The organism is Rhodobacter sp. 4.3.4, from assembly GCF_058724655.1.
Window position 1 is genome coordinate 398,010 of sequence record NZ_CM178967.1, and the last position, 108,323, is coordinate 506,332.

The following is a 108,323-nucleotide window of genomic DNA, read 5'->3' on the forward strand; positions in this document are numbered from 1 at the left end:
GACGGCGGGCGCGAACGAGGTTCGACGGCTGGAAAGTGCGTTTCATCGCGGATACTCCGGTTGTCTTGTCGGGGGGGCAGCTGAATTCCTGCCGGATTCGGCCGCCCTGCAATTGAAGCCCGGTCTTTAGGGGCATCGCCCGCACAAGTCAATTCATCCTTGCGGGTTTTTTGCGCATCCCGCGCCTGCGCGGCGTTTGCGCCCTTCCGCTGCTGCCACGCGCCCCCTATGTAGATGCAAAAGGCTTTGGTATTCCTGAGAAATGCCGAAGCGACAAAGGGGGGCGAAAGGACCCCCGGGCGGGTCGCCGCCGATCGGGACAGGATGAAGGTCAACACGCTTTCCGGGCGGTTTCTTGTGCTCACGACGGTCTTCGTCGTGTTGGCTGAAGTGCTGATCCTGTTGCCGGGGCTGGCAAATTTCCGCGAGGACTATCTGCAGACGCGGCTTGAGCGCGCGCAGATCGCCTCGCTCGCGCTTTTGACCACCGACATGATGATCGAGCCTGACCTGGAACAGGAGCTGCTCGACAATGCCGGGGTCTACAACGTCGTTCTGCGCCGCGATGCGGTGCGGCAACTGGTGCTGTCCTCGCCGATCCCGCAACCGATCTCGGCCACTTATGACCTGCGCGAGGAGCCCTTCGTCAATCTCGTCCGCGATGCGCTGGCGGTGCTGGCCGATCCGCAGAATCACGTGATCCGGGTGATCGGCGATCCGGTGCAAAAGGGCGGTCTGGTGATCGAGGTCACGCTGGCCACGCAGCCGATGCGGCTGGCGATGATCGAATCGGGGCTGCGGCTGCTGTTTTTGTCGGCGGTGGTCTCGGTGGTGACGGCGCTTTTGCTGTTCTTCCTGGTGCGTCGGCTGATGGTGGTGCCGATCAAGCGCGTCGTGGCGCATATGGCCGCCTATGCCGCCGCGCCCGAGGATGCCCGCACGATCATCCGCCCCCAAGCCCGGATCGAGGAGCTGCGGGTGGCCGAGGAGGCGCTGGCCTCGATGCAGCATCAGCTGACGGCGGCCTTGCGGCAAAAGGAACGGCTGGCGCAGCTGGGTCAGGCGGTGGCGAAGATCAGCCACGATCTGCGCAATATCCTGACGACGGCGCAGCTTTTTGCCGACCGGATGGAGGGATCGGACGATCCTGCGGTGCAGCGGGCGGCGCCGAAGCTGATGGGCTCGATCGGCCGCGCGATCAATCTTTGCGAGACGACCCTGGCTTTCGGTCGCGCCGAAGAACCGCCGCCGCGGCTGGAACCCTTTGATCTGGCCGTGCTGGTGGCCGAGGTGGTCGAGGGCGAACAGGGCCTGACCGCGGTGGTCGACTTCCTGTCCGACGTGCCGCCGGGCTTCGAGATCCATGCCGACCGCGAGCAGCTTTACCGGGTGCTGTCGAACCTCGCCCGCAACGCGCGGCAGGCGATCGAGGCGACGGGCAAGCCCGGCACGATCGAGATCGGCGCGGGCGACGAGGCCGAGGGCTGGTGGATCCGCGTGCAGGACACCGGGCCGGGCCTGCCCGCGAAAGCGCGGGAGCGGCTGTTCCAGCCCTTCTCGGGCGGGGTGAAGAAGGGCGGCACCGGGCTTGGCCTGGCGATTTCGGCGGAACTGGTGCGCGGCCACGGCGGGCGGCTGGAGCTTGAGCGCAGCGACGAGACCGGAACCGAATTCCGCCTGCACCTGCCGCGGCCGCTGCTTCTGGCGGGCGACGAGGCCGCGGTCTGAGCGATGCCCCGAAAACCGGGTAAAATCCGGGGGGCGGAAAGAAATCTTTCGATCGCATCGATTTCGGGCTTGCAAAGGTTTTCCTGCGGGGCTACATCGCCCCCCACGACGGACCCGTAGCTCAGCTGGATAGAGCATCAGACTACGAATCTGAGGGTCGGGCGTTCGAATCGCTCCGGGTCCGCCACTTCCTCTTCGACAGTGAAAGCCACGCCTTCGGGCGTGTTTTTTATTGCCCGGCCGGGGCCTTGGCCCTAAGCGCAAAGCGGGCGCGGCTTGGGAGAGACCGATGATCCTGCTTCTGATTCATACTGGCGGCACCATCGGCATGGCCCCCGGCCCGCTGGGTCTGGCGCCGCAGCCCGGTCTGGTGGAGGCGGCTCTGGCGGCGCGTCTGCCCCTTGGCGCGGTGCTGCACACCCATGTCTTCACGCCGCTGCGCGACAGTGCCGATATCGGCCCGGCGGACTGGAATGCGATTCTGGATGTGCTCGACGCGCATCCGGGCCTGCCCGCGCTGGTGACGCATGGCACCGATACCATGGCCTTCACCGGGGCGGCGCTGGCGCAGGCTTTGGCGGGCACCGGGCGCAGGGTGATTCTGTGCGGTTCGATGCTGCCCCTGGGGCAGGGGGGCGATGCCGAGCGCAATCTGGATCTGGCGCTTGCCGCCGCCCAGGCGCCCGGGATGGGGGTTGATCTGGCCTTTGACGGGCGGCTGATCGCGGCCGGTGGGCTGGTGAAACATGACAGCCAGGCACGCGATGCCTTTCGCGCTCAGCCGCAGGACGCCGCACCCGCGCCGAAAACACGCCGCTTCGATCCGGCGCGGCGGCTCGCCGTGCTGACGCTCTCGCCCGGTCTGCCCGGCGCGGCTTTCGCGGCGATGTTGCAGGCACTGGATGGCGCGGTGCTGCGGGTTTTCGGTGCGGGGACGGTGATGCAGGAACCGGCGATCCTGTCGGCGCTGCGGGACGCGGTGGCCGCGGGCAAGCGGCTGCGCGCGGTCAGCCAATGCGAGGCGGGCGGGCTGGCGCCGGGCGCCTATGCGGCGGGGGCGGCGCTTTGGGCCGCGGGCGTCGAAAACGGCGGCCGCGAAACGCCCGAGGCGGCGCTGATCCGGCTTTGGCTTTCCTGATGCAAAGGGGCCCCGAAGGGCCCCTCGCGCAGGTTCATCCGATCTTATTGCGCGGTGGCGGCCAGCAGCGCCGCGGCCACGGCTTCGGGCGATTGCCCCGAGGCTTGCCCCAGTGCCGCCAGCGTCTGATCCGGCCCGGTCACTTTCAGCCCGGCTGCGCTCAGTTTCGCCGCGAGCGTCGCGCCATCGGTGCCGAAGACCGGCGCCACATCGGCAATCTTGCCCTGCATCACCGCCCGCGCCAGCGCGAATTGCGGCGGGCCCGAGCGGCCCTCGCCCGAGGGGATCGCGAAGGGGATCGAGATCAGCACCGAGACGACGAGCGCAATCCACATCGGCGCGCGCTTGATGTAATTGGTGACCGAGCGCCAGTTCTTCCAGACATGCAGCCCGAAGGGGACGATCAGCACCATCGACAGGATTTCGTGCATCGAATGGAAGGTCGATTGCCCGACATGGAAAAAGAGCGCGACACCGGAGACAAGCGAGACAAGGAACAGCCCGGTGATGAAGGGCGTGGCATAGCGGTTGAAAAGATCAGTCATGACAGTGCTTTCCGTGGGGCCGGGGCAACCCCGAAGGACTGGCCCGGGTGCCTGAGAGGGGTCAGTCGTAAAACGCTGATGGCCGCAACTTTCGTTGCAGCCATCCGTCGAAAGGCTTAACTTTTCCTGCGGCGGGTTGTCACACGGGCTTTGCCGCCAGCTGCAGCAACCGCAGACAGACCTGCGTCGCCTTTTCCATGTCCTGCACCGAGACCCATTCCAAGGGCCCGTGAATGTCCTGCATGCCGGTGAAGATATTGGGGCAGGGCACGCCCATTTCCGTCAGCCGCGAGCCATCGGTGCCGCCGCGGATCGGCACCGACAGCGGCTCGATCCCCTCGGCACGGCAGGCCTTGCGGGCAAGCTCCACCGGGGTCATGTCCTTTTCCAGCCAATAGCGCATGTTGCGGTATTGCGGCTTGATCGTGCAGGTGATTTCCGCCCGCGGTTCGGTCGCCGCCACCGCGGCGCAGACCTGCGTCAGCAGCGCGCCGCGCGCGGCCAGACCCTCCAGCTCGAAATCGCGCAGGATGATCGAGAATTCCACCTCGGCCGCGGTGCCGGCGATATTGGTGATGTGCCAGAAGCCCTCGCGCCCGTCCACCACCTCGGGGGTTTGCGTCGCCTGCGGCAGCATCTCGATGATCTTCGCCGCCAGATGGAGCGCGTTCACCATCTTGCCCTTGGCGGTACCGGGATGGGTCGACACCCCCTTGACCTTCACCTTGGCGCCATCGGCCGAGAAGCTTTCATATTCGATCTCGCCCACCGCGCCACCATCGAGCGTATAGGCGAAATCGGCGCCCAAGTCCTTGGGCAGCCGGGCATCGACGCCGCGGCCGATTTCCTCGTCCGGGGTGAAGGCGATCCGCAGCTTGCCATGCGGGATCTGCGGGTTGGCAATCAGATGCTCGGCCAGCGTCATCAGGATCGCCACCCCCGCCTTGTCATCGGCGCCCAGCAGCGTCAGCCCGGAGGCGGTGATCAGGTCATGGCCCAGCTTCTCGCCCAGATAGGGGTTGGCAGCGGGCGAATTCACCAGACCGGGGGCGTCCGGATAGGTGATCTCGCCGCCGTTATAGCCGCGAATGACCCGCGGTTTCACGCCTGCCGCGTGATAGGCGGGGGCGGTGTCCATATGCGCCAGCATGCCGATCACCGGGCCTTCGGCGGTTGCGGGCACGGTCGCCAGAACCGCGCCATAGTCGGTCACCGTCACCTCGGCGGCGCCGATCCGGGTCAGCTCCTCGGCCAGCATCCGGGCCAGGTTCAGCTGGATCGCCGTTGAAGGCGAGGCGGGACTTTCCTCGTCGCTTTGGGTGTCGACGGCGGCGTAACGGCACAGGCGCTCTTCGAGGCGGGGGCAAAATTCGGTCATGTCGGACTCCTTTTGCGCAATGGGACGCGACCGGGCGGCCGTGTCAAGACTTGCCCCCTCGGGACGGGGCGGCTACATCACCCTTCCGGCCGAACGGAGGACCCCATGGATACCGCCACCCGCATTGCCCGCACCATCGCCGAGGAAATCGGGGCCAGCCCCGCGCAGGTCACCGCCGCGGTGGGGCTGCTGGACGAGGGCGCGACCGTGCCCTTTGTCGCGCGTTACCGCAAGGAAGTGACCGGGGGGCTGGACGACACGCAGCTGCGCAAGCTGGCGGAACGGCTGGAGTATCTGCGCGAACGCGAGGCGCGGCGGGCGGCGATTGTCGCTTCGATCACCGAACAGGGCAAGATGACGGACGAGCTGGCGCTGGCGCTGGCCCGGGCCGAGACCAAGGCGGAGCTGGAAGACCTTTACCTGCCCTACAAGCCCAAACGCCGCACGAAAGCGATGATCGCGCGTGAAAATGGCCTTGCTCCGCTGGTCGAGGCGATCCAGGCGGATCGCAAGGCGGCGCCGGAAAAGCTGGCCGAGGGCTACCTGTCCGAAGCTGTCGCGACGGTGAAGGATGCGCTGACCGGCGCGCGGGAAATCGTCGCCGAGGGGCTGGTGGAAAACGCCGCGCTGCTGGGGTCCTTGCGCGAATTTCTGGCGCGCGAGGCGATGATCACCGCGAAGCTGGTCGAGGGTCAGGCCGAGAAGGGCGCGAAATTCTCGGACTACTTCGATCACCGCGAGCGCTGGGCCGATGTGCCCTCGCACCGGGCGCTGGCGATGCTGCGCGGCTCGAATGAAGGCGTGCTGACGCTGGATATCGGCCCCGACGAGGATGGCGTCGCCCGCGCCGAGGCGATGGTGGCGGCGGCTTTGGACGCCAAGACCCAGGCGCCGGGCGATGTCTGGCTGCGCGGCGTGGCAGGCTGGACCTGGCGGGTGAAGCTCAGCCTGTCGATGATGCTGGATCTTCTGTCCGAGATGCGCGGCCGCGCGCAGGACGAGGCGATCAAGGTCTTTTCCCGCAATCTCAAGGATCTGCTTCTGGCCGCCCCGGCCGGGGCCAAGACCACCCTTGGGCTTGATCCGGGCATCCGCACCGGCTGCAAGGTCGCGGTCGTCGATGCGACGGGCAAGCTGCTGGCCACCGAGACCGTCTATCCTTTCCCGCCGAAATCCGATCTGCGCGGCACGCAGGCGGCGCTGATCCGGCTGATCACCGCCCATAAGGTGGATCTGATCGCCATTGGCAACGGCACCGCCAGCCGCGAGTCCGAGCGTCTGGTGGCAGAAACGCTGAAGCTCTTGCCCGCAAGCGTCAAGGCGCCGACCAAGGTTGTGGTGTCCGAGGCCGGGGCCTCGGTCTATTCGGCGTCGGAACTCGCCGCGAAGGAATTCCCCGATCTCGATGTGTCGCTGCGCGGCGCGGTGTCGATTGCGCGGCGGTTGCAGGACCCCTTGGCGGAGCTGGTGAAGATCGAGCCGAAATCCATCGGCGTTGGCCAGTATCAGCATGACGTGGATCAGTCGAAGCTGGGCCGGGCGCTGGAAGGCGTGGTGGAAGATGCGGTGAACGCGGTGGGGGTGGACCTCAACACCGCCTCGGCGCCGCTTTTGGCACATATCTCGGGCCTCGGGCCGGGGCTGGCCGAGGCGATTGTCGCGCATCGCGATGCCAATGGTGCCTTCAAGAGCCGCAAGGAATTGCTGAAAGTGTCCCGCCTTGGGCCGCGGGCGTTCGAGCAATGCGCGGGCTTTTTGCGCATCACCGATGGCACCGAGCCGCTCGACGCCTCCTCGGTCCACCCCGAGGCCTATGATGTCGCCCGCGCCATCGTGAAGGCCTGCGGCCGCGATATCCGCGCGCTGATGGGGGACAGTGCGGCGCTGGCGAAACTGCGCCCGCAGGAGTTTGTCACCGAGAAATTCGGCCTGCCCACCGTGCGTGACATTCTGGCGGAACTGGAAAAACCCGGTCGCGACCCGCGGCCCAGCTTTGTCACCGCGACCTTTGCGGACGGGGTGGAAGACATCAAGGACCTGAAACCGGGGATGCAGCTGGAAGGCACGGTGACCAACGTCGCGGCCTTTGGCGCCTTTGTCGATATCGGCGTGCATCAGGACGGGCTGGTCCATATCAGCCAGCTGGCCGACCGTTTCGTGAAAGACCCGCACGAGGTGGTGAAGGCGGGCGATGTGGTCAAGGTCCGGGTGACCGAGGTCGATGTGGCGCGTAAGCGCATCGCGCTGACGATGCGCAAGGATGGTGGCGCTTCCGCGCGCGAAGACCGTGCCGCCCGCGGCCCCGAGGCGCAAAAGGGGCCGAAGGGACGCCAGCCGATGTCGGCGGGGCCGAAGACCAGTCAGGCCACCGGCGGTTTTGGCGCGGCGCTGCTTGACGCGATGAAGAAACGCTGAGGGGGTCCCCCCTCAGCTTACTGCCGCTCGGCCGTGGCCGATGGCGGATTGCATCGTGCGCACGACGACAAAGGCATCGCGCAGATGCGAGCGTTCCAGATCGCTGAGGTCCGAGGGGGCAAGGAAATTATCCGCCGCCCGCCCGGCCTTGATCAGAACCGCCTGATTTTCCAGCCGCATCGTCGCGATCAGATCATAAGCCTCGATCAGATCGCGCACGCCTGCGGCCGAGACCACCCCGGCTTCCTCGGCCGCCTTCAGCCGGGCGCGGGTGTTGGCGGGCAAAAGCCGCCCCTGCAGCGCATAGATCCGCGCCAGATCGACGACCGGCACCACCCCGTTCATCTTCATGTCGATGTGGTTCCTGTGCTCGCCCGAGCGGATCGTGGCGAAGCTGCGGATGAGCCCGAGCGGCGGCGTGTGTTTCAAGGCCGCTGCCGTCATATGCATGACGAAGACCGAATTCTGCGCCGCCATCGCCAGGGTTTCGGCGCGCAGATCCTCGAACATCGCGATGCCGCCGCCGCCGATCGGGCGCAGGTCGAACATCACCGAGGCCAGCATCTGCGCCTCGGGGTCGGGCCGCGAAATCCAGCCCGCGAAATAGTCGCGCCAGACCCGCAGCGGCTGACACCAGCGCGGATTGGTCGCCATCATCTCGCCCGGGCAATGCGCATAGCCGCAGGCATGAAGCCCGTCGCAGACGATCTTCGCCAGGGCGCGGAAATAGTCCATGTCGGCCGCCGTCACCCGGTCATCCAGGATCAGGCAATTGTCCTGATCCGAGACGCCGCTTTGCTCCTGCCGCCCCTGGCTGCCGCAGGCCAGCCACAGATAGGGCACCGGCGGCGCCCCCAGCTGGCGTTCCGCCATCACCAGCAGACGCCGCGTCACCGCATCGGCAATGTCGGTGATCAGCCGCGTCACCACATCCGGGCCGTGATGCCCGCCCACCAGCTGCACCAGCAATTGCGGGATGCGTCCGGTCACCGCCGTCATCTCGGCCAGCGTCTCGGCAGAGACCACGTCGCGGATCAGCATGGCCGAGGACACGGCCTGAAATCGGGTCAGGTCGGTCTGGGTGATCATGCCGACGAAACGCCCCGCCTCGGTGATCGGCAGATGGCCGATGCGGCGCTCAAGCATGATATGCAGGATGTCGGAGCCAAGCGCGCTGGGCGGCAGGCTGACCGGCCCCGCGGTCATCACCGCCGCCACCGCCGTATCTGGCGGCAGACCATCCGCCAGCACCTTGTTCGACAGATCGCGTTGCGTGACGATGCCCAGAAGCGTCTCGCCCGGGTCGACGACACCGAGCGAAGAGACATGCGCGTCGCGCATCATCCGTGCCGCGGTCAGCACCGTCGTCTCGGGCGTGCAGGCAAGCGGCTTGCGCGCGATCAGATCGGCGACCTTTTGCGTCGCGATATCGGTCGAGACCTTCTCGCCGCGCTTGCGGTTGAAAAAGCGCTCGAAGGCCGGATAGGTCTCGATCAGCCGCTTGAAGGTGGGGGTGGGCAGCACGAGGCAGATCGTCTGTTCGCTGGCCCTCGCCTGCGTCGCCGCCAGCCCGTCGCGCAGGATGCCGCGTTCTCCGAACGAGTTGCGCGGACCGAGCAGCGAGACCAGCCCGCCATTGCCATCGGTGATTTCGACCGCGCCCTGTTTCACCAGATAAAGCCCGCCGATGGGCGTTTGATAGACATAGATCAGCGAACCCGGCCGGAACTCCATCCGGCGAAAGGCGGCTGCGACGGTTTCCAGCTCCTCGCGCGGCAGGCTGTCGTAGGGGTGGACCGTCTCCAGAAAGGCGATATGGGCCTCGCGATCGGTTTCCATGACCTGTTCCTTGGCTGTGGCGGCCAGGCTGAGGGGCGGCCGCCCGGGACGCAACGGCGCCTGCCGTCGCGTCAATCATCCTGCGCAAAGATCAAAATCTGCGCCAGTCCGATTTCGGGGCCGGGCCAATTCGTCGCGTCTTCTCAGTCCCTTGCCAAGGCCTCGACCGGGTCGAGCCGGGCCGCGGCACGGGCGGGCAGGAAGCCGAAACTGACCCCGATCAGCGAGGAACACAGGAAGGCCAGTGCCGCTACCGGCACCGAGAAGGACAGTTGCATGGTGTTTTGCAAGGCATTGAAGGCCGAGCCCGCCGCCAGCGCCAGCGCCACGCCCAAAAGCCCGCCCAGCAGACAGATCAGCACCGCCTCGATCAGGAATTGCGCCACGATATCGGAGCGCCGCGCGCCCACCGCCACCCGCACGCCGATTTCCGCGGTGCGTTCGGTGACCGAAACGAGCATGATGTTCATCACCCCGATGCCGCCCACCACCAGCGAAATCAGCGCGATGGCGGCGACCAGAATGGTCATCGTCTGCGTCGTCTGGGTGATCGTGTTGCGGATCGTGTCGGCGTTTTGCAAGAAGAAATCCTTCTTGCCGTGGCGCTGCTCGATCAGCGCGGAAATCTGCCCCTCGGCATCGGCCATGCTCACCGTATCGGCCACTTTCACCGCGATCGAATTGATCGTGTTCGAGCCGGTGATCCGCACCGCGGCGGTGGTGAAGGGGGTGAAGACGCGCACCTGCGTCGGGCCGAAGCCGGAGCTGGTCGCCTCGACCCGGCCGATGATGCGCAAGGGCACCTTGCCGATCAGGATCGTCTTGCCCAGCACCGAACCGCCCTCGGGGAAGAAGGCCTTATAGGCCTCGGCATCCAGCACGGCCACCTGTGCGCGGGCCTCGATCATCGCCGGATCGATCAGCATGCCCTCGCGCAGGGTGAAGCCGCCGACATCGAAATAGCCCGCCGAGACCCCGCGCAGGGAAACCGGAGTGGTGATGGCGCCCAATGTCGCGGATTTCTGCGTGTTGATCTCGGGGCTGACCGAGGCGGCAAAGGGTTGTGCCGCCAGCGCCACCGCATCGGCCACGACAAGGGTGCGGATGCGGCTGGCCATGCGGTCGCCAAAGCCGGAGCCGGGGCGGATGGTGATGGTGTTGGTGCCCAGCGCCGAGATGCCCGAGAGCACCTTTTCCTGACTGCCCTTGCCCAGCGCCACGACGGACACCACCGAGGCGATGCCGATGATGATGCCCAGCATGGTCAGAAAGCTGCGCAGCCGATGCGCGGCAAGGGCCTTGAGCGCCATCCGCGCCGCTTCGCCAAGGCGCCCGACAAAGGCGCCGGGACGGCTGCCCGCGACCGCCGGGCGGTCGAGCACCGCGGCCACGGTCTCGGGCGGGCCGGGGCGGCTGTCCGAAAGGATCGCGCCATCGCGGATCTGGATGATCCGGCTGGCCCGGGCGGCAACATCGGGATCGTGGGTGATCACCACGATCGTATGGCCGCGCCGGTGCAGGTCGTCGAAAAGATGCAATAGCTCGGTGCCCGAGACGCTGTCCAGCGCGCCGGTGGGCTCGTCGGCCAGGATCACCTCGCCGCCATTCATCAGCGCGCGCGCAACCGAGACCCGCTGCTGCTGCCCGCCTGAAAGCTGCGACGGGCGATTGTACAGCCGGTTGCCAAGGCCAAGCCGGGTCAGCAGCGCCTCGGCGCGGGGCTGGCGGCTGGCCGCCTCGGCGCCCGCGTAAATCGCCGGAATTTCGACGTTGCCCACCGCCGAAAGCGCGCCAAGCAACTGATAGCGCTGAAAGATGAAGCCGAAATGCTCGCGGCGCAGCTTTGCCAGCGCGTCATTGTCCAGCCCGCTCACATCCTGCCCATCATAGGCATAGCTGCCGCGCGTCGGGTGATCGAGACAGCCGATCAGGTTCATCAGCGTCGATTTGCCGGAGCCGGACGCGCCGATGATTGCGACGTAATCGCCGCGCCAGATATCCAGGTCGATGCCCTTGAGCACCGGGACCGCCTCGTCGCCGATCACGTAATCCTTGCCGATGCCGCGCAGGCGAATGATCGGCGCGTCCATCTCAGAACCCCATCATCGGCGGCCGGTTGCGGCGGCCGGTGTCGGAATTCGCCGCCGAGATCGAGGGCAGCACCACCGCCTCGCCCTCGGTCAGCCCCGAGGTCACCTCGGCCAGCGTGTCGGTCATCATGCCGACGCTGATCTGCCGCGGTGTGCTTTGCCCCGTGGCGGGGTCGTAGACCGCCACCTCGGCCTTGCCGCCCGAAAGGCGCGGGATCGTCGTCACCGGCACCGTCAGCACGTTCTTGCGGGCCTCCAGCGTGATCGTCACCTCGGCCGACATGCCGATGCGCAGGATGCCCTCGGGGTTTTCGACATCAAGGAGCGCGTTGTAATAGATCGCCTCGTCGGTATCGATCGTGTCCGAGGTCTCGATGCTGGCGGGCGCCGGTTCCAGCGCCCGCAGGGTTGCAGCAAAGGCTTTCGTCAGCGAGGAATTCAGCGTGAATTCCGCCGCTTGCCCCGGTTTCACCGCCACCACATCGGCTTCGGAAATCTCCGCCTTGACCACCATCCGGTCGAGCTCGGCCAGTTTCACGATCGTCGGGCTGGAGGTGTTGGCGTTCAGCGTCGTGCCCTCTTCCGAAACGATCGCCACCACCGTCCCCGAGATCGGCGCCGAAATCCGCGTCCGCGCCAGCTCGGTCTGCGCGGAGCTGAGCGTCACCTGCGCCTCGTCGAGCTGCGCTTTCAGCCCGTCAAGCTCGGCCTTCGCCACATCCAGCGTGGCCTCGGCGGTTTCGCGGGTCTGGTCGGAACTCAGCGCCTTGGAATTCAGCGTCGTCTGCCGGGTCAGCGACAGTTCCGCCACCCGGATCGCGGCCTCCTTGGCCCGGATCTGCGCCTGCAGCTGCTTGAGCGCGGCCTCGGCGCGGGCGACATCGGCGCGCTGGTCGGAGCTGTCGATCTGGGCGATCAGATCGCCCTTTTGCACCCGGTCGCCCAAGGCCACGGCCAGCGTCTGCAGCTGCCCCGAGACCTGCGCGCCGACCGAGACCAGTTGCGCCGCCTCGATCGTGCCCGAGGCCAGAACCGTCTTTGACAGATCGGCGCGGGCGACGGGGGCGGTCAGCGGCGCCTGCGGCTCTTCGGCGGTGCCAAAGGTCCAGACCGCCCCTCCGGCCGCTGCCAGCATCAGCACGAGAGAGAGGGCAATCAGGTGTCTTTTTCGCATCGGTCCCGGTCCAGTCGACGCCGTCATGGCAATCTGAGGTCTCTACGCAGGAGATAGCGGTTTCCGGCGTTTGTCATCGGCACGGACCCCGCGCCGGGACGCCAATCACGGGATCGTGCGCAAGATCTCCCCGCTCTCTCCCTTCCCGGGTCACGCTTTGGCCGCAATGGCGGACAAGACTGGCCGCGCCAACCGGAATGGAGACCCACATGGCACGCAAACTCCTGGCACTGATCGCGAAATGGCGGTCGTCCGAAGATGCGGTCTTTGCGACCCGGCTGTCGCTTCTGGCCGAAGGGGTCGCGCCGGGGCGGCTGCACGGGCCGCTGTCGCCCTTCCGCTTCGTGGCGCAGCGCCGCGACCTCTGATCAGAAATCGATCGTCACGCCGGGCAGGTTCAGATCGCGCACCAGATCGCGCAGTTCCTGCCGCGCCGCGATGTTCGAGATGTTCAGGTTCTCGACCCCCAGATCGCGCAGATCAAGCAGCGTCATGCCGCGCGGGAACAGTTCGCGGAAGATCACCCGTTCCGAAAACCCGGGCGCGACGCGGAAGCCGATGCGCTTCGAGAGCTGCTCCAGCGCCTCGCCGACCTTGCGCTTGTTATGCGCCTGTTGCGAGCTCATCCGGTTGCGCAGCACCAGCCAGTCGATCGGCTTCAGCCCCGCCCGCGCCCGCAGCTGCCGCGCCGACCAGACCATTTCCGAATAGATCGAGGGGCCGGTGACCTTCGAGGTCTCGGGGTCGATCCGCGCCAGAAGGTCGAAATCGATGAAACTGTCATTGAGCGGCGTGATCAGCGTATCGGCCAGCGAATGCGCCACCTGGCTGAGGCGGGTATGCGAGCCGGGGCAGTCGATCACCACGAAATCGCAGACCGGGTCCAGCTCGGCCACGACCGAGGACAACCGGTGGTCATAGGGGTTCTCGCCGGGGGCAAGCGTCGCGGCATCGGCCTCGGGCAGTTCGCGGTATTCGGGCGAGGGCAGGTCCAGCCCCTCGCGCGCCAGGAAGGCCAGCCGGTTCTCGACATAGCGGCCGAAGGAGCGCTGCCGCAGGTCGAGGTCAAGCGCGCCGACCTTCTTGCCCATGCGCGCCAGAGCGGTGGCCACATGCATGCAGGTGGTGGATTTGCCCGAGCCGCCCTTTTCATTGCCGACAACGATGATATGCGCCAAGTCAACACCCCGTTCAGCGGCCCTTCATCGGGCCTTCGCGTTTATAGGACGCTCCGGCTACCGAAGGAAGCGCGCAGGTGCAAGGGGGGAGGCGCAAAGGGTTTGAGCGGTCGCCGGGGTGTTTCGCCTCGGCGGACGCCGAGGCGACCCGCGGGGAGCTTCGCCCCCCCGCACCCCCCAGCGTATTTTGCCAAGGAAAAGGGGGCGGAGCCGCCTCCGGCGTGTTGCCCTGCGCCGCGCAAACAAAAGGGCGCCCGAAGGCGCCCTTTCGCAACAGTCACGCGGCAGCTCAGAAGCCGAGGCCGGCGTATTTGTTCTTGAACTTCGACACGCGGCCGCCGGTGTCCATCAGCTTGGCCGAACCGCCGGTCCAGGCCGGGTGCGCCAGCGGATCGATGTCGAGCGCCATCGTGTCGCCTTCCTTGCCCCAGGTGGACTTGGTCAGATATTCCGAGCCGTCGGTCATCTTGACGGTGATGAAGTGGTAATTCGGGTGGGTATCGGCTTTCATCGTCCCGCTCCTTATTCGGCTTTGGCTTTGTAGTTGGTGACTTCGGCGATCCGAGCCGATTTGCCGCGACGCGAACGCAGGTAGTAGAGTTTCGCACGACGGACGCGACCGCGACGCACCACTTCGATGCTGTCGATGTTGGTCGAGTAGAGCGGGAACACGCGTTCCACGCCTTCGCCGAACGAGATCTTGCGCACGGTGAACGAGGCCGCGATGGTCGAGCCGCCCTTGCGGGCGATGCAGACGCCTTCATACATCTGCACGCGCGAGCGGGTGCCTTCGGTCACCTTGTAGCCGACGCGCACGGTGTCGCCAGCCTTGAAGTCGGGGATGGTCTTGCCGAGGGCGGCGATCTGTTCCGCCTCGAGTTGCGCGATCAGGTTCATCGCAAATCCTTTCGTTGCTTGCGGTTATGTCCGCAAAGGTGTCGCCGCCCGAGAGCTCCGGTCTTCGCCCGGGTCCGCGCCTGTGGCCAGGGGCGCCCGCCGGAGGATCGTTCGTCCTGTTCAAGCCCCGTCCAAGGCCCCATGCTGTGATCGAAGAAGACCGCCGCAGGCAAAGGAGAAGGGTCCGAGAGCCGATTCCGGCCCGGACCCGCGCGGCATACGGGGAAACGGGCTGCGGATCAAGGGGGAAGTGGCGCGCGCGCTCATGTCCTCTCCTTCAGCCAGCGGCGCAGCCGCCCGCGCGCGTTGGCGTAAGGCGAGGCCGAGTTGAACTGGATCATCCGGCCTTTCGTCCATTTGCCATACCATGGCCGCCCGTAAAGCTCGTCCTCCGACCGCGCCGCCACCGCACGCATCAGTCCGGCCTGCGCCCGGGATAGGCGCAACAGCAGCTCCGGCCAGTCCAGAGCGTGATGATCACGGTAGAATTTCTGTGCCAGGGCGCCCAGCTGGTTCCATTGAAAGCCGGTTTCGGGGAAATCGGCCGTCTCGCCGCGGTCATCCCGGTCGAGCCATTTCAGAACAAGCTCGTTCCAGCCGATCAGATAGCCGATCAGATCCGCCGGAGACATCACCGATCCGGCAACATGGCCCGCCATCGACAGCTCTCGCGCCCGCTCCGGCGGAACCCTCGCGCACTCCTGCATCAGCTTGTCGAAGCTTGTCGCAATGGCGCTCAGCAGCTCCGCCTTTGATCCGGGGACGGCCATCGAAATCGCTCCTTGTCACCGCGCAAGACTATGCGGCTCAAACCGGAGGGACAATGGCGGGCCACTTCATCTTGCCTCAAATACCTCGGGGGTCCGGGGGCGGAGCCCCCGGTGGGTCGCCTCGGCGCAGCCGAGGCGAAATCACTTGCCGAACTTCTCCCATAAATCCGGCCGCCGTTCCCGGGTCAAAGCCTCGCTCTGCGCCCGCCGCCATTCCGCGATCTTCTTGTGATTGCCCGACATCAGCACCTCGGGAATCGCCCGGCCCTGCCACTCGGCAGGCCGCGTATATTGCGGATGTTCCAGAAGCCCGTTCGAATGGCTTTCCTCGGTGGCGCTCTCAGAGTTGCCCAAGACCCCCTCGCGCAGCCGCACCGTGGCGTCGATCACCACCTGCGCCGCGATCTCGCCGCCGGTCAGCACGAAATCGCCAATCGAGACCTCTTCGACGCCATAGGCTTCCAGCACCCGCTCATCCACGCCCTCGAACCGCCCGCAGAGGATCGTCACCCCCTGCGCCGCGGCCAGCCGCCGGGCGTGGCCTTGCGTGAAGGGCTTGCCGCGGGGCGACATGTAGATCACTGGCCAGTCGGCGCGATCGGCGGGCGTGCCCGCCGCCGCATGATCGAGCGCCGCCGCCACCACATCGGCGCGCAGCACCATTCCGGCGCCGCCGCCCGCAGGCGTGTCATCGACGTTGCGATGCTTGCCCAGACCGAAGGGCCGCAGGTCGATGGGTTCCAGCCGCCACAACCCGGCATCCAGCGCCTTTCCGGTCAGGCTCAGCCCCAGAACCCCCGGAAAAGCCTCGGGAAACAGCGTCACGATCTTCGCCGTCCAGACCCCCGCGACGGTCTCGACCTCGGCCATCAGATCGCGCGGCATCACCTTGCCCGACAGCGCGGTCACCGCCGCCCGCCGTCCGTGCGAGCGCGCGGGCGCGACCTCGGGCGTCTCGGCCTCGACCAGCTCCGCCGTCGTCAGCTTCAGCGCGCCCTTGCGCGGCGGCGGCGGGATGTCTTGCGGATCGCTCATGCCTCGTCCTTCTCGCTTGTCGTTTCACGCTCCGCCGCGGCCAGAAGCGCCCGTTTCGCCGCCGCCAGCGCCTCCTCGCCTAGCCCTTGCCGGTTCAGCTGCAACAGCGCCTCGGTCACCGCGCGCGGCGGCGCGACATTGCGGCGACCGACCGGCCGAAACGCCGCGCGTTGCGCGGGCGTCAGGCGCAGAAAATCAAGAAACGGCTGCCCGGCGCCAAAGGGCAGGCCATCAAACTCCGAGACATCCTGCGTCACCAGCCCTATCCCCATCAGATCGCGGTGCAGCATAGCCAGCTGCTCCCGCAGCGTCACCCGGTTCATCCGGCTGCGGAAGCTCTCCAGATCCTCGGTAAAGGGGATCATCTGATCTTTGCGGATCTGATGCGCCCAAAGGCTCTCGACCCAGGGCCCCTGCGCGCGGGTGGACAGATAGGGCGTCACCTGCACCGGCCAGTCGAAAGCGTCGAACCCGGCGATCAGGGCGCGGATGATCGCCGCCGCATCGGGGTAGGGGGCAGGCGTCAGCCCCCGCGGCATCGGGCCAAGCAGGTTTTCCGACGAAATCAGGATCCGCCGTTTCGGCCCCAGCGCCATCGTGCCCAGAAAATCCCGCATCGCCGCGGTGATCGCCGCCAGCGAGCCGCCATCGCGGTTGTAGTGATGCGCAAAGACCGCCCCTTCCACGGCGCGGATCCGGCCGGGCAGCACCAAGGCCGCCCGCGGCCAGATCAATTCGCGGTTTTCCTGCAGAAAAAGCTGCGCCGAGGAGGTCCCGGTCTTGTGCAGCCCGAGATGCAGGAAGACCTGCATCAGTCCAGTTCCTCGGGCGGGTCAGCGATGATCCGTCCCGCGGTCAGATCGACGGTGGGCACCACGGCGCGGGTGAAGGGCAGCATCAGCGTTGTCTTGCGTCCGGGCACATGCACCTCAAGGATATCGCCCGCGCCGAAATCCAGCACGGCGCGAACGGTGCCGATCAGCGCGCCGCCGGTGTCATGCACCGGCAGGCCGATCAGATCGGCGTGGTAGAATTCGTCATCGGGCAGATGCGGCAGCCGGTCCCGATCCGCCCAGAGCGTCGCGCCTTTCAGCGCATCGGCCTCTTCTTTCGTGGCGATGCCGGAGAGCCGTGCGCCAAGGCCGCCCGTCACCGGACGGGTCAGCCTGACGGTGAAGCTGCGGGCGCCGTCCTCGGAAAAAAGCGGGCCATAGGCGGCAATGTCGGTGGGTTCGGCGCAGAAGCTTTTCAGCCGCACCTCGCCCTTGACGCCGAAGCCTCCGGCGATGGCGCCGACGCAGACACGATCGGTTTTCGACATGATCCCTCCGAAAGACGACAGGCCGGACATCGCTGCCCGGCCCGCATGAAACCCCGAAACCGGGAAACCGAAGATTATTCTTCGGTCTTGGCGGCCTTGGCGGCTTTTTCCTCGGCGCGTTTCTTGGCTTTCGCGCCCGGCTCGGCCTTCTTCATGTTGGCGCGCTCGGCTTTCGGCATCGCCCCGGCCGCTTCCAGGAAGCGGGCGACGCGGTCGGTCGGCTGCGCGCCCTGGGCGAGCCAGTATTGCACGCGCTCCATGTTCATCTTGACGCGGTCTTCGCTGTCCTTGGCCAGAAGCGGGTTGTAGGTGCCCAGCTTCTCCAGGAAGCGGCCGTCGCGCGGCATGCGCGAATCGGACGCGACGATCGCGTAATGCGGACGTTTCTTGGAACCGCCACGGGCGAGACGGATTTTCATGGCCATGCTATTTCTCCTTCAGATGGCTGTGAGCGGGTCTTGCGGACCCATCATTTCTGGAACGAGGTGTGATGCCGGATCACTTCCGAAATCACGAAAGACAGGAATTTGCGGGCGAATTCGGGGTCGAGATCGGCCTCGGTCGCCAGTTGTTGCAGACGTTCGATCTGCTGCGCCTCGCGCGCGGGGTCGGAGGGCGGCAGGTCATGTTCGGCCTTGAGCTTGCCCACCGCCTGGGTGCGCTTGAACCGTTCGGCCAGCGTGTAGACGATGATCGCATCCAGCCGGTCGATCGAGGCGCGGTGTTCGCGCAGCAGTTCGGCGGCGCGGGCGGTGGCATCGCTCATGCCAGATCCTCCGGTTTGCGGTGGCGGTAAACCAGCACGGGCTTGTCTTCGACGCGCTTCGCCGCGGGATCAAGGGCGGCGCCCAGACGTTCGGCCAGCCGGATCGAGCGGGCATTCTCCGGGTCGATATAGCTGACCGCGGTCGACCATTTCAGCCTGCCGAAGGCGTGATCGAGGGTGGCTTTCGCCGCCTCGGCCATCAGGCCCTTGCCCTCGTGGTCCTCCGACCAGAGCGTCCAGCCGATTTCATATTCCGGCCAGTTGATCGGCGCCCAGGGGCCGGCCATGCCAAGGGCCGCATCGCTGTCATGGGTGGTGATGACGAAGCTGCCCCAGCCGCGCATCACCCAATGGCCGATCACGCCCGACCAGGCCCGCCAGGCCAGCGCCTCGTCGGGTTCGGCGACAGAGCGGATGAAACGGCTGCGCTCGGACAGGAAAAAGCTCCGCCAGGCCGCGAAATCGCGCCCGGCCGGTGCGCGCAGCACCAGTCGAGAGGTCTCGATCACCGGCGTGGGGGAAAGGGCGACCATCTTACTTTTTCTTGCCCATGTTCAGGCCGGCAAGGCCCGGCGGCAGTTTCAGCCCGCCCAGCCCGGGCATCGCCCCCGGCAGACCCTTCATCGAGGCCATCGCCTTGGCGGCTTCCTCCATCTTCGCCGGGTCCATCTCGTCCTTGCCGGGCAGGCCGCCGAACTTGCCCTGCATCGCGGCCATTGCCTGTTTCAGCATGCCGCCCTTCATGTTGCCCAGCTTCTTCATCGTGTCGGCCATCTGCCGGTGCATCTTCAGAAGCTTGTTCAGATCGGCGACATCCACGCCCGCCCCCGCGGCCACGCGGCGCTTGCGGCTGGCCTGCAGCAGCTCGGGATGGGCGCGTTCCTTTTTCGTCATCGCATTGATCATCGCGATCTGACGGCGGATGGTGCGATCGTCGAACCCGGCTTCCTCGGCCTGTTTCGCCATCTTGCCCATGCCGGGCATCATGCTCATCACGCCCTGCATGCCGCCCATCTTCTGCATCTGCTCAAGCTGGGATTTCATGTCGTTGAGGTTGAACAGACCCTTCTGGAACCGGCGCATCATGCGCTCGGCCTGTTCCTTTTCAAAGACTTCCTGCGCGCGCTCGACCAGGGCGACGATATCGCCCATGCCCAGGATGCGCCCCGCGATCCGCGACGCCTCGAAGGTTTCGAGCGCATCCATCTTTTCGCCCAGACCGACGAAGCGGATCGGCTTGCCGGTGGTGGCGCGCATCGACAGCGCCGCACCGCCGCGGCCGTCGCCGTCCATCCGGGTCAGCACGACGCCGGTGATGCCGATCTTGTCGTCGAATTCCTGCGCCACCTCGACCGCGACCTGACCGGTCAGCCCGTCAACGACCAGCAGCGTTTCGCGCGGCGAGACCGCATCACGGACCTGCTGCACCTCGCCCATCAGGGTTTCGTCGATATGCAGACGGCCCGCGGTATCCAGCAGGTAAACGTCATAGCCGCCCATCGCGGCCTGGGTCTTGGCGCGCTTGGCGATCTGCACCGCGCTCTCGCCGGGCACGATCGGCAGCGTGTCGACGCCGATCTGCGTGCCCAGAATCGCCAGCTGCTCCATCGCGGCCGGGCGGTAAATGTCGAGCGACGCCATCAGAACGCGCTTCTTCTCGCGCTCCTTCAGACGGCGGGCCAGTTTCGCGGTGGTGGTGGTCTTGCCGCCACCCTGCAGGCCGACCATCAGGATCGGCGCGGGCGGGTTGTCGATCTTCAGCGCATCGGCCGCATCCTCGCCCGAGAGCATGGCGACGATTTCATCATGGACGATCTTGACGACCTGCTGACCCGGGGTGATCGATTTCGTCACCTGCGCGCCGGTGGCTTTCGCCTCGACCTTCTTGACGAATTCCCGCACCACCGGCAGCGAGACATCGGCTTCCAGCAGCGCGGTGCGCACTTCACGCATCGCCACCTTGACGTCTTCGGCCGTCAGCGCGCCCTGTTTCGTCAGCCGCTCGAACACCCCGCCAAGGCGTTCGGAAAGAGACTCGAACATCGTGCCCTCCTGCGCCGCGATGCGGCCGATCAACGACAAGCGCACCAGTGGGCGCAACGCGCTGACTGGTGGCGATCCTTGCACCCGCAAGGACCGGAGGAACCGAACCTCCGGGGAATCTGGTGTGAGTTACGCGAAAACCCCGGGGGAGTCAACGTCAAGCCGGGGCAGGGCCTGGCGCTTGCCGGCCCGCGGCGAAGTGCGTAATTGCATTTCCAAACAATTTACAGATGCTTCAAAAATGTTTGTTCATGGGTGCACAAATGCGCTTCGAGAACTGGGACGAGATCCGGACCGCTTATCAGGTCGCCCGGATGGGAACGGTGTCAGGGGCTGCGGAGGTTCTGGGGGTGCATCACGCCACCGTGATCCGCCATGTCGATGCGCTTGAGGCGCGTCTTGGCACCAAACTGTTTCAACGCCATCCGCGCGGATATACGCCCACCGAGGCCGGGCAGCAGCTGCTGGCCGTCGGTCAGGCGACCGAGGATCAGTTCGCGCAGCTGGCCGCCCGGATTGCCGGGGCGGGCGAGGAAATGCGCGGCGAGCTGATCCTCACCTCGCTGCCCGCGCTGGCGGCGCTGGTGATGCCGGCAATGGCGGAACTGATGCGGGCGCATCCGGCGCTGGTGCTGCGCTACATCACCGATCCGCGGGTGTTCCGGCTGGAATATGGCGAGGCGCATGTGGCGATCCGCGCTGGGGCCCGGCCGACCGAGCCCGACAATGTGGTGAGCCAGCTGGGCGTGAACCGGACCGCGCTTTATGCGGCGCCGGACTATATCGAGCGGCACGGGCGGCCGAAGGGGCCGAACGATCTGGCCGGGCATCGCTTCATCGGGCCGGACAGCCGCGAAAGCCGGGCGCCGTATTTCCGCTGGCTGGCGGGGCAGGTGCCGCCCGAGGCGATGGTGTTCATGGCCAATGAGATGGCCTCGCAGCAGGCGGCGATCGAGGCGGGGCTGGGGCTTGGCTTCCTGCCGGTGCTGCAGGGCCGGGCGATTCCGCGGCTGGTCGAGGTGGTGGCGCCGATGCCGGACTGGGACAGCCCGTTCTGGCTGGTGACCCATGTCGATCTGCACCGCACGCCAAAAGTACAGGCGGCGCTGAAAGCGCTGCGCGCGGCGGCGGTGCGGCTCGACCCGGGGGTCTGAACCAGATCCCCGGTCTCAGGCCTGCGCGGCCTTCGGCGCGGTCGGATGCGGCTTGATATGTTCGCGCACCGCCGCAAAGGCCCATTGCACCGTCAGACCGCCCAGGATCAGCACGGTATCCTGCCAGAACCCGCCCGGATGCGAGGCCTTCACCGCTTGGGAAAAGATCGCCAGCACCGTGCCGAGCGCGAACACCTGCAGCCCCTGCTTGCCCATGGTGCGGATCGGTTTCATCACCCGCGAGGCGGCAATCGACGGCACCAGCCAGGGCAGCGACAGGATATAGGCCAGCGCGAGGAAATGCGTCAGCCGCGGCCCCGAGACATAGGTCTTGTCGAAATCGACAAGGAAGCGGGGCACGTCATATTGCAGGATCGTCCAGATCACATGGCCGAACTGCGCCTGCAGATCCGGCGATTGCGCCCAGAACGCACAGAAGACCAGCCAGATCACCGCGGGCACGATCAGCGCCTTCCAGACCGGCACGAAACGCTCGCCCCGGCGCAGGAACAGCCCGGTCAGGATGCCCAGCGAAAACAGCAGCTGCCACGAGAACGGGTTGAAGAACCAGCCGCCGTCAAACGGATAATTCGGCAGATCCAGCCCGAACCATCCCGCGAGGGCCCAAAGCCCGATGGTAAAGGCCAAAAGCCCCATCGGTTTTCTCTGCCCCAATCGGATCAGGAACGGCGCCCAGAGCAGCAGTACCGCATACATCGGCAGGATGTTCACATAGCCCAGCTGGTGTCCCAGCGTCGCGATGCCGACAAGGAAGGCGAGGGGGGTCTCGGTCAGCGGGCCGAAGGCGTTGTGCTTGAGCATCTCGCCGCCGCCGAACCACAGCGTCGCCCCGGCGGCAATCGCGATCGCCCAGGCCGAGATGAAGATATGCACGAGATAGAGCAACCACGCCCGGCCCCAGCATTTGCGGATGCCGGGCCAGTTCAGCCCGTCCTTGATCTTCGGCCCGTAAGCCAGCGCCGCGGCGCAGCCCGACATGAAGACGAAGCCCTCGGCGGCGTCGGACAGGCCGTAATTGCGCGAGGTCAGGTTCTCGTAGAACGTCCCCGGCACGTGGTTCATGTAGATCATCACGAGGCTGACGCCCCGGAAGAAATCCAGCCGGGGGTCGCGGGCGCCGCTGGCAAGCGGCACGTGGGGGTGATCAGCCATGATGCGCGGACAACTCTTTCTTCGGTTGCCGCGGGTCTTGTTCCTGTTCGGTCTCGGCGTCAAGTGCCCAGCGATTGAGCACTTCGTCATGCAGCTTCACCACCGCCGGTTTCGCATATTCGCTGGGAACCCCCATCAGCCGCGACCGCGAGGGCCGCGAGGACCAGGACAGGATCAGCGGGGCGAAGACCATCGGCAGGCCGACGGGCAAGAGCCAGAGCAGCAGGCCGGGGGCGAAAAACCACGTCGTCATAAGGCCGACAAGGCCGATGGTGACGATCCAATGCGAGGCGGCGAAGCTGTCCTTGAGGCTCAGCGTGCCGTCGCCGCGGTTGTTGGTGGGCCAGCCACCGTCGCGGCCCATCACCACCTGCAGCACCGAGCGGGTCGAATACATCAGCAAGACGGGGGCGGTGATCGAGGACAGCGCCAGTTCCGACAGCGTCGAGGCGAAGGCCAGGATCGGCCCCCCGAAACCTTTTGCCGCACCCGTCAGCGCCATCCGCGTGGCGATCAGCACCTTGGGCAGGAACAGCAGACCGAAGATGCCGATGGCCAGGCTGATCGCCTTGGAGGCTTCGGACGGCGGGAAATAGGGAATCGGCCAGTAGGGGGTCGGGAAGTAATCCGGCGGCGGCGCCAGCAACGGCGCAGCGATCGAGGCCAGGATGAAACCGACCCAGAACAGAGGCGCGATATAGGCCATGATCCCTTGCGAGAAGACGAAGCGCGACCACAGCCGCAGGCCCGGGGCACCGATGATCCGGCTGTGCTGCAGGTTGCCCTGACACCAGCGCCGGTCGCGCTTGGCGTGATCGACGATGTTTTCCGGGCCTTCCTCGTAGCTGCCGCCCAGATCGTCATCAAGCCGCACGATCCAGCCCGCGCGCGCCAGCAGCGCGGCTTCGACGTAATCGTGGCTCATCACGTGGCCGCCGAAGGGCGGCTTGCCCTTGAGCGCGGGCAGGCCGCAGCTTTCGGCAAAGGCGCGGGTGCGCACGATGGCATTGTGGCCCCAGAACGGGCCGGTTTCGCCCTGCACCATCGCCAGACCACGGGCGAAGATAGGCGAGAAGAAGGCGGCGGCAAATTGCATCGCCCGGCCAAAGCGCGACCGCGCGCGGATCACCTTGGGCAGGGTCTGCAACAGCCCCAGTCGCGGCTCCGCCTCCATCCGGCGGATCATCTGCAGAATGGTCTCGCCTTCCATCAGGCTGTCGGCGTCAAGGATCACGGCGTAATCATAGGCGCCACCCGAGCGGGTGATGAAATCCTCGATATTGCCGGCCTTCTTGCCGGTGTTCTGCTCGCGACGGCGATAGAAGAAGCGGCCCACCGCGTTGCGCTCGGCCACCAGCCGGGCGAAGATCAGCTTCTCGCGCGCCGCGATCAGGTCATTGCGGGTGTCGGACAGAACGGCGAAATGCACCGATGCCGCATCGCCCGTGGCCGCCAGCGAGGCATCCATCGCGGCGATCCGGGCAAAGGTCACCAGCGGATCTTCGTTATAGACCGGGACCAGAACCACGGTGCGGCCCTTGATCGGTGCTTTCGGATCGTATTTCGGCGGCCTTGCGCGGCTGGTCAGGCCGATCAACGCGACCGTGGCCCCCAGCGCCAGCCATTGCGTCGAAATCAGGATCAAGACCGCCCGCGTCACGTCCAGCGCGTCGATCCCGTCGACCGAGCCGAACTGCAGAAACAGGATGAAGGCGCCAATCCCCGCGATCAGGCTGAAGGCGATGGCAAGAAAACGCAGGGCATAAAGCCCTGCGAGCGATGCGAGCGAGCGCGCCATGATCTCAGTGGCCGGAGCCGGCATGCGCGGCCTGCAGGTGCAGACCGGTCAGCAGGCGACGGATCAGCCCGCTTTGCGGCTCGATCACCTGATGCGGCATCGCCATCGGCGCCACCGGCAGGGCACAGGGCCCGGCAATCAGCGCATCGGGCGTCAGAACGGCTTCTGACGCGAGCGCAGTGAGAGAGGAGGTGTGCGCGGTCATGCGTGGATCCATTGATAGAGCCAGGTTTCGGTCAGCTTGCGACCATATCCAGCGATATGGGCAGCCAGTTCGACTGTGTCACCCCCGGTCGGCTTCACATCCATGACAAGACGCCAGATTCCGTCGGTGGTGTTGCGGGACAGCACTTTCGTCACGATCTCGCCGTTCCAGGCATTGGCGACGATGGTCAGGTTCTCGGCCTCGTCATGGCCAAGGCTGTCCATCAGCCCGCCGACGAAATCGATCACGAACTTGCGCGTGCCATCGGTATTCTGCACGCCCGAAACCCCACCCTCGCCGGTGCGGGTTTCCTTGACATGGGCGCGGTCGTCGAAATCGTCGAATTCCAGATCGCCCCAGCGCAGCCGATAGCTGAACTCGCGGCTTTCGCCCGCCTTCGCCGGCGCGTCGGGGATCCAGAAGGCGACGATGTTGTCGTTCACCTCCAGATCCGACGGGATCTCGACCAGGCGGATCACGCCCTTGCCCCAGTCGCCGATCGGCTCGACCACGCAGGAGGGGCGTTTTTCGTAATGCGCGGCATCGTCCTGATAATGGTCGAATTCGCGATCGCGCTGGTAAAGCCCAAAGGATTTCGGCGCGGTTTCCGAGAAATAGGACGACGCCAGCCGCGACGGATTCGCCAGCGGCCGCCACAGGATGTCGCCATCGGCGCGCACGATGCCCAGCCCGTCGCTGTCATGCACTTTCGGGCGGTAATCGTCGAAATCCTTGCGGTTGCGTTCCGAGAACAGGAACATCGAGGTCAGCGGCGCGATGCCCAGCTGCTGCACGTCCGAGCGGAAGAACAGACGCGCGGTCACATCCATCACCGTCTCGAAGCCGGGGCGGATGACGAACTGATAGGCGCCGGTCAGCGAGGCGCTTTCCAGCGCCGCCCAGATCGTGATCGTCTCGCCGCCCGGCTCGGGGCGCTGGATCCAGAACCGGGTGAAGCGCGGGAATTCCTCGGCCACCGAGAGGCCGGTGTTCACCGCCAGGCCGCGCGCCGACAGACCATAGGCCGAGTTGCGGCCAAGGGCGCGGAAATAGGAGGCGCCCTGAAATGCCACCAGCTCGTCGAAGACATCGGGGCGGTTGAGCGGCGTGTGCAGGCGGAAGCCCGCAACGCCCGGCAGCGCCACATGCAGCGGAACCTTGTCGCGGCTTTCGCGCTCATAGATGAAATCGTCGGTGTCAAAGCCCATCGGCAGGGTCTGCCCGCCGATCACCTCGTTCAGCAGAACGGGTTCCTTGAACAGCCAGCCCATGTGGAAGGCATGCAGCTGGAAATGCGTCCGCTCGACATCGGCAAAGCGGGCCTTGGCCGGATCGAAGCGGATCAGCCGGTAGAGGTCATAGGTGAGCTGGTTGAGGAAGCTGTCGGGCAGCACCATCGGCGCATCGGGACCGGCACCGGCCAGCGCGCGCATTTCCTCGGCGAGCGTGTCGAAGCTGAAGGGTTTTTGCGGCGGCGCAGCGGGCACGTCGATCGGCGCGGGCGGGGTGGTTTCCTGCGCATGGGCACTGCGCGGCACGGCCCCCGTCCCGGCAAGGATCGCAGCCGAGGAGAGCGTCACCAGAAGGTGGCGGCGGGTCATCATCATGGAGGCTTTGTTCCGGCTGGAGGGCATCTGTTTTCTATGCAAAGTCAGATAGTTCCAGAGGCCGCTCTGGGGCGCCTCCGTTTGCCGTTTCTATAGCCACAGTGCTTAAAAACTGGCAAGAGAGTTTGCGTAACAGATGTGTCAAATGGGCGCCGTCCCGCCGGTTTCGGCGCAAAGTTGCGCAACTTCCCGCGCATCCGTCAGGAAGTTGCGCATTCTGCGCAGGCAAAGCGGATTTTTCCGATTTCGATACATGTTTTAGACGGTTTGAGCCGGTTTTTCCGCAGCTGCAAATGGTGGCCGTCCGGTCCGGGGCGGGGGTGAGTCGCGCCGCTTTGGCATGGTCGTTGCGGACCCGCCGCGCAGCCCGCATGCCAGGGGGGCCGAATTTCCGGCGCGGCTTCGGTACGAGCCTTGCCGCAACGGTCCGCGCTGGTTAAACGACACCAAACAGCCGGAGGGACGCATGGAGCAACTTGACCTGACCGGAAGCATTTTCGGCATTCTGTCGGTGATGATCTTCCTTGGTGCCTATGGGCTTGTGGTGATGGAAGAAAGCACCCACATGCGCAAGTCGAAGCCGGTGATGCTGGCGGCCGGGCTGATCTGGATGCTGATCGGCATCGCCTATGCCCGCGCCGGCCTTTCGGATCTGGCGCATGAAAAGGCCACCCATATCGTCGAGGAATATGGCGAGCTGTTCCTGTTCCTGCTGGTGGCGATCACCTATGTCAACACGCTCGAGGAGCGCCGGGTCTTTGATGCGCTTCGGGCGAAACTGGTGGGCATGGGACTGAGCTATCGCAAGCTGTTCTGGCTGACCGGGATCATCGCCTTCTTCCTGTCGGGCATTCTGGACAACCTGACCACCGCGCTGGTGATGGGAACGGTGGTGGTCGCGGTCGGGCGCGCGGCGCCGAAATTCGTGATGATCGGCTGCATCTCGATCGTCGTCGCGGCGAATGCGGGCGGCGCCTTCACCCCCTTTGGCGACATCACCACGCTGATGGTCTGGCAAAAGGGCGTGATCGAGTTCTTCGAATTCTTCGTGCTGTTCCTTCCCGCGCTGGTGAACTGGCTGGTGCCTGCGGCGATCATGTCGCTGGCGATCCCGAACGAGATCCCCGCCCGGACCAGGGACAACGCTAAGATGAAACCCGGCGGGGCGATGGTGATCGTGCTGTTCGGCCTGACCATCGGATCTGCGATCAGTTTCAAGAACTTCCTGCATCTGCCCCCGGCGATGGGGATGATGCTGGGGCTCGGCTATCTGCAGATCTATTCCTATTTCCTGACCCGCAACGGCCGGCGCCGGCAGAATACCGAGCTGGTTCTGGACAGTTTCAAGCAGTTCGAACGGGTGGAATGGGACACGCTGCTGTTCTTCTTCGGCATCATCTTCGCCGTTGGCGGGCTGGGGGTTCTGGGCTATCTCGACATGCTGTCGGCGGCGCTTTACGACGGGCTTGGCGCGACCGCGGCGAATGTCATCCTGGGCATGATGTCGGCGGTGGTCGACAATATCCCGCTGATGTTTGCCGTGCTGACGATGGAACCCGATATGAGCCACGGCCAATGGCTGCTGATCACGCTGACCTGCGGCGTCGGCGGCTCGCTTTTGTCGATCGGCTCGGCGGCCGGGGTGGCGCTGATGGGGCAGGCGCGGGGGCATTACACCTTTTCGGGGCATCTGAAATGGAGCTGGGCGATTGCGCTGGGCTATTTCGCCGCGATCGGCGTGCATCTGCTGCTGAATGCGCATCTCTTTGATGTCATGGCCCGCCCGCTCTGATCGGCTCTGCAGGAAACCGGGCCCGGGACGCGCGTCCCGGGCCTTTTTCTTTGCGCGCAGCGGTGGCACATATGCGTTCCATGCATGGACGCGCGCCGAAATGGCTGCTGCCCGGGCGTTGCCTTGGCTGCGCGGGCATGGTCAGTTGCGCCCGGAGGGAGCCATGTCCGAAACCCGTATCGGCGGCATTGCCGCTGCCCGTATCGCCGTCTGTGACGTCCCCCGGCCTGCGGGCGGTCGCTTCATGGGCACGATGCTGTCGGCCGATCCGCGGCAATTCGCGGCCCTTGTCGCCCCGCTTCGCGAGGGGATGCCTTCCGCAAATTTCGCCCGGATGGAGGCGGGCGCAGCGCGGCTTTGCGCTGGCCTCTCGAAGGGAATGACACGCCGCAAGTGGCCGTGGCCCGTCCTGCGCATCGGCCTTCTCGACCGCTTCTGCCTGCTGCCCCCTTTCACAACATGATGCTGACCTCGCCCGCCACGTTGCGCGCGCAGATCGACCGCCTGATCGCCGCTTTCGACGCCGTGACGGCCCAATTGCTTGAGACCTGACATGACCCATTCGCCGACCGGCTCCACTCTGCACGAAGCCGAAGATTTCCTTGCCGCCCATCCCGAGATCGAGGCTTTCGATATCGTGCTGCACGATGCCAATGGCATCGGCCGCGGCAAGATCATCCGCCGCCACGAGCTGATCGGGCTTTACAAGGGCGGGCGTCACCTGCCGATTTCGATCCTTGGCCTTGATATCGTGGGCGAAGATGTGCACGAAACCGGCCTCATTTGGGATCAAGGCGATGGCGATCTGCGCGCCTGGCCGATTCCCGGCACGCTGAAGGCGCTGCACGGCACCAACCCGCCGCGCGGCGAGGTCTTGATGAGCATGTATCATCTGGATGGCGCCGAAATGACCTCGGACCCGCGTCATGCGCTGGCCCGGCAGGTGCAGGCGATGGCGGACGAGGGGCTTTATCCGGCGGGCGCTTTCGAACTTGAATTCTTCCTGCTCGATCCCGACACCGCGCAGGGCGTGCGGCCCGCGGCGGCGGTTCTGGACGGGCGGCGCAGTGACTGGACCGAGGTCTATTCGGTCGATCACCTGCATGGGATGGAGCCGCTATTTTCCGACATCTACCGCGCCGCCGAGGCGATGGGGATCAAGGCCGAGACGGTGATTTCGGAATATGCGCCCGGGCAATATGAACTGACGCTGCATTACCGGACCGATGTGATGCAGGCCGCCGATGATCTGGTGCGATTGAAACGCATCGTCCGGCTGCAGGCGCGCAGGCATGGCGTCGTGGCCTGTTTCATGGCGAAACCGATCGAGAAATATGCGGGCTCGGGAATGCATTTCCACGTCAGCCTGTGTGACGGCACGGGCCGGAACATCTTCGCCGAGGCGGTGGAGGGGCAATGGACCGACACCATCCGCCACGCCATCGGCGGGCTGCGGCAAACCATGGGCGAATCGATGCTGGTCTTTGCCCCGCATGGCAATTCCTGGCGCCGCTTCGTTGGCCAAAGCTACGCCCCGGTCTCGCCGAGCTGGGGGGTGAACAACCGCTCGGTGGCGCTGCGCATCCCGGCCGGTGACATCAAGGCGCGGCGGATCGAGCATCGGCCCTCGGGCGTCGATGCCAACCCCTATCTGGTCGCGGCGACGATTCTGGCGGGCATCCGCCACGGGCTGAAGCATCGCATCGACCCCGGCCCGGAAACGACCGGCAACGGCTATGCGGGCGATGACAGCCTGAAGATCCCGCGCGACTGGCGCGAGGCGATCGAGGCGGCGACGGCGTCCGAGTTCCTGAAAGAGGCGCTGGGCGCGGACATGCACCGCACCTTCACCGCGATCAAGGCGGCGGAACACGGCCGCGTCGCCCGCTGGATCGCGGATGTGGATTACGCGCTCTATCTGCACAACGTCTGAGGCGCTGGGGGCTCTGCCCCCAGACCCCCGGGATATTTACGGCAAGATGAAACAAGCCGCTTTTCATCTTGCCGTAAATACCCCGGGGGGAGGCTTGCTGAAAGCAAGACGGGGGGCAGCGCCCCCCGCACAGGTCGCCAAAAGGACCGACCTCAGATCAGTCCGGCGTGTTTCATCGCCGCATCGAGCGCGGCCTTGGTCCCGTCGGTCAGTTCGGTCAGCGGCAGCCGCACCTCGGGGCTGCAGAGCCCAAGCTTCGACATCGCGTATTTCGCCCCGGCCACGCCCGGTTCCATGAAAATCGCGATATGCAGCGGCAGCAGAAGGTCCTGATATTCCAGCGCCTTCGCGTAATCGCCGCGCAGGGTGGCTTCCTGCATCTCGGCGCAAAGCTTTGGTGCGACATTCGCCGTCACCGAAATGCAGCCGACGCCGCCCATCGCGTTGAAGCCCACCGCCGTCGCATCCTCGCCCGAGAGCTGCAGGAAATCGGCGCCGCAGGTCATGCGTTGCTTCGCGACGCGGCTCAGATCGCCGGTCGCATCCTTCACGCCCACGATGCGCGGCAGCTGCGCCAGCTGGCCCATCGTCTCGGGCAGCATGTCCACGACCGAGCGGCCGGGGATGTTGTAGATGATGATCGGCAGGGTGCAGGCGTCATGCATCGCGGTGAAATGCGCCACCATGCCCCGCTGCGTCGGCTTGTTGTAATAGGGCGTCACCACCAGCGCCGCATCGGCGCCGTTCGCCTCGGCATGGCGGATCAGCTCGATCCCCTCGGCGGTGGCATTCGAGCCCGCCCCCGCGATCACCGGCACGCGCTTGGCCGCGGTTTCCACCACCACGCGCACCACTTCGTTATGTTCTTCATGGCTCAGCGTCGGGCTTTCGCCGGTGGTGCCGACCGGAACAAGGCCGTGGCTGCCCTGATCGATGTGCCAGTTCACAAGCTTCTTCAGCGTGTCCCAATCGACGGCGCCGTTTGAAAACGGCGTGACGAGTGCGGGGAAGGACCCTTTGAACATGACACGCTCCTGAGATTGAGGCGGATTCGCCTGAGTGAAAGTCGCGCGGACCATAGGCGAGGCTTTCGGTCTTGCCAACTTGTGATTGGTGGAAATCCGGCAGATTGATCCGAGATAGAGCCTTCTATCCCTGCACTTTTTGCGCTCATGTCTTCGCCCATATCAACCTTTGTATCGCGGTCTAGCTTTGTGCCTTTTCTGTTCTTCCGCGCTTTTCCCTTGCCGTCCGCGCGCGCATGATCTGCCGCGCCTCGCCCGCGTATTTGATAATCATGGCCTTGGTGTTGTGACCGCTAAAGGCCGCTATCTCGTCATCATCGCAACCGGCCCAAGCCAGTTCCATCACACCGCGATAGCGCAGGGCGTGCAGGTCATAGGCCATAAGGCCAAGGCGCTCGCGCTCCGCCCGCATAGCATCGGCCATGGCTTGATAGGTCAGCGGCCCAGATCGCCCCATGATGATCGGCGCATCATCCGAAGCATGTTCCGGCCGCGCAGCATCCAGCACCGCGCGCAAATGGTCAGAGCATGGCAGCGTCAGCTTGACGCCGGTCTTGCCCTGAACAACCTTGAGGCTATCGCCGTCATAGTCGCCCCAAGTGAACCGAAGCCAGTCGCTGGGCCTCTGCACCGTCCCTATGCCTATCTCGAACACCAGCCGCTGGAATGGCGCGGCCTCGGCCCGGAACTTGGCAATAGCCTCATCCGGCCAAGGCACATGCGGGCGCTTCCGCCCATCCTCGACCCGCAGATACCGCATGCCGCGGATAGGATTGTGCCGCATGTATCCTAGGTCGATTGCGTGCTCGATCACCACTGACATGACGATGACCGTCAGCCGCGCAAAGCTCGGCCGGTGCCGGTTCGCCTCCTGCATCGCAATCGCATCGCGCCGGGTGATCCGCGTCACGTCGCGGCTTCCGTTCTTTTCGATCAGATAGAGCAGCCCGCCTTCATACAGACGCCGCGACTTCGGGGCGAGCTTCGCCCACCGGTCAGAGCGCATGTAACTCTCAATCAGGGCCTTCCACGTTGTTTTCAGCGCATGGACCCGCCCGGATCTGATCGCCCAATATTCGCGGTCGAAGTCTTCCGTTCCGGGCTGCGCCTTGATCCGGTGATATTTGCCCTTGCGCCGCACATACCAGCGCTTGCCATCGGGCGTCCAAAGGAAGCGCTTTTCGGCGGTCTTCACCATTGCATGTCACCGCCGCCGATGGCCTCGCCCGTGGCAAGCTTGCGCAGATCGTCAACAGGCCAGCGCACCAAGCCCGGGGCAATCTCGCACGGGCGCGGCAGATGCCCAGCGTCAACCAGCCTGCGGAACTCGGCAGGCCGCATGTCCAGCAGCCGCGCCGCCGTGACCTCGGTCGCGAAAATCGGTTCCTGCCGCACGGTCATTCGGCTGCCCTCAGCGCTGCCTCATAGGTCTCCACCTGCAAGAACAGCTCTTCCTGCGCCTTCAAGGCCTCGGGCGTTGCCGCCCGTTTCTTCAGAAGCGCCTTGATCGCACCGGGGCTGTAGCCCTCGGACTTGGCCGCATCCATCCGGGTTTTCACGTCCGCCCGAAGCTCTCCGATCCGGTCGCCCAGCTCCTCCAGCCCGACCACGATTTCCAGCAATCGCCGCCCGGCGTTCTCCAAGACGGCATCGCGCACGGCCGCATCGGCCGGGGTTTCCTTGAGCTTGCGCCCTTTGCGTTCCGTCATGCCCGGTTATCCTCAAGAAAGGCCCCAAAGGCCTGATGAAGGTCGAAATCCGAAAGCCCGGCTTCGCGGCTAATCATCAACATGGCCCCGGCCAAAATCATAATCTTTGCCGAAGTCTTCGGCGGCGGATCAAGCTCTTCGATCAGACCCACCACCGCAAATGCGGTCCCGTAAATTTCATCATCCGTCATGCCACCATCCTCGCCAGATCGGCCGTGTTCATCACTGCACAGTTGTTCCACCCGAAGACCGCTTCGGCCTCACTCAGCCCCACCGCGCCGGTTGCGCCGCAGTCCCCATTCCCGCAGGCCACCACGAACACCCGCCGACCGACACCCGGCACCAGCCGGGCGCAGTCATGGCCGCAGATGGGGCACACCCGCGCTTGCACTTTGATAAGGCTCATTGCGGCAACCCCAGCGCCGAACCGCGCGCAACCGAAGCAGCAAGGACAAGGCGCACTTCGCGGGCAATCGCGATCTGTTCGCGCATCGGCCGAGACTGCACCGGCTGCGGCCATCGCATCCGCTTGCTGGCCCAGTAAGCAGCAAGCCGCCGCCCTTCCGCTGCATCTTCCAGACGCTTCGCCATGCGCCGCCGCGCCCAGCCTTCGAAGCTCTCCCAGAACTGACGCTCAACGCCGCTCATGCCGCTTCCCCCTGCTGATCGGCCGCAAGGCTTTTTTCAAGCCGGGCGAGGATTTCGGAATTGGTGCTGCGACGGTTGCGCGCGGCCGCCGCCTTCACCTGGTCGCGTAAGTCTTCCGGCCAGCGCAGTTCAGTTGCGATTTTCTTTGCCATCTTGGTGCCTCCGTGATCATAGTAACTAACTATCATTTGCCAGTAGTAGTTAGTCACTATGATTGCAACAAGTGGAAATTTGCCGCACCGATCCGAAACACCAGATTTCTTGGGGGTGTCTATGTCTGCCGCCACGCGCCATTCCTTCCCGTCAGGGCAACAAGAGCAATTCAACTTGCGCTTGCCTGATGGGATGCGCGATAGGATCAGGGTTGCAGCCGAACTCAACGGGCGCAGCATGAACGCCGAGATCGTCGCCACGCTGGAAGAAAAATACCCGGCAGCGCCTATCGAGGTTAAAGCCGTTGACGGGGTGATTGCCTACATCGCAGGCGCACCTGACAAGGATACGCGCTCGGCCCGCATTGCCGAGGTGAACGCTCGCTTCGTCGCAATGGGGTCTCTACTGCGGGTCGAAGATCAGAAAGGCGCCCTCGTCATAGTGACCGAATAGGGAGATTTTTTTGCGTTTTATTTCAGTGATTTGCTACTTGATTGCAGCAGTCAACATTAGTTCGGCCGCGCTTTGCTACTATCGCAGCGCATCGTTTGAAGCCTTTGACCGCACCGCCGACATTGCGCGCCCGATCCTGCAAGCTTACGCGCTTGGCCTCTTCCAGATGAGCGCGCTATTCGTCGCCGTCGCCGCGATACTGTGGAAACTCGGCACTCCGGCGCAGACGGAAGACTAACCCATCATCGCATCGAAGGTCGCGCCGGTCAGCGGCCCCACGACGCGCTCAGCCTCGGGCGTGCGCTGCCACCTGAGCCACGCCGCATCCATGGCGAAGATCAGCTCGACATGATGGGGCGGCAGGAAGCACCTGGACAAGCGCGCCCATGCTTCGACCTCGGAGGGCTGGATAGGCTGCGGCGTTGCCTCGCCCCACTGCCGCAGATCGGACAGGGCAGCGAAGGCTTGCCAGATCGGTTGCCCTGCCAAGGGCGGGCGCGGACGCCCACCCCGGGCAAGGTGCGTCTCAAGCGCCGCCACCAGCTGCGCCCGCAAGCGCCGGTGCGCCTTACTGCCCGCCATATTTCTGCCCCGCTATTTCGGCCACGCCCGCAAGCTTGGCGTTTGCGCAGATCCGCCCGGCCCGCTCAGCCGCCGCCGCGCGGATCAACTCGCCCTCGGTCGCGGGCACCCGCCCCGCCCATCCCGGGCAGGGCGTCACCAGATCGAGCGGCACCACGGGCACCGGATCATTGCCACACGCGGCCAGCGCCAACGCGCAGATAGTCAGACAACGGCGCATCGGCCCCTTCCCCTTCCTGCAAGGATTTATCGAGTGCGGCGGCATCATCCGCCACGGCCTTGATCTGCGCCAGCACGCGGGCGGTTTTCTGCGCCGCCTCGGCATAGGCAACCGCTCTCGCCTCTGCCGCGGCGAGCCTGCCCCGAACCGCCCGCGCATCGGCAACGGTGACCGCAAGCAGCACGGCCAGACAAGCGGCCAGCATCACCACAGCGCGCGTCATGTCAGCCCCTCGATGCAAAGCCGCCGCTCAGCCGCGCGCCGGTTGACCAAGCCGCGCACCTCCTGCAAGCGGCCATGAACGCGCGCCTTGGTCCACATCATCAGGGCATCGCAGGCGCCACGCAGATCACCGGCCCGGGCCCTGCGCGACATGCTTGACGCGCAAAACCCGGCCGTGCCGATGTTCCAAGCCGTAACCACGAACGCTGCGCGCGTCTTGTCCGGCATGACCTCGGGCAAACACGGCCGGATGCGCTTTTCGTATGCCGCCAGCTCAGCACGGGTCCACCTGTCGCACTCGGCCGCCGTCCAGCGGTCACCGATCTGCACCCCTTCTGTTTGCCCGTCGCAGCCGGTCGGAACCCCTGCAAGGTCATAATAGGCAACCAAGCTGCGTCCTTCGAGCTGCATCACAACGGGAAGTGCCAAGGCCAGCACGGCCGCCGCGCCCACCCCTGCCGCCCTACGCACGACGCAGCCGCCGAAGACAGAAGGATACGATTTGCAGCCCCAACCAAAGCGCCGAAAGCACCGGCACAAGCTGCCCGGCAATCTCCGAAACCTGTTGCAGGGACGGCCACCAAGCGGGAAGCGTCACGCCCCCCACCGCCACGCCAGTTGTTGCCCGATCCAAGATTGCACCCCTTGTCATGCTTAGCCCTCCGGCCAGTTGGGCGCGGGCAAGCCCGCCACCAGTTCCGCCACGGTCGGGGCGGGCATTTCCCCCGCCTGCACCCGTCGCAGCAAATCGAACGCGATCAGCCAAGCGTCGTCACGCCATGACACGAACGCCGCCGCCTCGGCCGCCCATTGCGGCACAGTTGAAACGACATAAGACGCCTTATCAGAATCTCACCACGAAAAGCGGTAGTTTTGCCCTCTTAGTGACGTGATTGCATGAGCTTGCCGAATGTGTTCTTATTTCGTTCGGAGGCGCGCCGAATGTCTTATGTTCCCCCTGCCACGAACCGGTATTTTTGTCGCGTACAGCGCTACATCCTCGCGGATGGCGAACGCTTTGTCACCGTTATCGACGATGCCGGCGCGCCGGCATACTACCCGACGGCGCTGGCTCTCTCGCGGCGTTCACATGGCCACTCGTCAGAGACCATGGGCGCGGAAGCCTCAGATCTGGTTCACCTCGGGCTCTGGGCGCTTCGGGAGCGCATCGACCTGAATGCGCGGCTCGAGGCTGGCGAGTATTTCGGTCTGGACGAGATTGAGACACTGGCGGAAGCCTGCGGGCTGAAGACCGCGGCTCTGCGACGGATCACTTTGCCCGAGGTAACGGAGATGCGCCGCGGTCTCACCATGTCGAAGGCCGACATCGTCAGTAATACCTTGAAGTGTCGGCGCTTGGCGACGGCTGCCCGCTATTTCGATTTCGTTGGGCGCATGTCCGAGGCCCATCTTCGAAAGCGTTCGCTGGAGCTCGCCGAGCGGATTGTCGCGCGCAAGGATATGGCCGCTCGCATAGCGGTTCACCAGCCAAGGATCCAGTCCTCGCGGATCAGAAACATTATACAGGCTGCCGATCTAGCTCGCGTTGCCGCTTTCGCTGCCGCGGGCGACCCCTTCGACGTCTGGAAGACGGAAGCGATGGCGCGGCGCAACTGGGCCCTCGTCTGCCTATTGGTGGCATCCGGCATTCGTCAAGGTGAAGCACGGCAGTTAAAGCCCGAGGACATTGATCTTGCAGCCTGCGAGATCCGGGTGGAGCGACGGCATGACGATCCGGAAGACCCGCGGACCCGTGAGCCTAATGCAAAGACCCTCGACCGGATCGTGCCCTTCGGCCCCACTGTTGCGCAAGCGCTGGAGGACTACATGTTGGGCCCGGGAAGCGACGCGGCAGAGAAGCGCGGTTCGCCCTTTGTCTTCCTGAGCCACGACAACTGTACACATGGGACGCCAATCTCCGATCGCACCGTCGGCCGAGTGGTCCACGAACTCGGACAGCATCTCGGAATCGAAGGACTGACGCCACACCACCTTCGGCATGGCTGGATTCAGAACCTGGCCGACTGGGCAATTGCAGCCCGGATCAGCGCCGAGGACTTCGCGCGCTTCGCCAACTTCCTTGGCGGTTGGTCCTATCTGAGCAAGATGGCTGCTGAATACCGAGGCGATCACTTGACCGAAGCCGCTTTCAAGGCAGGACTCCGAGTTCAGGAGAGCCGTTCGTGAAATTTCCCACGACTTTGACGCCTGTAGTTCGGTCTGAATATCGGCAAGCGTTTGCCTCGGATGGCACACCGTTCGATCCCGAGCAGGATTTCTGGGCATTCCGCACCCTCAGCGGTGCCGTCAATATCGACTTTACCCTATTGAGAAATAGCCTGTCGGACGACCTGCTCACGTCCGCGAAGCGATTGATGAGTACCATGGTCGGCACCCGAAATCTCAAAACAGTCGATGCAGCCTTCCGCCAGTTCAGAAACCTTGTTCTGTTTGCACAGCAACGTCGCGATGGGCCGGTCGAAGAGATCGACGCGGAGGATGTCGCTCACTGGTGCGCGCGCGGCAACGTCGCGCACCTCGGACAGCTTCGTATCCTTACAGAAACCTGGAGGACGCTGAAGCTGCCCGGAATCCTGCCAGAGACGCACGACTTCATCGCTCAGATTCGGGTGCCACCGAAGAATGACAAGGATGCGGTGCGCACATGGGACCCCGATGCTGGGGCCTATCGTCCTGCCGAGGACGCGGCGCTGAAAGCGGCGCTCGACGCAGCATTCAACTCGGGCCAGGTCGACCTGTACGATTATACGGTGGTGCGGATGTTCCGTGGCCTTGGAATGAGGCCAGCACAACTTGCGGCCATGAAGGTATGCGACCTACGGCGCAACGGAGAGCGCGTCGAGGTTCGGATCCCGCTTCTGAAACAGCGTGGGATTCCGGAGCGCGGCGCGTTCATGCCGTGGAAGCCAATCACCCAGGGGCTGGCGGATGTGCTGTTCCTTCATATCGAGAGCAATGTCCTGTCTCGTTTAGCCCACGGACAGGATCCGGAAGACGCGCAACTCTTCCCACCAAAACGCATGGTCGTCGCTGTCTCATCTGGGTTGGAACACCATCAAGGTAAAAGCGGCATACAGAAAGTCTTCGTGAGGCTGTTTGCCCGCCTCGCTGTGGCGAGCCCAATCAGCGGCCGCATATTGGTCGTGAACCCGCAGCGTGAACGGCACACGGTACTGACCGGTCTCGCCATGAACGGCTGCAACGCTCTGGAGATCGCCGCCAACGCCGGCCATTCCAGCCCCGAAAGCTGCCAAGCTTATGTGGACGCGGGGATCGATCACTTCCAGCGCATGGAGAGACTGGTCGGCGAGGCCTTCATCCCGATTGCCGACCGGTTCCTTGGGAAGATCGTGCGGGAGGCGAAAGACCGACAGGCGCAGCAATATCCGGATGCGGTGCTTCGCGATAAGGACCTGACCGGGGTCGGATCTTGCGAGATCGGTGGTTGTCAGGCAATCGACGCCGGAGTGGCTCCGATCGCCTGCTACACCTGCCGCAAGTTCAGGGCTTGGGCCGGGGCACCACATGAGTCCTTGCTGGCGGCCCTTCTCGCCCGGCAGAGCGAATTGATCGAGGCCGGCCACGCCGAAGTGGCCGAGGCCCGTACCGCGACGATCGTGGCGATCATGGACCTTCTGGAGGCGATCAAGCAACAGGAGGTCGCTGATGGCTGAGATAATTACGTTCCGCCCGCGCGGTGAGGACTGCGACGAAAATCTTGTCGACTATGTCGCGGCCGCGAGGTCCCTGCCCTTCATGGCGGCCTCCGCCATCGTCTGGGAGGCTCCGGCGTGGGACCTGACGGGTCTCGCAAAGCCGGAGCGTGTTAACGCGCCCACTTATGTAACTTTTGCAGGTGGCCGTTCAAAGGGGCCGGACCTGACTGGTGCGTTCGGAGCCTTCGCTCGCGCCTATGTCGCCTTCAAGATTGCGGAAGAGTTCGGCCGAAAGCGCCAGATCGGGAAATATACCAAGCCGGTCGTGATGATGCGCGTACTGGCGGCGGTGATGCTGGAGGCCGGGGTTAACGAGCCTGCCGATGTCACGCCGGCCTTCTTAGATGCCGCGATCGACCGCATCCGCGCGGAAGGCGGCGAACCCTATGGTGTCGAACAGCGCGCGAAGGCGCTTGAATGGGTAGCGCAGGCGCTGAACGCGGCGGGCGTGGTCCGGTCGCCATTCGAGTGGTCGAGTGGCGGGCGGCGCTTTTCCATGGAATCCCGCCTCAGCGCCTACGACGACGACCGCACCTTCAGCCGGGACGAGCTCGAAGCCGTGACCGAGGCTTTCGTGAACGCCCAGACGCCGCGTCAGCAGGTCACTACCGCCGTGCTCGCGTTGCTCTGCTGCGCCCCGGCTCGCATCTCGGAAATCCTTGAGCTGCCAGTGGATTGTGATGCGGTGCTCGATCCTGGCGACGGCTACCAAGCGGGTTTGCGCTGGTGGCCGAAGAAGGGTGGCGCGCCTCAGATCAAGTTCATACCTAAGGCGATGGTGGCAGTTGCGCAGGAGGCACTCGCGCGCATCAAGCTCCATACCGAGCCCGCCCGTCGCCTCGCGCGCGCCGCGGCCGCAGGCGAGGCGAAGTTTGGGAAGACGCCAAAGGACTGGCCGTTCCTCCCCGGCGACGCGCACATCCCTTACGAGCGGGCGCTGATGGTGGCGCATCCGCATAGCATCTTCGTGACGGTCTCGGACGCAGGACGGCTCGATCGCGTGGAACCGATCACCTACCACCAAATCATGGCGGCACTTCAGGGTTTTCCGGGCGAACCTTCCACCTCCATCTTCGAGGAGATGGGAATCCGCTTGCCGGACGGCTCGCCGCTGATCGTGAATACCCACAAGCCTCGCCACTACCTTAACACGCTCGCCGCCAAGGCCTCGGTGCCGCCTGCCGACATCGCGCTCTGGTCCGGACGAAAAAGCCTTCGGCAGAACAGCACCTACGACCACGAGACCGCCCGAGAACTGTTGACACGGATCCGCAAGGCGCGCGACATTGAGAGCCTTGCCCCGATCCCGATTGACAGCGAGACCGCCTTCGATATCGCCCAGATTAAAGAGACCGCGCACACCACGCCCTTCGGTTGGTGCCTGCAGTCCCTGCGGCAGAACCCCTGCCAGATGTTCGGGGAGTGCCTGAACTGCACCCATCTGGTTTGCATCAAGGGGGCCGATGTCAAGCTGGCGAACATCCGACGGGAACTGGAGCGCGAGCGTCAGTTGCAGGCTCGGGCGCGGGAGCGGATCGCTGGGGGCCTTCGCGCCTCGCCGCGCTGGATGGAGACCTTCGATCGCAAGATTGCCCGTCTCGAACAGCTGGTCGCAATCCTCGAAAGCGCTGATGTGGTCGATGGCTCACCCATCTTGGTGGCTAAGATGGCACCCACACCACAGTTTGATCCGGTGGCACCGGGGAAATCTTTGGCGCGGATCCGAACGGTCCCGTACCACTCGGGGCCTATCGATGAGTAGGCTGAGACCCAACCGCCACATGAGCGCGGCCGAGATTGCGATGACCGCGGACTGGATCATCGGCCGATCGGACGTGCCATCATGGCCAGAGGTGCGGACCTTCGTCCTGAAAGAATTTGGCATTGAGCGGGCCGTGGAGGCACTGCGCCGCATTCCGGATCTGAAACAGGCGCGCCTCGCCAAGTCGGAGGCCCCTCGCCAGCGTGTCCTGGGACCGCGCCCGACCACGCGTAAGATCGACGCCCTTCAGGCACACATCGACCGCCTCGAGGCCGAGATCCACCGTCTCGAGGCCGAGAACCGAACGCTTCTCGAACGAAATCTTCGGCTTATCAACGGGGCCCGCGTGCGGCAGATCCCGGAGGGCGATCTCGACCGGCCGCTTGCCCCGATCAACCGCAACCCGACGACGCCCAGGACGCGTGGAGGCCGGACATGACCGGGAAATCGTCACTCAACATGGCCCGGGAGTACGAGGCGCGACTCGAGCACTACCTTGCCCATGTCGAGGCCCTGCCCGTGCGCAACGGTAAGTTGAATGTATCGGCCGTGGCCGTCGCCTGTGGCTTTGACCGCCAGATCCTCTACAAGAACCGAAACGCCCGTGCCATGATCGAGGCGGCGGTAGAGGCCAAGGGACTGACCGGCATCGAGGAGGCAGGAGCCGACAGCACTGTAAACAATTCCCCCGAGGCCATGGTCCCGCTGGCACGTCTACGCGAGGAGCAGCGCCGGGTTGCCCTCCTCGAACGGCGCCTCAGCGAGATGACCGCACGCAACGCGGCACTGCGCGCCCGCATGCGGCAGCAGTGCCTGATTGAGGAACACCTTATCACCGCTGGTCGCCGCTCCCGCCCAACGGGCGCCGGACCGCTCTTTGAGGACCTCGGCGAGTGACCCGATCTCCGAAGCGTCAAGATCAGTCCACCAGCATCATCCCGATGCCGAAACTCCACGGCGCGCTCGCGAACTTCATGGCTGCGGACAGCGATTTCCGCGGGATCGGCACGGCGTTGGCGGCGCGGCTCGCCGATCGCTTTGGACGTTATCTGCGCGACGCCTTGGCTGTTCGGGATCCCGGCATCATCGAGATCCTAGGGCACGATCTGGCCGAGACGACCTTCGCTGCCTTCGACGTTAAGGCACCGGAGGCCGATCTTCTTGACTGGCTGGAGCGAAACGGGGTGGTCGAGGCCGTCGGAGTTCTGACCGCGATCCGGGTTGCCCGGTGCTGGGGTGGCGAAGGGGTCGAGGCTCTCAGGGAGAACCCCTACCTCCTAACTGCTTTCTTGCCTTGGCGCAGGGTCGAGCAGATTGCGACGGCCCTTGGCATCGCGCCAGACGATCCGCGGCGCGCAGTGGCGGCGGTCGAAGCGGTGCTCTACGCCGCGCTGGACCGGAACGATACATTCGCGGCGGAACGCGACGTCGAGGCGGGCGTCGCGAAGCTCCTCAATAGCGCAGCGGCGCCCGCCGGACACCCCGCGCTGTCGGCGATCAACGCCGCGGTGGAGAGCGGCGGAGCCTGTCGGCTTAGCGATGGCCTGCAGCCGTTCGGAGCTGCGGTGATGGAAGAGTTCATCGCCCGCACCATCACCGACTGCCTACGCTCTGAACCTTATCACGACCTGGTGGTTCCGAAACCGGACCCGAAGCTGGTCGAAGCCCGAATTGAGGCCTTCGACGCCAGTCAATTCCATCCCCTTACCGACAGGCAGAAAACGGCGATCCGGACAGCGCTTTCCCAACGGGTGATGGTGCTCGGCGGATATGCCGGTTCGGGCAAGACCACGTCTCTCCGCGGCATCTGTGACCTCGCGGAGTCTTTCGGCCGCTCCCTGCACCTGATGGCGCTCTCCGGTCGCGCAGCGCAGCGCATGGCCGTTGCGACCGGCCGTCCGGCCCGAACCATCGCCGGCTTTCTTCAATCCATGGCGCGCTCCGACGCCGAAGCGGTGCCGCCGGGCGCCATGGTGATCGTCGACGAAGCGTCGATGCTCGACCTGCCGACACTGTGGCGGATCCTGAAGGTGCTAGGAGACGCCAACCTTATGCTGGTGGGAGATCCGGCCCAGTTACCCCCGATCGGCTTCGGCCTGACATTCCACGTGTTCTGCCAGACCGAGCGCATACCTCATGTGGTGCTGAATCGGGTCCTTCGTCAATCTGATGCGAGCGGCATCCCCTCTGTTGCCGAGGCAGTGCGGCTGGGAAAAACCCCTGCCCCCGCAACCTATGAGGGGATCCGCCCTGGCGTCTCCTTCATCCCCACCGCACCCGAATACGCGATTAGCGTCATCAGCGAGATCGGACGGGATCTGCGATCCTCGGGTGCCGACTCCAGCGACACCCAGATCATTGCTCCGGTCAAGGCTGGACCGGCCGGAATAGACGCCATCAATCGTCACTTCCATGAGTTGCGCCGGCGCGCCACCGACGGCGCCCTCTTCCCCGGTCGTAGCGACATTGCCGAGGGCGATCCGATCATCTGGACACGGAACGACTGGGACCGGGAACTCATGAACGGCTCGATGGGCCGCGTCCAGTCGGTGATCGACGGCATCGGACACGTCACGCTGGATGGCAAACCGTTCGAACTCGATGCAGCCGACGCGGACAACGTAGAACTGGCCTATGCCATCTCGGTCCATAAGGCCCAGGGGTCTCAGTGGCGGCGCGTCATCATTCCGGTCTTCCCATCCCGCCTCTTGGACCGGACACTGATTTACACGGCCATCACGCGTGCGACGGAACAGGTCATAATATTGGGTGATCAACGTGTCTTCGCGACTGCTATAGAGAACCTTCCTTGTTCCACCACACGCTCCACCGGGCTGGATAAAAGACTGCAGCAGGCATAGGTTTTGCGCTAGGGTTAGATTCTGACCGTGTGTGAGGGAAGTTTGGCGTGAATGAATTTGAGTTTGATGCGCTGATCACGGAACTCCGCCGCATTCTTCTTATGTCCACGCTCAATTTACGTGATTTATTTAATGGGAGATTGCCATGGGTAACACGATCAGCCTCACCGACCCGATGACCTTAGGAATCCTTGTCTGGTTCCTGTCAACGCCACTCTTCCTTATCCTGTGGCTGATTTGCGCCCGGAAGGCGCGCCGCGGCGCGAGCAGGATTATCGAATTGGAAAACGAGAATGCGCACGAATGCGCGCGGTTGTCGGGTATCTTAGACGAAATGCGCGGGCGGTTTGCGCCTATCCTGTCTGTCGACGATGAACTAAAGAAGTTAGAAGCCGCTGCTGCTGATGAGAACCGGCGGGTAGAAGACCTGCGTGCCAGCTATGCTGAGAAACGCAAGGTATTCGATCGACTTGAACAACAGGTGGCGATCTACGACGAGCGACTCGCGTTCGCTGAATTGGGCGTCTACGAGCCGCACTTCGATTTTGGCGACAGCGAGACCTACAAGTCCCGCATCAAGGAAGTGCGTGAGCGTCAGAAGGCGATGATTACGCAGGGATCTGCCACCATCTGTCCGACGGGCTGGACTGTCGATGGAAGCCGGTCGAAGGGTCAGACAATGGTCAATCGGCAGGTGCGCCTGACAATGCGTGCTTTCAACAACGAGTGTGAAGCTGCCATCGCAAACACCAGATGGAACAACGCGGTGGCGATGGAGAAGCGGATCGTGGCTGCAGCGGCCGCGATCAACCGCGAGAACAGCTCGATGAATCTCTCGATCAGCGACGCCTATGTTGCGCTAAAGATCGAGGAACTGCGGCTGACACATGAATGTCGCGAGCGCCTGAAGGCCGAGAAGGACGAACGTGCCGAATTGGCCCGGATGGAGCGTGAGGAGAAGAAACTGCTGGCCGAGGCAGAGTCCGCAGAGCGCGCCGAACGGAAATACCAGGAGCTTCTCGACAAAGCACGCAAAGAGGCGGAGGCTGGCTCTGCGACCGATGAGATGCGTCGCCGCATAACCGAACTCGAAGCCTCTCTTGCGGAAGCGCACAGCGCGAGCGAGCGGGCTCGCGCCATGGCCGAGATGACGAAGTCCGGCTACGTTTACATCATCTCGAACATCGGCTCCTTCGGCGAGGACGTGGTAAAGATCGGCCTCACCCGTCGCCTGGACCCGGACGACAGGGTGAGAGAGCTGGGCGATGCCTCTGTGCCCTTCTCTTTCGACACCCATGCGATGATCTACAGCGACGAGGCGCCGACCCTAGAAGGAGCGCTTCACCGCGAGTTCGCCGACCGGAGAATCAACATGTCCAACTTCCGAAAGGAGTTCTTCCGCGTGAAGCTTGAGGAAGTCGAAGAAGCTGTCACACGCCTAGCGCCATCTGCCGCCTTCTTCAAGGATCGGGAGGCACAGGAGTGGCACGAGACCCTCGCCCGCCGAAACCAGGCGCTTCAGGATATGGCGGCACCTGCGCGAGACGCTCTTCCGGCGTCGCTCTGACCTGCCAGGCACCTGGTTTGAAAGCAAGCGGCGCCGCGCGATCTCACGGCCGAGACTCGGTCCACTCCAGCTTGCTGGTGGCGTCGGGCCAGGGTCTCCGCACTACTGGCGCATTCGCGAAACTACCGCTCGGCGCCCGACCGGCCTCAAAACTGCCGCAAAACCACCGGTAGTTTGGCTGAGCAGCCTGCAATACTGCTCCGGTCTTCTGTCCAGTAAGCGGCAAACACCACACACACAGTTTTGAGTGTCGCATTCGATTGCATATGGGCCGCGCTGTTATAGGACCGGCCGCGCGCCACAGCTTCCACCTGGGCATCAACGGCGGCGGTGTAGGTCCGCAGATCCGGGGGCGGCGCCACATAGGGCGCGGGCGTCCCCAACTCGAGCGCGGCCGCAAACTCGGGCGTGCCCACGTCGCAGACCACTGTGCGGCCATCGTCAGCCTCATAGGAAAGCACGTCCTCAGCGGGAGTCAGAAATTTAGCGTCGCGCATCAGACACTCCCATTAATGACTGGCGTCATGCCCTCTACGCCGGGCCATATATCCGCGCCATCCGTCTGCACACGCAGCAGCCGCACGGCTTGGACGCCCCGCACTTGGATAAAGTCGCCAGCAAGAACCGCCAAATCCACCGTCCGCGCCGTCCATGAGCTCGTCGCTGCGAAACTCGCCACGGTTACCTCGATGTCAGACCTGCGCCGAACCAAAGTGGACGTTCCGCCATATTGCGAGTAATCTTGCCAAGTCACCCTGACTGTGCCGTTTTGGGCGAAGCAAATTCCGGCCGAAACCACGGTGGAGCCCGCGCCGCCAGTTACAAGCGCGTCTCGCGCGAACTTCACAACGTTGCCGGGGGCGAGGCGCGGCAAGGCGCCAATAGTAAGCCGAGGCGCACCTATGGCTCCGGCGAACCCGGCTTCCCAGTTCTGAAACCAGCGCGCGAAATGTTGCGACGTAGCGGGCGCCTCAGGGGCATACTCTTCAGGGGTGTATGGGATATAATCGGGCATATATTCAGCTCGCTACATAAGGGCCTGTGCCATCGGGAAAGCGCAGAGTGAGCGGATCGACAGCATAAAATCCGCTCGCCCTCTGCCGATTGGTCGACGCCGAATAGCTCGGCCTCCCCGCTTCGGTCGCAACGCCATAGCGCCCAGCAAAATCATAAGCCTGCGCCACGATCTCGAACTCCATCCCCGGGACGGTTTCTTCGCGCGAAATGACCTGAAAAAGCCGCGGCACCGGCTTTCCTGTTTCGTCCGTCAGCACCCGCGAAGTGACGGACAAAACGTCTGTCAGGCCGATATCGCCATCCTTGGCGTCAAGGACCATCCGCACGCGCATCGGCGCTTCGCGGAAACGGTTCAGCAAGCGCCGCGACAGGCCCTGAATGATCAGGTCCGCGCCGTCATTGAACCACCTGCAGAAAATGCGGCGCACCCTTGTATCCGCATGGGCACTCGGTCCCTCAGCCTCAAGATCAACCGTCGCCATCAGCCGCGCGTAATTGTCGGCCGAGGTATCGGATTTCGTAGGATCGAGCTGGACGGAGTAAAACAGAACCTGCGTCAGCCTGTCCTCGTTCCGGTCTTCCAGCTCGATATCCTTCAACCCGCTTTGCTCGTCCAGCTCGCGCACGCCTTCGACGGCCGGCCGGTTCGCGCGCAAGCCGATGCGCTGCAACACATCATCCCACCAGATCGACGGACCCAACACGGCCAGCGATCCGACCAGCTTCGCAACGCCGGTCGGTGTGGCGATATCCGCAGTCAACCGGGTGGACGGCATCCACCGCGACACCTCGGCCGCCCAGTCCGCCTTCGGAATGAAAGCCGAGGGCACCTTCGCGTAATCGCGCAAAAGGATTTCCAGAACATCGTCCAGCCGGGCGTTCTGGAACGACAAGACCACCTGGAACGCATCCCCGCTGGAATGATCTGTTGCCTTCGTCCCACGAACGCCCCGCGCGGTCAGGGTCACGGCATTTCCAGAGCGGGTGTAATCGACCAGCTCCGACCCGATCTTCGCGCGCCCCGCTGCGGGATATTCGGCATCCCCAATTCCCGCGGGCGAGAGCGTCAGACTTGAGGCGGCGGCGTCTATATCCGCAGACAGGACACCGTTCGACGTGGCAGGGGCAAGGGCGCGGTCGTTGTCGGCCAGATCAAGAATGTCCTTGGCCTCGACAGTCACGAGGCCAGAGGCATCCGGTCCGGTCCAGTCCGATATCACGAAATGGCGGGTTTTCTCGACCGCCAGTACACCGCCCGAAACATCGCATTCAAGCACCCGCAGTGCCCGACCCGAGTAATGGGGCCACCGGGATCGCAACTTGGTGAAGAACGTCCCCCGCGCGCCGGGATCATAACCCGGCTCATCGATCTGGGCGGCACCGCTCACACGTTCGGCCTGATAGGGGTCTATCCCGCGATCATGAAACGGGAAATCTTGAAATGTGACTTTGACGGTCGCTCTACGCCCCAAGGCTGACGCCCTGTCATCGCTGCCCGCGATATTGACCGTCGCCGACATGACCGACACCGCCGAAACGGCCGGAAAGATCAACCCACCCGCAGGCATGTTTCCGCGCGGCTCTGAAAAGCGCAGCGTGAACGGCGCGGATGCAAAGACTGATTTTGCGGCACAAGTCTTGAATGTGCCGTAGCATTTGCGCAATACCGCGCCGCCAAGCGCTGCCGTGCATGGAGCAACCCCAAACGATCTGGTGCAGAGGTCGATATCAACCTCAACCACGGTGACGGGCTCAAGCGCCATGGATATCAAACTCCAAGGACAGATCAGCCCAAGAACCGCCAGCCCGATAAGTGGGGCGCAGCTCGCCCGCACCGTCAGCCCTGCGTGCCAGCGCAACATCGTCCGGCATTCGCACCGGATTGCCCGCCCAGAAGAACGGCCGCCCACTATCGTAATGCGCGCAGAATGGCGCCAGATCAGCATCAGCAAAAGAGCGCGGAACAGGGTTCAAGGATGGCCCCATTGTCCCGCCCATCCGCTTCAGACGTGGAGCAAAGAACTGCCCGCCCATCGATCTGGACTGATAAACCTCGACAGTCTTTGCGTAGTTTGCGGGCGTGTATCCGGCCGCGATATCCGTTGGAAACCGCAGCACGGGCGCAGCGCGCAACATGCCAATGAACGGCACCACACCCTGCACAGTAAAGGTAATATACACACGCACCCCGAGAACTTGCGTCGCCAAGGGGATCAGCACCATAAAAGGGTCATTATCCCCCTGAACAAACCGGCGAACTTCTTCCCAACCCGACCCGCTCCAAGTCTGGACCCTCACAAAGGCCCTCACCGTTCCAAGGTTATGCGCACCAACTGCAACGCAGACACCCGCCAAGGCCGTGGTGAAGATTGCTTGCAGAAATCCGCTTCCGGCTCCTCCGGGGCTCCATCCGCTGAAGGTATCATCAGACAGCACGTTCAGCGCGTTCGTACCGGACGCAGCTACTGAAGATGTCAGGTTGTCACTGCTGATGAGGTTTTGGAACAAAACCAGCGGCGTTTGATAATCATCCGCAGCCCCACCCACGAAATAGACGCTCATTGTCCGCCCCCAACCAAGACAACGCCGCGCGTCCCGGCCTCGCGCGACAGCTTATCGAACAGGGCGCGGACGGTGCGGCCGGAGAACAGCGCGTTCGGGTCGATCTCTTCCAGCGAGACCCGCAGCGGGGCCGCGGCTTCGACCGAGGTCGAAGGGCTGGAACCGCTGGACCCAGAAGACGCGGCCGACCCACCGCCACCCGCCGCCCCGCTTGACCCGCCGCCCTTGATCGCCGTAACGACACGCAAGCCCGCCGCGCCGATGGCGGCATAGGCAGCAAAACGCCCCCAGACGCTCAGCCCCGGCGTAGCCAGCACCGCCGCTTGAGCCCGATAAGTGTTGATCAGAGCTTCGGCAGCGCCGAAGATCCGCGCCGCCTTGATCATCTTGTCACCGCCCGCCGAGGCAATGTTAGCCAAGCCCCCGAAGAGCGTTTCTGCATTCGTCAGCGCCGTTCCATCGGCGGCATCCCTGATGCCGCGCAGTCGCTCTTGGTGCTCGACCTCCAGCCTCTCCAACGCTTCATGCCGCCCGCCCACGGCCGCAAGCTGCGCATCGGTGGCGCTGTTGAGCGTGTCCAAGCTTTCCTGATACCATGCCGCCACGGTTTCGCGCTGCGTCTCAAGATCGGCAAGCAATCGGTCAATCGCCCGATCCTCTCCACCGCCGCCATGCCGCCGCCGCCCACCAGAGCTACGGGGTGGCGTGTAGTCGTTTCCGTATGCCAGTTGGGCGGCAGGGGAGTATTTCTGAATATCCTCGGCAGACCCGCCGAATTTACGCGGGTCCCCCCGCCCCGTAGCTGGCGGGTCGTCCGCCAATGCTGCCGCCCGCGCCCGCGCCGCCTCCCAAAAGTTGGAAGCCAAATCTGCCGCGCCATCTATTGCCGCCGCAAGCCACCCGGCCCGCGGAGCCGAGGCGGCAAGCTGCTTCATCGCCTCTTCGCTCGACACGATAGACTGATAAAATTCGCGCTGCGCCTTGTCCGAAAGGTCGATGCCTCCCGGGATCGCTTCAAGCTCGGTCCGCAGGCGGGTCAGAGCTTCCGCTTTGTCCTCGAACGTCACGGCATCCATGGCGTCATCAAGCGCATTCGTCACCTTCCGCGCGGCGCTCAGGGGGATATCGAAAAGCAAGGCCAGTTCCGAAAACGTCTCGCGGTTGTTGGCGCGCAAGTCATCGTAAAGCTTTGTCAGCGTCGTGTCGGCGTCAGCCATCGCACCTGCCAGCGCCAGTTGCCGCTTCGCTTCGACCAGTGCCAGCACCTCGGCTGTCACCGTGCCGTATTTGTCGGCCAGCCCTTGCAGCCCCTCAGCCGTGTAGATCGCCGCCACATCGTTGACGGCGCGCACACTGTTTTCAAGTGCTTCAAGGGCGTCATCGAAAGTCCGCGTCTTGGCTTCATTTTCCGAAAGGGCAGCACCCAAGACCGGCAGGCCGACAGCCGCAAGCGTGCCGATCACGACACCGACAGTCCCGAAGGCGCTGGCCAGCTGCGGCAGCTGCATCGAAAGCGCCTGCATGGGCTCGGTCCCTGCAGCGATCTGCACGGCCGTATCCTGCACCTGAAACCCGACCCCCTGAATACGCATCCGGGTTTCGTTCGATGCCGCCCCAAGGCGCTGCGTCGTCGCCGCCGCGCCAAGGTATTCCGCCCCGAGGCGCTCCATGATCTGCGCTTTTTGGGTCGCGGTCAGCACCCCGAGGCGCTCGGCCTCGTTGAGCTGCTCAACCGCCGCTTCATACCGCTTTGACGCGGCATAAAGAGGGTCAATCGACGCGCGCAGGGCGTCCACCTGCGATTGCGACTTAGCGACCTCGTTCCACCACGCCCGTTGCGCCGCCGCAGTGCGCTTCAGCATGTCGTCAGACTTGCCCACAACCGCATCGAGCACCCGCGATTGCGTTTCTGCCATGGTCAGAATGTTGCGTTCGACCGCCGATGTTGCCTTGGCACTATCCCGGATCAGACCGTTATAGGTGGATGTGCCCCGCTTCTCGGCCGCAGCCATGGCCTTTTCGAACTGTGAAATCCTGCCCTCAAGCAGAACGATAAGGCGCTCTTCGTCGCTGCTCATGGTCAGGCCATCCACATGTCATCGTTGAACCACGTGGCCGAGGTCGTGAACCTGTCCCCGCCCATCGCCGCCCGGCCCACCGCCATCGCGCAGGCAACGGCACCGTCAATCTTGTTGCCCGACTTGGCCTTGTGGAACATGCGGACGCCCGCCTTGTCCGTCTCCACCTGGACGTTCTCAAAATTCCACCGCAGGATGGGGTTGCCACCATGTCGGAACTGCCCCGACAGGATCACCCGTTCCAGCTCCTTGACGGCCGGTCCCATTGTCACCCAACCTTGGCGCATTTCAGCGGCGGGCAAGCCATCCTCGGAAAGGTTCGCCATCATCACCCGTGCAAAGGCCGGGTCAAAGGCGATTTCCTGCACGTTGAAGCGCGCGCACAGCTCGCGAATATGCTCCTCGACGGCGCGCAAATCGACAGTGTTCCCGGGCGTCGGGATGATGTGCCCATCCTCCGCCCAGCTCACATAATCAACCCCATGCCGCTCACCGCGCGTCCGCAGAGCGTCTTCCGGGCAGAAAAACCACGGGTGCACGGCATAGCCGCCGTCTTCGTCGCGCCAGCACGCCACAACAGCCGTCAGGTCGTCATTCTTCGACAGATCGACGCCGATCCAGCACGGGGTTTGTTCCAGCTCGAAGTCATCAAGATCAACTTCATAGCGCCCCCGGTCATAGACGTGCATCTCGACAAAGGGCGAGGTCGATTGATCCAGCCAGCGGTTCAAGTTGAACTGCAGAAAGCTATCCCGCTCAAAGGGCGTGTGCTCCGCTTTCTTCGCCTTGTCCATGAAGGCGAATAGGTCTGGGTAGCCGTGCTGCATCCCGGGGTTGACGGCCCGCCAAAGCGCGGGGTCGCGCCAATCGTCGTCGGGTTCCGCCATGAAGATCACGGGCAGGGTGGCCGGGTCGTCGATCTGCCCTTTCTGCACCCGGATCGCATATTCAACGGCATTCCAAGCAAGGTTTTCCTGCCCCCGGCCCGAGGTGGTCAACACCACGGAAAGCGTGCCGGGCACCTTCACAAGGGCACTGTCCAGCGCCTCATACTGCAGCCGCCCCTTGTTGCCCGCCCATGCGTGCAACTCGTCCATCAAAACGACATTCGGGGTCTTGCCGTGCAAGGCGTTGCCGTCTGCCGCCACGGCGATGTAACGGCTACCCCGCGCCGCGCTCTCCGATCCGGTGTAGCTGATCCGGCTGACATATTCCCGAACCGACAGGTGCTTTCGCAAGCGCGGATCGTCTTGCACGATCATTGCCGCTTCGCCAAACAGCTCAAGCGCCTGTTCATGCGCCGAGGCCGCGGACACCACCAGTTGCCCCGGTTGCCGTTCCGGGCCGATCAGATGGGCCAGCGTGATTGCCGCCGCCAAGCTCGTCTTGCGATTGCCGCGCGGAACGACGATCACGACGCGCCGCACGATCCGGTTTCCCTGCTCATCGCGCGGCCCGTAGATCCGCCGAATGATGGCTTCCTGCCACGGGTCCAGCTGGAAGGGCTTGCCCGGCAGATTGCTTTTCGGGTGGCGCAGCTTCCGCAGGAACCGCACCACCTTTTCGCCGCAATGCAGCGGGTCGGGGATCAGTTCGGGCGCGTCGATCCAGTCAGGCCGGAGCATTCTTCCACCTCAAAGTCAAAAAGATCGTCCTGCCCGTCATCATCGGGCAAGCTCGGGCGGCTGCGCGAAATCGGGGTAGCCCCGAGTTCGGCGGCGAGCCGCAGCGAAAGCGACATGGCGTCATTGCGCTGCTTCACGGCCGGGTTCGGTTTGACGCCTGTCCGCACAGGTTCCCCACCGTCCTTTCCAGCCGCGAAGACTTCGACCACCCGGCCAAGGGCGCGAATATCGTCCTCGGCCTCGCGCACCGCACCCAAGGCGATGCAGTAATTCGCCACGCTGGGCAGGTTGTCGTTCGTCAGGATCTTGCGCGCTGACAGGTCGCGAACCACTTCGACCCAATAGGCCTGCGCATAGTCCGACAGCCAATCGGGCGGTGGCACCTCCGAAAGCGCATCCCGCGCCACCCTGATTTCCGGCTTGCGCCCCTTCATGCCGCGCCCTCGCAAACCAATTGGCTTTCGCCGCGTCCCGCGTCCTTAACCTCGCGCAGCTCGTAAGCGCGGCCCCGCCACGTCACCCGATCGGCAAGGGTAAGACCGTCAAGCGCTCGCGTGCGAAACGTGACCCGCTCCCAGCCCCGGGTGCCCGCCGTTTCATCCTCGGCCGCAGCCGCCGCGCGCTCGATCACCTCGGCCCGGATGGTTGCCAGATCGGCCCACGCCTCGACCTCTGTTCCGTAGTCGTTCGGGGCGACAGTCAGGCGCTGCACCGTCAGCGTGTGGCGCATGCCTTGGCGCATCAGTCGGCCCCCCCAATCTGCGCCCGCACCGTCAGCACGCCATGCGAAGTGCGGCCGTCAGGGTCACGCATCGCGCGTTCCGCCACCACGTCCAGAAGGGCCAGATGATAACCCCGCAGGATCGACCGCGGGGCGGCAGCGATGGCCCGCCGCAGCGCACCCATGATGCTCTTCGCGCCCTCCATCGACGGCTCGGCAACATAGATGTGCAGATCGTGGGTGACCTCGATCCGGTCGCCCTTGACGTTGCCCGGAACCGGCCGCGCAAGGTCTTCCCCCAGCACCACGGACGGCGAAGGCGCGGGGCGCTTGTGCGTGTCCAAGATGCCCCCGGGACCGACCAGAAACGCCACCTCGGGCGAGGCCAGAAATACCCCGCGAAGCGCCCGCTGAAGCTCAAGGGTCTTGCTCATTTGCCTGTCCTGATAATCCGCCGCATGGCGTTCTTGATCTTCGCCGCCGCTTGGTCGCGGGTCATTCTGAAGCCCGGCCAGAAAAACGGCTTCGGCGCCGTTCGCGTGGTGCCGAACTCAACAAGGTGCGGGTAACGCACATCGGTATTGCCAGCCGTCACCGCCGCTGCATTGTCCGGCACCACCTGGGCACCGCCCGGTTGACTGTAGGGCGGCGTCGCCTCGCCCGGCCCGGTTACGACAATGGACGCCATCAAGGCTCCCGTTTTCTCCGGGGCAAGGATGCGCTGCACCTCTGCAATATCCTCGCAAGCCGCCACCAGATCGGGCGCGATACCCTCGCGCACCTGTTGCGGCAGTCGGCGCAGACGGTTCTGAAAGGATGCCAACCCATCGCCCATGTCAGAACGTCCAGCCGCGATAGGTCTGGACTACATCAGCGACCCATTCAGGGATTGCCGGGCCGTCCTCGCCGCGCTTGTCATAAAGATGGGCAGCAAGAGCCAGCACCGCTTCCGTGAGCGATTGCGGCACCGGCTCTTGCCCCTCGGCCGTGCCGAATTTCTCTTCGATCTTGTAGCCGAGAAGTCGTTCAACATGATTTTGCGCGGCCTGAAGCTTGCGCGTCATCATCGCGTCGTCGTCTGTCCCGAGGTCGCCCGAGAACGCCAGCTCTTCCTTCAGTTGCTCAAGCGTGCAGATCATCCCCGAAAATCTCCAATTACCGCAAATCTAACGCGAGCCACCCCGCGCCGGTCCCCATGAGGGGGGCTAAGTCCAGAACCACCCCCCGGGGCCGGATCAGGTCGCCGAAGCGTGCGTGGCGACGATGTTGCTGTTGATCTCGATGGTGAACTTCACCTTGCCGATCTTGCCCGAAGGATCGTCTTCAACGTTGGTCACCAGACCGATGAAAGAGCGCGTAGAGTTCTTGGGCGTCGATCCGCTGGCAGGCTTGTCCGCCAGCGTCAAACGCATGGCATAGTTGTCCTGCGTTTCCTTCGCGGCGCGCATGGCCAGCTGACCGGCGTCGGCCGGGTCAGCCCCGCAGGTAATCTCAACCGTCGAACCCGCCTTAACGGTCTTGACCTTGCGCGTGCGCGCGTTGGTCACATTGGTGAACGCCTCGGTTTCCCACGGGTCCGACATGCTGCCCAGCGTCTCGGGCTCGCCAACTTCCTTCGCCCCGGCCATGGGAGCGGTGAAATCCGCGGCAACGAAGTCTGTCGCCTTCAGTGCCACGACCGCGCCAACTTCGAACTTGCTCCCCGCAATGGAATAGACACCCATCCGCTACTTTCCCTTCTTGCGCTCTTCGCGCTGTTTCGGCCCAGAGTGGCAAGGCGTACAAAGGGCCTGCCAGTTGTCCCGGTCCCAGAACTTTTCTTTGTCGCCCCGGTGCGGCTCGATATGGTCAACCACCTGGGCAACAGCCCCGCAGCGCACACAGAACCGATGCGCCCGCAGATAGTCGCGCTTCGCCTTGTCCCAGCTGCCCGTGTAGCCCCGCGCCGACGACGAAGGCCGCACCTTGTCAAAGCGAGCCTTTCGTGCAGCATCCGCCGCCACCTCGCACTTGCACCGCGCACCCGAGGACACGCGATACCCGCAAGGACAGATGCGCGGGGCTTTTACGGGCATCAGGAAACCGGCTTCGTCAGCGGGTCCAAGATCGCCCCAGCAGACAGCGCAAGCGACGTGCCCGAGGTGTAGGTGAACACCAGCCGAACGTAGCGCTTCTTGCCCGTGTAGCCGATCCGGTAGCGGCTCGATGCCGCCAGCGTCGAAGGCGCGTCCGATTTGAACCACTTCGCCGCCACATCGGCAAAGGTCACGTTATCGTCGCTCTCCTGCACCTTGACGCCGAAAACGGCCGTGCCCGTATTGACGCCCGTGCCGACATTGAAGAGGCAACCGCGCATTTCGCGAAGATCAATCCCCGGGCCATTCACCGTCGCCGTGTAGATGCCGGGTTCAAGAGCCTGAGCGTCCGTCAGATTGGAATACAGATCACGCAGCCCCATATCACACCGCCATTTTCAGCTTCTTGAACTTCGCGGCCATGATCACCCGGCCGCCCACGCGCCGCCCGCTGTGATAGCGGGTCTGCTTCTGCACAGCGCGGGTGTAGGGATCGACCAGCACCGACAGCGCCAGACGGTCCAAGATGCGATAGCCGCTGAAATCCCCGTAGATGATCGGGAAGGCGTTCGCCGCAACGTCCGGCATGTCGATGTTCTCGATGACCGGCCGCCCCAGCAGCGTTTCGGGCTGGCCCGCCTGATAGGACGGCTGCCACAGATAGTTGTTCGTGGTATCCTTGAGCGTGCGCAGAAGGCCGAGCGTCGTGCCGTTCATCATCCACACGCCCTTGTTGCGATAGCTGGGCGTGATCGAATACAGGAACTTGATCAGCGCATCGGCTTGGATCACCGTCGCGTGGCCGTTCTTGTATTCGGCAATCGCGGCGTGCGTCATCACCCCTTCGGGCTGCGTCAGGCCATTGCCATTCGTGAACGCCAGCGTTTCCTTGCGCTCGAAATCCTCGGCCAGCGCGGACCGGATTTCGGCTTCCACGGCCGGAGCATCAGCAAGAAGGTTGTTGTGAATGTCCACATAGGTGGACATGCCTTTCGTCACCACTTCGAGCGAGCCGAAAATGGACGCCGCGGGGGTTTCGGTTTCGTCGTCCTGTTCGTCGTCCCAAGTCGCATTGCCGAACGGCTTGCGGCTCGGGTAGATCACCGAAGGCGCTCCGGTGCCACGAACCGACGACAGGGACCGGATCGGGGAAAGTTCGACGATGTCGCGCAGCACCTCGGCCGAGAACTCGGGCGCTGCCAGATAGCCGCCCTGCGGATCGGACGAGGCCACGAAGCCTTTGGTTTCTTCCGCCGCCCGGTCGCCACGCTGCAGATAGGCCCGGAACGCCTTGCGCTCGACCGTCACCTCTTCGGAACCCGGCGCACCGCCGCCAGCACGTTGCGCCTTCGCCTCGATCCGGTCCAGCCGTTCGGTCACCGGCTTCATCGCCGCCGCCACAAGCGCACCCATCGCGGCAACCGGATCGTTGCCCACGGCCTTTTTCTCGGGTTCACCCGCACCGCTCTTGTCGTCGTCGCCATCCATGCGGCCACCCTCCATCTGCGCACCCTTTGCGGATATGATGCGCGCGCCGGGGTGCATCGGCACGGCAACAACGGAAATCTCGACCAGCTCGACCCCGAACAGGTCACGGCCACCGCCCACCCGCGCCGCCTTCTTGAGGGCGCGATAGCCGATCGACAGACCGGCGATGGATTTCGACAGGATCAGGTCGCGAACCTCGCGCGCCCGCTCGACCGACAGGATAAGACGCCCCTTGACGCGCAGCCCCTCGGGCGTCTCTTCACCGCTCTCCCAAACCCCAATGGGCGCAGACAGGTCATGCGCGTCCAACATCGGCAGCGGGAACGTGGCCGAGGCGAAAGCCCCCTTGTGCACCACGTCCCCGCCCCGGTCGGCCGTCCCGAAGACCGAGGCCAACCCTTCAACCTCGCCGCCTTCGGTGACGGACCACGCCGCCTTGAAATCAAGCGTCAGCATCGGCCAGCTCCTCCGGGAAGAAATAGATGGAACGGTTGACGGCGAAGGCGTTGAACTGCGCCAGCGCCCACGCCACGCCGAGGAACTTCTTGATGCGCTCAACGGTGAAGGGGATCGGTTCGCCGCCGTCGCTCACCTCCCAATCAAGGGCCAGCCGCGCCAGATAGGCCCGCTGCGCCTTGGCGCGGTCGGCACCGCTCACGCGACCATCTTCGTCCGCCAGCTCTGCCAGATCATCGACCATTTGCGCTGCAGCATGGGCGGCAAGAAGACTGTCAGGCCCGGCCACCTTGACACGAAGGCCGGTGCCCTCGCCTGTCACCGGGTGAAGCCATTCGAACCAGCGCCCTCGGCCCTGATCCTCTTGCATGTTGTAAACATCGCCCAAATCCATCAGACACCCTCTTTCGGCGGAGCGCCGCCCATGTCGGTTTGAATGTGCCGGTTTCCATAGACGCCGCCCTTGCCGTCGGGCCGGGCGGGTTTGCCGATCCACTCGCGCCCCTCATCGGGGTTCAGCACTTCGGCGGAAATCAGGCTGGAAATCGTCGTCGCGCGGGTCGCCAGATCGACCCGGCTCAAGTCATCCCGGTCAAAGCGAACGACGAACCGGCCGCGCTCAGCATCGGTGAAAAGCGCCTGTGTGAACGCCCCCTCAAGGGCGCAAAGCCACGGCTCAAGGCAGTAGCTCAGGAACTCTTTCCCCAGCTGCTCCATGTTCGCCCAGGTCGCCCGGTCAAGCTCATACATCAGCGACGGCGGCACATCGAAGCACCGGGCAAGCTCGATGATCTGGAAGGAACGGTTTTCGAGAAACTGGGCATCGGTCGAACTGAACGAAAGCGCCTCATATTCCGCGCCGTCATGCAGGATTGCCGTCTTGCCCTTCGCCCCGCCCTCATGGGTGGCCCGCCAAGCGGCAATCGCCTTCTTGACGCTCTCTTCGCCCATGCCCTTCGGGAACTTCAGCACGCCGCCCGGCCGCGCCCCGTTGGAAAACAGCGCCTCCGCATGTCCAGAAAGCAGGATCGCAACGGCAATCGCTTCCCGGGCAAGGCTCAGGGGCGATCTTCCGAAGGGAGCGCGCAAATGCACCATGTCTTCGCGCGGCGTCGGCGTGTTGTCGATCCGATAGGACGGCTCGCCGGTCGCTTGATCGTAATCGACCGTCACCATGCCGGAACGGTAGCGGATCAGTTCGGCAATCCGGCCATCCGACAGGCGGTTGACCCAAAGCATTCCGCCGCGGTCATCGGTCAGCGCGTCAAAGACCAGATCGCGAACGGCGCAAAAGGCCGGGGTCCAGTCGTTCGCCTGCCGGTTCAGCAGGGCATTGACCGGATGCGACGGGGCATCGGTTTCCGTGCCATCCGCCGCCACTTCCTTGACCACGCGGCCAAGGGTCGCCGCCGCGTTGCCGATCAGCCGCAGCGCCCGCCCCACGGCGGGCACCCGAAGCGCCGCATCTGCCGAGACCATGACGCCTGAGGCCGTCGCGGTCAGCCCGAAGAGGGCGTAAAGGTCCGCCCCCGGGTCAGTCAGCGACTTGACCGAGGGGCGGAAGAGGCGGGCGAAGAAGGACGGTTTGCTCATGCCCATTTTCTGCGCCCGCGCTAGCGGTTGTGGATAGCCCCTTAAACCGGACAAACCCGGCCAAAACCGGACAAGATAGGCCACGCCTCAGGATCGAAGCCCCAACCAGTTGCGCAACTCGTCCGCACTCGCAAACCATCGCCCGCCGATTTGACGCACCGGAAGGCCGGAACTTTCGTCAGTCAACCAGCGCCGCAGCGTCCTTTCGCTGACCTTCAGGAAGTCGGAAATCGCCTTCTGCCCGTAAATCCACCCATCGTTTTTCATTGCTGCCCCATCACGCTTTTTTTGTGCGGCACCGTGCCGCCAGTTCTGCCAACCACCGCCCGAAGCTCTCGGGCGCTTTCTCCACCGTCACGACAGCACCGGCTTGCTTCTAAGCCACTCTGCCCACGTCAACGCGATGCGATGCGCCACGAAGTCGGCTTCCCTCGGGGCCCTCACCAGCGGCATGAGCCACCCGCCCGGCATCGCGTGCCCGATCACCCCGAGACGAGGGAACCCCCGGGCTTGCAACCATGCGTTCCACTCTGCCTCTTGCTCGCTTCCGACAGGCACCAACACGGTGGCGTTCTTGGGCATCGGAAGACCACGGATTTGCGCCACCGGATGACGCCCGTCTTTTTGGTTCATATTTGGTTGATCCTTATAGGGGGGTCTGGGGGGGGGACAAAAACTGGCGGGTGTTCCTGCCAAAACTGGCGGGTGTTCAGCCGCCATTTCTGACGGGTGTTCGGCCGCCATTTCTGACGGGTGTTCAGCCGCCATTTCTGACGGGTGTTCACCGCCCCAGCGTTTCGGGTTCTTGGGTTCGTCGGGGAAGCGGAAGCGCAGGGCGGCGCGCATCCCGGGCGAGTTACCGCCAAGGCGCTCTATCCAACCTGCCGCCTCAAGATCGGCAAGCGCCCGCTCAATCGTGCGCACACTCGCGGCGCAGTCCTCGGCCAAGGCTTGCGCCCCGGGCCTGCACTCCCCGGTTTCTGCGTTTGAGAACCCTTGCGCCAGCGACTGCGCGACAAGGCGGGCCATCGGTGACAGGTCAGCGCACCGCCGAACCTGCCGCATCCAATCCCACCGCCCCTTCGCCCACCCGCCCGGCCGCTGTCCATTCAGGTGAACGATCTTAGCCACAGCGAACCGCCTTCCGGCGCGTATCATGTTCGCTATTCGGTCCTGTTTTGTCCTGATACGGATTTCCGGCCGCTTCGGTTGAACGGAAAACCGCCCCGCCTAAACTTGTGAATTGCAACGATCACGGCTTGCGCGCAGCCTGTTGAAAACGCATGCACAGGCCGATGATCAAACCTCTTTCCCTTGCCGCTTTGCTGGCGGTTTCCGTGGTGTTTCTGCCCCTTGCCGGGCGGGCCGATGACCCCGTTCCCCTGACCCGCGCGCTGGCGGCGGCGGCGAAAACCGACTGGGATCAGGCCGCGGCCGAGGCCCGGCTGGCCGGTCCGCTCGCCTTCGATCTGATCGAATGGCAACGGCTGCGCGCGGGCAAGGGCAGTTTTGCCGATTACGCCGATTTCGCCGCCCGGCGGGGCGATTGGCCGGGGATGGAGCTTTTGCGCAAAAAAGGCGAGGCGCAGCTGGCGGGGGCCAATCCGGTCGAGACCGTGGCCTATTTCGGGGGGCGCGCGCCGCAGACCGGCACCGGCGCGCTGGCGCTGATCGCGGCGCGGCAGGCGATGGGCCAGCCCGACAAGGCCGCCGCCGTGGCCGAGGCGGCCTGGCGCAGCCTGGACCTGACGCCCGAGGAGCAGGCGGCGTTTCTCGCCCGTCACGCCGATCTGGTCGCGCCCTTCCACGGCGGGCGGATGCAGGCGGCGTTGGATCAGGGCCGTCTGGCGCAGGCCCGGGCGATGCTGCCGCTGGTCACTCCGGGCACGCGGGCGGTGGCCGAGGCGCGGATCGCGCTGCAGGCGCGGGCGGCCGGGGTGGACAAGCTGCTGCAGGCGGTGCCGGAGCGGATGGCGGGATCGGCCGGGCTGGCGCGCGACCGGGCGGTCTGGCGTTGGCGCAACGACATGGAAGCGGGCGCGGCCGAGATTGTGCTGGCGTTTTCGAAAAGCCCGGAGAGCCTTGGCGATCCGAAGCTTTGGTCCGATTTGCGCGGCCAGCTGGCGCGGTTCTTCCTGCGGCAGGGCGATGCCCGGCTTGCCTACAAGATCGCGGCGCGGCATCGGCTGCCCCTTGATGACGCCGACCGGGGCGATCTGGAATGGCTGGCCGGGTTCGCGGCCTTGAAGCTGGGCGATGCGCCCACGGCGCTGGCGCATTTCAGGGCGCTTGATGCCGTGGTCAGCACGCCGATTTCGAAATCCCGCGCCGCCTATTGGCGGGGCCGGGCGCTGGAGGCGATCGGCCGGATCGCCGAGGCCGATCAGGCCTTTGTCGAAGGCGCGCAGTGGCAGACCGCCTATTACGGGCTGCTCTGCGCCGAGCGGATCGGTGCGCCGCTGGACCCGGCCTTTGCCGCCCCGCCCGCGCTGCCCGACTGGCGGGCGGCGCCCTTCGTGAGTGATCCGGTGTTTCAGGCGGCGCAGCTTTTGCAGGCGGCGGGCGCCCGCGATCTGGCCGAGCGCTTTCTTTTGCATCTGGAAGAACGCCTGCCGCCCGAGCAGATCGCGCCCCTGGCCCGGCTGGCCGAGGAATGGCACAATGCGCATCTGATGCTGCTGCTGGCGAAACGGGCGGCGAACGAGGGGCTGGTGCTGACGCGGGCCTATTATCCGCTGCCCGAGCTGAACCCCGCGGGGCTTGTCGTGCCCGAGGAGCTGGCGCTGTCGATCGCGCGGCGGGAAAGCGAATTTGATCCCGCCGTCATCAGCCCGGTCGGCGCGCGGGGGATGATGCAGCTGATGCCCGAGACCGCGAAGAGGATGGCGAAGAAGCTGGGCGAGCCTTACGAATTGCGGCGGCTGACCTCGGACCCGTCTTACAACGTGCGGCTTGGCTCGGAATATCTGGCGACGCTGCAGGAGGAATTCGGCACCTCGCCGGTGCTGGTGGCGGCGGGTTACAATGCCGGTCCCGGGCGGCCGCGGCGCTGGATCGCCGAGCGCGGCGATCCGCGCGCGCCTTCGGTTGATGTCGTCGACTGGGTGGAGATGATCCCCTTTGCCGAGACCCGGACCTATGTGATGCGGGTGGCGGAAAGCCTGCCGGTGTACCGTGCGCGGCTGGGCCGCCCGGATGCGGGGGCGGTCCGCTTTACCGACGAATTGCGCGGCAACTGGTGAGGCAGGGCGGGGGTTTCACACCCCCGCACCCCCGTGGCGTATTTCGCCCAAGGAAAAGATCAGGGCGTTTCGGCCTTGGCGTCAGGATGCCGTCAACCGACCAAGGGCGATGGTGCCGCAGACGGTCCGGGGGCTTTTATGCTTTCTCCCCGCGGCTCATGTGGCGTTTGCCGGCATGGCCGGGGGCGCGGGAGACGGTGAAGCCCGCCGCCGCCAGGCCGCGGCGCACGAAGCCCGCGGCGGTATAGGTGGCGAAGCTGCCGCCCGGCGCGGTGTGGCGGCCGACCTCGGCCATCAGATCCTCGCCCCACATCTCGGGGTTTTTCGCGGGCGAAAAACCGTCAAGGAACCAGGCATCGGCCTGTTCCGTCCAGCGCGGCAGGGTTTGCCGGACATCGCCCAGGATCAGCGTGACGGAAATGCTGCGCAGCGAAAACTGCGTTGCTCCATGCTGCATCGCAGCAATGAGCGGTTCGGCAACGGCTGCGATGTCGGGAAAGGCGGTATGGGCGCGGGCCATTTCGGCGGCCGACATCGGGAAGGCCTCGAAGCTGGTGAAGCGGATCGGCTGATCGGTTGCAAGCGCCAGCGCCAAAAGGTTCAATCCGGTGCCAAAGCCCAGTTCGGCGACGTGAAAGCCGGGGCAGAGGCGCGCGGGCAGGTCATTGCCCGCCAGAAAGACATGGCGGGTTTCGGCCAGCCCTCCGGCCAGACTGAAATAGGGGTCGTCGAAGCGGGTCGAAACGGGCGTCGATCCGTCGCGCCACGCAAGCGCGGCCGGGCTCTGGTCTGGGGAGGTCATCGGGGATAGTGCCTGTGGGGATATGACGCGCAGAGTGGCGAAAGGGGCAAGCGATGGCAAGAGCAGATCGGGTGACGGTACGCGGCGGCGGGGTTTTCGGCCTGGCCTGCGCCTATGAGCTGGCGCGGCGCGGCGCGAAGGTGCGGCTGATCGAGCGGGAACGGATCGGCGCGGGCTCCTCGGGCGGGACCGTGGGCATGCTTTCGCCGCATGTGCCCGATCAATGGAACCCGAAGAAGCAGTTTCAGTTCGACAGTCTGGTGATGTCGGAGGCGTTCTGGGCGGGGGTGAAGGCGGTCGGCGGCAAGGATCCGGGTTTCGCGCGGATCGGGCGGTTGCAGCCCTTGGCCGATCAGGCGGCGGTGACTTTGGCCGAGTTGCGGGCCAAGGATGCGGCGGCGAACTGGGGGGCGGACTATCTTTGGCGCATTGCGCCGGTGAACGAATTTGGCGCCTTTGCGCCGGTGACGCCGACGGGGCTTGTCATTCACGACACGCTCTCGGGCCGGGCCTCGCCGCGCGGCGCGGCGGCGGCTTTGGCCGCGGCGATCGAGGCTTTGGGCGGCGAGATCGTTTTCGGGGATGCGCCCGACGAGGGCATCGTGCTGCATGCGACCGGGCTTGCGGGGCTGGAAGAGCTGTCGGCGGTTTTCGGCAAGGAGGTCGGCAATGGCGTCAAGGGGCAGTCGGCGATCCTGAGGCTCGATCCCGGCCCGGTGCCGCAAATCTTCGCCGATGGTGTTCTGGTGGTGCCGCATGCGAATGGCACCGTCGGTGTCGGCTCGACCGCCGAGCGCAGCTACACCGACCCGACCGCGACCGACGCGCAGCTCGACGCGGTGCTGGAACGTGCCCGGGCGCTGGTGCCTGCGCTTGCCGATGCCGAGGTGATCGAGCGCTGGGCGAATGTGCGGCCGCGCTCGGTCTCGCGCTCGCCGATGCTCGGGGCCTGGCCGGGGCGCGAGGGGCATTTCATCGTCAATGGCGGCTTCAAGATCGGCTTCGGCATGGCGCCCAAGGTGGCGCAGGTGATGGCTGATCTGGTGCTTGAGGGCGTCGATGCGATCCCGGCGGGGTTCCGGGTCGAGGACAACCTCTGAGGCGTTTCGGACTGCGGAAGGAGGCGGGGGTTTTGCACCCCCAAGGGCCGCCACTGGCGGCCCGTTCGACAGGAAAGCCTTCCACTGGAAGGCTTTTCGATCCCGTCTCACCCCGCAGGATATTTATGGCAAGATAAAAGCAGGCCCTCAGGGGCGGCTTAGTAGCTGTATTCGCCGTAGATGCGGCTCAGATCGCCCTTCCAGGCGCCGTGATATTTTTCCAGAAGTTCATCGGCGGGAACGCGGCCGGTGTCGATGCTTTCTTCCAGCGCGTTGAGGAAATAGGTCTCGTCCGGGATCAGGCCCCCGGCGCCGGGGATCCTGCGCGCGGCCAGACCGGCTTTCGAGATCGCCACCACCTCGCGCGCCAGATCATGCATCTTCACGCCATTGCATTCGGCCTGAAGCGCGTGTTTCGCGGCGGCGACGCGCAGCCCGTCGCGGGTCTCGGCATCCCAAGACTTGACCAGATCCCAAGCGGCATCGAGCGCGCCTTGGTCATACATCAGACCCACCCAGAAGGCAGGCAGGGCGCAAAGACGCCGCCACGGGCCGCCATCGGCGCCGCGCATCTCGATGTATTTCTTCACCCGCGCTTCCGGGAAGACGGTGGTCAGATGGTCGGCCCAGTCAGACAGCGTCGGCTTCTCGCCGGGCAGGGCGGGCAGCTCGCCGCGCAGAAAATCGCGGAAGCTCTGCCCCAAAGCGTTGATGTAAGTCCCGTCGCGGTAGACGAAATACATCGGCACATCGAGAACGTAATCGACATAGCGTTCGTATCCCATGCCCTCTTCGAAGAAGAAGGGCAGCATGCCGGTCCGCGCCGGATCGAGGTTTTGCCAGATATTCGCGCGCCAGGATTTCATCCCGTTCGGCTTGCCATCGAGGAAGGGCGAATTGGCGAACAAGGCGGTGGCCACCGGCTGCAGCGCCAGCGCCACCCGCATCTTCTTCACCATGTCGGCTTCACTGGAAAAGTCGAGGTTCACCTGCACGGTGCAGGTCCGATACATCATGGTTTTCCCCATGGTGCCGACCTGATCCATATAGCTGTTCATCAGCCGATAGCGCCCCTTCGGCATCATCGGCATCTCTTCGGCCGTCCATTCCGGCGCCGCCCCAAGGCCGATGAACTTCGCCCCGATCCGGTCAGCGATCCGGTGCACCTCGGTCAGATGTTCGTTCACTTCCTCGCAGGTCTGGTGCAGGGTTTCCAAGGGCGCACCCGAAAGCTCCAGCTGCCCGCCCGGTTCCAGACTGACATTGGCGCCCTTGCGGGTCAGCCCGATGATGTTGCCGCCCTCCAGCACCGGCTCCCAGCCGAAGACCTGTTGCAGCCCCTCCAGCATCGCCCGGATCGAGCGCGGCCCGTCATAGGGCAGGGGCTTGAGCACATCCTTGCAATAGCCGAATTTCTCGTGCTCGGTGCCGATGCGCCAGTCGTTTTTCGGCTTCTCGCCCGAGGCCAGATAGTCGGCCAACTGGCTGAAATCTTCGATCGGGCCGCCGCCCTGCTGGGGAATGGACATCGGACCCTCTCTTTCCGTTGGGACACAACAGGTGGTTCTTCCACGCCGCCAAGTCAAGCCGCGTCAGCTTGGGCGGCGCCACAGGCTTTGTGCGGTGAGGCGCCGATCCAGCGCGGCGGCCATCGCGCCCATGTCGATGCCGGGCAGACCGGCGAAGGCGTCAAAGAGCTTTTCCGAGCCGACGGCGGCCACCGGCACCAGCAGCGCCTGCCCGTCGCGGCTTTTCAGCCGCCAGAACTGGCTGTCTTTCAGGATCAGCAGGCGGATTTCCACCAGATCCTCCAGCGCCATGGTTCCGCCCAGCATCCCTCCGCCGATGCCCCAGTAGCCGATCCGGCCTTCATCCAGATCGACCACGCCCGGATCGGAGACGGGCCGGGCAAAGCGGGCGCGGCGCAGGGCCAGCACCAGCCAGCCCGCGGCAAGGGCGGCAAGGCACAGCCCCAGTGCCGCCAGAAGCCAGCCGCCGCGCGTGCCGATCCAAAGCGAGGCGGCCAGCGCAAGAGCTGTGACATAAGCTTCGCGCTGCCGTATCAGATGCGCGCGCAGCTCGGGTCGGATCACCGCCAGTCCCCCAGGGCCGATTGCCAAAGCGTGATCGCCGCACAGGCGGCGGTATCGGCGCGCAGGATGCGCGGCCCAAGTGACACCGGCGTGACGAAGGGCAGGCTTCGCAGCTGCCGCCGCTCGGTCTCGGAAAAGCCGCCCTCGGGGCCGACCAGTATCGCCCAAGGACCGGGGGCAAGACCGGCGAGCGTCTGCGCTGGACCGACCAGCAATTCATCGCCCCAAAGGATGCGCCGCTCCGGGTTCCAGGATTTCAGAATTTTCTGCAAAGGCTGCAAGTCACTGACTTCAGGAACATAAGTTCCCAGACATTGCTCGGCCGCTTCCAGCGCATGCGCCTGCAGCCGGTCCTGCTTGATCCGCGCAGCATTTGTAAACTCGGTCTGCACCGGCAGGATTTTCGCGCAGCCCAGTTCCGCCGCCTTTTCGACGATGAAATCGGTGCGTTCCTTCTTGATCGGCGCGAACAGAAGCCAAAGATCGGGCGGGTTCAGCTGCGGCGCGGCCAGGCCCAGACAGGCCAGAACGCCGCCGCGTTTCGACCCCTCGACCACCTCGGCGGTCCATTCGCCGTCCTGCCCGTTGAAGAGCGCAACCCGGTCGCCGGGGCCGAGCCGCATCACCGCAAAGAGATAATTCGCCTGATCCGGGCTCAGGGGCACGGCTTGCCCCGGCCCGAGCGGGTGAGTAACACAGAGTCGTATCTTGGCGCGTTCCATGAGGCGAAACTTATGACCGGCAAAACCGAAATGCCAGAGGCTCAGGTGACGGGACAGGTGGCCGACGCCTATCGCGGCAACTGGGTGGACCATACCGCTCCCGCTTTCAGCCGTCCCTATCTGCGGCTCTCGCGTGCCGACCGGCCGATCGGAACCTGGCTTCTGCTGCTGCCCTGCTGGTGGTCGATCGCGCTTGCCGCCGCGACCGACGCGCTGCGCCCCTTTGATTTGTGGCTGGCGCTGGGCTGCGGCCTTGGCGCCTTTCTGATGCGCGGGGCGGGCTGCACCTGGAACGACATCACCGACCGCGATTTCGATGGCCAGGTGGCGCGGACCCGCTCGCGCCCGATCCCGTCCGGTCAGGTGAGCGTGAAACAGGCGGTGGCCTGGATGGTGGCGCAGACGGCCTTGGCCGCGGCTATCCTGTTCACCTTCAACTGGGCGGCGATCGGCATGGGGGTTCTGGCGCTTGTCCCGGTTGCGGTCTATCCCTTTGCCAAACGCTTCACCTGGTGGCCGCAGGCCTTCCTTGGCATCGCCTTCAACTGGGGGGCGCTCTTGGGCTGGGTGGCGCACAAGGGCAGCCTTGGGCTGGCGCCGGTTCTGCTTTACGCCGCCGGGATCATCTGGACGCTGTTTTATGACACGATCTATGCGCATCAGGACAAGGAAGACGATGCGCTGATCGGGGTGAAATCGACGGCGCGGCTGTTTGGGGCCAACACCCATCGCTGGCTCGCCCTGTTCCTGATCCTGACCGTGGTGCTGATGACCGCGGCGGTGCTGCTGGCGCTGGTGCCGCTGGGCAATCCGCTGGTGCTGGCGCTGGGTCTTTGCGCGCCCGGGGCGATGGGCTGGCACATGCTCTGGCAGATGCGTCGGCTGGATATCGACTCCCCGGACAATTGCCTGATGCTCTTTCGCAAGAGCCGCGACACCGGGCTTTGGGCTGCGCTGTTTCTTGCCGGTGCCGCAATCCTGTGATTGATCGCCAAGGGGGCGCCCCTTAAGACGGGGCGAACCCAAGGCGAGGAACGACATCCCCATGCGTGGCCGCATCACACTTCTGACGACGACGGCTTTCGTCGGCGCCCTTGTGCTTTCGGCCTTCATCGCGGGCGGCTCGGCTACGATCATCGAGCAGCGCTCGCGCAAGGCGGTGAAACTGGCGCTGGAAACCGCCAGCCATTCCTGGGTGCAGGTGGAAACCGACGGGTTGCAGGTGATCTTGCTGGGCACCGCGCCTTCCGAGGCGGCGCGGTTCCGCGCCGTCACCCTGGTCTCGACCGTGGTCGACAGTTCCCGCATCGTCGACAACACCGATGCCGAGGTGCAAAAGGCGATCGCGCCGCCGGATTTCTCGTTGCAGATGCTGCGCAATGACGAGGGGATCTCGCTGATCGGGCTTGTGCCCTTTGGCACCGACCGCAAGGCGCTGCTGGAGCGGCTGACGAAGATCGCGGGCGAGGGGGCAGTGACCGACATGCTCGAAAGCGCCGATTATCCGGTGCCGGGCGGCTGGAAATCGGCGCTGGATTTCGGCGTCGCGGCACTGACGGAACTGCCCCGTGCCAAGGTCTCGATCCTGCCCGGCAAGGTCGGCGTCGAGGCGATCACCGACAGCCCCGAACAGAAGGCCGAGGCCGAGAGGCTGCTGAACCGCCGTCGCCCGACCGAGATCCGGCTGGACGCGAAGATTTCCGCGCCGCGCCCGGTGATCACCCCCTTCACGCTGCGCTTCCTGATCGATGCCGAGGGCGCCCGGTTCGACGCCTGTTCCGCCGATACCGACCGCGCCGCGGCACGGATCATCGCGGCGGCGCGCAAGGCCGGGGCGACGGGAGATCTCGATTGCACCGTCGGCATGGGGGCGCCCTCGCCGCAATGGGCCGAGGCGGTGGCGATGGGCCTGGCCGCGCTGGGCCAGCTGGGCGGCGGCACGCTGACCTTTTCCGATGCCGATATCGCGCTGGTGGCGGCCGACACGACCGATCCCGCGATCTATGACCGGGTGGTGGGCGATCTCGAATCGAACCTGCCCGATGTGTTCTCGCTCAAGGCCGAGCTGGCGAAGAAGGCCGAGGCGAAGGCCGCCGCGCCCGAATTCTCGGCGCTTTTGCGCGAGGATGGGCAGGTGGAGCTGCGCGGTCGCGTCACCTCGGACCGCTCGCGCGCGGCGCTGGAAAGCTTTGCCCATGCGCAATTCGGCGCGACTTCGGTTTACGGCGCGACGCGGGTCGATACCGGCCTGCCCGAGGGCTGGCCGCTGCGCACGCTGACCGCGCTCGAGGCGCTGCGGCTGATGCATGCCGGCATGGTGACGGTGACGCCCGACCTGATCCGGCTTTCGGGCGTGACCGGCGACCGGCAGGCCTCGGACAAGGCGGCGCGGCTGTTTGCGCGCCGGCTGGGCGAGGCGGCGCCGATCGCGCTTTCGGTGAAATACGACCGCAGGCTGGATGCGTCGCTGGCGCTGCCCGATGGCAACGACTGCGTGGCGCGGCTGAACGGCGCTCTGGCGCGCGACAAGATCGGGTTCGAACCCAGTTCGGCGACGATCAAGCCCGAAGACGGGCCGAAGCTGGACGCGCTGGCCAAGGCGATGACGCAATGTCAGGATTTCCGCATGGAAGTGGCGGGGCATACCGACAGCCAGGGCAGCGACGAGGGCAACCGCAAGCTGTCGCAGGCCCGGGCCGAGGCGGTGATCTCGGCGCTTTCCGCGCGGCGGGTGCTGACGCGCAACCTGACCCCCAAGGGCTATGGCGAAAGCCAGCCCATCGCCGAGAATGACACCGACAAGGGCCGCGAGGCGAACCGGCGCATCGAATTCGTGCTGCTTGATGCCAAGCCGGTGGGCGGGGCCGGGCAGATCGATCTGCCGGTGACGGCGCCGGAACCGCCGAAGCCCGCGCCGATCGAGGCGGTGCCCGATCTGGTGCTGGATGAAAGCGCCATCGCAGGTGCCGCCCCGATGGAAGATGCGCATGGCGAGCCGATGCCGGTGCCCTCCGAGACCCTGCTGCCCGGTTCGGCGGACGCCGCTCTGGCAGGTCCTGCGGCGCCTGTCCCCGGCGCGGTCGCCTCGGAGGGAGCAGCGCCAGAGGTCCCGGCCCCCGAGACCACGGCCCCCGAGACCACCGGCCCCGAAACCGTGACGCCAGAGGGGGCCGAGGCGGCCGTCGTCATTCCGGTCAACCCCGCCGCGCAGTCGCCCGGCCGCCCGAAGCCGCGCCCGAAGAAACTGGGCGGGCGGAACAACTGAGGAGAGCCGCAGATGAACAGAACCGAATTCGTCTTCGCCACGGCGATCATCCTGTTGCTGGCTTTCTGCCTGGGCTGGTTCGCCTCCTGGCTGATCCACCGGCTGACCCGGGTCACCGCCGCCGATATGGGCGAGCTGGAACAGATGGCGCAGGCGCTGCACGAGGCCGAGGAACAGCGCGATCAGGCCGTTGCCTATGTCGAAAGCCGCGAGGCGGAACTGACGAACCAGATCAACCAGACCGAGGCAGAGCTGCGCGCCGCGATGGACGGTCTGCGCGACGCCCGTCACGAGGCCGAGGAACTGCGCGCCTATATCGAGCGGCTGCAGGCCGAGCGGTAACGGCGGATTTCGCCGCCGCCCGCTTGTCTGGGCGCGCCCCCGGGCCTACATCGGGGGCATGGACATCACCCGCTTCCTTCCCGCCCCGTTCCGCAACCGCGCACCGCGCGTGGCCGTCGTCCGGCTGCAGGGCGCCATCGGCTTCAGCCGTCCCGGCACGCCGGGCCTGTCGGATGCCGCGCTGGCCGAGACGCTGGAGCGCGCCTTCCGCAAGGGTAAGCCGGTGGCGGTGGCGCTGATCGTCAATTCCCCGGGCGGCTCGCCGGTGCAATCCTCGCTGATCGCGGCGCGGATCCGGGCCCTGGCGGCGGAAACCGGCCTGCCCGTGCATGCTTTCATCGAGGATGTGGCGGCCTCGGGCGGCTATTGGCTGGCCTGCGCCGCCGATGACATCTGGGCCGATGCGACCTCGATCGTCGGCTCGATCGGGGTGATCTCGTCGGGCTTCGGCTTTGCCGATCTGATCGGCCGCTACGGCGTCGAGCGGCGGGTGCATACGGCGGGCGGCTCGAAAAGTTTCCTTGATCCGTTCCGGCCGGAAAAGCCCGAGGATGTGGACCGGCTGACCCGGCTGCTGGAAGACATGCACCGCGCCTTCAAGGCCTGGGTCACCGACCGGCGGGGCGCGAAACTGGCTGCCGGGGCGGATCTGTTCACCGGCGAGATCTGGACCGGGGCGCAGGCGCTTGATACCGGGCTGATCGACGGGCTGGCGCATCCGGGGCCGAAACTGCGCGCGCTTTACGGCGACAAGGTGAAGCTGGTGCCCTATGGCCAACGCCGGTCTTGGCTGCGCCGCTTCGGGGCCGGGATTGCCGCCGAGGCTGCCGTTTCGGTGCTGGAGGCCGCCGAGGAACGGGCGCTTTGGGCGCGGGTCGGGCGCTGACATGCTGATCAAGGCCGCGATCCTGTTCGTGCTGGTGATGGTCGGGCTGGCCTTTTTCGGCCGCTTGCGCCTGCCGGGCCGCAAACCCTTGCCGCTGCTGCGCAAGACCTGCAAGCAGTGCGGCAGGCCCCGGATCGGGGCAGGGCCCTGTCCCTGCGGAAAGGACTGACGATGACCGTGGTGTGCCGCGATATTCCGCCCGCCCTTGCCGCGCCGCTGAACGAGGCGCTGGCGCTGTGCGATCCGGGGCTGGTATCGGCCGAGGCCCCGGTGCTGCTGCTTGGGACCGGGGACCCGGCGCAGGCTCTGGCGCGGATCGCCGATTTCGCCGCAAGCCGTCCCGAGGCCGGGCGGGCAGGCGCCGACCGGATCGCCAGCGGACAGGTGGTCTGGCTGCTGCCCGCGGGTCAGGCGGCGGTGCTGCAGGGCACGCTGGCGCGGGCCGCCCTGACCCATGCGCCGCAGTTGCGGGTGAATGCGCTCCATCTCGGTCCGCGCCGTCCGCCCACCGCGCCCTGGCAGGCGGCTTGGACCGCCGCGACGCAGCACCCGGGGCCGCTGCCCTTGCCGCAGGCTTTCGCGCAGGCGTTGAGCCTGCTTTTGCAGGGGCCTGCGCTGACCGGGCAGGTGATCCATGTCGCGGCTTGCCGGTAAGGCATCCCTGACCTTTTCAGGGCGGAAACGAGGGGGTGGCGCGTTACTCAGCGGCAAGTTGTCCACCTTTCGCGCAGGTGTAAACAAAGGGTTACAATTCTCTCAATCCTTTCAGAGACTTGCTTTTTATGAAAATAAATTTCTTGGAAAATCAATGCCTTGCAGGATTGCCTATTTTTTGATCAACCCTGTGAAAGGGGCTTGATTCAAGGGAAATCTGCAGATCCCCAAATCTTTCCCACGAACTTATCCACAGAAACGGTGGAAAGCTTTCCCCTTGAATTTGGCGAAGCATGGTTGCAACCCGGACAGAGAATCAGAGGGCCAGAATGACCGAGGGACTCGACCTTTCCGACGCCGCCGCGACGCAGCAGGGTCTGCGGTTGAAAGGCCATGCGCTGATCGCGGATTACGTCAGCCGTCTTGACGGATCTCCGGGCGTCTATCGCATGCTCAACGCGGCGCAGGAGGTGCTTTACGTCGGCAAGGCGCGCAACCTGAAGGCACGGGTGTCGAATTATGCGCGCACCACCGGCCATTCGGGCCGGATCGCGCGGATGATTTCCGAAACCACGCACATGATGTTCCTGACCACGCGCACCGAGACCGAGGCGCTGCTCTTGGAGCAAAACCTGATCAAGCAGCTCAAGCCGCGCTACAACGTGCTGTTGCGCGACGACAAGAGCTTTCCCTATATCCTGATCGCCGGGGATCACCCGTTTCCGATGATCCGCAAGCATCGCGGCGCGCGCAACGTCAAGGGCGCCTATTTCGGGCCTTTCGCCTCTGCCTCGGCGGTCAATCGCACGCTCAACCATCTGGAACGGGCGTTTCAGCTGCGCAACTGTTCGGATGCGATGTTTGCCTCGCGCACGCGGGCCTGCCTGCAATATCAGATCAAGCGCTGTTCCGGACCCTGCGTGGGCAAGATCAGCGAAGACGACTACCGCCGCACGGTGGCTGACGCGCAACGGTTCCTGGAGGGGAAATCCTCGAGCATCCAGCAGGAGCTGGCGGCCGAGATGCGCGCGGCGTCCGAGGCGATGGAATATGAACGCGCGGCGGCGCTGCGCGACCGGATCGGCGCCTTGACGACGGTGCAGCAAAGTCAGGGCATCAACCCGCGCTCGGTGGCCGAGGCCGATGTGGTCGCGGTGCATCTGGAAGGCGGGCAGGCCTGCGTGCAGGTGTTTTTCATCCGCGCGCATCAAAGCTGGGGCAACCACGATTTCTACCCGCGCACCGGCGCCGGTGCCGAAGAGGCCGAGGTGCTGGAGGCCTTTCTGGCGCAGTTCTACGATGCGAAAGAGCCGCCGAAGACCATCCTTCTGAGCCACGAGATCGAGGATGCCGATCTGATGGTCGATCTGCTCTCCACCCGTGCCGGGCGCAAGGTGGAGCTGGCGGTGCCGAAGCGTGGCGAAAAAGCCGAGCTTGTGGAAAACGCCCTGCGCAATGCGCGCGAAAGCCTGGGCCGCAAGATGTCGGAATCTGCGGCGCAGGCGAAACTGCTGGCGGGTGTGGCCGCGGCCTTCGGCCTGCCCAAGCCCCCGGACCGGATCGAGGTCTACGACAACTCGCATATTCAGGGCGCCCATGCGGTGGGGGGCATGATCGTCGCGGGGCCCGAGGGGCTGATGAAATCGTCTTACCGCAAGTTCAACATCAAGGGCGAGGATCTGACCCCGGGCGACGATTTCGGCATGATGAAGGAGGTTCTGACCCGGCGCTTCGAGCGGCTTCTGCGCGAGGACCCCGAGCGCAAGACCGACCTTTGGCCCGATCTTTTGCTGATCGACGGCGGCGCGGGGCAAGTCTCGGCCGTGCATGAGATCATGGTCGCGCTGGGCGTGGCCGACATCGCGATGGTCGGCGTGGCCAAGGGCATCGACCGCGATCTGGGCAAGGAGGAATTCCACCGCATCGGCCACAGGCCGATGGCGCTGCCGCGGCAGGATCCGGTGCTTTACTACATCCAGCGGCTGCGCGACGAGGCCCACCGCTGGGCGATCGGCGCGCATCGGGCAAAGCGGGCGAAAGCCACGATGGCCAATCCGCTGGATGAGATCCCCGGCATCGGGGCGACGCGCAAACGCGCGCTGCTGGCGCATTTCGGCTCGGCCAAGGCGGTGTCCCGTGCCGGGCAAAACGATCTGATGGAGGTTCCCGGCATTTCCGCCGCCATGGCCGAGACGATCTGGAACTTCTTCAATGATCGGGGTTGACGGAAGGGCGGCCCCGGCGTAGCGCCGCCCGCATGACCGCGCCCGTGACCACCGCCCTGACCCGCCCCGAAGACCTTCTGACCGAGGGTCTGGTGACGCCCGCAGACATGCCCGCCTTGGCGCAGGTGGCGCAGGATTTCCGCATCCGCGTCACCCCCGCGATGCGTGCGGCGATCGCGGCGCCCGCGGACCCGGTGGCCATGCAATTCGTCCCCACCGCGGCCGAGCTGATCACCCGGCCCGAGGAGCGCGCCGATCCGATCGGCGATGCCGTGCATTCCCCCGCGCCCGGGCTGACGCATCGCTACCCCGACCGGGCGATCTTGCACATCACCAAGACCTGCGATGTCTATTGCCGCTTCTGCTTCCGCCGCGAAACCGTGGGCGAGACCGGCCCCTTGCCGGAACCCGATCTGGCGCAGGCGCTCGATTACATCGCCGCGACCCGCGGCTTGCGGGAAATCATCCTGACCGGGGGCGATCCGCTGACACTCTCGCCCCGGCGGCTCGAAGAGGTGCTGACCCGGCTTTCGGCCATCCCCCATATCACCACCCTGCGCTTTCATTCCCGCGTGCCGGTGGTGGCGCCCGAGCGGATCACGCCTGCGCTGGTCGATCTGCTGCGCCGCCAGCGCCCCGCCGTCTGGGTGGTGGTGCACACGAACCACGCGCAGGAGCTGACCGCAGCGGCCCGCGCGGCGCTTGCGCGGCTGGCCGATGCGGGCGTGCCGCTCTTGTCGCAATCGGTGCTGCTCAAGGGCGTGAACGACAGCCACGACGCGCTGCGCGACCTTTTTGGCGCGCTGCAGGACTGCCGGGTGAAGCCCTATTACCTGCACCATTGCGACCTGGCCCGGGGCACCAGCCATTTCCGCACCACGATTGCGGCGGGGCGGGCGCTGATGGCCGGGCTGCGCGGGCATTTGAGCGGTGCAGCGATCCCGACCTATGTGCTTGATATCCCCGGGGGCTTCGGCAAGGTGCCGATCACCGCGGATCATTTCGCCCCGGGGGCGCGGCCGGGGCTGTGGCGCGTCACCGACTGGCAGGGCGGCGTTCACGATTACGCCGACCCCGCAAGCTGAGTGTCGCACCCCCTTTTCCTTGTCCCCGCCCGGGGCTAGGGTGCGGGCATGAAATGGAACCTGCCCAACTCGCTGACCGTTTTGCGCCTGATCGCCGCTCCCGGCGTCGCGGTGATGTTCCTGTATTTCGCCCGTCCCTGGGCGGATTGGTTCGCGCTGACGCTGTTCATCGGCGCGGCCGTCACCGACTGGTTCGACGGCTATCTGGCGCGGGCCTGGAAACAGGAAAGCAAGTTCGGCGCCATGCTTGACCCGATCGCCGACAAGGCGATGGTGGTGATCGCGCTGGTCGTGATCACCGGCTATTCCGGCATGAACCCCTGGCTCATTCTGCCCGCCACGGTGATCCTGTTCCGCGAGGTTTTCGTCTCGGGGCTGCGCGAGTTCATCGGCGCCGATGCGGGCAAGCTCAAGGTCACGAAACTGGCGAAATGGAAGACCACGGCGCAGATGGTGGCGATTGCCATTCTGTTTCTGGGCACCGGGCTGGATTATCTGGAAACCGGCCGCGCGCCGCGCGCGGGCGAGGGCGATCTGCCAAATTTCGCCACGCTGGCCGATCTGGCCAATCACCTTGGTCTGGTGCTGATCTGGGTGGCCGCGGTGCTGACCGCGATCACCGGCTGGGATTATTTCCGCAAGGCGCTGCCCTTCCTGCGCGATCACAAGGACAGCTGAGCCCCCTCAGAGCAGCGTCGGCGGTGCCCGGCGCGGCGCGGCGCCGAAACGGTTCGGCCCGACCTGCGAGGGCTGCACGAAGTGATAAAGCAGCACCAGCGCCCCGATCAGCGGCACCAGCTGGATCAGCAGCCACCAGCCCGACTTGCCGCTGTCATGCAGCCGCCGCACTGCGACCGCCAGCGAGGGCAGAAGGATCCCCAGCCCGAAAAGCGCCGACAGCGGCCCGCCATTCGATTGCCAGGCCCAGGCGCCCTCGCCGTGGCTGACCGTGCCGTAGCCAAGGAAACGGGTCTCGATCGCGCTGAGAAGAACGAAACCGATCAGCGTGAACAGGACGAACCACCAGTATTCCGGGCGGCTGGCGCGGCCCGAAAAGGTGGCATATTTCGAAAAACAGATGCGGACGGCGGTAGGCAGATTCATGCGGGCCTCCTGAGACAGTAACCCTTTGCATGGAGCGCCCGCGCCGCGCCGAAATCAAGCCTTCTTGCCGATCCGCGGTTCGGTCCCGGCCAGGATCCGCTCGATATTGGCGCGATGACGCACGAAGATCAGCACCGCCATCAGCGCCGTCACCGGCATATAGGCCTGATCGCCCAGCAGATAGGCAAGCGGCACCGCCCCCGCCGCCGCCACCAGCGCCGAAAGCGAGGAAATCCGCCCGACCGCCGCCGCGATCAGCCAGGTGCCGCAGGCGCCAAGACCCAAAAGCCAGTCCAGCGCAATCAGCGTCCCAAGGAAGGTCGCAACCCCCTTGCCGCCCTTGAACTTCAGCCAGACCGGGAAAAGATGCCCGATGAAGGCCGCCCCCCCCGCGACCACCGCCGCAGTGTCGTTCCCCTCCAGCAGCGCGCGGGCGATCAGCACCGCCACCGCCCCCTTGGCGCCATCAAGGATCAGCGTCGCCGCCGCCGCCGCCTTGTTGCCGGTGCGCAGCACATTCGTCGCGCCGATATTGCCCGAGCCGATCTGGCGCAGATCGCCCAGACCGAACGCCTTGGTGATCACCACGCCAAACGGCACCGAGCCCAGCAGGTAGCCAAGCCCCGCCACCGCCAGAAGCAACATTGCCCCCGCATGCAGATCCGCCATCCTTGCCCCCGTCCGTTCTTGTTATGCCTGCCCGTGAACCTGCACCCCGCCGACGAAAGTGGCAAGCACCTTGCCCGTCAGCTTCGCGCCGTCAAAAGGCGTGTTCTTCGATTTCGACGCCAGCGTGAAGCGGTCCAGCACGAAGGGCGCCTCCGGGTCGAACAGCACCAGATCGGCCGGACTTCCCTCGGAAAGCCGGCCCTGCGGCAGCCCCATCAGCCGCGCCGGATTGAGCGCAAGCGCGCGGAACAGCTCCGGCAGACCGATGCTTCCTGCGTGATAAAGTCGCAGCGCCGCGGGCAGAAGCGTTTCCAGCCCCACCGCGCCCGCCGCCGCCTCCTCATAGGGCAGGCGTTTTGATTCCTCGTCCGCCGGGGTGTGCATCGAACAGAGAATGTCGATCACGCCCTCGGCCAGCGCCTGCACCATCGCCAGCCGGTCGTCTTCCGACCGCAGCGGCGGCGTCAGCTTGAAGAAGGTGCGGTAATTGCCGACATCGAATTCGTTCAGCGTCAGGTGATGCACCGAGATCCCCGCCGTCACCGGCAGCCCGGCCGCCTTGGCACGGGACAGCGCGGGCAGGGCGCGGGCGGTGGTGATCTGATCGGCGTGATAGCGCACCCCGGTCATCTCGACGAGCGCCAGATCGCGGTCCAGCCCCATCCGTTCCGCCATCGGGCTGACCGCAGGCAGGCCGCGCAGGGAGGCGAATTTGCCCGAGGTGACGGCGGCGCCCTTCGACAGCCCCGGCTCCTGCGGGTGGCACAGCACCAGCGCGCCCAGGCTGCGGGCATAGGTGAAAGCGCGCGACAGCACCTTGGTATCGGCGCAGACATGATCGGCATCGGTAAAGGCGATGGCGCCCGCATCCATCAGAAAGCCGATCTCGGTCATCTCGCGGCCGTCACGGCCCTTGGTCAGCGCGGCCATGTGGCGGATGCGCACCGGCGCCTCGGCGGCGCGGCGGGTGACGAATTCGAGTGTCTCGGGCGTGTCGATGGCGGGGCTGGTGTCGGGACGGGCGATGATGGTTGTCACGCCGCCACGTGCGGCCGCCAGCCCCGCGGTGCGGAAGCTTTCCTTGTGCCGTTCCCCGGGTTCGCCGATCTTCACGCCGATATCGACGATCCCCGGCGCCAGGCACTTGCCGCCGCAATCGATCACTTGAGCGTCCGAGGGCGCCTGCATCTGCCCGATGGCCGCGATGATGCCGCCATCGACCACCAGATTGCCAACCGTCTCGGTGCCCGCTTCGGGGTCGATCAGCCGGGCGTTTTCAAAAAATACGGTCATCTGAGCGCCTCCCGGGCGTTTCGCAAGATCGCAAAGACTTCGGGCGCATCCAGGATGCCCTGAAAGCCGATCTCCTGAGTTTTCGTGCCGCGTGTGCGGCTGGCAAAGATCACGCCGCCCGTCTTGTCGCCGCCAACCAGCCGCAAGGGCATCTCGGCGGTGATCGGATAGGTTTCGAGCTGTCGCCCCTTCAGCGGATGGCGCCGCGCGATATAAGCGGCCCGCGTCGACAGGGTAAAGGCGGTGCCGGTGCGGTGCAGCCGTTCCGCCCAAAGGGCCGCTGTGGCAAGGCCAAGGCCCGCAAGGATCAGCAGCCCGCCCGTCAGGTCCGAAAGCACAGCCCCCGCAAGGACCAGCGCCCCCCCCGCCAGCAGCGCCGGGGCAAGGCGTTTCCAGTCGATCCGGCGCAGCGGATGGCCCTGCCACAGAATGCGTTCGCCCGGGACCATCACGCCGTCCCAGCCCGCGGGGACCGCGGTCGGGTCATGCGGGATCTCGGTCAGGGCCCGTTCGGACGGCGGCAGCGGTGGCTCCGCCCCGCGCGGGGTGGGGCGCGGCGGTCTCATCGGACCTCCCGGGCCCGGCGTGCCTTGGCCGCCTCGATTGCCGCCACCACCGGCGCCGCCTCGGCCAGATGCCGGATCAGATGCTTGTCGCCCGCTTTCGTCACGATCTGCACATCGCCGATCAGGGACCGCACCCTCTCGATTTCCAGCAGCATCGCCTGCTTGCCCTGCGGCCCGATCAGCCGCCGGTCGGTCAGCTGCCAGCGCCGCGCGAAGGCTTCCGAGCGGAACCAGGCCGCCCGCGCCGCCATGCCGATCAGAATGGCCAGGATCGCCACCGGGATCTGGTCGGTCTTGCCCAGCCAGACCAGCACGGCCGAGACCAGCACCGCCCCCAGCCCGCCCAGCACCAGATGGTCCATCCAGTAGCGGCGCAGATCGGGCAGGAACACCTGCGAGACCTTTTCACCGGGTTCCAGCGCCAATTCGCTGGCCGGGCCGGGGCGATAGTTGAGGACGGAATCGCGCTTCATCTCAGACATTTGCCGCCTCCAGCGCGGCCCGACCGCGTTCGGCGCGCAGGTTCTGCGCCAAAAGATCCATCACCGCCATCCGCACCGCGACGCCCATCTCGACCTGCTCCTGAATCACCGAGCGGTTGATGTCATCGGCGATCGTGCCGTCGATCTCCACGCCGCGGTTCATCGGCCCCGGATGCATCACGATCGCATCGGGTTTCGCATAGGCCAGCTTTTCGGCATCAAGCCCGTAGCGGTGGAAATATTCGCGTTCCGACGGGATGAAACCGCCGTCCATCCGCTCCTTTTGCAGCCGCAGCATCATCACCACATCGGCGTCGCGCAGGCCCTCGCGCATGTCATCGCAGATTTCGGCGCCGATATCGCCAAAGCCCGCGGGCATCAGCGTCGGCGGCCCGACCAGCCGCACCCGGTTTTCCATCTTGCCCAGCAACAGCAGGTTCGAGCGCGCCACCCGGCTGTGCGCGACATCGCCGCAAATCGCCACCGTCAGACGCTGGATCCGGCCCTTGGCACGCCGGATCGTCAAGGCATCCAAAAGCGCCTGCGTCGGGTGCTCGTGCCGCCCGTCGCCCGCGTTGATCACCGCGCAATTCACCTTCTGCGCCAGCAGATCGACGGCGCCCGAGGACGGATGCCGCACCACCAGCAGATCGGGATGCATCGCGTTCAGGGTCAGCGCGGTGTCGATCAGGGTCTCGCCCTTTTTCACGCTGGAGGTCTGCATCGACATGTTCATCACGTCGGCGCCCAGCCGTTTTCCGGCCAGCTCGAAACTGGATTGCGTCCGCGTCGAATTCTCGAAGAACATGTTGATCTGCGTCAGCCCCGCCAGCGCATCGGTGCGCTTCACGGTGCGGCGGTTCAGATCGACATAGCTGTCTGCAAGATCAAGAACGGAACGGATGTCTTCCGGCGACAGATGCTCGATCCCCAGAAGATGGCGGGCGCGAAAAGCCATGACGTCCTCCGATGTTGTCGGGCTGCTTATGGCAAATGGGGGGGGCTGCGTCCAGCGGCTTTACCCCCGTGTCTGGCCATGCGATGGAAAGCCATGCAGACTCGCCCCGGCCCCGATCTGAGCTATGACGCCGCCCTTGCCGCTTTCGAGTGGCTGATTGAGCTCGGCGCCTCGGACCCGGTGGGCGATGCGCCGGTGAACCGCTACGATCTGGTGACCCCCGAACCCGCCCCGGCTCCGCCGCCCCAGGCCGAGACCCGCGCGCCGCGCCCGGCGCCGGTTCTGGCGCCGGTCGAGACCGTCGATCCGGTGGCGGAGGCCCGCGGCCTTGCCGCGCGGGCGACGACGCTGGACGATCTGCGCGCAGCGATCCTCGGTTTTCCGCATTGCCCGCTGAAGCTGGGCGCCCGCAACACGGTGTTTTGCGATGGCAACCCGAAGGCCCGGGTGATGCTGATCGGCGAGGCCCCCGGCAAGGACGAAGACGCGCAGGGCAAGCCCTTTGTCGGCCGCGCCGGGCAGTTGCTCGACCGGATGCTGGCGGCGGTGGGGCTGGATCGCGGCTCGCCCGATCCGGGAACGGCGGTCTATATCACCAATGTTATGCCCTGGCGGCCGCCCGGCAACCGCGAGCCGGAACCCGCCGAAATCGCGATGATGCAGCCGTTTCTGGCCCGGCATGTCGAGCTGGTCGATCCCGATCTGATCGTGCTGATGGGCAATACCGCCTGTGCCGCGGCGCTGAACACCCGCGGTATCACCCGGCTGCGCGGCAGCTGGGCAACGGCCTTTGGTCGCCCGGCGCTGCCGACGCTGCATCCGGCGAACCTGTTGCGCACGCCGATCAACAAGCGGCTGGTCTGGGCGGATCTGCTGGAATTGCGCGCGAAGCTGAACGCGCTTTAGGGGCCGGTCAGGGCGCCGGGCAGCCGTCGATCTCGACCGCATCGCCGTGGCTGACCACCGTGATGCGCAGATCGTCGGGGTCCAGATCGAAGGGCCGGGCGTCCTCGGGCACGAAATCGACGCTGGCCAGAAGCGTCGCGCCCTGCCGCTCGATCTCGGGTTCCGACACCCACATCGGGGTCGAGCGCAGCTCGAACAGCGGGGTTTCCCCCGCCGCCTGCGGCAGGTCGATCCGGGCCGCGACGCGGACGCCGTCACGAATGGGGGTGAGGGTGCAGCGGGCCAGCCCGCGCGCGGGACGCGGGGCGGCCGCGATTGCCGCCGCGATCTCGGGAACTTCGGCGCCGGGGCCGGACAGGTCTTTCGTCAAGGCCACGCTGACCGGCACGCAGACCTCGTCACAGATGCCGAAATCCAGTCTGGCGGTCAGCGAAACCGGCGCCGCGGCGTCCTTTGGGGTGATCTGCAGCGGCAGCACCAGCGTGTCGTGATAGCCGACGGTGTTCGTCCCGCCGCTCTCGAACACCTCGGGAGCGGGCCAGATCACCTGCAGCGCCGCGACATTGCCCGAGGCGGAGAAATCGAATTGCGGCGGCACGCCGACATCGCCCGGCACGCGCCAATAGGTCTTCCAGCCCGGGGCCAGAGCGATCCTGATCGCGGCGATGCGGCGGCCGTCCCTTTCCTGCCAGCCCGGCAACAGCTCGGCGGACAAAAGCCCCTGTCCCAAGGGCGCGACTTCCTCGGCCGCGGCGGCGACGGCAAGGCTCTGGCACAGGACAAGGGCGAAAACGGTCAGTCGCATGCGCCTGCGATAGCCGCGGCCCAAAGATCGGCCAAGTCACAAACGCGACAGGAGCGCGCGGAGAGGCTGTCGCCGGGGCTTGATTGCAACGCCGACCGGGGCCACCTTTGGCAAAGGGGCAGGGCAGGCGCGGGAGAGCGGCATGGATCTGAGCGGCAAATTTCTGATCGCGATGCCGGGCATGGGCGATCCGCGGTTCGAGCATTCGGTGGTGGCGATGTGTACGCATTCGGCCGAGGGGGCGATGGGGATCATCGTCAACAAGCCGCTGCCGAAACCGCCGATGGAGGATCTGCTGGATCAGCTCGGGATTGCCGTGACCGCCTCGGATCGCGGCTCGGCGCCGTTGTTTTTCGGCGGCCCGGTGGAGACCGGGCGCGGGTTTGTCCTGCATTCGGCCGACTGGTTCGCCGCGACGATGCCGGTGGGCGAGGGGCTGGCGATGACGGCGACGCGCGACATTCTGGAAGAGATCGCCGCCGGTCGTGGCCCGTCGCGGGCGATTCTGGCGCTGGGCTATGCGGGCTGGGGGCCGGGGCAGATCGAGCGGGAAATCCTCGACAACGGCTGGCTGGTGGCCGAGGGCAATGCGGCGCTGGCGCTGGATGGCGATCACGCGACAAAATGGACGCGCGCGCTGGGCACGATGGGGATCGACCCGCGCACGCTTTCCGCCGCGGCGGGCCACGCCTGAGGCCGGGCAGGGGGGGGCGCTGCCCCCGTCCTCTCGGGGGTGAATTTTGGCGCAGCCAAAAGAGGGGGCAGCGCCCCCTACTCCCGCGGCGCGGCGGCGCGACGCAGTCGGTCGTTGATCGCCCGCCCAAGCCCGGTTTCCGGGATCGGCGCGATCGCGATCGTGGCCGCGCCGCGCGCGGTGGCGAGCTTGTCGGCCACCCGCAGCATGGCGAAAAGCTTCGTCGCCGCCTCGACCGGATCGGCCGTGGCCGAGAGCGTCAGATCGGCCGCGGGGCCGGGGCCGAAGCCAAGGTAGATCTCGCCCGGGCGCTTTTCGGTGGCCTCAAGCCGCACCGCCGCGCCCGGCGCGTAATGCGACACAAGCTGGCCGGGCGCATTCGGCTTGACCGCATCGCCGCCAAAGGCGAGCGGCCCGCCCAGCGCCTTTTCCAGCGTTTCGACATCGACCCCTCCGGGGCGCAAGAGCGTTGGCGGTTCAAGGCCGAGGATCGTCGATTCGACCCCCACCGCGCAGGCGCCGCCATCCACCACCGCGGCGATGCGTCCCGAGAGCCCCTCGAGCACGTGATCCGCCTCGGTCGGGCTGACCTTGCCGGACGGGTTGGCCGAGGGCGCCGCGAGCGGCCCGCCAAAGGCCGCAAGCAGCGCGCGGGCGACCGGATGCGCCGGCATCCGCACCGCCACCGTGGCCAGCCCCGCGGTGACCAGATCGGAGATCCCGGCCTCGGGGCGGGCGGGCAGGACCAGCGTCAGCGGGCCGGGCCAGAACCGCGCGGCCAGATCGCGGGCCTGCGCGGAGAAGACCGCCACCTGTTCCGCCGTCGTCCTATCGGCCACATGCACGATCAGCGGGTTGAACTGCGGACGGCCCTTGGCGGTATAGATCGCCGCCACCGCCGCGCCTTGCCGGGCATCGCCGCCCAGGCCATAGACCGTCTCGGTCGGGAAGGCGACCAGCTGACCTGCCTGCAAAAGCGCGGCCGCGCGGGCCAGCCCCGCGGCATCCGTCCCAAGACGTTCGGTCATTTCCTGCATCCCACCCTCGTGACGCTGCGTTGCGGTGGACGGGGGCTTCCCTTGCGGTAACCTTTCCCCGAAACCGACCCGAATGTGCCCCACGCATACGCGCCCCGGCCCCTTTTGCCAAGCGCGCCACAGGAGACCGTCATGGCCTATCGCTCGCCCGTCGCCGATATCCGCTTCATCCTTGAAAAGGTGGTGCCTTTGGCGCCGGTGGCGGCGACCGAACGCTTTGCCGAAGCCACGCCCGAGACGGTGGAAGCCGTGCTGACCGAGGCCGGAAAGCTCTGCGACGAGGTGATGGCGCCGCTTTTGCGCGCGGGCGACCTGCATCCGGCGCGGCTGGAAAACGGCGTCGTGCGGAGCTCGCCCGGGTTCAGGGAAGCGTATCAGCAGATCGCCGAGGGCGGCTGGATCGCTGTCGCCGCGCCGCAGGACTATGGCGGCATGGGCCTGCCGCAGACGATCTGCGTGGCGGTGAACGACATGATGTCGGGGGCCAATCTGGCGCTGCAGCTCAATCCGCTGCTGACGCAGGGCCAGATCGAGGCGCTGGAACACCACGCCAGCGAGGAGATCAAGGCGCTGTACATTCCGAAGCTGATTTCGGGCGAATGGTCGGGGACAATGAACCTGACCGAGCCGCAGGCGGGCTCGGATGTGGGCGCGCTGCGCAGCCGGGCTGAGCCTTTGGGCGATGGCACCTATGCGATCACCGGACAGAAGATCTTCATCTCCTGGGGTGATTCCGATGTGACCGAGAACATCTGCCATCTGGTGCTGGCGCGGCTGCCCGATGCGGCGCCCGGCACCAAGGGGATCAGCCTCTTCATGGTGCCGAAATATATCCCCGACGCGGCGGGCAAGCCCGGGGTGGCGAACACGCTGGGGGTGGTGTCGCTGGAACACAAGATGGGCCTGCATGGCTCGCCCACCTGCGTGATGAGTTTCGACGGTGCCAAGGGCTGGATGGTGGGCGAACCCGGCAAGGGCATGGCGGCAATGTTCACGATGATGAACAACGCCCGTCTGGCGGTCGGCGTGCAGGGGATCGGCGTGGCGGAAGCGGCGTTCCAGCAGGCGCTGAGTTATGCGCAGGAGCGGGTGCAGTTCTCGCCGATCATCCAGCATGCCGATGTGCGCCGGATGCTGGCCGAGATGCGCGCCGAGATCTTCGCCGCGCGGTCGATCGCCCTGTCTTGCGCGGTGGCGCTCGACATGGGGCGGGCGACGGGCGAGGAGCACTGGCTGGCGCGCGCGGCACTGCTGACGCCGATCGCCAAGGCCTATGGCACCGATATCGGGATCTGGGTGGCCGAGCAGGGCGTGCAGGTGCATGGCGGCATGGGCTTCATCGAGCAGACCGGGGCGGCGCAATATTGCCGCGACGTGCGGGTGACGGCGATCTACGAGGGCACGAACGGCATTCAGGCGATGGATCTTGTCGGGCGCAAGATGGCCGACGAGGGTCGGGCCGCCTTCCGTTTGCTTCAGGAAATCGAGGATGCCGCGAAAGCCGCGCGCGAGGCCTTGCCCGATCTGGCCGAGGCGGTCTGGCAATCGGCCGAGACCCTGCGCGAACATACCGAGGGCATGATCGCGCAGGGCACGCAGGACCGCTTTGCCGGGGCCGTGCCCTATCTGCGCGCCTTTGCCCGGGTGCTGGGGGCGCATTTCCACCTGCGCGCGGCGCTGGAAGGGGGGGCGCATCAGAAGCTGGCCGCCGTCTACATCCGCCGTCTTCTGCCGCAGGCCGAGGCGGCGCTGGCGGCGGCAGGGGCGGGGGCGGTTGACCTTTTCGCGCTTTCCCCCGAAGACCTTGGGGCATGAAACAGCACCACGGTCTGCGCTTCCCTTTCGACACCGCCCCCGCCTTCGGTGAGACCCAGGAGGTCGCCGAGGGCGTGCTTTGGCTGCGCCTGCCGCTGCCGATGGCGCTTGATCACGTCAATGCTTATGCGCTTGATGACGGCGATGGCTGGACGCTGGTTGATCCCGGCATCGACAGCCGCGCCTGCCGGGCGGCCTTGCAACAGGCGCTTGACGGGCCGCTGGCGGGCAAGCCGGTGACGCGGGTCCTCGTCACCCATTACCACCCCGATCACATCGGTCTGGCGGGCTGGCTGCAGACCCGCGGTGCCGAGCTGTGGACGACGCGGACAAGCTGGCTTTTCGCCCGCATGCTGAGGCTGGATGAACAGCCTTTGCCGGTGCCCGAAACGCTGGCCTTCTGGAAAGCCGCGGGGATGGACCCCGACCTGCTGGCGCGGCGGTCGCAGGAACGGCCCTTCAACTTTGCCGATTGCGTGCATCCGCTGCCGCTTGGGTTTCGCAACATGGCCGCGGGCGATCTGATCCACGCCGCCGGGCGGCGCTGGCGGGTGCGGATCGGTCAGGGTCATGCGCCCGATCACGCCACGCTCTGGAGCGAGGAGGACGGGCTGATCCTGGGCGGCGATCAGCTTCTGCCCGGGATCTCGGCCAATCTGGGCGCCTATGCGACCGAGCCTTTGGCCGATCCGGTGGCCGATTGGCTGGTGTCCTGCCGTGCCTTCCAGCCGCTCGCCCGCGAAGATCAGTTGATCCTGCCCGGCCACAAGCTGCCCTTCCTTGGCCTGCCGCTGCGGCTGCGCCAGATGATCGAGAACCACGAGGGCGCGCTTTCCCGCCTGCGCGCGGTTCTGGCCGAGGCCCCGCGCAGCGCCACCGACTGCTTCCCCGTGCTTTTCAAGCGCCCGGTGGGCGAGGCGGAGTATGGCATGGCGCTGGTCGAGGCGGTGGCGCATCTCAACCACCTGTTCCTGCGCGGCGAGATCACCCGGCAGGCCCGCGACGGCGTCTGGCTCTGGTCTGCCTGAGGTCCGTGGCGCCGAATCGACACGTCTTGCGAAAATGTATCCGCGGGCGCTACCGCCCGTTGCCCGCCCCGGCATGGCATGCTTAACCCTTTTTGATGTTCACTTTCTGCCGCCGAGGGGTCCCCGGATGCGCCGCCTTCTTTCCTGTCTGGTCCTGCCGCTTGCGCTGGCCGCCTGTGCCGAACCGAAATGGGCCCCCGACGAGGCGGTGCAGGCCGCGCGTTTCTCGACCGGCAATCCGCCCTCGGTGACGCTGTTCACGGTGATTTCCACCAATACCGGCGCGGGCGGCCATTCGGCGCTGATGATCGACGGGCAGGAGCGGGTGATCTTCGATCCGGCCGGGACCTGGTATCACCCCTCGGTGCCGGAACGGAACGATGTCGATTTCGGTATCACCGAGCGGATGTACAAATTCTACCTCGATTATCACGCCCGGGAATCCTGGTATGTGCGCGAACAGCGCCTGCCCGTGACCCCGCAGCAGGCCGCGGCACTGCTGGCGCGGGTGCAGTCGAACGGCGCGGTGGCGAAGATGATGTGCGCCAATGACACTTCCTCGGTGCTGCGCGACGTGCCGGGCTTTGAAAGCATCCCGAGGACGACCTCGCCGCTGAAACTGTCGAAAGCCTTCGGAAAACTGCCGGGGGTGGTGACCGAGGATCACTTCGACAATGATCCCGACGACAATTCCGGCGTGCTGATGATCCAGCAGGCGCCGGCGCGACACGGCACCGGGCTGCGCAAGGCTGACTGAGCCGCGGCCAGACGGCTAAGGCGCCAAGGGGCTTGCCCCGGGGAAGGGACCGCAAGTTTCAGGGGCGGCGCCGCAAGGCGCCGGGCGGGTGATCGTCTCGCAGACAAGTCTCGGACCGGGGGGCGGGGCATGAAGGTTCGGCTGCTTCAGGGGCTGACGGCGGCGCAGCGGGCCGAGGCGGCGGCGCTTTACTGGCAGGCCTTCGGGGCGAAGCTGGGCCGGGTGATGGGGCCCGAGGTCAAGGCGATGGCCTTCATCGAGCGGGTGATCGACCCCGCCCACATGATCGCGGCGGTGGATGCGCGGGGCCATGTGCTGGGGGTGATCGGCTTTCGCACCCTCGAGGGCAGCTTTGTCGGCGGCGACCGCGCCGATCTGCGCGCGGTCTATGGCCGGTTCGGGGCATTCTGGCGCGGTCTGGCCTTGCAGCTGCTGGCGCAGGATCTGGCGCAAGGCACACTCTGCGTCGACGGTTTCGCGGTGACCGGGCCGATGCGCGGCCGGGGGTTGGGCGCGGCGCTGCTCGAGGCGTTGTGTGCCGAGGCGCAGGCCCGCGGCTACCGCGTGCTGCGGCTGGATGTGGTGGATGAAAACCTGCGTGCGAAGGCGCTTTACCACCGGCTCGGCTTTGCGGTGACGGGCCGGGCCGAGCGCTGGCTGACGGCGGCGATCTTCGGCTATCGCACCGCCGTGGCGATGGAGCGGCCGCTTTGACGCGGCCCCTGTGACGCACCCCCGGGGGCAATCGGCTCTGGCGGCAGGGGCCGGGCTGTGCTGATACTCGGGGCAGGATGAACAAGGGGCCCCGCATGAAACCCGGACCGCGCAATCTGATCACCGATGTCGCAGGGCTGCGGGTCGGCAATGCCGAGGATGCGGCGCTCTGTTCGGGCGTCACGGTGCTGACGGCGGACCGCCCCTTTACCGCCGCCGTGCATGTGATGGGCGGCGCCCCCGGCACGCGGGAAACCGACCTGCTCGCCCCCGACAAGCTGGTGGAAACGGTCGATGCGCTGGTGCTCTCGGGCGGCTCGGCCTTCGGGCTTGAGGCCGCCTCGGGGGTGATGGCGGGGCTGCGGGCGATGGGGCGCGGCTTTGCCGTCGGCCCGGTGCGTGTGCCGATCGTGCCCGCGGCGATCCTCTTCGATCTGCTGAACGGCGGCGACAAGGGCTGGGCGGAAAATCCCTATGCGGGGCTGGGCCGCGCCGCCCTTGCCGCGGCGGCGGAAGATTTCGCCATCGGCAGCGCCGGGGCGGGCTTCGGCGCGCTGACGGGGACCCTCAAGGGCGGGCTTGGCTCGGCCTCGGCGGTTCTGGACAGCGGTTTCACTGTCGGCGCGCTGGTGGCGGTGAATGCGCTCGGCTCGGCGACGGTGGGCGAGACGCGGCATTTCTGGGCCGCACCCTGGGAGATGGGGGCGGAATTCGGCGGCCTCGGCCCCGCGCCCGCCTATCGCGCCACGGCCGAGCCGCTGCCGATGAAACGCATGGGCGAGGCCACGACCCTTGCCATCGTCGCCACCGATGCGGCCTTGACCAAAGCACAGGCGCATCGGCTGGCCGTCGCCGCGCATGACGGCATGGCGCGCGCGCTGGTGCCCAGCCACACGCCGCTTGACGGCGATCTGGTCTTTGCCGCGGCAACCGGCGCGCGGCCGCTGACGGACCCGATCACCGATCCGTTCCAGCTTGGCCATGCCGCCAGCGCCTGCCTTGCCCGCGCCATCGCCCGCGCGGTCTTCGCCGCCACGCCCCGCCCGGGCGACCGGCAACCCTGCTGGCAAGACCTGCGCTGATCCCCTTCATCTTGCCGCAAATATCCCGGGGGGTCAGGGGGGCAGCGCCCCCCTGCTACCCGATCACGGCATCGAGCAACGGGCCTTCACCCTCCAGCCCCTCGATCACGTCGAAATGGTGCCGCCCCGGCTCGATCGTCAGCGGACAAGTCCACGCCTCGGCCAGACCGCGCGCCTGCTCGAGGAATGCCGGACGCTCGTCCCCGCCGACCCAGACATGCACCGGCACCCCGGGCACCGGCTGGCGCACCGGGCTTTCGCGCCCGGCCTCGGCCGCATCGAGCCGCAGCGTCTCGTTCATCGAAGTCCGCAACAGCGGCGCGAGGTCCGACACCGGCGAGATTGGCACCACCTTCTCGATCCGCTTCGCCACCTCGTCAGGCAGCATCCCCGGCGCCAGCATCCGCGCCACCAGATGGCCGCCCGCGGAATGGCCGACGAGCCGGATCGGCCCGCTGAAGCGCCGCGCCAGTTCCGCCACCGCCATCGCGATCAGCGCGGTGATCTGCTCGATCCGCATGTCGGGCGCCAGATCATAGCCGGGCATCGCCACGACCCAGCCCGCCTCGACCGCGCCTTTCGCCAGATGCGAGAAATCCTGCGGGCTGAATTTCATCCAGTAGCCGCCATGCACGAAGATGAGCAGCCCCTTCTGCCCGCCCATCGGCAAAAACAGGTCGATCTGCCGCCGCACCCCCGGCCCATAGCCCACCTGCACCATCATCGCCTCGTCGCGATACTCGGCAGCCGCCGCGGCCCAGCGGGCCGGATAGTCGGCGCCCCCCGGGATGTAAGGCATATTGGCATAGGCATCGTCCAGATCGGTCACTTCCTTACCCTTTCTTTCCACGGCGGCCAATTTACATCCGCGCCGCCCCGTGTTTCCCTCTCATATCCCTCAAACCATGAGATGCGCCATGCTCGATACCGCCACCAATCTGAAATCGCTGCTCAAGGACCCGAGCCTTCTTGTGACGAGGGCGCTGGTCGCGGGGGACTGGGTCGAGGCCGATGACGGCAAGACCTTCGCGGTGACGAACCCCGCCCGCGGCGACGTGATCTGCACCGTGCCGGACCTGAGCCGGGTCGAAACCGCCCGCGCCATCAAGGCCGCCGAGGTCGCGATGAAGGACTGGGCCGCCCGCACCGGCAAGGAACGCGCCGCGGTGATGCGCAGATGGTTCGAGCTGATGATGGCGAACCAGGAGGATCTGGCGCTGATCCTGACCGCGGAAATGGGCAAGCCCCTGCCCGAGGCCCGCGGCGAGATCGCCTATGGCGCCTCCTTCATCGAATGGTTCGGCGAGGAAGCCAAGCGCATCTATGGCGAGACGATCCCGGGCCACATGCGCGACAAGCGCATCACCGTGCTGAAACAGCCGATCGGGGTGGTGGGTTCGATCACGCCCTGGAACTTCCCGAATGCGATGATCGCCCGCAAGGCCGGTCCGGCGATCGCGGTGGGCTGCGGCTTTGTCTGCCGCCCGGCCTCGGAAACCCCGCTTTCGGCGCTGGCGATGGCGCTTCTGGGCGAGCGTGCCGGTCTGCCGAAGGGGATCCTGTCGGTCATCACCTCCTCGCGCGCCTCGGATATCGGCAAGGAATTCTGCGAAAATCCCGCGGTGCGGAAGCTGACCTTCACCGGCTCGACCGAGGTCGGTCGCATCCTGATGCGGCAGGCGGCGGAGCAGGTGATGAAATGCTCGATGGAGCTGGGCGGCAACGCGCCCTTCATCGTCTTTGACGACGCCGATCTGGATGCGGCGGTCGAGGGCGCGATGATGTCGAAATTCCGCAACAACGGCCAGACCTGCGTCTGCGCGAACCGGATCTATGTGCAGGCGGGCGTTTATGACGCCTTTGCCGAGAAGCTGGCGGCGGCGGTGCGCAAGCTGACCGTGGGCGACGGGCTGAAGGACGGGGTGACCACCGGGCCCCTGATCTCGGCCGAGGCGGTCGCAAAGGTCGAAGACCATATCGCCGATGTGGTGGCGGGCGGCGGCACCATCGTCACCGGCGGCGCGCGGCATGAACTGGGCGGCACCTTCTTCCAGCCGACCGTCGTCACCGGCGTCACGCAGGAGATGAAAGTGGCGAGCGAGGAAACCTTCGGCCCGGTCGCGCCCTTGTTCAAATTCGAGACCGAGGCCGAGGTGATCGAAAAGGCCAATGCCACGATCTTCGGTCTGGCCTCTTATTTCTATGCCCGCGACGTGGGCCGGATCACCCGGGTGCAGGAGGGGCTGGAATACGGCATCGTCGGCGTGAATACCGGGATCATCTCGACCGAGGTGGCGCCCTTTGGCGGCGTCAAGCAATCGGGCCTGGGGCGCGAGGGCAGCCATCACGGCGTCGAGGATTATCTGGAACTGAAATACATCTGCCTGTCGATCTGAGGGCGGCTCTGGATTTCGTCTCGGGCTTGCGCCCGGGGCGACCCGCCGGGGGCTGCGCCCGTCGTCCATCAGGTCTTGAACCGATGGCGCCCCAATGGACGCCCCCCGAGGTATTTGCGGCAAGATGAAAGGGGGGGGCGCCGAGTTTGCGGGACACCGGAACCGCTGCGACGGCGCTTGCAATTTCCGGGCCGAGCCTGTCAGATGTGAGCCTTCAAAACAGGCCTGACGATGATCCGCTACACCCTGAAATGCGACAAGGAGCACAGCTTCGACAGCTGGTTCGCCTCGGCTGCGGCCTATGAGGCCCTGCAGGCGCGCGGCCTGGTCAGCTGCACCATCTGCGGCTCGACCGCGGTTGAAAAGGCGCTGATGGCGCCCGCCGTCCGCCCGGCGCGCAAGGCCGCCGCCGCGCCCGCGCCCGAGGCCAGAGCCGGGGCGGAGGGGCCGCTTGGTGCGCCGCAGACCGGCATCGAGGAGGCCTTTGCCGCGATGCGTCAGGCTGTCGAGGCGCATTCCGATTATGTCGGCGTCAATTTTGTCGCCGAAGCCCGCGCGATGCACGAGGGCGCCAAGCCCGAACGCGCGATCCATGGCGAGGCCCGGCTCGACGAGGCCAAGGCGCTGCTCGATGACGGTATCCCCGTGATGCCGCTGCCCTTTTTGCCCAAAAGGTCGCGGAATTGATTCAGGTCCTTGCGCTTGCCTGACGGCTGGCCATGATGGCGCCACAGGAGGCGACCATGACAGTTCTCATCACCGGGGCGAACCGCGGCATCGGCGCTGCGCTTCTGGCTCATTACCGTCACACCGACACCGCGGCCTTCGGCACCGCGCGCAATCCCGAGGGCGATCTGCTGCCGCTTGATGTCACCCAGCCCGAGAGCGTCCGGGAGTTGGCGCGGCGGCTGAACGGGCTGCCGATCGGGCTTCTGGTTTGCAATGCCGGGGTCTATGCCGATCTGGGCCAGTCGCTGGAAAGCGGCTATGCGCCGATGCTTTGGGCGCGCAGTTTCTCGACCAACGTGATGGGCGTGTTCCTGACGATTCAGGCGCTGCTTCCGAACCTGCGTGCGGCGCATGGCAAGGTGGCGATCCTGTCCTCGGCGATGGGCTCGGATGCCCGCGCGCCCGGCGGCAGCTACATCTACCGGGCGTCGAAGGCGGCGGTGCTGAACCTCGGGCGCAACCTGGCCACCGATCTGCGCCCCGAGGGGATTGCGGTGGGCATCTATCACCCCGGCTGGGTGAAGACCGACATGGGCGGGCCGCAGGCCGAGATCACCGTGGCGCAATCGGTGGCCGGGCTGACGACGCGATTCGACGCGCTCAACCTGACCAATTCGGGCTGTTTCGAAAGCTATGACGGGGCGGTGATTCCGTTCTGATCCGGCGGCAGCCCAAAGGCCCGCGGCCTGTGCCCACCCGCCCGTGGCGGGCGCAGGCCTCTGGTCTACCCGGGGCAAGCGGTCGTGCCGCAGCTCTCCCCGATCAGAGGTCGTGCCAAAGCCCCAAGGCACCCAGCCGCGGCGATTTCTTCGAGGTGTGCCGGTCCATCCGCATCAACACGTCGCGGAGGAACGTCACCGCCTGCACCAGATGTGGCCCCTTGTTCAGCATCACGCATTCGGCGCGCTGGCTCATCGCGGCATCGGTCATCTCGGCCCGGCTGGCCTGACCTTCCTTCACCATGCCCTCCAGCACCTGCGTTGCCCAGACCACCGGAACCTCGGCCGCCTCGCACAGCCACAGCACCTCTTCCTGAATCTCGCTCAGCCGCTCGAAGCCGATCTCCACCGCCAGATCGCCGCGCGCGATCATCACCCCCACCGGCACCCGTCCGCCCGCCTCGACAATCAGCGCGGGCAGGTTGCGCAGCGCCAAGGGCGTCTCGATTTTCAGCATCAGCGCCGGCCAGTCGCGCGAGGTGCCGCCATCGGAGCGCGCGTCAAGTTCCGCAAACAGCGCCCGTAGATCGGTGCCGGTCTGCACGAAGGAAAAGCCCAGAATGTCGGCATGGCACAGGACAAAATCGAGATGACCCAGATCCGCCTCGGTCAGTGCGGGCACGCGCAGATCGACGCCGGGCAGGTTCACCCCCTTTTCCACCTTGATCTTCGCGCCCTTCGAGGGGGTCGAGGTCACCTCGGCCAGCACCTTGCCCGGCCGCACCCGCAGGATCTTCGCCCGCAGCTTGCCGTCATTGATCCAGATCGCGCCGCCCTCGGCCATCGCCTCCATCAGCGCCGGGTGGCTGAGACGAATTTGCGGCAGTTCGGCGTCATGACCGAGCGTCTCGACCACCTCGAAGCGGTCGCCCTCGAACAGCCGCCCGGTCTCCTCGACACCTTCCGACAAAGCCTCGACCCGCAGCTTCGGGCCTTCGATATCCATCTGCACCGGCACCCGCCGCCCGGCCTTCATCGCCGCATGGCGGACCTGACCGATCATCGCCGCCCAGACATCGGGGTTGTCATGCGCGCAGTTGATCCGCATGCAATCCGCCCCGGCGGCGATCAGCGCCCCGACCAGATCGGGGTTCACCGCCGCCTCGGTCGGCAGCGTCACCATCACCCGCGAGCGCGGCGCCTCGCGCCGGGCGCCAAACAGCGCAGCGCGCCGCGCCGCCAGACGCGCGGGGCCCGCGGCAAAGGTTTCAACGGTGGGATAGCTGGCGATCCCCTCGCCGCCGATCATCGCAAGGGACGCCAGAACCGCATCGATCGAGGGGCGCACATGCGCCTCGGCCCGGCCAAGCGAGGAGAGGCCAAGCGAGGCGAGCGGCGCCTGAAACGGCACCAGATCGCCGCGCCGCAGCGCCAGATAATCGGCCAGATTGCGCGCCGAGGGCAGGAATTCCGGCCGCCGCACCAGACCTTCCCAGCTTTCCATCGTCGCATCCGACCGCCGCACCAGATCGTCGCGCAAAGCCTCCAGCGCCCGTTGCAGCCCGCGTGCCTGCGCCCGCCTTTCGCGGTATTCGACCTCATCGAGACTCATCACATCCTCCTGCCCTGATCGGGGCAAGCCTGCCGGGCCTGCATGACAGGGGAATGACGGGGCCATGACACCCCCCGAGGGCGTTTCGCCGCAGGCAAACCCTTGCAAGCTTCGCCCCCTTCCGATAGCAGAAGCGCGACGCCGGGCGCAGGGTCCGGACCAGAATTGGGGGGGAAGATGCCGCTTCTCGTGATGAAATTCGGCGGCACCTCGGTGGCGGATCTCGACCGCATCGCGAATGCGGCGGCCAAGGTGAAGCGCGAGGTCGAGCGTGGCTACGATGTCATCGTGATCGTCTCGGCGATGTCGGGCAAGACCAACGAGCTGGTCGGCTGGGTCGAGGGCACCTCGCCCCTTTATGACGCCCGCGAATATGATGCCGTCGTGGCCTCGGGCGAGAATGTCACCGCCGGTCTGATGGCGCTGCGCCTGCAGGAAATGGGCATCCCCGCGCGCAGCTGGCAGGGCTGGCAGGTGCCGATCAACACCACCTCGGCGCATGGTTCGGCCCGGTTCAAGTCGATCCCGCGCCACAACATCGATGCGAAATTCGCCGAAGGCATGAAGGTCGCGGTTGTTGCGGGCTTCCAGGGCCTGTCGGCGGAAAACCGCATCACCACGCTGGGCCGGGGCGGGTCGGACACGACCGCGGTGGCCTTTGCCGCCGCCTTCGATGCGGAACGCTGCGACATCTACACCGATGTCGATGGCGTCTACACCACCGATCCGCGCATCAGCTCCAAGGCGCGCAAGCTTGACAAGATCGCCTTCGAGGAAATGCTCGAACTCGCCTCGCTCGGCGCCAAGGTGCTGCAAACGCGCTCGGTCGAGCTGGCGATGCGGTTCGGCGTGCGGCTGCGGGTGCTGTCCTCCTTCGAGGAAACCGACGAAACTTCAGGAACCCTTGTCTGCGGGGAGGATGAAATCATGGAATCGAAAGTCGTCTCGGGGGTCGCCTATTCGCGCGACGAAGCCAAGATCACCCTCTTCACCATCGAAGACCGTCCGGGCGTCGCGCAGGCGATCTTCGGCCCGCTGGCCGAGGCCGGCGTGAACGTCGACATGATCGTGCAGAACATCTCGGAAAAGGATTACGACGACAACCATCCGGGCGCCGTCACCGACATGACCTTCTCCTGCCCGATCAACCAGGTGGCCCGGGCGCAAAAGGCGCTCGAAGATGCCAAGGCCGCGGGCAAGATCAAATATGACGAGCTGATCATCGACACCGATGTCGCCAAGGTTTCGGTCGTCGGCATCGGCATGCGCTCGCAGGTCGGTGTCGCGGCGCGCACGTTCGAGGCGCTTTCCGCCGAAAACATCAACATCAAGGTCATCTCGACCTCGGAGATCAAGATCTCCGTGCTGATCGATCGGAAATATATGGAACTGGCCGTGCAGGCCCTCCATGATGCATTCGAGTTGGAGAAGGCCTGACACGCGGTTCAGGCCTCTAGAAACGGGGGCGTTCAGGCCATGGTGGATCGCAGCGAAAGTGACAGCCGCACGCTGTTGCGCCGGTTGCGCGACACTTTGGCCACCCCCGGCGGCGGTCAGGACCGGCTGGACCGGATCACCCATCTGATCGCCCATTCGATGCGGACGCAGGTCTGCTCGATCTATCTGTTCCGCGATCCGGAAACGCTGGAGCTTTGCGCCACCGAGGGTCTGAACCCCGAGGCGGTGCACAAGACCCGGATGCGGCTGGGCGAGGGGCTGGTGGGCCGCGTCGCCCGCACCGGCCAGCCCGCCAATACCGCCAATGCCCCCGCCGAGCCCGGTTTCCGCTACATGCCGGAAACCGGCGAAGAGATCTATTCGAGCTTCCTTGGCGTGCCGATCCAGCGCGTCGGCGAGAAGCTGGGCGTGCTGGTCGTGCAATCGCGCGAGGCGCGGCTGTTCTCGGATGACGAGGTCTACGGGCTCGAAGTCGTCGCGATGGTGCTGGCGGAAATGACCGAACTGGGCGCCTTTACCGGCGATCAGGGCGGTATCGGCGCGGCGCATCGCTTCCCCGTGATGTTCCGCGGCTCGACCGGGCAGGAAGGCGCGGCCGAGGGCCGGGTCTGGCTGCATGAACCCCGCGTTGTGGTGACGAACCCGGTCGGCGACGACCCGGATGCGGAAAAGGCCCGGCTTGACGAGGCGGTCTCGACGCTGCAGGCGCAGATCGACGACATGCTGATCGGCTCGGCCAGCATGGACAAGGAACAGCGGCAGGTTCTGGAAGCCTACAAGATGCTGGCCCATTCGCGCGGCTGGGTGCGCCGGATGAGCGAGGACATCGACCTCGGCCTGTCCGCCGAAGCCGCGGTGGAAAAGGAACAATCGACGGCGCGGGCGCGGCTGGAGCAATCCACCGACGCCTATCTGCGCGAACGTCTGCACGACCTTGATGATCTGTCGAACCGGCTGTTGCGGCTGCTGACCGGGCAGGGCAAGGACACCGGGGCGGAACTGCCGGAAAACCCGGTGCTGGTGGCGCGCAACATCGGCCCGGCCGAGTTGCTGGACTATGGCCGCAAGCTCAAGGGGGTGGTGCTGGAGGAGGGTTCGGTCGGCAGCCATGCCGCCATCGTCGCCCGGGCGCTGGCGATTCCGCTGGTGATCCATGCGACGCGAATCACCAACGAGGCGCTGAACGGCGATCCGATCCTTGTTGACGGCGATCAGGGCATCGTGCACCTGCGCCCCGAGGAAACCGTGGCCGCCGCCTTCCGCGACAAGATCGCGATGCAGGCCGAGGCGCAAAAACGCTATGCCGATCTGCGCAACCAGCCCGCGGTGGACCGGGCGGGCAACCGGGTCAGCCTGATGATGAATGCCGGGCTGATGGCGGATCTGCCCTCGCTCAAGGGCTCGGGCGCCGACGGGGTGGGGCTGTTTCGCACCGAATTGCAATTCCTGATCCGCTCGCGCGTGCCGCGGCGGGGGGAATTGGCGGCGCTTTACAAACGGGTGATCGATGCGGCGCAGGGCGCCAAGGTGCAGTTCCGCACCCTCGACATCGGCTCGGACAAGGTGCTGCCCTACATGAAGCCGCAGGAGGAACCGAACCCGGCGATGGGCTGGCGGGCGATCCGGCTTGGCCTTGACAAACCCGGCGTGCTGCGGATGCAGCTGCAGGCGCTGATCCGCGCCTCGGAGGGGCGGCCCTTGTCGGTGATGTTCCCCTTTGTCGCCACGCCCGACGAATTCAGCGCGGCGAAAGCCACGCTTTTGCGCGAAATCGACCGCGAGGCGACCTTGGGCCGTCCGGTGCCGTCCGACCTGCGGGTGGGGGCGATGCTGGAAACGCCCTCGCTCGTCTTTGCGCCCGACAGTTTCTTCGCAAGCTGCGATTTCATCTCGATCGGCGGCAATGACCTGAAGCAGTTCTTCTTTGCCGCCGACCGCGAAAACGAGCGCGTGCGGCGGCGCTACGATACGCTGGATGTCAGCTTCCTGACCTTCATCGAGCAGATCATCACCCGCTGCGCCGCCAGCGACACCGCGCTCAGCTTCTGCGGCGAGGATGCGGGCCGCCCGATCGAGGCGCTGACCTTCGCCGCCCTTGGCATCCGCAAGCTCTCGATGCGCCCGGCCTCGATCGGGCCGGTCAAGCATCTGTTGCGCCGCGCCGATCTGACCGAGCTGAAAGCGGTGATCGACGCGGCCCGTGCAAGCGGCGTGCAGACCGTTCGCCCGGCGGTCACCGCCTATCTAGCCGGGTTGCAGGGCTAGATCCGCGCGGGGTCAGGCCGATCCGGGGTCAGATCCGCGGCGGTTTCAGCACAGCGCGCGCAGTTCCCGCAGCAGGTTGCCGTTGCCGCACCAGTCCGGGGCCGAGCCACGCTCTTCGGATTGTTCCGACAGATAGTCGAGGCAGCCTTCCGACCCGGCGCAGCAGCGGCAGCGGTCGATCATCTGCGCGAAATCCGCCTGCGTCAGCAGACCCGCATGCATCGCCTCGGTGATGTTCACCCCCATCCGGCGGCCCATGCCGCGGGCGATCCAGAAATACAGATCGATGTTGCCCTGAATGCCCATCATCTCTCTCCTTCGGCATCTGCAAGAACCTGATCCCTGGCCCGCGCCGCCCGCAGGCGGGCCATCATCTCGCGATTGGTGCAATAGTCCGGCACCTCGGCCGCGGGCGTCGCGCGCCCGCTTGCGTCGTCATGCTCCGACAGCCAGTGCAGGCATTCGGTCGGCTCCGGGCAATCGGAACAGCGCACCACCGCGGCGCGCCAGTCGTCACCGTCCAGCTTTCCCTGCAGCATCATCTCGGTCAGATTGAGGCCCACCGCCTGCGCCATGCGGTTCATCAGGGCAGCATGCCGATTGAGGGTCTTCCGTCCGTGCATAAGCCATTCCTTGTTGCGGACCGCATCGGAGCAAGCATCCGCAGCAGGGGCTGAATTGCCATGATTCAGATCAATCTTTGCGCGAAATCCGGGGCGTTGCCGCTCGCGCAATCGGATATGCCGGGGAATTGGGCGGGCGGCGGCTCAGAAGCCGTGAAAGGTGCCCCGGCGCAGCGCCGCGGTGACCCGGTGCACGATGGCGATCCGCTCGCCATTGGCCGGATGGGTGCCAAGGAAACTGTGCCCGGGATCGGGCAGACGGGTGAAGAACAGCGCCCCGCGCTCCGGGTCGTAGCCCGCATTCCAGGCGATCACCGTGCCCAAAGCGTCGGCCTGCAATTCGTAATCCTTGGAATAGGCCCGCGCGCCCATCGCCGCGCCGAAATCGCGCGCCTGCGCGACACCGTCGGCATCCGCCCCCGAGGCCGCCGCCAAAGCCCCCAGAATCAGCGCGCCCTTGGAGGCGTCCGAGGTCTTCTGCTCCAGATGTCCGAGGATGTAATGCGCCGCCTCATGGCCCATGACGAAGGCCAGCTCGTCGCGGTTGCGCGCCTCGGCGATCAGCGCCAGGTTGAAGGCGACGATCGGACGGCCGCGCGCGTCCATGGTCTGAAAAGCGTTCGGCTGCGGCTCGGGGCGTTCATCGACCATCACCTGATAGTCGCAATTGCGCCGCCCGCGCGAGCGCGCCAGACATTCGCTTTCGATCCGCGGTTCCATGTCCTGCGCCACGGCCAGAAAGTTGGCCGCGGCGGTCCGGGCATCGGGGCCGGTTTCGACCGTCACCACGGGCGGCTTCGGGCGCGGCAAGGCTGCGCCTGCTGCCCCGGAATGCGGGGTGTCACAGGCGGCCAGCGCCAGAGGCAGGGCAAGAACGGCAAGAAAGCGGCGCGGCATGGAGTGCAGGTCCGGAACAGACTGTGACGCGATAGTAACGGGGCTGCCCGCGGGTGCAATCACCTTCGGCCAGATCACCGAAATGTTTGCTCTTTTCGGGCTGCGCCGGCCACGCTAGCATGATCCCATGTTCACCATCGAGCACGAATTCGACGCCACCGTGATCACCCTCGTCGACGAGGGCGACGATCCGCGCGATTATCTGCAGGAAGACATCACCATCCAGGCCTTCGAGGATTGCGTGGTGGTCGAGCAACTGGACGAGACTACCGAAACGGTGGTGCGGGTGGTGTTCTCGCATGCGCAGCTGCGCGAACTTGCCGCCGCCCTCGACCTGCCCGAGGGCGCCTATCGGTTGCCCCCCAGAACCGGCGCCTGAGCCCGGCCCGCCCGCGCAAGGGCGTATTTGGACCAAGAAAAGCCATGGTCTTTTTCTTGGTGAAAATACGCCGGGGGTCCGGGGGCAGCGCCCCCGGCCCTGCTCACACGGCGATATTGTCGATCATCCGCACATCGCCCAGGTAAACCGCGGCCAGCAGCCGCGCCGGTTCCGAGAGTTCCGTCATCGGCCGCAGCCCCTCGGCGCTGCGCAGCTCAAGATAGTCCCAGCTGCCAAAGCCCGCGGCGCTGATCGCGTCCTGCGTGGCCTGCAGCGTCGCGGCCACAGGGGCCCCGGCGCGGATCGCCGCCGCCGCCGCCTGCATCTGCGCATGCAGCTGCGGGGCCAGCGCGCGGTGTTCGGGGCTCAGCCGCACATTGCGCGAGGACATCGCCAGACCGTCCGCCTCACGGATCGTCGGGCAGGGGATGATGCGGATCGGCACGTTCAGATCCTCGACCATGCGCTTGACCACCTGCACCTGCTGCCAGTCCTTCTCGCCAAAGAAGGCGCGGCCCGCCTGGGTCATGCCGAAAAGCTTGGTCACCACCGTTGCCACGCCTTCGAAATGGCCGGGGCGGAAGGCGCCCTCCAGCGGCTCGGACACGCCCGAGACGGCGACCACGGTGGCGAAGCCGTCCGGATAGACCTCGTGCACGCCCGGCGCGAAGAGCACATCCACCCCCTCGGCCTCGAGCAGCGCCAGATCGTGATCCTCGTCGCGCGGATATTTCTCCAGATCGTCCTTGTTGTTGAACTGCATCGGGTTGACGAAGATCGTCACGATCACCCGGTCGGATTGCTTGCGGGCCTCGCGCACCAGCGACAGATGCCCGTCATGCAGCGCCCCCATCGTCGGCACGACGCCGACCAGCATGCCCGAGCGTTTCCAGGTCGCCACCTTCTCGCGCAGTTCGGCCGAGGTGCGGATCACTTGCGTCATTTCTTCACCTCGTCGAAGAAGGAAAATTCCGGGGCGGGGAAGGCCCGGCTGCGGACCTCGGCGGCATAGGCGGCGACGGCCTCTGCGGCGGTGCGGCCCAGCTCCGCATAGCGCTTGACGAATTTCGGCCGGAAATCGGTGAACAGCCCCAGCATGTCGTCGATCACCAGCACCTGACCGTCGCAATCGACCCCGGCGCCGATGCCGATCGTCGGAATCGCGATCATCGCCGAAATCTCGCTCGCCAGCTCTGCGGGCACTTTTTCCAGCACCACCGAAAACGCCCCGGCCTCGCTCACCGCCAGCGCATCGGCCTTGAGCCGGTCGGCATCGGCGCCGCGGCCCTGCACCTTGTAGCCGCCCAAAGTGTTCACCGATTGCGGCGTCAGCCCGATATGCGCCATCACCGGAATGCCGCGCGCCACCAGAAAGGCGATCGTCTCGGCCATGTGCACGCCGCCCTCGAGCTTCACCGCCCCGGCGCCGCTTTCCGCCATGATCCGCGCGGCGTTGCGGAAGGCCTGTTCCGGCCCTTCCTCGTAGCTGCCAAAGGGCATGTCGATGACGACGAGCGCCCGATCCGATCCGCGCATCACCGCCCGGCCATGCAGGATCATCATCTCCATCGTCACGCCCAGCGTCGAGGGCAGGCCATGCAGCACCATCCCCACCGAATCGCCGACCAGCAGCACGTCGCAGGCCGGATCGGCCAGCCGCGCGACGGGCGTCGTATAGGCGGTCAGCACCACCACCGGCGCCTTGCCCTTCAGCGCCAGAATATCCGAAGGCATCAGCCGTTTCAGGCTTGCGGTCGCGCTCATGCTTCCCTCCCTCTCCCTTGGCCGCTTCCTAGCCGGTCCATTCGGTAAATGCAAAGTGACAACGCCGCGATGCAGCATTCGCCGCAGCCGCAAGCCGGGCCGCCGCGCCGTTTCACCTTTGACAGATATCCAGGGGGCCGGGGCGGGTCTCGGGCGGTCCGGTCAGTTTCCGCTGCCGGCCTTGCGCGCCGCCTCGACCGCGGCGGCATGCTGCTGCGCTTCCAGCAGGGCCGGATCGGTGATCTGACCGGCGGCCCAGGCGGCCTCATCGGCGGCGATCAGCGCAACCTCGGCCTCGGGCACGACATAGCCGGTGTGCAGCTCATGCATCGGCCCCTCCAGCTCCAGGCTTTCGGCAAGGCTGCGGACCTTGACCCGCGTTCCCAGCGGCGCCTCGTCGAACATGTCGATGATGTCCTGGTTGAACAGCCGGATGCAGCCCGCCGAGGTGGCCTTGCCGACCGAGCTTGGGTCCATCGTGCCATGGATGCGGTAATAGGTGTCGCGGCCGTTGCGATAAAGATACAGCGCCCGCGCGCCCAGCGGATTGTCCAGCCCGCCCACAAGCCCGCCCGCCAGCGGCCCGTAAAGCGCGGGATCGGCGCGGACCATCCGCGCGGTGGGTTGCCAGAACGGATATTCTTCCTTCCGCCCGACCACGGCCGTGCCGGAAAAGCCCCGGCCCGCCTTGCCGACGGCAATGCCGAAGCGCATCGCGCGGCCCGGCTCGACGACGTGGTAAAGCACCCGCGCATAGGGATCGATGACGATCGTATCCTTACCCTCGGGGCCGGCATAGTCGACCCAGCGGCGGCGGTTGCGTTCGGTCAGATAGACCGGGTTCACCGCGGGCACGACGCGCTCGCCGTCGGGGCGGGCCTGATATTCGGGCGGCACCCCCCGCAGCGCGGGCGCAGTTGCGGCCCTGTCATCGGCGGCGCAGCCCGCCAGCAGCGCAAGGACAAGACAGCCCGCAAGCGGGGCACGGAAGGCAAGCGGAAGACGGGACACGGGGCAGCACCTGTCAAGAAATGAGCGAATCCCCACGGCAGCGGAGAACATTAACGATGATCAAGGGGAGGGGATGCCGCGAGGTCAAGCCCTCGCGTGGTTGTGATCGCGAAAACCGTGACATTTCCGCTTGCTGTGGCGAAAGGGGCGGCGCCTGCCGCCCCCGCCGGGATCATCCGACCAGGTTGAAGCCGGGGCCATAGGGATATTTCGTGATGTCCTCGGCGCCGGTCTCGCCGATCACCAGAATGTCGTGCTCGCGGTAGCCGCCCGCGCCGGGCAGGCCTGCGGGCAGGGTCAGCATCGGCTCCATCGAAATCACCATGCCGGGTTCAAGCACGGTGTCGATATCCTCGCGCAGCTCGAGCCCGGCCTCGCGGCCGTAGTAATGCGACAGCACGCCAAAGGAATGGCCATAGCCGAAGGTGCGATACTGCAGCAGCCCGCGGTCGGCGAAGAAGGCGTTGATCTTCTGCGTGATCTCGGAGCAGACGGCGCCCGGCACCAAGAGCGACATGCCATATTCATGCGCGGCGACATTCGCCTCCCAGATCTTCAGGCTGGCCGGATCGACCTCGCCCAGGAACATCGTGCGTTCGAGCGCCGTGTAATAGCCCGAGATCATCGGGAAGCAGTTGAGGCTGAGAATGTCGCCGCGTTTCAGCACCCGCCCCGTCACCGGGTTATGCGCGCCATCGGTATTCAGCCCGGACTGGAACCAGACCCAGCTGTCGCGGTATTCGGCCTCGGGGAAGCGTTTGGCGATCTCGGCCTCCATCGCGTCGCGGCCCGCCATCGCCACGTCGATCTCGCGCAGGCCTTCCTTGATCGTGTCGCGGATCGCAAAGCCGCCGATATCGGCCACCGCGGCGCCCTGGGTGATCAGCGCGATTTCGGCGGGCGACTTCACCATCCGCTGCGTCATCGTTGCGGGCGCAATGTCCAATCCGCGTTTCGGTTTCAGGAAATGGCTGAACTTTTCCGCGTTCAGCATCGTCAGGTGATCGGCCTCGCAGCCGACGGCCTTGCCCGTCCCGATCACATGGACGGCGGCGCGCCAGTAATTGTCGCGCGCCCAGTCGGTATAGGTCAGGCTTTCGCCGTGGCAGCGCCGCCAGGGTTGCCCGGCATCGATCCCGGCCGCGATCACCACGGATCGGTCGCGCGTCACCACCAGCCCGTAGGGGCGGCCGAAGCTGCAGTAAAGAAAGCCCGAGTAATAGGCGATGTTGTGCATCGAGGTCAGCAGCACGGCGTCGAGCGAATGCAGCTCCATCAGCTCGCGCAGGCCCGAAAGGCGGGCCTCGTATTCAGCGGCCTCAAACGGCAGCACCGCCTTGGGGCCGTTTTCGCAGCTGTAGAATTCGGGTCGTTGCATGATCTGTCCTTTGGGCCCGTGGGACCCCGAAAGATCCCGGCGTTCAGGACGTTGGCGGGGCATTCCCGCAAGCCTCGGGCCGCTGGCCCGGTGGCGACGCCATCGCCACGGCTCGGGTCCAGAATGCCAAAGGGGCGCAAGGCTTGCAAGCCCCACGCCCCCCGAAGCGGTGTCGCGGCACTCAGCCCGCCGCCAGCCGTTTTTCCTCTGCCGCCTTCATTGCCGCATCCGAGGGCGCGATGAAGGTGTAGAACATCGGCACGACGAACAGCGTGAACATCGTCCCGATCAACAGGCCCGAGAACATCACGATCCCCATCGCCTCGCGCGCCGCCGCGCCCGCGCCATCGGCAATCACCAGCGGCACCACGGCCAGCGCCATCGCGGCGGTGGTCATCAGGATCGGCCGCAGCCGGGTCTTGGCCGCCAGCACGATCGCGTCCTGCCGGTTCAGCCCGTGTTTCTCGCGCTGCTGGTTGGCGAATTCCACCATCAGGATGCCGTGCTTGGTGATCAGCCCGATCAGCGTGATCATCCCCACCTGGCTGTAGATGTTCAGCGTCCCAAGCCCGAGGTTCAGCGGCAGCACCGCGCCGAAGATCGTCAGCGGCACCGACATCAGGATGATGAACGGGTCGCGGAAGCTCTCGAATTGCGCCGCCAGCACCAGATAGATCACCAGAACCGCCGCGGCAAAGGCGATCATCAGCGTGTTGCCCTGGGTCTGTTCCAGCCGCGACTGGCCGGAATAATCAAGGAAGAAGCCCTCGGGCATCACCTCGTTCGCGATCTGCACGATCGCCGCCAGACCATCGCCCGAGGATTGCCCGGGGATCGGCAGCGCCGAAATCGTCGCCGAGTTCAGCTGGTTGAACTGCTCCACCTTCGAGGCCATCGAGCCGGTCTCGATCTTCACCACGGAAGACAGCGGCACCATCGCGCCGCTTGCCGCGCGGACGAAATAGCGGCCCAGATCCTCGGGAGTGCCGCGGTCGTCCTGGGGCACCTGCAGAATGATGTCATAGCTGTTGGAATCGCGGTCGAACTGCGCCACCGAGGCGCCACCGACCAGAAGGCCCAGCGTCGCGCCGATGTCCGAGATCGGCACGTTCAGCGCCGCTGCCCGGTCGCGGTCGATCGTCACCCGCACCTCGGGGGCGTCGAAGGACAGCGAATTCTGCACGAAGATGAATTTGTGCGTCGCCTGCGCCCTTTGGCGGATTTCCTCGGCCACTTCGGCGACCCGGTCCGCCCCGTAGATCGACTGCACCACCACCGAAATCGGCAGCCCGCCGCCCGCGCCCGGCAGGGTGGGGGGGGCAAAGGCGAAGCCCTCCATGCCGGGCGAGGCGTCGATCGCGGCCTGAATGTCCTTTTGCACCTGCTCCTGCGAGCGCTCGCGCTCGGCCCATTTGTCGAGCGCCCAGATATAAATCCCCATACTGTCCGAGCCGCCGAAACCGGCGATCGAAAAGGCGGTGCGGACCTCGGAAATGTCCTTGGTCGCCTGGCCCAGCCGGTCGATGTAATGCGCGGTGTAATCCGCCGTCGCATAGCGCGGCGCCTGCACCATGGCGATCACCGCGCCCTGATCCTCGTCGGGGGCCAGTTCGGTCGCGGTGCGCTGGAACATGAAGCCCATCGTGCCGACCAGCACCACGACCACGAGCAGCGTCACCGGACGGTATTTCAGCGAGCCCGCGACGCGGCGTTCGTAGAAATTCGCGAACCGCTCGAAGGTGCGGTCGATGAAGGCGGCAAAGCCGGTGGCATGACCCTCTTTCAGGATGCGCCCCGCCATCATCGGCGTGATCGTCAGCGCGATCACCCCCGACAGGATCACCGAGCCTGCAAGGGTGAAGGCGAATTCGCGGAACAGCGCCCCCGTCACGCCGCCGGTAAAGGCAAGCGGCGAGAGCACCGCGGCCAGCGTGATCGTCATCGCGATGACGGCGCCGGTGATCTCCTTCATCCCCTGCACGGCGGCGGGAATGGGTTTCATCCCCTCCTCCATGTGGCGGTGGATGTTCTCGACCACGACGATCGCGTCATCAACCACCAGCCCGATGGCGAGCACCATGGCCAGCAGTGTCAGCAGGTTGATCGAATAGCCCAGTGCCAGCAGCACCGCCATCACGCCGACCAGCGAGAGCGGAATGGTGACGATCGGCATCGCCACCGAGCGGATCGAGCCGAGGAACAGCAGGATCACCACGACGACGATGGCCACGGCCTCGGCGATGGTCTTGAACACCTCGGTGATCGAAGCGGAGATCTGTTCGGTCGTGTCATAGACCAGCTCGATCGTCATGCCCTCGGGCAGGGTGGCGGCGATCTTCGGCAGCTCTGCCCGCACCGCGGCGGCGGTATCGAGCGGGTTGGCCGAGGGCGTCTGCGACAGGCCGATGAAGGTGCCCCGCGCGCCGTTGAAGGTGACGATCTCGCCGCTGTCATCCGAGGCGAGTTCCACCTTTGCCACGTCGCGCAGCCGCACCACCGCATCGCCTTCGGCCCGGATCGGCATTGCGCCGAAGGCCTCGGGGGTCTGCAGCGTCGATTTCAGCGTGATCGACTTCGCGACATAATCGTTTTCGGTCTTGCCCGGCGCCGCCAGATAGTTCGAGGCCTTGATCGCCCCCAGCACCTCCGATGCCGTCACCCCCCGCGCAGCCAGCTTCATCGGGTCCAGCCAGACCCGCATCGCGTAATTCGCCGCGCCGATCACCTCGATTTCGGCCACGCCCGAAATCGTCGACATCCGCGGCCGCACGACGCGTTCCAGATATTCGGTCAGCTGCTCGGTCGTCATGTTCGGGTTCTGCGCCGCCAGATACATCAGCGCAAAGGTTTCGCCGGTGCCCTTGACGATCACCGGATCCTCGGCCTCGGACGGCAGCTCTCCGCGCACCTGCTGCACCTTGGACAGAACCTCGGTCAGGGCGGTGTCGGGATCGGCACCCAGCTTCATGTTGACCGAGACCTGCGACACCGAGGGCATCGAGGTCGAGGTCACGTAATCGATGTTTTCCGTCGTGGCGACGGCGGCCGAGATCGGCGCGGTGATGAAGCCCTGGATCAGTTCGGGGGCAGCACCGGGATAGGTGGTGGTGATGGTGACGACGGTCTCGTCCACCTTCGGATATTGCCGCACCGGCAGGCTCATGAAGGCCTGAAAGCCCAAAAGCAGCATGAAGGCGCCCAGCACCATCGACAGGACGGGGCGGCGGATGAAGAGTTCGGAAAAATGCATCCCGCGTCCCTCAGTTCCCGCCCATGCCGGGCAGCGATTGCGAATTGTCGATCTTGACCGTCGCGCCCGACGAGAGCTTGTTCTGCCCCGCGTTCACCACCAGATCGCCCGATTGCAGCCCGGTGCGGATCTCGACCTTGTCGTCGAAATGGCGGCCGACCTTGATGAAGACCTGCCGCGCCTGCAGACTGGTCGTGTCCGATCCCTCGGCCTTTTCCTCGCGCACGACAAAGACGCTGTCGCCGTAAAGGCTCGAGGACACCACCGTCTGCGGCAGCGCGATCACGTTCTTTTCCACCGGCAGCGCCACCCGCACCCGCAGGAACTGGCCGGGCGTCAGCTTGTCGCCCTCGTTCGGCACATCGGCGCGCAGCGTCACCAGCCGCGAATTCGGGTCGATCTTCGGCTCGATGCCGGTGATCTTGCCCTCGGCCGAGACATCGCCCACTTCCGAAGTCACGGTGACTGACATCCCGGGCGAGACCAGCGCGGCTTCGCTTTCGGTCAGGGTGAAATCGACCCGCATCCGCGAGCGGTCCTGCAGCGTCGCAAAGACCGTGCCCGGCGTCACATAGGCGCCGATCTCGATCTTCGGAATCCCGATCGTGCCGCCAAAGGGCGCGGTCAGCTGCTTGGTCGAAAGCGTCGCTTCCAGTTTCGCCACAGTGGCGCGGGCCTCGATCGCCTTGGCCTCCGCCTCATCAAGCGCCGAGGTCGCCGACACGCCCTTCTGCCGCAGTTCCCTGGCCCGGGTCAGCGCGGTTTCGGCCAGCGTCAGCGCGGCCCGCGCCGAGTCCAGATCGGCGCGTTCCTGCCGGTCGTCGATCTGCACCAGCGCCTGGCCTTTTTCGATGCGGTCATTGGCGGCAAAGCGGATCTCGCGCACGATGCCCGCGGCTTCGGTGGCCAGATCGGTGCCCTTCACGGCGGCGGCGGTGCCGATGGCTTCCAGCCCCGGCTGCCAGTCGGCCGCGACCACCTTGGTCACCGAAACGGCGACGGGCGGGGCCTTCATGTTGGCAAAGATGCCGGCGATCATCTTG

At 65.7% G+C, this 108,323-nt stretch carries 118 protein-coding genes and 1 tRNA gene (2 of these 119 cut by a window edge); 43 read left to right on the plus strand and 76 right to left on the minus strand.

What is annotated here, in order from left to right; translation table 11 throughout:
- Positions 1 to 46, minus strand: the 5' end (the start) of a protein-coding gene (gene rpmH / locus AC4PTB_RS01935; RefSeq protein WP_013066095.1) for a 50S ribosomal protein L34. It extends 89 nt beyond the left edge of the window; only the first 46 of its 135 coding nucleotides appear in the window; the start codon lies at positions 44 to 46; the stop codon falls past the left edge of the window.
- A 278-nt stretch (positions 47 to 324) separates the two neighbouring features.
- On the opposite strand from rpmH, the gene AC4PTB_RS01940 reads away from it, so the two are divergent.
- The 3 genes from AC4PTB_RS01940 (at position 325) to AC4PTB_RS01950 (ending at position 2,866) form a co-directional block, all read left to right on the plus strand.
- Positions 325 to 1,728, plus strand: coding sequence for a sensor histidine kinase (locus tag AC4PTB_RS01940; RefSeq protein ID WP_492191427.1), 1,404 nt, complete (start codon positions 325 to 327; stop codon positions 1,726 to 1,728).
- 110 nt (positions 1,729 to 1,838) lie between these two features.
- Positions 1,839 to 1,915: transfer RNA gene (locus AC4PTB_RS01945), tRNA-Arg, on the plus strand.
- Positions 1,916 to 2,017: 102 nt separating this feature from the next.
- Complete coding sequence (locus tag AC4PTB_RS01950; protein WP_492191428.1) at positions 2,018 to 2,866, plus strand: asparaginase domain-containing protein; 849 nt, start codon at positions 2,018 to 2,020, stop codon at positions 2,864 to 2,866.
- A gap of 44 nt (positions 2,867 to 2,910) precedes the next feature.
- Here AC4PTB_RS01950 and AC4PTB_RS01955 read toward each other — a convergent pair whose 3' ends face one another.
- Together AC4PTB_RS01955 and pepT are read right to left on the minus strand one after the other, a co-directional pair.
- The gene (locus AC4PTB_RS01955; protein WP_492191429.1) at positions 2,911 to 3,411 is read right to left on the minus strand and encodes a DUF4405 domain-containing protein; all 501 of its coding nucleotides are present in this window, start codon (positions 3,409 to 3,411) and stop codon (positions 2,911 to 2,913) included.
- A 139-nt stretch (positions 3,412 to 3,550) separates the two neighbouring features.
- On the minus strand, positions 3,551 to 4,789 hold the full coding sequence (gene pepT, locus AC4PTB_RS01960; protein ID WP_492191430.1) for a peptidase T: 1,239 nt from the start codon (positions 4,787 to 4,789) through the stop codon (positions 3,551 to 3,553).
- 105 nt (positions 4,790 to 4,894) lie between these two features.
- On the opposite strand from pepT, the gene AC4PTB_RS01965 reads away from it, so the two are divergent.
- The gene (locus AC4PTB_RS01965; RefSeq protein WP_492191431.1) at positions 4,895 to 7,204 is read left to right on the plus strand and encodes a Tex family protein; all 2,310 of its coding nucleotides are present in this window, start codon (positions 4,895 to 4,897) and stop codon (positions 7,202 to 7,204) included.
- A 12-nt stretch (positions 7,205 to 7,216) separates the two neighbouring features.
- Here the strand turns inward: AC4PTB_RS01965 and AC4PTB_RS01970 are convergent, their stop codons facing one another.
- From AC4PTB_RS01970 to AC4PTB_RS01980, 3 genes are all read right to left on the minus strand, one after another.
- Positions 7,217 to 9,043 (minus strand): DUF294 nucleotidyltransferase-like domain-containing protein, encoded by a 1,827-nt coding sequence (locus tag AC4PTB_RS01970; RefSeq protein WP_492191432.1) that lies wholly within the window; start codon positions 9,041 to 9,043, stop codon positions 7,217 to 7,219.
- A 143-nt stretch (positions 9,044 to 9,186) separates the two neighbouring features.
- Positions 9,187 to 11,133 carry a MacB family efflux pump subunit gene (locus AC4PTB_RS01975; RefSeq protein WP_492191433.1) on the minus strand — a complete coding sequence of 649 codons (1,947 nt, stop codon included), beginning with the start codon at positions 11,131 to 11,133 and terminating at the stop codon, positions 9,187 to 9,189.
- 1 nt (position 11,134) lies between these two features.
- Positions 11,135 to 12,307, minus strand: a complete 1,173-nt coding sequence (locus AC4PTB_RS01980; RefSeq protein WP_492191434.1) for an efflux RND transporter periplasmic adaptor subunit — start codon at positions 12,305 to 12,307, stop codon at positions 11,135 to 11,137.
- A 209-nt stretch (positions 12,308 to 12,516) separates the two neighbouring features.
- Here AC4PTB_RS01980 and AC4PTB_RS01985 point away from each other — a divergent pair, with 209 nt between their 5' ends.
- On the plus strand, positions 12,517 to 12,675 hold the full coding sequence (locus tag AC4PTB_RS01985) for a hypothetical protein (protein ID WP_492191435.1): 159 nt from the start codon (positions 12,517 to 12,519) through the stop codon (positions 12,673 to 12,675).
- Here the strand turns inward: AC4PTB_RS01985 and AC4PTB_RS01990 are convergent, their stop codons facing one another.
- The 11 genes from AC4PTB_RS01990 to ffh form a co-directional block, all read right to left on the minus strand.
- The gene (locus tag AC4PTB_RS01990) at positions 12,676 to 13,485 is read right to left on the minus strand and encodes a division plane positioning ATPase MipZ (protein ID WP_492191436.1); all 810 of its coding nucleotides are present in this window, start codon (positions 13,483 to 13,485) and stop codon (positions 12,676 to 12,678) included.
- 289 nt (positions 13,486 to 13,774) lie between these two features.
- Positions 13,775 to 13,996 (minus strand): 50S ribosomal protein L31, encoded by a 222-nt coding sequence (gene rpmE / locus AC4PTB_RS01995; RefSeq protein WP_013066106.1) that lies wholly within the window; start codon positions 13,994 to 13,996, stop codon positions 13,775 to 13,777.
- Between the two features lie 11 nt (positions 13,997 to 14,007).
- A complete protein-coding gene (gene rplS, locus AC4PTB_RS02000; RefSeq protein WP_013066107.1) occupies positions 14,008 to 14,382 on the minus strand; it encodes a 50S ribosomal protein L19 in 375 nt (124 codons plus the stop codon).
- Between the two features lie 263 nt (positions 14,383 to 14,645).
- Entirely contained in the window at positions 14,646 to 15,152 is a 507-nt protein-coding gene (locus AC4PTB_RS02005) for a ClbS/DfsB family four-helix bundle protein (protein ID WP_492191437.1), read from the minus strand.
- A 141-nt stretch (positions 15,153 to 15,293) separates the two neighbouring features.
- Positions 15,294 to 16,187: a tRNA (guanosine(37)-N1)-methyltransferase TrmD gene (gene trmD / locus AC4PTB_RS02010; RefSeq protein WP_492191438.1), complete on the minus strand. Its 894-nt coding sequence runs from the start codon at positions 16,185 to 16,187 to the stop codon at positions 15,294 to 15,296.
- Positions 16,184 to 16,999: a hypothetical protein gene (locus AC4PTB_RS02015; RefSeq protein WP_492191439.1), complete on the minus strand. Its 816-nt coding sequence runs from the start codon at positions 16,997 to 16,999 to the stop codon at positions 16,184 to 16,186. Before AC4PTB_RS02015 ends, trmD begins: the two co-directional genes overlap by 4 nt.
- Complete coding sequence (gene rimM, locus AC4PTB_RS02020) at positions 16,999 to 17,508, minus strand: ribosome maturation factor RimM (RefSeq protein ID WP_492191440.1); 510 nt, start codon at positions 17,506 to 17,508, stop codon at positions 16,999 to 17,001. The genes AC4PTB_RS02015 and rimM overlap by 1 nt, the downstream gene beginning before the upstream one ends.
- Before the next feature lie 74 nt (positions 17,509 to 17,582).
- Entirely contained in the window at positions 17,583 to 17,933 is a 351-nt protein-coding gene (gene rpsP / locus AC4PTB_RS02025) for a 30S ribosomal protein S16 (protein ID WP_055211875.1), read from the minus strand.
- A gap of 44 nt (positions 17,934 to 17,977) precedes the next feature.
- Entirely contained in the window at positions 17,978 to 18,274 is a 297-nt protein-coding gene (locus AC4PTB_RS02030; protein ID WP_492191441.1) for a chorismate mutase, read from the minus strand.
- Positions 18,271 to 18,807: a GNAT family N-acetyltransferase gene (locus AC4PTB_RS02035; RefSeq protein WP_492191442.1), complete on the minus strand. Its 537-nt coding sequence runs from the start codon at positions 18,805 to 18,807 to the stop codon at positions 18,271 to 18,273. Before AC4PTB_RS02035 ends, AC4PTB_RS02030 begins: the two co-directional genes overlap by 4 nt.
- A gap of 1 nt (position 18,808) precedes the next feature.
- Positions 18,809 to 20,317 carry a signal recognition particle protein gene (gene ffh / locus AC4PTB_RS02040; RefSeq protein ID WP_492191443.1) on the minus strand — a complete coding sequence of 503 codons (1,509 nt, stop codon included), beginning with the start codon at positions 20,315 to 20,317 and terminating at the stop codon, positions 18,809 to 18,811.
- Positions 20,318 to 20,580: 263 nt separating this feature from the next.
- On the opposite strand from ffh, the gene AC4PTB_RS02045 reads away from it, so the two are divergent.
- Complete coding sequence (locus AC4PTB_RS02045; RefSeq protein WP_492192575.1) at positions 20,581 to 21,471, plus strand: LysR family transcriptional regulator; 891 nt, start codon at positions 20,581 to 20,583, stop codon at positions 21,469 to 21,471.
- Positions 21,472 to 21,486: 15 nt separating this feature from the next.
- On the opposite strand, the gene AC4PTB_RS02050 is transcribed toward AC4PTB_RS02045, so the two are convergent.
- Genes AC4PTB_RS02050 through AC4PTB_RS02065 form a run of 4 tightly spaced genes read right to left on the minus strand, consistent with a single transcriptional unit; the run spans position 21,487 to position 26,248 of the window.
- Entirely contained in the window at positions 21,487 to 22,644 is a 1,158-nt protein-coding gene (locus tag AC4PTB_RS02050; protein ID WP_492191444.1) for an OpgC family protein, read from the minus strand.
- The gene (mdoH, locus tag AC4PTB_RS02055; protein WP_492191445.1) at positions 22,637 to 24,442 is read right to left on the minus strand and encodes a glucans biosynthesis glucosyltransferase MdoH; all 1,806 of its coding nucleotides are present in this window, start codon (positions 24,440 to 24,442) and stop codon (positions 22,637 to 22,639) included. The genes AC4PTB_RS02050 and mdoH overlap by 8 nt, the downstream gene beginning before the upstream one ends.
- A gap of 4 nt (positions 24,443 to 24,446) precedes the next feature.
- The gene (locus tag AC4PTB_RS02060) at positions 24,447 to 24,647 is read right to left on the minus strand and encodes a hypothetical protein (protein WP_492191446.1); all 201 of its coding nucleotides are present in this window, start codon (positions 24,645 to 24,647) and stop codon (positions 24,447 to 24,449) included.
- Positions 24,644 to 26,248, minus strand: coding sequence for an OpgD/OpgG family glucan biosynthesis protein (locus AC4PTB_RS02065; protein ID WP_492192576.1), 1,605 nt, complete (start codon positions 26,246 to 26,248; stop codon positions 24,644 to 24,646). Before AC4PTB_RS02065 ends, AC4PTB_RS02060 begins: the two co-directional genes overlap by 4 nt.
- 472 nt (positions 26,249 to 26,720) lie before the next feature.
- On the opposite strand from AC4PTB_RS02065, the gene nhaD reads away from it, so the two are divergent.
- From nhaD to AC4PTB_RS02080, 3 genes are all read left to right on the plus strand, one after another.
- Positions 26,721 to 28,046 carry a sodium:proton antiporter NhaD gene (gene nhaD / locus AC4PTB_RS02070; RefSeq protein WP_492191447.1) on the plus strand — a complete coding sequence of 442 codons (1,326 nt, stop codon included), beginning with the start codon at positions 26,721 to 26,723 and terminating at the stop codon, positions 28,044 to 28,046.
- Between the two features lie 100 nt (positions 28,047 to 28,146).
- Entirely contained in the window at positions 28,147 to 28,509 is a 363-nt protein-coding gene (locus AC4PTB_RS02075; RefSeq protein ID WP_492191448.1) for a hypothetical protein, read from the plus strand.
- Positions 28,510 to 28,599: 90 nt separating this feature from the next.
- Complete coding sequence (locus tag AC4PTB_RS02080) at positions 28,600 to 29,979, plus strand: glutamine synthetase family protein (RefSeq protein WP_492191449.1); 1,380 nt, start codon at positions 28,600 to 28,602, stop codon at positions 29,977 to 29,979.
- A gap of 152 nt (positions 29,980 to 30,131) precedes the next feature.
- On the opposite strand, the gene dapA is transcribed toward AC4PTB_RS02080, so the two are convergent.
- The 8 genes from dapA to AC4PTB_RS02120 all read right to left on the minus strand — a co-directional run bounded on the left by dapA (position 30,132) and on the right by AC4PTB_RS02120 (position 33,513).
- Positions 30,132 to 31,004, minus strand: a complete 873-nt coding sequence (gene dapA, locus AC4PTB_RS02085) for a 4-hydroxy-tetrahydrodipicolinate synthase (RefSeq protein ID WP_492191450.1) — start codon at positions 31,002 to 31,004, stop codon at positions 30,132 to 30,134.
- A 181-nt stretch (positions 31,005 to 31,185) separates the two neighbouring features.
- Complete coding sequence (locus AC4PTB_RS02090) at positions 31,186 to 32,145, minus strand: tyrosine-type recombinase/integrase (RefSeq protein WP_492191451.1); 960 nt, start codon at positions 32,143 to 32,145, stop codon at positions 31,186 to 31,188.
- Between the two features lie 50 nt (positions 32,146 to 32,195).
- Positions 32,196 to 32,405, minus strand: a complete 210-nt coding sequence (locus AC4PTB_RS02095) for a hypothetical protein (protein ID WP_492191452.1) — start codon at positions 32,403 to 32,405, stop codon at positions 32,196 to 32,198.
- Positions 32,402 to 32,713, minus strand: coding sequence for a GapR family DNA-binding domain-containing protein (locus tag AC4PTB_RS02100; RefSeq protein WP_492191453.1), 312 nt, complete (start codon positions 32,711 to 32,713; stop codon positions 32,402 to 32,404). The genes AC4PTB_RS02095 and AC4PTB_RS02100 overlap by 4 nt, the downstream gene beginning before the upstream one ends.
- Positions 32,710 to 32,904: a hypothetical protein gene (locus AC4PTB_RS02105; RefSeq protein ID WP_492191454.1), complete on the minus strand. Its 195-nt coding sequence runs from the start codon at positions 32,902 to 32,904 to the stop codon at positions 32,710 to 32,712. The genes AC4PTB_RS02100 and AC4PTB_RS02105 overlap by 4 nt, the downstream gene beginning before the upstream one ends.
- The gene (locus AC4PTB_RS02110) at positions 32,901 to 33,092 is read right to left on the minus strand and encodes a hypothetical protein (protein ID WP_492191455.1); all 192 of its coding nucleotides are present in this window, start codon (positions 33,090 to 33,092) and stop codon (positions 32,901 to 32,903) included. The genes AC4PTB_RS02105 and AC4PTB_RS02110 overlap by 4 nt, the downstream gene beginning before the upstream one ends.
- 23 nt (positions 33,093 to 33,115) lie before the next feature.
- Entirely contained in the window at positions 33,116 to 33,361 is a 246-nt protein-coding gene (locus AC4PTB_RS02115; protein WP_492191456.1) for a hypothetical protein, read from the minus strand.
- Positions 33,358 to 33,513, minus strand: a complete 156-nt coding sequence (locus tag AC4PTB_RS02120) for an Arc family DNA-binding protein (protein WP_492191457.1) — start codon at positions 33,511 to 33,513, stop codon at positions 33,358 to 33,360. Before AC4PTB_RS02120 ends, AC4PTB_RS02115 begins: the two co-directional genes overlap by 4 nt.
- Before the next feature lie 121 nt (positions 33,514 to 33,634).
- On the opposite strand from AC4PTB_RS02120, the gene AC4PTB_RS02125 reads away from it, so the two are divergent.
- Together AC4PTB_RS02125 and AC4PTB_RS02130 are read left to right on the plus strand one after the other, a co-directional pair.
- Complete coding sequence (locus AC4PTB_RS02125) at positions 33,635 to 33,967, plus strand: Arc family DNA-binding protein (RefSeq protein WP_492191458.1); 333 nt, start codon at positions 33,635 to 33,637, stop codon at positions 33,965 to 33,967.
- 10 nt (positions 33,968 to 33,977) lie between these two features.
- Positions 33,978 to 34,205, plus strand: coding sequence for a hypothetical protein (locus AC4PTB_RS02130; protein WP_492191459.1), 228 nt, complete (start codon positions 33,978 to 33,980; stop codon positions 34,203 to 34,205).
- Here the strand turns inward: AC4PTB_RS02130 and AC4PTB_RS02135 are convergent.
- From AC4PTB_RS02135 to AC4PTB_RS02155, 5 genes are all read right to left on the minus strand, one after another.
- The gene (locus tag AC4PTB_RS02135) at positions 34,202 to 34,549 is read right to left on the minus strand and encodes a phage tail assembly chaperone (protein WP_492191460.1); all 348 of its coding nucleotides are present in this window, start codon (positions 34,547 to 34,549) and stop codon (positions 34,202 to 34,204) included. The genes AC4PTB_RS02130 and AC4PTB_RS02135 overlap by 4 nt on opposite strands.
- Positions 34,536 to 34,742 carry a hypothetical protein gene (locus AC4PTB_RS02140; RefSeq protein WP_492191461.1) on the minus strand — a complete coding sequence of 69 codons (207 nt, stop codon included), beginning with the start codon at positions 34,740 to 34,742 and terminating at the stop codon, positions 34,536 to 34,538. The genes AC4PTB_RS02135 and AC4PTB_RS02140 overlap by 14 nt, the downstream gene beginning before the upstream one ends.
- Positions 34,717 to 34,992, minus strand: coding sequence for a hypothetical protein (locus tag AC4PTB_RS02145; RefSeq protein WP_492191462.1), 276 nt, complete (start codon positions 34,990 to 34,992; stop codon positions 34,717 to 34,719). The genes AC4PTB_RS02140 and AC4PTB_RS02145 overlap by 26 nt, the downstream gene beginning before the upstream one ends.
- Complete coding sequence (locus AC4PTB_RS02150; RefSeq protein WP_492191463.1) at positions 34,989 to 35,402, minus strand: lysozyme; 414 nt, start codon at positions 35,400 to 35,402, stop codon at positions 34,989 to 34,991. Before AC4PTB_RS02150 ends, AC4PTB_RS02145 begins: the two co-directional genes overlap by 4 nt.
- Positions 35,403 to 35,645: 243 nt before the next feature.
- Positions 35,646 to 35,777 carry a hypothetical protein gene (locus tag AC4PTB_RS02155; RefSeq protein ID WP_492191464.1) on the minus strand — a complete coding sequence of 44 codons (132 nt, stop codon included), beginning with the start codon at positions 35,775 to 35,777 and terminating at the stop codon, positions 35,646 to 35,648.
- Positions 35,778 to 35,933: 156 nt separating this feature from the next.
- Here AC4PTB_RS02155 and AC4PTB_RS02160 point away from each other — a divergent pair, with 156 nt between their 5' ends.
- From AC4PTB_RS02160 to AC4PTB_RS02190, 7 genes are all read left to right on the plus strand, one after another.
- On the plus strand, positions 35,934 to 37,178 hold the full coding sequence (locus AC4PTB_RS02160; protein ID WP_492189570.1) for a tyrosine-type recombinase/integrase: 1,245 nt from the start codon (positions 35,934 to 35,936) through the stop codon (positions 37,176 to 37,178).
- On the plus strand, positions 37,175 to 38,686 hold the full coding sequence (locus tag AC4PTB_RS02165) for a hypothetical protein (RefSeq protein ID WP_492189569.1): 1,512 nt from the start codon (positions 37,175 to 37,177) through the stop codon (positions 38,684 to 38,686). The genes AC4PTB_RS02160 and AC4PTB_RS02165 overlap by 4 nt, the downstream gene beginning before the upstream one ends.
- On the plus strand, positions 38,679 to 40,490 hold the full coding sequence (locus tag AC4PTB_RS02170) for a hypothetical protein (protein WP_492189568.1): 1,812 nt from the start codon (positions 38,679 to 38,681) through the stop codon (positions 40,488 to 40,490). Before AC4PTB_RS02165 ends, AC4PTB_RS02170 begins: the two co-directional genes overlap by 8 nt.
- Positions 40,491 to 40,509: 19 nt before the next feature.
- Positions 40,510 to 40,929, plus strand: a complete 420-nt coding sequence (locus AC4PTB_RS02175; RefSeq protein WP_492189567.1) for a coiled-coil domain-containing protein — start codon at positions 40,510 to 40,512, stop codon at positions 40,927 to 40,929.
- Positions 40,926 to 41,387 carry a hypothetical protein gene (locus AC4PTB_RS02180; protein WP_492189566.1) on the plus strand — a complete coding sequence of 154 codons (462 nt, stop codon included), beginning with the start codon at positions 40,926 to 40,928 and terminating at the stop codon, positions 41,385 to 41,387. The genes AC4PTB_RS02175 and AC4PTB_RS02180 overlap by 4 nt, the downstream gene beginning before the upstream one ends.
- Positions 41,388 to 41,431: 44 nt before the next feature.
- On the plus strand, positions 41,432 to 43,351 hold the full coding sequence (locus AC4PTB_RS02185) for an AAA family ATPase (protein WP_492189565.1): 1,920 nt from the start codon (positions 41,432 to 41,434) through the stop codon (positions 43,349 to 43,351).
- 145 nt (positions 43,352 to 43,496) lie between these two features.
- Positions 43,497 to 44,918, plus strand: coding sequence for an SNIPE associated domain-containing protein (locus AC4PTB_RS02190; protein WP_492189564.1), 1,422 nt, complete (start codon positions 43,497 to 43,499; stop codon positions 44,916 to 44,918).
- Positions 44,919 to 45,064: 146 nt separating this feature from the next.
- Here AC4PTB_RS02190 and AC4PTB_RS02195 read toward each other — a convergent pair whose 3' ends face one another.
- The 19 genes from AC4PTB_RS02195 to AC4PTB_RS02285 all read right to left on the minus strand — a co-directional run bounded on the left by AC4PTB_RS02195 (position 45,065) and on the right by AC4PTB_RS02285 (position 59,562).
- A complete protein-coding gene (locus AC4PTB_RS02195) occupies positions 45,065 to 45,415 on the minus strand; it encodes a hypothetical protein (RefSeq protein ID WP_492191465.1) in 351 nt (116 codons plus the stop codon).
- Positions 45,415 to 45,933 (minus strand): hypothetical protein, encoded by a 519-nt coding sequence (locus AC4PTB_RS02200; RefSeq protein ID WP_492191466.1) that lies wholly within the window; start codon positions 45,931 to 45,933, stop codon positions 45,415 to 45,417. Before AC4PTB_RS02200 ends, AC4PTB_RS02195 begins: the two co-directional genes overlap by 1 nt.
- A 4-nt stretch (positions 45,934 to 45,937) precedes the next feature.
- A complete protein-coding gene (locus AC4PTB_RS02205; RefSeq protein WP_492191467.1) occupies positions 45,938 to 47,698 on the minus strand; it encodes a hypothetical protein in 1,761 nt (586 codons plus the stop codon).
- Positions 47,688 to 48,497 carry a hypothetical protein gene (locus AC4PTB_RS02210; protein ID WP_492191468.1) on the minus strand — a complete coding sequence of 270 codons (810 nt, stop codon included), beginning with the start codon at positions 48,495 to 48,497 and terminating at the stop codon, positions 47,688 to 47,690. Before AC4PTB_RS02210 ends, AC4PTB_RS02205 begins: the two co-directional genes overlap by 11 nt.
- Positions 48,494 to 50,575 (minus strand): hypothetical protein, encoded by a 2,082-nt coding sequence (locus AC4PTB_RS02215; protein ID WP_492191469.1) that lies wholly within the window; start codon positions 50,573 to 50,575, stop codon positions 48,494 to 48,496. The genes AC4PTB_RS02210 and AC4PTB_RS02215 overlap by 4 nt, the downstream gene beginning before the upstream one ends.
- A gap of 2 nt (positions 50,576 to 50,577) precedes the next feature.
- Positions 50,578 to 52,200, minus strand: coding sequence for a terminase large subunit (locus AC4PTB_RS02220; RefSeq protein ID WP_492191470.1), 1,623 nt, complete (start codon positions 52,198 to 52,200; stop codon positions 50,578 to 50,580).
- Entirely contained in the window at positions 52,164 to 52,634 is a 471-nt protein-coding gene (locus AC4PTB_RS02225; RefSeq protein ID WP_492191471.1) for a phage terminase small subunit P27 family, read from the minus strand. The genes AC4PTB_RS02220 and AC4PTB_RS02225 overlap by 37 nt, the downstream gene beginning before the upstream one ends.
- Entirely contained in the window at positions 52,631 to 52,930 is a 300-nt protein-coding gene (locus AC4PTB_RS02230; RefSeq protein WP_492191472.1) for a phage head completion protein, read from the minus strand. The genes AC4PTB_RS02225 and AC4PTB_RS02230 overlap by 4 nt, the downstream gene beginning before the upstream one ends.
- Positions 52,931 to 52,941: 11 nt before the next feature.
- Positions 52,942 to 53,355 carry a DUF3168 domain-containing protein gene (locus AC4PTB_RS02235; protein WP_492191473.1) on the minus strand — a complete coding sequence of 138 codons (414 nt, stop codon included), beginning with the start codon at positions 53,353 to 53,355 and terminating at the stop codon, positions 52,942 to 52,944.
- Positions 53,352 to 53,756, minus strand: coding sequence for an HK97-gp10 family putative phage morphogenesis protein (locus AC4PTB_RS02240; RefSeq protein WP_492191474.1), 405 nt, complete (start codon positions 53,754 to 53,756; stop codon positions 53,352 to 53,354). Before AC4PTB_RS02240 ends, AC4PTB_RS02235 begins: the two co-directional genes overlap by 4 nt.
- Position 53,757: 1 nt before the next feature.
- A complete protein-coding gene (locus tag AC4PTB_RS02245) occupies positions 53,758 to 54,060 on the minus strand; it encodes a head-tail connector protein (protein ID WP_492191475.1) in 303 nt (100 codons plus the stop codon).
- Between the two features lie 96 nt (positions 54,061 to 54,156).
- A complete protein-coding gene (locus AC4PTB_RS02250) occupies positions 54,157 to 54,645 on the minus strand; it encodes a hypothetical protein (protein WP_492191476.1) in 489 nt (162 codons plus the stop codon).
- A gap of 3 nt (positions 54,646 to 54,648) precedes the next feature.
- Positions 54,649 to 54,996, minus strand: a complete 348-nt coding sequence (locus tag AC4PTB_RS02255; protein WP_492191477.1) for an HNH endonuclease signature motif containing protein — start codon at positions 54,994 to 54,996, stop codon at positions 54,649 to 54,651.
- Positions 54,996 to 55,379 (minus strand): hypothetical protein, encoded by a 384-nt coding sequence (locus tag AC4PTB_RS02260; RefSeq protein ID WP_492191478.1) that lies wholly within the window; start codon positions 55,377 to 55,379, stop codon positions 54,996 to 54,998. Before AC4PTB_RS02260 ends, AC4PTB_RS02255 begins: the two co-directional genes overlap by 1 nt.
- A 1-nt stretch (position 55,380) precedes the next feature.
- On the minus strand, positions 55,381 to 56,940 hold the full coding sequence (locus AC4PTB_RS02265; RefSeq protein WP_492191479.1) for a phage major capsid protein: 1,560 nt from the start codon (positions 56,938 to 56,940) through the stop codon (positions 55,381 to 55,383).
- Positions 56,927 to 57,334: a hypothetical protein gene (locus AC4PTB_RS02270; protein ID WP_492191480.1), complete on the minus strand. Its 408-nt coding sequence runs from the start codon at positions 57,332 to 57,334 to the stop codon at positions 56,927 to 56,929. Before AC4PTB_RS02270 ends, AC4PTB_RS02265 begins: the two co-directional genes overlap by 14 nt.
- Complete coding sequence (locus AC4PTB_RS02275; protein ID WP_492191481.1) at positions 57,334 to 58,533, minus strand: phage portal protein; 1,200 nt, start codon at positions 58,531 to 58,533, stop codon at positions 57,334 to 57,336. The genes AC4PTB_RS02270 and AC4PTB_RS02275 overlap by 1 nt, the downstream gene beginning before the upstream one ends.
- 87 nt (positions 58,534 to 58,620) lie before the next feature.
- Entirely contained in the window at positions 58,621 to 58,800 is a 180-nt protein-coding gene (locus tag AC4PTB_RS02280; protein ID WP_492191482.1) for a hypothetical protein, read from the minus strand.
- A gap of 87 nt (positions 58,801 to 58,887) precedes the next feature.
- Positions 58,888 to 59,562 (minus strand): helix-turn-helix domain-containing protein, encoded by a 675-nt coding sequence (locus AC4PTB_RS02285; protein WP_492191483.1) that lies wholly within the window; start codon positions 59,560 to 59,562, stop codon positions 58,888 to 58,890.
- A gap of 266 nt (positions 59,563 to 59,828) precedes the next feature.
- Here AC4PTB_RS02285 and AC4PTB_RS02290 point away from each other — a divergent pair, with 266 nt between their 5' ends.
- The gene (locus tag AC4PTB_RS02290; RefSeq protein WP_492191484.1) at positions 59,829 to 61,775 is read left to right on the plus strand and encodes a lytic transglycosylase domain-containing protein; all 1,947 of its coding nucleotides are present in this window, start codon (positions 59,829 to 59,831) and stop codon (positions 61,773 to 61,775) included.
- A 136-nt stretch (positions 61,776 to 61,911) separates the two neighbouring features.
- Here the strand turns inward: AC4PTB_RS02290 and mnmC2 are convergent, their stop codons facing one another.
- Complete coding sequence (gene mnmC2 / locus AC4PTB_RS02295) at positions 61,912 to 62,577, minus strand: tRNA (5-methylaminomethyl-2-thiouridine)(34)-methyltransferase MnmC2 (protein ID WP_492191485.1); 666 nt, start codon at positions 62,575 to 62,577, stop codon at positions 61,912 to 61,914.
- 53 nt (positions 62,578 to 62,630) lie between these two features.
- Between mnmC2 and AC4PTB_RS02300 the strand changes: the two genes are divergently transcribed.
- Positions 62,631 to 63,677 (plus strand): NAD(P)/FAD-dependent oxidoreductase, encoded by a 1,047-nt coding sequence (locus AC4PTB_RS02300; protein ID WP_492191486.1) that lies wholly within the window; start codon positions 62,631 to 62,633, stop codon positions 63,675 to 63,677.
- Positions 63,678 to 63,835: 158 nt separating this feature from the next.
- On the opposite strand, the gene AC4PTB_RS02305 is transcribed toward AC4PTB_RS02300, so the two are convergent.
- The 3 genes from AC4PTB_RS02305 to AC4PTB_RS02315 form a co-directional block, all read right to left on the minus strand.
- Positions 63,836 to 65,206 carry a glutamate--cysteine ligase gene (locus tag AC4PTB_RS02305; RefSeq protein WP_492191487.1) on the minus strand — a complete coding sequence of 457 codons (1,371 nt, stop codon included), beginning with the start codon at positions 65,204 to 65,206 and terminating at the stop codon, positions 63,836 to 63,838.
- 63 nt (positions 65,207 to 65,269) lie between these two features.
- Positions 65,270 to 65,770, minus strand: a complete 501-nt coding sequence (locus AC4PTB_RS02310; RefSeq protein WP_492191488.1) for a hypothetical protein — start codon at positions 65,768 to 65,770, stop codon at positions 65,270 to 65,272.
- Positions 65,767 to 66,492: a 16S rRNA (uracil(1498)-N(3))-methyltransferase gene (locus AC4PTB_RS02315; RefSeq protein WP_492191489.1), complete on the minus strand. Its 726-nt coding sequence runs from the start codon at positions 66,490 to 66,492 to the stop codon at positions 65,767 to 65,769. The genes AC4PTB_RS02310 and AC4PTB_RS02315 overlap by 4 nt, the downstream gene beginning before the upstream one ends.
- A gap of 12 nt (positions 66,493 to 66,504) precedes the next feature.
- Between AC4PTB_RS02315 and ubiA the strand changes: the two genes are divergently transcribed.
- From ubiA to pgsA, 10 genes are all read left to right on the plus strand, one after another.
- Positions 66,505 to 67,476 (plus strand): 4-hydroxybenzoate octaprenyltransferase, encoded by a 972-nt coding sequence (ubiA, locus tag AC4PTB_RS02320; RefSeq protein ID WP_492191490.1) that lies wholly within the window; start codon positions 66,505 to 66,507, stop codon positions 67,474 to 67,476.
- A gap of 61 nt (positions 67,477 to 67,537) precedes the next feature.
- Positions 67,538 to 69,757, plus strand: a complete 2,220-nt coding sequence (locus AC4PTB_RS02325) for an OmpA family protein (protein ID WP_492191491.1) — start codon at positions 67,538 to 67,540, stop codon at positions 69,755 to 69,757.
- Positions 69,758 to 69,769: 12 nt separating this feature from the next.
- Positions 69,770 to 70,099 (plus strand): hypothetical protein, encoded by a 330-nt coding sequence (locus AC4PTB_RS02330; RefSeq protein WP_492191492.1) that lies wholly within the window; start codon positions 69,770 to 69,772, stop codon positions 70,097 to 70,099.
- Positions 70,100 to 70,157: 58 nt separating this feature from the next.
- Positions 70,158 to 70,985, plus strand: coding sequence for a S49 family peptidase (locus AC4PTB_RS02335; RefSeq protein WP_492191493.1), 828 nt, complete (start codon positions 70,158 to 70,160; stop codon positions 70,983 to 70,985).
- Between the two features lies 1 nt (position 70,986).
- Entirely contained in the window at positions 70,987 to 71,154 is a 168-nt protein-coding gene (locus AC4PTB_RS02340; protein WP_492191494.1) for a hypothetical protein, read from the plus strand.
- A 2-nt stretch (positions 71,155 to 71,156) separates the two neighbouring features.
- Entirely contained in the window at positions 71,157 to 71,639 is a 483-nt protein-coding gene (locus AC4PTB_RS02345; RefSeq protein WP_492191495.1) for a hypothetical protein, read from the plus strand.
- Positions 71,620 to 71,844 (plus strand): hypothetical protein, encoded by a 225-nt coding sequence (locus AC4PTB_RS02350; RefSeq protein ID WP_492191496.1) that lies wholly within the window; start codon positions 71,620 to 71,622, stop codon positions 71,842 to 71,844. The genes AC4PTB_RS02345 and AC4PTB_RS02350 overlap by 20 nt, the downstream gene beginning before the upstream one ends.
- A gap of 124 nt (positions 71,845 to 71,968) precedes the next feature.
- Positions 71,969 to 73,864, plus strand: coding sequence for an excinuclease ABC subunit UvrC (uvrC, locus tag AC4PTB_RS02355; protein ID WP_492191497.1), 1,896 nt, complete (start codon positions 71,969 to 71,971; stop codon positions 73,862 to 73,864).
- A gap of 32 nt (positions 73,865 to 73,896) precedes the next feature.
- Positions 73,897 to 74,949: a lysine-2,3-aminomutase-like protein gene (locus AC4PTB_RS02360; RefSeq protein WP_492191498.1), complete on the plus strand. Its 1,053-nt coding sequence runs from the start codon at positions 73,897 to 73,899 to the stop codon at positions 74,947 to 74,949.
- Between the two features lie 48 nt (positions 74,950 to 74,997).
- Positions 74,998 to 75,627, plus strand: coding sequence for a CDP-diacylglycerol--glycerol-3-phosphate 3-phosphatidyltransferase (gene pgsA / locus AC4PTB_RS02365; protein ID WP_492191499.1), 630 nt, complete (start codon positions 74,998 to 75,000; stop codon positions 75,625 to 75,627).
- 6 nt (positions 75,628 to 75,633) lie between these two features.
- Here pgsA and AC4PTB_RS02370 read toward each other — a convergent pair whose 3' ends face one another.
- The 6 genes from AC4PTB_RS02370 to AC4PTB_RS02395 are packed head-to-tail and all read right to left on the minus strand — an operon-like array spanning position 75,634 to position 80,021.
- Complete coding sequence (locus tag AC4PTB_RS02370) at positions 75,634 to 76,053, minus strand: DUF805 domain-containing protein (protein ID WP_492191500.1); 420 nt, start codon at positions 76,051 to 76,053, stop codon at positions 75,634 to 75,636.
- 54 nt (positions 76,054 to 76,107) lie between these two features.
- Positions 76,108 to 76,722: a glycerol-3-phosphate 1-O-acyltransferase PlsY gene (gene plsY, locus AC4PTB_RS02375; protein ID WP_492191501.1), complete on the minus strand. Its 615-nt coding sequence runs from the start codon at positions 76,720 to 76,722 to the stop codon at positions 76,108 to 76,110.
- 21 nt (positions 76,723 to 76,743) lie between these two features.
- Positions 76,744 to 78,015 (minus strand): dihydroorotase, encoded by a 1,272-nt coding sequence (pyrC, locus tag AC4PTB_RS02380; protein ID WP_492191502.1) that lies wholly within the window; start codon positions 78,013 to 78,015, stop codon positions 76,744 to 76,746.
- A complete protein-coding gene (locus tag AC4PTB_RS02385; RefSeq protein WP_492191503.1) occupies positions 78,012 to 78,581 on the minus strand; it encodes a hypothetical protein in 570 nt (189 codons plus the stop codon). Before AC4PTB_RS02385 ends, pyrC begins: the two co-directional genes overlap by 4 nt.
- Positions 78,578 to 79,063, minus strand: a complete 486-nt coding sequence (locus tag AC4PTB_RS02390; protein WP_013066144.1) for a hypothetical protein — start codon at positions 79,061 to 79,063, stop codon at positions 78,578 to 78,580. The genes AC4PTB_RS02385 and AC4PTB_RS02390 overlap by 4 nt, the downstream gene beginning before the upstream one ends.
- Positions 79,056 to 80,021, minus strand: a complete 966-nt coding sequence (locus AC4PTB_RS02395) for an aspartate carbamoyltransferase catalytic subunit (RefSeq protein WP_136906771.1) — start codon at positions 80,019 to 80,021, stop codon at positions 79,056 to 79,058. The genes AC4PTB_RS02390 and AC4PTB_RS02395 overlap by 8 nt, the downstream gene beginning before the upstream one ends.
- Before the next feature lie 93 nt (positions 80,022 to 80,114).
- Between AC4PTB_RS02395 and AC4PTB_RS02400 the strand changes: the two genes are divergently transcribed.
- Entirely contained in the window at positions 80,115 to 80,927 is an 813-nt protein-coding gene (locus tag AC4PTB_RS02400; RefSeq protein ID WP_492191504.1) for a uracil-DNA glycosylase, read from the plus strand.
- 7 nt (positions 80,928 to 80,934) lie between these two features.
- Here the strand turns inward: AC4PTB_RS02400 and AC4PTB_RS02405 are convergent, their stop codons facing one another.
- A complete protein-coding gene (locus AC4PTB_RS02405) occupies positions 80,935 to 81,732 on the minus strand; it encodes a protein-disulfide reductase DsbD domain-containing protein (protein WP_492191505.1) in 798 nt (265 codons plus the stop codon).
- A 142-nt stretch (positions 81,733 to 81,874) separates the two neighbouring features.
- Between AC4PTB_RS02405 and AC4PTB_RS02410 the strand changes: the two genes are divergently transcribed.
- Positions 81,875 to 82,426: a YqgE/AlgH family protein gene (locus AC4PTB_RS02410; protein WP_492191506.1), complete on the plus strand. Its 552-nt coding sequence runs from the start codon at positions 81,875 to 81,877 to the stop codon at positions 82,424 to 82,426.
- 77 nt (positions 82,427 to 82,503) lie between these two features.
- Here AC4PTB_RS02410 and AC4PTB_RS02415 read toward each other — a convergent pair whose 3' ends face one another.
- Positions 82,504 to 83,463 carry an L-threonylcarbamoyladenylate synthase gene (locus tag AC4PTB_RS02415; protein ID WP_492191507.1) on the minus strand — a complete coding sequence of 320 codons (960 nt, stop codon included), beginning with the start codon at positions 83,461 to 83,463 and terminating at the stop codon, positions 82,504 to 82,506.
- Between the two features lie 132 nt (positions 83,464 to 83,595).
- Here AC4PTB_RS02415 and AC4PTB_RS02420 point away from each other — a divergent pair, with 132 nt between their 5' ends.
- The 5 genes from AC4PTB_RS02420 (at position 83,596) to AC4PTB_RS02440 (ending at position 88,859) form a co-directional block, all read left to right on the plus strand.
- Positions 83,596 to 85,278 carry an acyl-CoA dehydrogenase gene (locus AC4PTB_RS02420; RefSeq protein WP_492191508.1) on the plus strand — a complete coding sequence of 561 codons (1,683 nt, stop codon included), beginning with the start codon at positions 83,596 to 83,598 and terminating at the stop codon, positions 85,276 to 85,278.
- On the plus strand, positions 85,275 to 86,306 hold the full coding sequence (locus AC4PTB_RS02425) for an MBL fold metallo-hydrolase (protein WP_492191509.1): 1,032 nt from the start codon (positions 85,275 to 85,277) through the stop codon (positions 86,304 to 86,306). Before AC4PTB_RS02420 ends, AC4PTB_RS02425 begins: the two co-directional genes overlap by 4 nt.
- Positions 86,307 to 86,433: 127 nt before the next feature.
- Positions 86,434 to 87,063: a hypothetical protein gene (locus AC4PTB_RS02430; protein ID WP_492191510.1), complete on the plus strand. Its 630-nt coding sequence runs from the start codon at positions 86,434 to 86,436 to the stop codon at positions 87,061 to 87,063.
- A 129-nt stretch (positions 87,064 to 87,192) separates the two neighbouring features.
- Complete coding sequence (locus AC4PTB_RS02435; RefSeq protein WP_492191511.1) at positions 87,193 to 87,777, plus strand: GNAT family N-acetyltransferase; 585 nt, start codon at positions 87,193 to 87,195, stop codon at positions 87,775 to 87,777.
- 95 nt (positions 87,778 to 87,872) lie between these two features.
- On the plus strand, positions 87,873 to 88,859 hold the full coding sequence (locus tag AC4PTB_RS02440; protein ID WP_492191512.1) for a P1 family peptidase: 987 nt from the start codon (positions 87,873 to 87,875) through the stop codon (positions 88,857 to 88,859).
- Between the two features lie 55 nt (positions 88,860 to 88,914).
- On the opposite strand, the gene AC4PTB_RS02445 is transcribed toward AC4PTB_RS02440, so the two are convergent.
- Positions 88,915 to 89,688 carry a hormone-sensitive lipase gene (locus tag AC4PTB_RS02445; protein ID WP_492191513.1) on the minus strand — a complete coding sequence of 258 codons (774 nt, stop codon included), beginning with the start codon at positions 89,686 to 89,688 and terminating at the stop codon, positions 88,915 to 88,917.
- An 88-nt stretch (positions 89,689 to 89,776) separates the two neighbouring features.
- Between AC4PTB_RS02445 and AC4PTB_RS02450 the strand changes: the two genes are divergently transcribed.
- The 3 genes from AC4PTB_RS02450 (at position 89,777) to AC4PTB_RS02460 (ending at position 92,643) form a co-directional block, all read left to right on the plus strand.
- A complete protein-coding gene (locus AC4PTB_RS02450; RefSeq protein WP_492191514.1) occupies positions 89,777 to 91,255 on the plus strand; it encodes an NAD-dependent succinate-semialdehyde dehydrogenase in 1,479 nt (492 codons plus the stop codon).
- Positions 91,256 to 91,486: 231 nt separating this feature from the next.
- A complete protein-coding gene (locus AC4PTB_RS02455; protein ID WP_492191515.1) occupies positions 91,487 to 91,942 on the plus strand; it encodes a DUF1178 family protein in 456 nt (151 codons plus the stop codon).
- A gap of 56 nt (positions 91,943 to 91,998) precedes the next feature.
- Positions 91,999 to 92,643, plus strand: coding sequence for an SDR family oxidoreductase (locus AC4PTB_RS02460; RefSeq protein WP_492191516.1), 645 nt, complete (start codon positions 91,999 to 92,001; stop codon positions 92,641 to 92,643).
- Positions 92,644 to 92,746: 103 nt separating this feature from the next.
- On the opposite strand, the gene AC4PTB_RS02465 is transcribed toward AC4PTB_RS02460, so the two are convergent.
- Entirely contained in the window at positions 92,747 to 94,255 is a 1,509-nt protein-coding gene (locus AC4PTB_RS02465) for a pyruvate kinase (protein WP_492191517.1), read from the minus strand.
- A gap of 177 nt (positions 94,256 to 94,432) precedes the next feature.
- Between AC4PTB_RS02465 and AC4PTB_RS02470 the strand changes: the two genes are divergently transcribed.
- Positions 94,433 to 95,692: an aspartate kinase gene (locus AC4PTB_RS02470; protein WP_492191518.1), complete on the plus strand. Its 1,260-nt coding sequence runs from the start codon at positions 94,433 to 94,435 to the stop codon at positions 95,690 to 95,692.
- Between the two features lie 39 nt (positions 95,693 to 95,731).
- Complete coding sequence (ptsP, locus tag AC4PTB_RS02475) at positions 95,732 to 97,978, plus strand: phosphoenolpyruvate--protein phosphotransferase (protein ID WP_492191519.1); 2,247 nt, start codon at positions 95,732 to 95,734, stop codon at positions 97,976 to 97,978.
- Between the two features lie 45 nt (positions 97,979 to 98,023).
- Here ptsP and AC4PTB_RS02480 read toward each other — a convergent pair whose 3' ends face one another.
- The 3 genes from AC4PTB_RS02480 to AC4PTB_RS02490 form a co-directional block, all read right to left on the minus strand.
- Positions 98,024 to 98,287: a DUF6455 family protein gene (locus AC4PTB_RS02480; RefSeq protein WP_492191520.1), complete on the minus strand. Its 264-nt coding sequence runs from the start codon at positions 98,285 to 98,287 to the stop codon at positions 98,024 to 98,026.
- Positions 98,284 to 98,562 carry a DUF6455 family protein gene (locus tag AC4PTB_RS02485; protein WP_492191521.1) on the minus strand — a complete coding sequence of 93 codons (279 nt, stop codon included), beginning with the start codon at positions 98,560 to 98,562 and terminating at the stop codon, positions 98,284 to 98,286. The genes AC4PTB_RS02480 and AC4PTB_RS02485 overlap by 4 nt, the downstream gene beginning before the upstream one ends.
- A gap of 183 nt (positions 98,563 to 98,745) precedes the next feature.
- Positions 98,746 to 99,498, minus strand: a complete 753-nt coding sequence (locus AC4PTB_RS02490; protein ID WP_492191522.1) for a M48 family metallopeptidase — start codon at positions 99,496 to 99,498, stop codon at positions 98,746 to 98,748.
- Between the two features lie 127 nt (positions 99,499 to 99,625).
- On the opposite strand from AC4PTB_RS02490, the gene AC4PTB_RS02495 reads away from it, so the two are divergent.
- Entirely contained in the window at positions 99,626 to 99,877 is a 252-nt protein-coding gene (locus tag AC4PTB_RS02495) for a DUF8831 family protein (protein ID WP_492191523.1), read from the plus strand.
- 103 nt (positions 99,878 to 99,980) lie between these two features.
- Here the strand turns inward: AC4PTB_RS02495 and panC are convergent, their stop codons facing one another.
- From panC to AC4PTB_RS02525, 6 genes are all read right to left on the minus strand, one after another.
- The gene (gene panC, locus AC4PTB_RS02500) at positions 99,981 to 100,820 is read right to left on the minus strand and encodes a pantoate--beta-alanine ligase (protein ID WP_492191524.1); all 840 of its coding nucleotides are present in this window, start codon (positions 100,818 to 100,820) and stop codon (positions 99,981 to 99,983) included.
- Positions 100,817 to 101,641 carry a 3-methyl-2-oxobutanoate hydroxymethyltransferase gene (gene panB, locus AC4PTB_RS02505; RefSeq protein WP_492191525.1) on the minus strand — a complete coding sequence of 275 codons (825 nt, stop codon included), beginning with the start codon at positions 101,639 to 101,641 and terminating at the stop codon, positions 100,817 to 100,819. Before panB ends, panC begins: the two co-directional genes overlap by 4 nt.
- A gap of 162 nt (positions 101,642 to 101,803) precedes the next feature.
- A complete protein-coding gene (locus tag AC4PTB_RS02510; protein WP_492191526.1) occupies positions 101,804 to 102,652 on the minus strand; it encodes a L,D-transpeptidase in 849 nt (282 codons plus the stop codon).
- A 172-nt stretch (positions 102,653 to 102,824) separates the two neighbouring features.
- Positions 102,825 to 104,030 carry an aminopeptidase P family protein gene (locus AC4PTB_RS02515; RefSeq protein WP_492191527.1) on the minus strand — a complete coding sequence of 402 codons (1,206 nt, stop codon included), beginning with the start codon at positions 104,028 to 104,030 and terminating at the stop codon, positions 102,825 to 102,827.
- Between the two features lie 181 nt (positions 104,031 to 104,211).
- A complete protein-coding gene (locus tag AC4PTB_RS02520; protein WP_492191528.1) occupies positions 104,212 to 107,280 on the minus strand; it encodes an efflux RND transporter permease subunit in 3,069 nt (1,022 codons plus the stop codon).
- Positions 107,281 to 107,290: 10 nt separating this feature from the next.
- Positions 107,291 to 108,323, minus strand: partial view of an efflux RND transporter periplasmic adaptor subunit gene (locus tag AC4PTB_RS02525; RefSeq protein WP_492191529.1) — the 3' portion only. Its footprint extends 80 nt past the window's final position; 1,033 of the gene's 1,113 nt are visible here — the last part of the coding sequence; the start codon falls outside the window, past its right edge; it ends in the stop codon at positions 107,291 to 107,293.

Excerpts from the sequence above, each read along its gene's own strand:
- AC4PTB_RS01940 (WP_492191427.1), top strand. The coding sequence starts at position 325 with ATGAAGGTCAACACGCTTTCCGGGCGGTTTCTTGTGCTCACGACGGTC.
- AC4PTB_RS01950 (WP_492191428.1), top strand. The coding sequence starts at position 2,018 with ATGATCCTGCTTCTGATTCATACTGGCGGCACCATCGGCATGGCCCCC.
- AC4PTB_RS01955 (WP_492191429.1), bottom strand. The coding sequence starts at position 3,411 with ATGACTGATCTTTTCAACCGCTATGCCACGCCCTTCATCACCGGGCTG.
- pepT (WP_492191430.1), bottom strand. The coding sequence starts at position 4,789 with ATGACCGAATTTTGCCCCCGCCTCGAAGAGCGCCTGTGCCGTTACGCC.
- AC4PTB_RS01965 (WP_492191431.1), top strand. The coding sequence starts at position 4,895 with ATGGATACCGCCACCCGCATTGCCCGCACCATCGCCGAGGAAATCGGG.
- AC4PTB_RS01970 (WP_492191432.1), bottom strand. The coding sequence starts at position 9,043 with ATGGAAACCGATCGCGAGGCCCATATCGCCTTTCTGGAGACGGTCCAC.
- AC4PTB_RS01975 (WP_492191433.1), bottom strand. The coding sequence starts at position 11,133 with ATGGACGCGCCGATCATTCGCCTGCGCGGCATCGGCAAGGATTACGTG.
- AC4PTB_RS01980 (WP_492191434.1), bottom strand. The coding sequence starts at position 12,307 with ATGCGAAAAAGACACCTGATTGCCCTCTCTCTCGTGCTGATGCTGGCA.
- AC4PTB_RS01985 (WP_492191435.1), top strand. The coding sequence starts at position 12,517 with ATGGCACGCAAACTCCTGGCACTGATCGCGAAATGGCGGTCGTCCGAA.
- rpmE (WP_013066106.1), bottom strand. The coding sequence starts at position 13,996 with ATGAAAGCCGATACCCACCCGAATTACCACTTCATCACCGTCAAGATG.
- rplS (WP_013066107.1), bottom strand. The coding sequence starts at position 14,382 with ATGAACCTGATCGCGCAACTCGAGGCGGAACAGATCGCCGCCCTCGGC.
- AC4PTB_RS02005 (WP_492191437.1), bottom strand. The coding sequence starts at position 15,152 with ATGGCCGTCCCCGGATCAAAGGCGGAGCTGCTGAGCGCCATTGCGACA.
- trmD (WP_492191438.1), bottom strand. The coding sequence starts at position 16,187 with ATGAGCGATCCGCAAGACATCCCGCCGCCGCCGCGCAAGGGCGCGCTG.
- AC4PTB_RS02015 (WP_492191439.1), bottom strand. The coding sequence starts at position 16,999 with ATGCAGGTCTTCCTGCATCTCGGGCTGCACAAGACCGGGACCTCCTCG.
- rimM (WP_492191440.1), bottom strand. The coding sequence starts at position 17,508 with ATGTCGAAAACCGATCGTGTCTGCGTCGGCGCCATCGCCGGAGGCTTC.
- rpsP (WP_055211875.1), bottom strand. The coding sequence starts at position 17,933 with ATGGCCATGAAAATCCGTCTCGCCCGTGGCGGTTCCAAGAAACGTCCG.
- AC4PTB_RS02030 (WP_492191441.1), bottom strand. The coding sequence starts at position 18,274 with ATGAGCGATGCCACCGCCCGCGCCGCCGAACTGCTGCGCGAACACCGC.
- AC4PTB_RS02035 (WP_492191442.1), bottom strand. The coding sequence starts at position 18,807 with ATGGTCGCCCTTTCCCCCACGCCGGTGATCGAGACCTCTCGACTGGTG.
- ffh (WP_492191443.1), bottom strand. The coding sequence starts at position 20,317 with ATGTTCGAGTCTCTTTCCGAACGCCTTGGCGGGGTGTTCGAGCGGCTG.
- AC4PTB_RS02045 (WP_492192575.1), top strand. The coding sequence starts at position 20,581 with ATGCGCTTCGAGAACTGGGACGAGATCCGGACCGCTTATCAGGTCGCC.
- AC4PTB_RS02050 (WP_492191444.1), bottom strand. The coding sequence starts at position 22,644 with ATGGCTGATCACCCCCACGTGCCGCTTGCCAGCGGCGCCCGCGACCCC.
- mdoH (WP_492191445.1), bottom strand. The coding sequence starts at position 24,442 with ATGGCGCGCTCGCTCGCATCGCTCGCAGGGCTTTATGCCCTGCGTTTT.
- AC4PTB_RS02060 (WP_492191446.1), bottom strand. The coding sequence starts at position 24,647 with ATGACCGCGCACACCTCCTCTCTCACTGCGCTCGCGTCAGAAGCCGTT.
- AC4PTB_RS02065 (WP_492192576.1), bottom strand. The coding sequence starts at position 26,248 with ATGACCCGCCGCCACCTTCTGGTGACGCTCTCCTCGGCTGCGATCCTT.
- nhaD (WP_492191447.1), top strand. The coding sequence starts at position 26,721 with ATGGAGCAACTTGACCTGACCGGAAGCATTTTCGGCATTCTGTCGGTG.
- AC4PTB_RS02075 (WP_492191448.1), top strand. The coding sequence starts at position 28,147 with ATGGCTGCTGCCCGGGCGTTGCCTTGGCTGCGCGGGCATGGTCAGTTG.
- AC4PTB_RS02080 (WP_492191449.1), top strand. The coding sequence starts at position 28,600 with ATGACCCATTCGCCGACCGGCTCCACTCTGCACGAAGCCGAAGATTTC.
- dapA (WP_492191450.1), bottom strand. The coding sequence starts at position 31,004 with ATGTTCAAAGGGTCCTTCCCCGCACTCGTCACGCCGTTTTCAAACGGC.
- AC4PTB_RS02095 (WP_492191452.1), bottom strand. The coding sequence starts at position 32,405 with ATGACCGTGCGGCAGGAACCGATTTTCGCGACCGAGGTCACGGCGGCG.
- AC4PTB_RS02100 (WP_492191453.1), bottom strand. The coding sequence starts at position 32,713 with ATGACGGAACGCAAAGGGCGCAAGCTCAAGGAAACCCCGGCCGATGCG.
- AC4PTB_RS02105 (WP_492191454.1), bottom strand. The coding sequence starts at position 32,904 with ATGACGGATGATGAAATTTACGGGACCGCATTTGCGGTGGTGGGTCTG.
- AC4PTB_RS02115 (WP_492191456.1), bottom strand. The coding sequence starts at position 33,361 with ATGAGCGGCGTTGAGCGTCAGTTCTGGGAGAGCTTCGAAGGCTGGGCG.
- AC4PTB_RS02120 (WP_492191457.1), bottom strand. The coding sequence starts at position 33,513 with ATGGCAAAGAAAATCGCAACTGAACTGCGCTGGCCGGAAGACTTACGC.
- AC4PTB_RS02125 (WP_492191458.1), top strand. The coding sequence starts at position 33,635 with ATGTCTGCCGCCACGCGCCATTCCTTCCCGTCAGGGCAACAAGAGCAA.
- AC4PTB_RS02135 (WP_492191460.1), bottom strand. The coding sequence starts at position 34,549 with ATGGCGGGCAGTAAGGCGCACCGGCGCTTGCGGGCGCAGCTGGTGGCG.
- AC4PTB_RS02145 (WP_492191462.1), bottom strand. The coding sequence starts at position 34,992 with ATGACGCGCGCTGTGGTGATGCTGGCCGCTTGTCTGGCCGTGCTGCTT.
- AC4PTB_RS02150 (WP_492191463.1), bottom strand. The coding sequence starts at position 35,402 with ATGCAGCTCGAAGGACGCAGCTTGGTTGCCTATTATGACCTTGCAGGG.
- AC4PTB_RS02160 (WP_492189570.1), top strand. The coding sequence starts at position 35,934 with ATGTCTTATGTTCCCCCTGCCACGAACCGGTATTTTTGTCGCGTACAG.
- AC4PTB_RS02170 (WP_492189568.1), top strand. The coding sequence starts at position 38,679 with ATGGCTGAGATAATTACGTTCCGCCCGCGCGGTGAGGACTGCGACGAA.
- AC4PTB_RS02175 (WP_492189567.1), top strand. The coding sequence starts at position 40,510 with ATGAGCGCGGCCGAGATTGCGATGACCGCGGACTGGATCATCGGCCGA.
- AC4PTB_RS02180 (WP_492189566.1), top strand. The coding sequence starts at position 40,926 with ATGACCGGGAAATCGTCACTCAACATGGCCCGGGAGTACGAGGCGCGA.
- AC4PTB_RS02185 (WP_492189565.1), top strand. The coding sequence starts at position 41,432 with ATGCCGAAACTCCACGGCGCGCTCGCGAACTTCATGGCTGCGGACAGC.
- AC4PTB_RS02190 (WP_492189564.1), top strand. The coding sequence starts at position 43,497 with ATGGGTAACACGATCAGCCTCACCGACCCGATGACCTTAGGAATCCTT.
- AC4PTB_RS02195 (WP_492191465.1), bottom strand. The coding sequence starts at position 45,415 with ATGCGCGACGCTAAATTTCTGACTCCCGCTGAGGACGTGCTTTCCTAT.
- AC4PTB_RS02200 (WP_492191466.1), bottom strand. The coding sequence starts at position 45,933 with ATGCCCGATTATATCCCATACACCCCTGAAGAGTATGCCCCTGAGGCG.
- AC4PTB_RS02205 (WP_492191467.1), bottom strand. The coding sequence starts at position 47,698 with ATGGCGCTTGAGCCCGTCACCGTGGTTGAGGTTGATATCGACCTCTGC.
- AC4PTB_RS02210 (WP_492191468.1), bottom strand. The coding sequence starts at position 48,497 with ATGAGCGTCTATTTCGTGGGTGGGGCTGCGGATGATTATCAAACGCCG.
- AC4PTB_RS02215 (WP_492191469.1), bottom strand. The coding sequence starts at position 50,575 with ATGAGCAGCGACGAAGAGCGCCTTATCGTTCTGCTTGAGGGCAGGATT.
- AC4PTB_RS02220 (WP_492191470.1), bottom strand. The coding sequence starts at position 52,200 with ATGCTCCGGCCTGACTGGATCGACGCGCCCGAACTGATCCCCGACCCG.
- AC4PTB_RS02225 (WP_492191471.1), bottom strand. The coding sequence starts at position 52,634 with ATGAAGGGGCGCAAGCCGGAAATCAGGGTGGCGCGGGATGCGCTTTCG.
- AC4PTB_RS02230 (WP_492191472.1), bottom strand. The coding sequence starts at position 52,930 with ATGCGCCACACGCTGACGGTGCAGCGCCTGACTGTCGCCCCGAACGAC.
- AC4PTB_RS02235 (WP_492191473.1), bottom strand. The coding sequence starts at position 53,355 with ATGAGCAAGACCCTTGAGCTTCAGCGGGCGCTTCGCGGGGTATTTCTG.
- AC4PTB_RS02240 (WP_492191474.1), bottom strand. The coding sequence starts at position 53,756 with ATGGGCGATGGGTTGGCATCCTTTCAGAACCGTCTGCGCCGACTGCCG.
- AC4PTB_RS02245 (WP_492191475.1), bottom strand. The coding sequence starts at position 54,060 with ATGATCTGCACGCTTGAGCAACTGAAGGAAGAGCTGGCGTTCTCGGGC.
- AC4PTB_RS02250 (WP_492191476.1), bottom strand. The coding sequence starts at position 54,645 with ATGGGTGTCTATTCCATTGCGGGGAGCAAGTTCGAAGTTGGCGCGGTC.
- AC4PTB_RS02255 (WP_492191477.1), bottom strand. The coding sequence starts at position 54,996 with ATGCCCGTAAAAGCCCCGCGCATCTGTCCTTGCGGGTATCGCGTGTCC.
- AC4PTB_RS02260 (WP_492191478.1), bottom strand. The coding sequence starts at position 55,379 with ATGGGGCTGCGTGATCTGTATTCCAATCTGACGGACGCTCAGGCTCTT.
- AC4PTB_RS02265 (WP_492191479.1), bottom strand. The coding sequence starts at position 56,940 with ATGCTGACGCTTGATTTCAAGGCGGCGTGGTCCGTCACCGAAGGCGGC.
- AC4PTB_RS02270 (WP_492191480.1), bottom strand. The coding sequence starts at position 57,334 with ATGGATTTGGGCGATGTTTACAACATGCAAGAGGATCAGGGCCGAGGG.
- AC4PTB_RS02275 (WP_492191481.1), bottom strand. The coding sequence starts at position 58,533 with ATGAGCAAACCGTCCTTCTTCGCCCGCCTCTTCCGCCCCTCGGTCAAG.
- AC4PTB_RS02280 (WP_492191482.1), bottom strand. The coding sequence starts at position 58,800 with ATGAAAAACGATGGGTGGATTTACGGGCAGAAGGCGATTTCCGACTTC.
- AC4PTB_RS02285 (WP_492191483.1), bottom strand. The coding sequence starts at position 59,562 with ATGGCCCGCCTTGTCGCGCAGTCGCTGGCGCAAGGGTTCTCAAACGCA.
- AC4PTB_RS02290 (WP_492191484.1), top strand. The coding sequence starts at position 59,829 with ATGATCAAACCTCTTTCCCTTGCCGCTTTGCTGGCGGTTTCCGTGGTG.
- mnmC2 (WP_492191485.1), bottom strand. The coding sequence starts at position 62,577 with ATGACCTCCCCAGACCAGAGCCCGGCCGCGCTTGCGTGGCGCGACGGA.
- AC4PTB_RS02300 (WP_492191486.1), top strand. The coding sequence starts at position 62,631 with ATGGCAAGAGCAGATCGGGTGACGGTACGCGGCGGCGGGGTTTTCGGC.
- AC4PTB_RS02305 (WP_492191487.1), bottom strand. The coding sequence starts at position 65,206 with ATGTCCATTCCCCAGCAGGGCGGCGGCCCGATCGAAGATTTCAGCCAG.
- AC4PTB_RS02315 (WP_492191489.1), bottom strand. The coding sequence starts at position 66,492 with ATGGAACGCGCCAAGATACGACTCTGTGTTACTCACCCGCTCGGGCCG.
- ubiA (WP_492191490.1), top strand. The coding sequence starts at position 66,505 with ATGACCGGCAAAACCGAAATGCCAGAGGCTCAGGTGACGGGACAGGTG.
- AC4PTB_RS02325 (WP_492191491.1), top strand. The coding sequence starts at position 67,538 with ATGCGTGGCCGCATCACACTTCTGACGACGACGGCTTTCGTCGGCGCC.
- AC4PTB_RS02330 (WP_492191492.1), top strand. The coding sequence starts at position 69,770 with ATGAACAGAACCGAATTCGTCTTCGCCACGGCGATCATCCTGTTGCTG.
- AC4PTB_RS02335 (WP_492191493.1), top strand. The coding sequence starts at position 70,158 with ATGGACATCACCCGCTTCCTTCCCGCCCCGTTCCGCAACCGCGCACCG.
- AC4PTB_RS02340 (WP_492191494.1), top strand. The coding sequence starts at position 70,987 with ATGCTGATCAAGGCCGCGATCCTGTTCGTGCTGGTGATGGTCGGGCTG.
- AC4PTB_RS02345 (WP_492191495.1), top strand. The coding sequence starts at position 71,157 with ATGACCGTGGTGTGCCGCGATATTCCGCCCGCCCTTGCCGCGCCGCTG.
- AC4PTB_RS02350 (WP_492191496.1), top strand. The coding sequence starts at position 71,620 with ATGTCGCGGCTTGCCGGTAAGGCATCCCTGACCTTTTCAGGGCGGAAA.
- uvrC (WP_492191497.1), top strand. The coding sequence starts at position 71,969 with ATGACCGAGGGACTCGACCTTTCCGACGCCGCCGCGACGCAGCAGGGT.
- AC4PTB_RS02360 (WP_492191498.1), top strand. The coding sequence starts at position 73,897 with ATGACCGCGCCCGTGACCACCGCCCTGACCCGCCCCGAAGACCTTCTG.
- pgsA (WP_492191499.1), top strand. The coding sequence starts at position 74,998 with ATGAAATGGAACCTGCCCAACTCGCTGACCGTTTTGCGCCTGATCGCC.
- AC4PTB_RS02370 (WP_492191500.1), bottom strand. The coding sequence starts at position 76,053 with ATGAATCTGCCTACCGCCGTCCGCATCTGTTTTTCGAAATATGCCACC.
- plsY (WP_492191501.1), bottom strand. The coding sequence starts at position 76,722 with ATGGCGGATCTGCATGCGGGGGCAATGTTGCTTCTGGCGGTGGCGGGG.
- pyrC (WP_492191502.1), bottom strand. The coding sequence starts at position 78,015 with ATGACCGTATTTTTTGAAAACGCCCGGCTGATCGACCCCGAAGCGGGC.
- AC4PTB_RS02385 (WP_492191503.1), bottom strand. The coding sequence starts at position 78,581 with ATGAGACCGCCGCGCCCCACCCCGCGCGGGGCGGAGCCACCGCTGCCG.
- AC4PTB_RS02390 (WP_013066144.1), bottom strand. The coding sequence starts at position 79,063 with ATGTCTGAGATGAAGCGCGATTCCGTCCTCAACTATCGCCCCGGCCCG.
- AC4PTB_RS02395 (WP_136906771.1), bottom strand. The coding sequence starts at position 80,021 with ATGGCTTTTCGCGCCCGCCATCTTCTGGGGATCGAGCATCTGTCGCCG.
- AC4PTB_RS02400 (WP_492191504.1), top strand. The coding sequence starts at position 80,115 with ATGCAGACTCGCCCCGGCCCCGATCTGAGCTATGACGCCGCCCTTGCC.
- AC4PTB_RS02405 (WP_492191505.1), bottom strand. The coding sequence starts at position 81,732 with ATGCGACTGACCGTTTTCGCCCTTGTCCTGTGCCAGAGCCTTGCCGTC.
- AC4PTB_RS02410 (WP_492191506.1), top strand. The coding sequence starts at position 81,875 with ATGGATCTGAGCGGCAAATTTCTGATCGCGATGCCGGGCATGGGCGAT.
- AC4PTB_RS02415 (WP_492191507.1), bottom strand. The coding sequence starts at position 83,463 with ATGCAGGAAATGACCGAACGTCTTGGGACGGATGCCGCGGGGCTGGCC.
- AC4PTB_RS02420 (WP_492191508.1), top strand. The coding sequence starts at position 83,596 with ATGGCCTATCGCTCGCCCGTCGCCGATATCCGCTTCATCCTTGAAAAG.
- AC4PTB_RS02425 (WP_492191509.1), top strand. The coding sequence starts at position 85,275 with ATGAAACAGCACCACGGTCTGCGCTTCCCTTTCGACACCGCCCCCGCC.
- AC4PTB_RS02430 (WP_492191510.1), top strand. The coding sequence starts at position 86,434 with ATGCGCCGCCTTCTTTCCTGTCTGGTCCTGCCGCTTGCGCTGGCCGCC.
- AC4PTB_RS02435 (WP_492191511.1), top strand. The coding sequence starts at position 87,193 with ATGAAGGTTCGGCTGCTTCAGGGGCTGACGGCGGCGCAGCGGGCCGAG.
- AC4PTB_RS02440 (WP_492191512.1), top strand. The coding sequence starts at position 87,873 with ATGAAACCCGGACCGCGCAATCTGATCACCGATGTCGCAGGGCTGCGG.
- AC4PTB_RS02450 (WP_492191514.1), top strand. The coding sequence starts at position 89,777 with ATGCTCGATACCGCCACCAATCTGAAATCGCTGCTCAAGGACCCGAGC.
- AC4PTB_RS02455 (WP_492191515.1), top strand. The coding sequence starts at position 91,487 with ATGATCCGCTACACCCTGAAATGCGACAAGGAGCACAGCTTCGACAGC.
- AC4PTB_RS02460 (WP_492191516.1), top strand. The coding sequence starts at position 91,999 with ATGACAGTTCTCATCACCGGGGCGAACCGCGGCATCGGCGCTGCGCTT.
- AC4PTB_RS02465 (WP_492191517.1), bottom strand. The coding sequence starts at position 94,255 with ATGAGTCTCGATGAGGTCGAATACCGCGAAAGGCGGGCGCAGGCACGC.
- AC4PTB_RS02470 (WP_492191518.1), top strand. The coding sequence starts at position 94,433 with ATGCCGCTTCTCGTGATGAAATTCGGCGGCACCTCGGTGGCGGATCTC.
- ptsP (WP_492191519.1), top strand. The coding sequence starts at position 95,732 with ATGGTGGATCGCAGCGAAAGTGACAGCCGCACGCTGTTGCGCCGGTTG.
- AC4PTB_RS02480 (WP_492191520.1), bottom strand. The coding sequence starts at position 98,287 with ATGATGGGCATTCAGGGCAACATCGATCTGTATTTCTGGATCGCCCGC.
- AC4PTB_RS02485 (WP_492191521.1), bottom strand. The coding sequence starts at position 98,562 with ATGAACCGCATGGCGCAGGCGGTGGGCCTCAATCTGACCGAGATGATG.
- AC4PTB_RS02490 (WP_492191522.1), bottom strand. The coding sequence starts at position 99,498 with ATGCCGCGCCGCTTTCTTGCCGTTCTTGCCCTGCCTCTGGCGCTGGCC.
- AC4PTB_RS02495 (WP_492191523.1), top strand. The coding sequence starts at position 99,626 with ATGTTCACCATCGAGCACGAATTCGACGCCACCGTGATCACCCTCGTC.
- panC (WP_492191524.1), bottom strand. The coding sequence starts at position 100,820 with ATGACGCAAGTGATCCGCACCTCGGCCGAACTGCGCGAGAAGGTGGCG.
- panB (WP_492191525.1), bottom strand. The coding sequence starts at position 101,641 with ATGAGCGCGACCGCAAGCCTGAAACGGCTGATGCCTTCGGATATTCTG.
- AC4PTB_RS02515 (WP_492191527.1), bottom strand. The coding sequence starts at position 104,030 with ATGCAACGACCCGAATTCTACAGCTGCGAAAACGGCCCCAAGGCGGTG.
- AC4PTB_RS02520 (WP_492191528.1), bottom strand. The coding sequence starts at position 107,280 with ATGCATTTTTCCGAACTCTTCATCCGCCGCCCCGTCCTGTCGATGGTG.